Raw genomic sequence first — 115343 nt, 5'->3', positions numbered from 1 at the left:
GGCTCCATTTACCATGTGTAGTGGGGGTTGAAAAACCTTCCATACCACGCTCTACTACCAGGCCGCGTACCACACCTGCTTCATCCTTGGCCCATACCACAGCTACCTGTGCAAAAGGCGCATTGCTGATCCACATTTTGGAGCCGTTTAAAATAACATGATCACCGGCATCTTTAATATTGGTAAGCATACTGCTGGGATCACTGCCATGGTTGGGCTCCGTTAAACCGAAACAACCTAACCACTCACCGCTGGCCAGCTTGGGTAAATATTTATTGCGTTGCTCTTCGCTGCCATAGGCATAAATCGGGTACATTACCAGGGAACCCTGTACCGATGCGGTGCTGCGTACACCACTGTCCCCACGCTCCAGCTCCTGCATCATTAAACCATAACTGATATAATCCAAACCGCCACCGCCATATTGTTCAGGAACGGTAGGGCCAAAACACCCCAGTTCACCCATCTGCTTTACTATCTGTTCAGGAAATTCGGCACGCTGTGCATAATCCTCGATAATGGGCGAAATTTCTTTTTTTACATAACTGCGTACCGATTCACGGATCAATTTATGCTCCTCGCTCAATAATTCATCTACACCAAAATAATCCGGGCTTACAAACTGGTCTTTATTCACTGACATATAGCAAAGTAATTTTAGGGTACAAAGGTAAGAAATACGGGCTGTCGAAACCTAAAAAGTCTGTGCGAAGCAGATCTTAGATCTCAGATCTGAGATCTAAGATTTTTAGGACGCCAACTGTAGTAATCCTAATCATCGTGCCTTGCGTCGCACACTTGTACTGCACCAACAAGGTTGGGCAGCAGATTTGTCGCCAAAGGGTATAAAAAAACAGGCAAACTTTATTGCTTGCCTGTTAAACGAATTCCGGAATATTGACCCGGTTTAATCAATTAACTGTTGTTGTAAAATACGGTTGATCTCCTCCACTTTGTTCAGTGTCATAAAATGGCCGCCATTTTTAATGGTCATATCACAATGTACAAATCGCAGCGGTAAGATCCGGTCGCTTGTTCCGTGCAGGTGAAACAGGTTTTGAATGGGTGTTCGGTTGGACCAGCGTACAATTTTATCGATGGCCCAGTTCAAAAAAACCGGGTCAGTATCCTGTAAGATCTGTTTTAACAGCTTTTTTTCAAAAGCAGTATATGCGCCGAAAAACCAGTGGGTGATGGTATTTGACCTTTTGAACAGGCTTGCAGGTACCAGTTTGTGTAACCTGAGCGCCCCGGCAAAACGGTAATAAAAAGGTATCTCGTTTTTTGTTTTGGCGGAAGCTATTAGTATCACTTTTTCCGTTGTTACCTGCTTCGCAGCTTCTACGGCGATCAGGCCACCAAAAGAAAGACCAATTAATACAGGCTTTGGCGTGGTTACCTGCTGTAACAACCTGGCAGTATATTGTTCAATTGACTCCCCTTTCAGCGGAGTGATCCATTTAATAAAAGTCACTGAAAAACCGGGAAAATCAAGCCGTTCAAAAACCCTTTCATCGGCACCAAGCCCGCTAAATATGTACAGCTTTTTTGCCATTGATCTACCTGTTTACCTCAATGTCTTATTTACCATGTTTGGCTGACAGGTAATAGGTTATTTTACCACCGTTCATAATATCGGCATGGTTTAACTGCCAGCTATTGTAGGGTTTGCCGTTTAATAAAATCTTGCTGATGTAAACGTTTTTATCTGACTGGCCGATGGTTTCAATTTCAAACTTTTTGCCATTATCCAGGTTAATCACCGCTTTGCTTACTGCCGGACTGGTAATATCGTAGTAAGTGCTGCCGGGAGCCACGGGGTAAAAACCTAATGCCGAAAAAATATACCAGGCACTCATTTGTCCGCAATCATCATTACCGCCCAAACCTGCGGGGCCGGAATGGTATTGTTTCTTTAAGATCATGCGGGTACGCTCCTGGGTTTTCCAGGGCTTGCCGGCATAGTTGTACAGGTAGGCCACGTGATGCGACGGTTCGTTACCATGTACATAGTTACCAATAATACCGTCGCGGGTAATATCCTCCGTTCCGGCAAAAAACTCATCCGGTAAATGCATGGTGAATAAGGAATCCAGGTGGGCCACAAATTTTTTATCGCCGCCCATCATACTGATCAATTCTTTAGGCTGGTGCGGTACATATAAACTGTAGTTCCAGGCATTGCCTTCAATAAAACCCTGGCCATGGGTACTTAATACGTCAAACTCCTTTCTGAAGCTTCCATCGTTCAGTTTGGGACGCATATAACCGATAGAAGCATCGTATACATTCTTATAATTCTCCGAACGTTTCATGAATGTTTCATACACATCCATACGACCCAGTTTTTTGGCCAGTTGTGCAATGGTCCAGTCATCAAAAGCATATTCCAGGGTTTTGGAAACCGAAGAGCCGCTTTTATCTTCCGGCACATAACCTTTGTCAATATAATATCCAATACCATCAAAATCCCTCCTGTTGGCCGTGGCTATACAGGCATCCAATGCTTTATTGGCATCAAAACCCGGAACACCCTTCATTGCTGCATCAGCAATAACTGTAACGGCATGATAACCGATCATACACCAGTTATCATTGGCATAATGGCTCCAGATGGGTAACATTTTTAATACACTCTGGTCATAATGCACTAACATGGATTGTACCATATCCCCATTACGTTTAGGTTGTAGTATATTGAACAGCGGATGCAGTGCCCGGTAAGTATCCCACAGGGAAAAAGTAGTATAATTGGTAAATCCTTTAGCCGTATGTATCTCCTGGTCCAGGCCACGGTAACGGCCGTCCACATCCATATAGGTTGTTGGCGATAAAGCCGCGTGATACATAGCTGTATAAAAATTTTCTTTGGTTTCGTTATCGTCTGCATCAATTACCACCTTGTTCAATTCTTTTGCCCACAGGTCACGGCCCTGTTGTTGTATATTTTCAAAACTCCAGCCCGGTGTTTCTGTACGCAGGTTCATTAATGCACCTTCCTGGCTAACAGAAGAAATAGCCATCTTCAGCATTACCTGCTCGCCTTCTTTGGTATCAAAGTCAAAATGCATGCGCAGTTTTTTGGCTGCCAGGTCGGGGAAGTTTCTGCTCTGGTCAAAACGGCCCCAGAAACCACGATAGGCCTGCTTTTCATCAAAGTTCTTACTGCCATAACTTTTAAAAGGTTTGGAGAAGGTCATGGCAAAATATACGGTGCGGGTACGTGCCCAGCCATGTGTCTGGCGATAACCTGTTACCAGCGTATCGTTCACCACACGCACAAAAGTCCATACATTTTTTTCGTTGTAATTGTAAATGCCGTGCATCAGGTCCAGTATAATATGCGACTGGTCACTTTTCGGGAAAGTATAACGATGCACACCTACCCTGTTGGTGGCCGTTAACTCGGCCAGGATATTGTGATCGTCTAATTTAACTTTATAGTAAGCCGGTGATGCTTCTTCATTATCATGCGAATAGGTGGAGCGAAACCCTGTTTTTGGATCAGAAGCCACCCCCGGATTTAACTGCAAAGTGCCTACAGTAGGCATTACCAGCAGATCACCCAGGTCGGAATGCCCCGTACCGCTGAAATGGGTATGACTAAAGCCTACAATGGTTTTATCCTCGTACTGGTAACCCGCACAGTATTTATATACATCCGGGTTATACCTGCCATTTACTTCGTAAGGGATGGTGTCCGTATCCGGACTTAACTGCACCATACCAAAGGGCACGGTAGCGCCGGGAAACACATGCCCCATACGGGCTGTGCCGGTTGTTGGTTTCACATAACGCAGTAGTTCGGAACCATTGTTTTGAGCAACAACTGTTGCTGATAGTGACACAACAACAGTTGCACTCAAAAAAGCTTTAGCTAACATCATCTTGATTTAATACTATGTAATTGTAAACTTTAATATATAAAAATAGTGTAATGCAAATAAAACCAGGGCAACAGTTTATGATTTAAGAAAAGCCAGGATGTCTTTATTTATTTCATCGGCATTAACAGTAGGCATACCATGCGATAAACCGGGATAAGTGATCAATTTACCCTGCTTCAGTAATTTAGCTGCTGCCACGCCTGTTGTTTTATAAGGCACGATCTGGTCATCCTCGCCATGTAATACCAATACCGGGATATCCACGGCTTTCAGGTCTTCCGTAAAATCGGTCTCGGAAAAAGCCTTGATACAATCATACTGTGCTTTAATGCCACCCATCATACCCTGGCGCCACCAGTTATCCACTACACCCTGTGATTTTTTTGCCCCGTCGCGGTTATACCCATAAAAAGGAATGGGCAGTTCCTGGTAAAACTGCTGGCGGTTGGTCAATACATTATTGCGTATATCATCAAAGACCTTCATATCCACGCCATCCAGATTACCGGCCGTTTTTACCATAATGGGGGTAACCGCACCAATAAGAACCGCTTTAGCCACTCGTCCTTTACCATGTTTGGCAATATAACGGATGGCTTCGCCTCCGCCGGTCGAGTGCCCGATATGAATGGCATCTTTCAGGTCAAGCGCCTGTGTTAATGCCGCTACATCGGCAGCATAGGTATCCATTTCATTGCCATCGGCTGTTTGGGTAGAACGTCCGTGGCCGCGCCTGTCATGCGCAATTACACGGTATCCCTGGTCCAGGAAAAACAACATTTGTTTATCCCAGTCATCACTGCATAATGGCCAGCCATGATGAAAAACAATGGGCTGTCCGCTGCCCCAGTCTTTGTAATAAATTTCTGTCTGGTCGTTTAATTTAATAGTGCTCATGATACAATGTTTAATATTAAAATATGAGGGTTTATTAGCTGTTCTTCCTGTTTGTGGCTGGCAGCAGATCGTTGTGTATATATTCAGCAACCAAAGTAATAAAGCCGGCTATTAAACATTGCGCATGTACCGGGTATACTATTCGCCTTTAGCTGTTACATAATCTGCCCAGAGTTCATCGAGGCTTTTACCGGTTGTTTGTTCCCATATGTCGCGGCTGAATTTATTTTCCCTGGCAGCCTGGTTCAGGGCTACCATCGAACCGGGTTTCACTTTTGTTTCTATCCAGTTAAAAAATCGTGCCGTAATACGGTAACTGTTGGTATAATTATGTTTGGCATCCCAATCAGGCAGGGCCCATTTTGCAGCGGGGTTATTAATGCCAAATTTATAACGTACGTAATCGGCAATGCCCTCGGTTACCCAGCCCGGCACGCGGTTACCACCATAGTTTTGTACAATATGCATGGCTTCGTGGGTTACCACGTCAATATCTTCGGGATTATTTTTTAACCATTCAGGACTGTATACCACTACACCATTGCTGGTGGCAGCCACACCGTTGTAAAAAGGATCTACCACAAAGCTTACTTTCTTCAGGGTGTTGGCATTGTATTCAGCTGCCAGCTTAGGATACACTTCAAAGAAAGCATCCGTCATACGCTTTTGTGTAACAGCGCTGAAGTTTTCATCCTTTACGGTAAATACCAGCGTATACCCGTTTTTAGTAACCGAATCGTGGCGGTATATTTTATTTAATTCTGACACGGCCTTACTTACATCCTTAGGTATATATTTTTTTGCATCGGGATTGTATAAAGGATGTGAGAAAGAGTAAGGCACTTCATTGGGCTCTACACCTAAAGTAAAACTCGGCGTTTTTTTTTGTTGTACCAGCAACTGGCCGCCTTTTAATACATCGGTATGCGTAATAAAGGTTTTGGTCAGGGGTTTACCATTTAAACTACGGGCATGTACATATTTGTTTTGCGCTGAGCTGGCAGGCGCCTGTATCACAAATTTCTTACCATTCTCCAGGTGCAGTGTTACCGATTTGAATAACGGTGTACCAAACACATATTGATCGGTACCGGGACATACAGGATAAAAACCTAAAGCCGAGAACACGTACCAGGCAGATGTTTGCCCATTATCCTCATCACCACAGTACCCGTCGGGCGTAGGTTTATACATACGGTTCATGGTTTCTCTTGCCCAATGCTGGGTTTTCCATGGCTGCCCGGCATAGTTATATAAATAGATCATGTGCTGTATAGGCTGGTTACCGTGTGCATACTGCCCCATATTAGCGATCTGCATTTCCCTGATCTCGTGTATCACACCACCATAGTAAGTATCATCAAATACCGGCGGCATAATAAATACGGAGTCCAGCATCGTAATAAAATCTTTACGGCCACCCATTAAGTCAATCAGCCCCTGTACATCATGGAAAACACTCCAGCTGTAATGCCAGCTGTTACCTTCGGTAAAAGCATCACCCCATTTGTAAGGATTGAAAGGCGACTGGAAGCTGCCATCTTTATTACGGCCGCGCATCAGTTTATGTTCTTTACTGAACAGGTTGCGGTAGTTCTGGCTGCGGGTTGCATAGAGATCAATTTCGGCCTGTGGTCTTTTTAATGCTTTGGCCAATTGATAAATGGTAAAGTCATCATAAGCATATTCCAGGGTACGGGCCGCATTTTCATTAATACCAACATCGTAAGGCACATAACCCAAATAATTGTAGTATTTCACACCTTTACGGCCTACGGCTGTCATGGGGCCTTCATTATTGGCGCCATGTAATAGAGCCTCGTATAGTTTTTCAATATCATAACCACGTAAGCCTTTGATATAAGCATCAGACACAACTGAAGCCGAGTTATTACCGATCATGATATCGGCAAAACCGGGGCTGCTCCATTCAGGCAGGAAACCACCCTCTTTATAATCATTGATCAGGCCTTCCTGCATTTCTTTGTTAATGGCAGGATACATCAGGTTCAGGAAGGGATACAAAGCCCGGAAAGTATCCCAGAAGCCGGTACCGCCAAACATATAACCCGGTAATACCTGGCCATTGTAGGGACTGTAATGCACGATCTGTCCCTGTGCATTTTTTTCGTATAGTTTATTCGGGAAAAATAGTGTGCGGTATAAACAGGAGTAGAAAGTGCGGATATCATCAATAGAGCCACCTGATACTTCCAGCTTACCTAAGGTTTTGTTCCATATATCACGACCTTTTGTTACCAGCTGGTCGAAATTATCATTGCCTAATTCTTTTAAATTTAATTCAGCCTGCTCCGCACTGATGAAAGAAGATGCTACTTTAGCGATCACCAGGTCCTGTTTGCCTTTTATGGAGAAGCCTACCAATGCACCGCTTTGGTCACTGGTCATTTCCGCCACATTTTTTTTCAACTCGTCCTTATTCCAGGTAGCTATATTGCTGAATGGTTTGTTGAAGACAATAACAAAGTAGTTTTTAAAGTTCTTCAGGTTACCACGGCTGTAACGGGTAGAGTAACCGATGATCTTATTTTGCTCCGGTATTACTTTTACATAAGAGCCCCTGTCAAAAGCATCTACTACAATAAAGGCGCTGTCCGTTTTGGGGAAAGTAATGCGGAACATCGCTGCTCTTTCAGTAGGCGTTAATTCGGTTGTTACATCATGATCGGCCAGGTAAACGCTATAATAGTTAGGCTTAGCTATTTCCGATTTATGCGAAAACCAGCTTGCTCTTTCTTCCTGTTTGTACACTCCTTTACCTACTACCGGCATAATGGAGAATTGACCATAGTCGTTCATCCAGGGCGAAGGCTGGTGGGTTTGTTTAAAGCCCTGTATTTTATTGGCACGGTAAGTATATTGCCAGCCATCACCGTTTTTACCGGTTTGTGGTGTCCACAGGTTCATACCCCATGGCAGGCCAATGGCAGGATAGGTATTACCATTAGACAGGCCCACTTCAGAGTCGGTACCCATTAAAGGGTTTACATAATCAATGGGATTGGTCACTTTATCAACCAGCTGCGAAAACGATAGTAATGAAAATGCACAGGCGGCAAAAGAGAGCAAGATTTTTTTCATCTGTATATTTTATTTTCTGTTGGTCAGTTGCAGGCTGGTTTGTTTAACCTGCCTGCCTATTGTAAGTTTAATAATTACCCTTGGGACTATAATAGCCCCCAAACTTACATTTTTTGAGCTATATAAACCAGTTTATATTCACCTGGTTGGCCTTAGTAAGTTTACTCGGAAAAAAGTTGTTGCAGCTTTTTATTGAGGGTTTCACCGCGCAGGTCATTGGCTACAATTTTACCTGCCGGATCAATGAGAAAACTGGCCGGAACGGCCCTCACACCATACAATAGTGCCACCATATTGTTCCAGCCTTTTAAATCCGATACCTGTGTCCAGGGCATGCCGTCCTTGGCGATGGCTGTGGTCCATTTTTCTTTATTATCATCAAGAGAAACACCAACAATATCAAAGCCTTTGTTTTTATATAAGTTGTATTGCTCCAGCAGGTTGGGGTTTTCGGCACGGCAGGGGCCGCACCAACTGGCCCAGAATTCTACCAGGACATATTTTCCTTTATAAGATGCCAGGCTTACAGGATTACCATTTACATCGGCCTGTGTAAAGGCCTGGGCCGGTTTACCTGGTTCCACTTTTGTTAAGATATTGATCCTCTCCTCCAACTCTTTACCAATAGCAGAGGCTTTGATTGTTGGATCCATATTTTCATACCCCTCAATAGCTACCGGCAGGTTGGCTCCATCGGTATAGGCTAACAACTCTTTGGCTGCTATATAACTTTTGGGATAGGCCAATGCATATTCCTTACGCATGGCAAATTCAGATTTGTACTGTGCATCAGCCTGTTGTTGCAGTTCGTTTGCTTTACTACTATCACCGGCATTGCGCAGTTCATATGCCTGCTGAAACAGGGCAATGGTATGTTGCCGGTTTTGCATAATGCGTTGGTTAAACTGTTCAAACTCCTTTACCGCTGCCAGTTTACTAAATACTTTGTAACTGTACATAGAGTCGGCATTACCCGTTACCGTAATGAGCCCGTTATCAATAAAAAGATCGAGCCGTACTTTATAATCTTTAGAGAATAACATGGCCGGTGTGGGCTCTTTTACTTTTCCTTTAAAAATAAACCTGCCGTTTTTTACCGTTGCGGTATCAATGCCCGATTTGCCTACGGTACCATAGGTAAGATAGACTTCGGTAGCAACAAAAGAACGGATAGTACCTGTAATGGTATACCCGTTGTTCGCCACAGCCCTTACCGGCAAAGCGGTAAAGGCTATAACGATCAGCAACATCCACTGTATGGATTGTTTCATGATTATGATTTAAGGGATTATATTTTCTCGTTGTATATACCTATTTCGGAAATCGAAACCTGGCGTCGGGCACCCAGGATATGAATACGCACTTTAGAGCCTGTTACCCTGGCAAAACGGTGCACTTTTACATTTTTACTTACTTCACCCTCCAGTAAGGTTTTCCAGGCGCCGTTGGTAAAGTATTCAATACGGTATTTGCGGATATTGGGATGAGATTCGGTAATAGAGATAGCATTAAAGGCGGTTGCTTTTTTCAGGTCAATTTCAAACCAGGGCTGTTTTACCGTGTGGTTAGATACCCAGGAAGAGCTGTAACGGTCGTCGTTGGCAAAGTCCATGATATTCATATCATCGCTCCAGCTGGAGTTGGTGGGCTTGCCTGTTGCCAGGTTTGAGGAGATGATGGGCGCATCCAGTGCGGGCAGTTGTTCCAGGGGACCGGCATTAGTCCAGTTTTTACCAATTTGCTTTAAAGCCTCAATCGCATTATCATCAATTAAGCCATCTTTATTAGGGGCTACATTTAAAATAAAGTTACAGTTGGCCTTGTTTAAAGGGATGAGGGTTTCATTGATCAGTTTTACCGGGTCTTTTACAGCCGTTGTAGGGAAGTCTTCTTTCCAGAACCAGGAGCCATTTAACGGTAAACAGGCCAGGGCGGGCATACGGTTTTTTTCTTCCTCTACACGCTGACCGGCACCCATTTCATAGGTTTTGATATCGGTGTAGAACATGCCTTCGGCCGGGTATTTGGCACCGTTCAGGTCCATTACCAGGCAATCGGGCTGTAGTTTTTTTACCAGTAAGTAAATTTCTTCAAAAGGAATATCATCATAACTGATCCTTGACCAGGGCGCATCCCAGCCATCGATGATAAGGGCTTCAATTTTCCCGTATTTGGTAAGCAGTTCCGTGATCTGGTCTTTTACCATTTTAATATGCGCCGGTGTAATGGAGTTGGGGCGCAGTTTATGATGGGTATCTAAAATAGAATAGTACAACATGACTTTAACGCCGGCTTTGCGGAAGGCATCGGTAAACTCTTTTACCACATCGCGTTTTAAAGGGCTGTTCATTACGTTATAAGGCGTGGTTTTGGTATCCCAGATACTGAAGCCGCTATGGTGTTTGGTGGTTAAACAACCATAACTCATGTTGGCACTTTTAGCAGCCTGCGCCCATTGGTTACAATCCAGTTTTTTAGGATCGAACAAAGAAGCGGGTGCTTCAGGATCGGCCCAGTCCTGATTCATATACGTAGGTATATTGTAGTGAATGAACATACCAAAACGCAGATCGACAAAGGATTGCTGTAATGCCGGTAATTTGGCATTAACCGTTTTTAACTGTGCTGTTACGATACCCGGCACGGACAACATGATGCTCACAAATGCCAAAAGAAAAAACCTGTTTTTTGTTGTACTTGTCATTGTAATTTTTTAAAACTGCTTATTGATTGAATTAACTATTTCATTGCAATTGCGTGAGGGATAGCAGCGGAAAGCCCGCAGCCCGTACGGATGTACAAGGTAAGGAACGAACCTTTATGATTGTTACCCGGGCGAGGACTTGCAGCGGATAGCCCGACCCCGTTGCAGCCATACCCGGCGAGATACGAGCCATAGCATGGTGCAAGCGGGGACACGCCATCATAAGAAAAAAACTTACTGCCCATATGATTAAGGATTGAACCAGAAACTAACTTCACTCATATGACTATCTGTTGCACCCGAAGCAACCTGTAATACCCTGATACGGATATAACGTACCGGTGGAATATTTTCTAACAGGTCCACTTTATAGGGTGCTGTTCCGTTATCGGGACGTTGCACAAATTTTAATAATGTCCAGCCCTTGGCAATGGATTCATTGGTCCAGCCCGGATCGCCTGCCGGTAATGTGGTAGCAGCCCCTGCCAGGTCATCAATACCCCATACCTCAAATTTTAACGGGTTGTGATAAGGGTTGCTGTTTTGACGACCAATGTTCTCAAATTGTGTGAGCTGGTAAACCGCACCCAGGTCGAAGGTAAAATGATGCGGCATACCCGAGCCATCGGTATGATAAATTTCGGGATAATCAGCGGCTTTACCATCCCATATCCAGCTAAGATCAGTACCCCATGCATTGGTGCCGATATCGTTGGGCAGTGTAACCTGTGTCCAGGCTGTTTTAGGCACGGGTACGTTGGTGACGGTCACCGAATCGCGGCGTAAAACCGTAAAGGTATCAATGGCATTGGCTGTGGGTTTGTATGCAGATTGATAATATACTTTGGTACCGATTTTCCAGGATAAAGGTGTTACATTCTGGTCGGGTGTAAGGCGGAATACCTGTTCCTCACCCGCTGCATCGGTGTAGTATACTTTGGTATCAACATTCACGGTATCGGCCTCGGCCCAAACCACCACCAGCATGTTGGCCGGTGCAATTAAATTAACGGCTGTCACCGTACGGTTTTGTAAAGCCTGGTGGTATTTGGCACCATATACTTTGCCGGTTTTAGTGGCCGGTACCGAGCGGTTGTTCTCTTTATCATAAGTAAACACATCAAAGGTGTAGGAGGTCTCATCAAGGTTGTTGATGATCACACTTACGGTGTCCACACCCTGTGTACGGTGAACAGGTACGGTAACAGAGTCGGCACGGCCGTTCCAGAATACTTTTGCTGAAGTAATGGTGGGATCGGATTTATGTATCCATTGTAACTTAACCCGGTTATTACCCGGCAATACCGTTATTGAATCGGCCATACCAGGATATACTTTGGGTTTATCGGGTACGTATTTTTTGTACTCGTCCATTTTTGAACAGGAGTACAATGTGGCCAGTAACAGGCAAGCGGCTGTAATAATGTTTAAAATATGTTTCATGTTGTTACTTTAAAGTTTTGTTGATCGGTTAAGTGGTAAACGCTTTACGGCTGTCCCCAAACGGAGATCTCGGCAATATTGGTAGCAGAGTTGGTAAAGGTTTCCAGTATCCGGAAACGGATATAACGAACCTGCGGCATACTTAAGGGAATTGGGATTTCCTCGCCTTTTGCCGCCGCCGCAATATCATCGGCCGATACCTGGCCCAGGGGCAGGCCGGAAGGTTTTACCACTTCGTGATCGGTGAGTTTGATCCAGTTATTCCAGCCACCATCTACATCGGGACTGGTAGAACCCCATACTTCAAATTTTTTAGGATTGTTGGCATTATAGGCCCAATCGGCCGCCGGGCTCTGCCGTTGCCATAAAGCCATACGGCTCAGCTTAACCGTAATACCCAGGTCGAAGGTGAACCACATGGGGAAGCTTTGGGTTTGCGTATGGAACATGTCCCAGAAATCGGTGTACCCGTTGTTCCACATATTCTGCATGGGCAGGCCCCAGTCGTCTTTTACATCGGTAGGTAACAGCACTGTTCTGAATAAGCTTTTGTCCAGCAGTTTTTCATACAGGGGTTTGTAGGTTGCCGTCAGGGTATCGGAAATATTACCAAACCTGTCTTTTACAAAGAAGGAGAATTTACGTGATGTACTGTCGAAACCGCGGATGGTATACCGGCCCGAGGGCAATGTGGTATAGTTGGTATTTGCTTCCACCATGGCGCCGGTTGAATCGGCAGCAAGGGTATGAATGGCCAGGTCGGCCTTAGCATCATTGAGATAGTTGATAATAAGACCACCAAAATCTTCCGCTACGGTAAGACTGTTAAAGGTAGCTACCACCGGTGGTACCAGAGGCTTTACGGTTACGGTTACAGGCGCTGATTGAATTTCACTGCGGGTAACCACATACAATTTGATACTGTATTCATTGGTATTACCAAAGCCATCTACCAGCAGGCTGTTATTGTAGTAGGATGATTTTACTTCTCTTTTAACACCGGGGCGAATTTCATACTCGGCTTTTACATAGAGTATGTTATTATCGTGGGGTAAGGAATAGGTTATTTCCGCCGCACCGGGCAGGTTTTGCACGGTGGTATTGGTGATAGGCGAAGGCGTACTGCCATCATCGTATAAAGAGGAGTGCAGTTCTCTTTTACAACCGGCGCCCATCAGCAGGAATATGGCCAGTGTTAGAAAAGTAGCTATATTTTTAAACATAGTAATTAGTTTGATTTGATAATTAACAGGTAACGGTTTGTTTTACCAGCCCGGGTTCTGTACCAGTTTGGGATTGATGAGTATATCATTATTCCGTAAAGGCCACAGGTAATCACGTACCTGGAAGCTTTGTGAGAACAGGGGTGTTAAACGATAGTATTCAACCGGTGATACACCCGCAATATTCCATCCCAGTATAATTTTATTCTGTTCCTCGATGGCACGTTTCCAGCGGCGCAGGTCCCAGAAACGGCTGGCCTCAAAACTCAGTTCAATTAAACGCTCCTGTTGCACAATAGCCCTGAAACCATCTTTGGTGGTGTATTTATTGGCATTGCGGGAGTGCTGGCTCCAGGCATCCTGTACGGTGGGTAAACCGGCACGTTCGCGTACCGTATTAATATAGGCATAGGCTTCGGCCGTTGGTGCATCCGCATATTCATTCAAAGCTTCAGCATATAATAAATACAGGTCGGCCAGGCGGAATAAGGGGAAGGGATAGGTTTCTGTGGAGCTGGCCTGTCCTTCCTCGATCACGAATTTCCAGCTGGTTATTTTCTTGGTAAAGTAACCGGTAACAGAGTAACCAAATACATTTTTACGGCTCTGGTTCTGGCCCCATTTGGCCTGTATGGGCCAAAGGCCGTTTTGCATCAGCCATTTATCCCCATCAAAAGATACATTGGCATAGAAACGGGGCTCACGGTCAAAATTCAGCCCGGCCGTTTCATAACCCATTTGCATATATTCTGCTTCCTCCGCACCAATAGTCCTGGGTTTATAGCGGTTCACATAATCATAATCTTTATCCTCTTCGATGGGTACACCGTTTTTACTGTAGAACTGTTCTACCACTTTGATAGTAGGCGCCAGCTGGCCCAGGGGCTCCTGGTTACCCAGGCGGGCCGGGTTTAATTTAGGTAAAGCTAAGCGTTGCATGTATTTACCTGTAGGACTATTAGAGGAGCCCCATATCAATTCTTCATTCCATTTTTCACAAACACTGTTCCGTATGGTCATTTGTTGTTGAAAGAAAGGAGAGAGACTTACCAGGTTATCGTTGAATTTAAACAGTTTAATATCTGCCGCATGTGCCGCATCAATGGCCGCTTTACAGGCATCCGCCGCACGTTTCCATTTTTCTTTATCATAAGTGGTATTGATGAGCGGAGTATTGTCAATGTTTTTAAAATTGTTATAGTCAGTATTGCCGTTGAATAAAGGACTGGCCGCTGTAACCAGCAACCGGGCTTTTATGGCCAGGGCGATAGGAGAAGTGATCCGTCCCAGTTCGGTAGTACGGGACTGGATGGTAGCGGGCAATAGTTTTGCTGATGAGTCCAGCAGGCCGGCAATATAGTTCACCACTGAGTCCACCGCAATACGCGGTATTTTTACCTGGTCGGCAGTTACATCTATCGGCAGGTTTTTATCCACAATATTAATAGGACCATACATCCTTAACAGGTACCAGTGATAGTAAGCCTTTAAAAATAATACCTCACCGATCCACCTGGTCCTTAAATAAGGTTCCAGGTCTACTACCCTATGCACATTGTCTAAGAAAATATTACAGTCACGTATGCCTTTATACATATTTTCCCAGTAATGCATAATAGGATCGTTACCACTTTGAAAACCCATAGCTATACGCATGGCCGCCGGATTGATGGTGGAGAAAGTAGGGTCCTGCCATATTTCATCGCCGCCTCCAAATGCCGGATTAGCGCCAAAGTCACCTTCATCCGGTAAATAGGAGTAACAGGTGAACAGATATTTTTCTGCCTCTGTACGGATACTGAAGGCATTGTCGATGGTAGCCACATTATCAGGCACCACATCAATAAATTTTTTACAGCCTGTAAAAAATGCCAACACCATTACCAGGCAAAACATCCATGCTGTTTTACTGCCGGTGGTTTTTATATTTTTAACTGATCGCATTTTTTTGAATTGAATAATGACTAAAAGTTTTTGTTAAACAGGTACTTTTTAAAAATTCAGGTTCACACCTATATTGTACACACGTTGTACAGGGTAGTTCAACCCGTTGCTGCCCATCTCGGGGTCCCATTCTTTAAACTTACTGATGACAAAGAGGTTAACCCCATTGAGGTAAATACGTGCCGATGATAGTTTGTATTTGCGCAGGAATGCAGGAGATACGGTATAACCTAACTCCACATTTTTCAGGCGGAGAAAAGCCCCGTTCCTCACCCACCAGCTGGAGGTCCAGTAGTTATTAACGATGGTCCTGTCGCTTAAACGCGGCCAGAAAGCATATACATTACGGTTACTTTCCGACCAGTGATCATCCGCAATTATCTGTAACAGGCCGCTCTCAAAACCACCGTCTTTTTTAAATGGCTGTATGGCATCGTTATCAATAAAAATAGAGGAACGTGCAGAGCCCTGTACAAAGGCACTGAAGTCAAAGTTTTTATACCCGAAGGAAAAACCGCCGCCATAAATGATCTCCGGCATTTCAGGATAACCCATCGGTACCTGGTCATTACCATCAATGATATTATCGCCATTCACGTCCAGGTATTTAATATCGCCGCCTCTTACTTCGCCAAAATCCTGGCGGGGTGAGTTACGCACTTCGTTATCATCCACAAAAAGTCTTTCTGCGATCAGGCCCCATCTTTGCGAAAGGGAGTATCCTACCCTGCTCCTGTATGCATCAGGATAAACGGGTTCTTCATTCACCAGCATTTTACTGCGGGCATAGGTAAAGTTGCCGCGCATTTGCAGCCACATGCTTTTAGCAAAGGTTTTGGTATAGTCCATCTGTATATCGATACCCTTACCTTCGGCCTCGCCCACATTTGCCTGGATATTGGCATTCAGCCCCATGGATGCAGGAATAAATGCCCGGCTCATTAATATATTGGTACGGTGTTCTTTATATACATCTACGATCAGGTTAAGACTGTGAAATAATTTAAGGTCAACACCAATATTGGTTTTATAGGCTTTTTCCCAGGTTATCTGGTCGTTGGCGTAACGTAATACACTTACACCGTTCATGGTAGTACCAAAGTTTTCACCGAAAGTAGCGCCACGGTCCGGGTCGTTCATATTTACCCTTGACAGGTAGAAGAATCTTTCATCGGCATTGCCGATCTGGTCATTACCCACCAGGCCATAAGAAGCCCTGAATTTCAATATATTCACGATATCCTTATAGGCATCAAAGAATTTTTCCTGGTGTACATTCCAGGCTGCACCTACCGAAGGGAAGAAACCCATACGATTGTTTTTGGCAAACCTCTCCGAACCATTATAACCGAAGTTGAATTCCAGCATGTACCGGTTATCATAATCATACGTAAAACGTCCCGATACACCCTGGTTGCGGTTTGGTAAAGAGCTTTGCAGATCAGGCGTTGCCGTATTGGCAGTAAGGTAACTGCGCAGGTTGGTGATTAAAAAGCCTGAAACAAAATGGCCATTAAAGTTTCTTGAGTAATTTAAAGCCGCTTCCATATACGCTGTTGTATTCACCACTTTATTACCCGGTGTATAGTTCAGGTATTCGGTACCGTCGGTATTTAATGAGCTTAACACGGGTTTACCATCAGCGCTATAGGCCATACGATAGTAAAAAGGATTGTATTGCCTGGACAGGTCAAAGTAGGCATAACGTTGTGTATAGGCCATTACACGCCCGGTCAGTCCTCTTAACAGTTTACCAAAGTTTTGTTTCAGTTCCAGCTGGGCCATCATATTAGAGGTGTTGGCTTCCTGGTAACCTGATACCATGCTGGCATAGGGATTATTATAACGGGTACCGCTTTCATCCAACGCACTGCCAAATAAAGGATGCGACAGGTTAGGCAAAAAAGACGAAGGATATACCGGCGAGAACATTACCGGGTTTGATTTCAAAGCCTGGTTAAAGATATTACCGCCTCCGCCAATGGGACCGTTGTAATCATCAAACAATCCTGACACACGGATAATGGCCGTGGTAGAAGGAGTAACGTTAATGTTCACATTTGACCTGATCTGGTAGCTCCTTAATTTAATATTGCTGTTAAAATTATTCAGCTTGTCAACGTTCAGTACACCATTATCAACATTGTAAGTACCCGACACATAGTATTGGGCTACTTTACCGCCACCGCTTAAACTCACGTTATAACGCTGGTTATTGGTATAGTCTTTAATCAGCATGTCCAGCCAGTCATTATTCGGGTATAGATAAGGATCGGCACCGGCAGCTGTTTTTTCAATTTTTTCCTGGGAGTATAATGGCGCTCTTAAAGGGTAACGGGTAACCAGGGCCTCATTCGCCAGGTTCATGTAAGTAATATTGTCGGCAAATTTAAAGTTGCGGGTGTTGCTGGATAAGGAGTTCTCGGCACGGAAGTTCAGCGAAGCCTTACCTTCTGCACCCGATTTGGTAGTAACAATGATAACCCCGTTTGCACCACGGGCTCCGAATAATGAAGCGGCGGTAGCATCTTTCAGTACGGAGAAGCCGGCAATATCATCGGGCTGTAACCGGGCCAGATCATTGGGTGTTGATTCCATACCATCGATCATTAAGAGGGGATCTACTTTACCGGTACCAAAAGTGGTAACACCGCGGATAAAGAATTGCGCATTATCACGTCCCGGCTCACCCGAACGCTGATAGGCGATAACACCCGATATTTTACCCGCCAGCATGGTGGTCAGGTTACTGGTAGGACCTTTCAGCTCTTTCGGGTTTACGGTGGTAACCGAGCTGACCATGCTGCTTTTTCTTTGCTGCCCGTAAGCCACTACGGCTACTTCGTCCAGTGTTGCATCTACAGCTTCCAGCAACACATCCAGCACCGGCTCTTTTTTTACGTTAAACTCCAAAGGCTTATATCCTACAAAGGAAAATACCAGCACACTGTTAGCCGGTACTTTGATCATATATTCCCCTTTGGCATCGGACAAGGTAGAGCGCTGGGGATTGGTCTTGAGGTAAATGCTCACGCCTTCCAGCACCGTTGAATCGGAGCGAACAATACCTTTTACAACTATTTCCTCCGCCTGGGCAATAGCCACTGAACGGAATGTTGTAAAAAGCAACAGTAAAAAGCAAATTCTCATACTGAGTTTGCACCCATGAAACAGGTTGCTCATCATTTTACAGTTTAGTTTTTGGTTAAAAAAGAATAGTTAGTTTTTTGAACGGTATGAATGGTAAAAGGCAGGTATGTTAAAACAGCATGGGATTGACGCCGCCCCGGGAAGCACCTGTAAATCCGGTGAAACAAATCGTCCGCAGCACAGCAAAAAGCAAACAGCGGGGCCAGACCATTCAATCTCATATCATGTTGTTTTGAACCTCCTAAAGGTATTCATGGCCTATTTCGAAACTTGTCAACAGACACTAAAGAACTTGTTAACGGAAATTAAACGGTTGCCTAAAAGCAGCAGGTAATAACATTTTGCACGACCTTTAGTATTAATAATGAAACGTTTAAGCATTTCCTATAAAGTCATTGCCGTAGTCAGTTTTTTGATACTGTCGGCTGTGCAGTTTTTTTTATTGTACAATACCTATAAACTGGAGAACGAGCTGTATTATGTGGAAGAAAAACAAACCATTAACCAGGCATACGGGCAATATATTTTAAATGACAATGTATTTCCCGGGGGCAGTGCTATTATTGATAAGTATATCCACAACAACCTGCAGCAACTGGAATATTTATATAAAACAAAGAGCCCGGCATTTGATGTATTGAAACAAAAAGTATGTGACAGTCTTTTTTCCGAAATGATCACCCGGAATAATGTGGACAGCATTTTTGAGGCCATTAAACGCAAACACGGACTTTCACCCAAGTTTGAGTACGCCCTGTTTTTCAGCCAGCTGGAACTTGCGTTTGTGACCAATAAATATGTGCCGCTTTACCATGCTTCTCAACGTTATGAATTGTTCAGCAAAAATACCCGCCAGACCCCTTGGGGTATACGTTTGGCCGGTACACTTGAGGATGTAGCTCCCCAGAATAATATCATTGAACTAACCGTAAGCAGTGCGCAGGATTACAGCTATAAATTAATGTTCAAGCTGTTTGCCGATAAAGAGAACCGGACCCTGTCTATTTTAAAGGCCATGATCCCTACTTTTTTATTATCCCTGCTGTCCATTGCTTTTGTCCTGATCTTATTCCTGGTCACTTTCCGTAACTGGCAGAAACAGAAGAAACTGGCCGATATGAAATCGGATTTTGTGAACAGCATTACCCATGAGTTTCATACGCCGCTGGCCACCATCATGATCGCTAATAAGAATTTGCAGAACGAAAAGATACTGGAGAAGAAAGAGAATATTAAGCCTTTGACGGATGTTATTTTTCGCCAGGCCACCCGGTTAAAGTATTTATTCGGACAGGTACTGGATATTGCCATTATGGATAAGACCACCCTGCAAAGAACAGAATACCCTTTACCGGAATTACTGGATGAGATTATTTATGATTACCGGCTGAAACTGACAGAAAATAATGTAAGCATACGTTATGAAGCAGACCCGGAGGTAAAGGCCAATGCCATGTTAGACAGGTTCTGGTTTACTACCATGCTGCTGAACCTGTTTGAAAACGGTATTAAGTATAATGAGAAAGAACAGAAAATCATTACGGTACAATTAACGGTACATAATAAGATGGCAGAAATAGCCGTTACGGATAATGGTGTGGGCATGTCGGAAAAAACCATGCAGCATATTTATGATAAGTTTTACCGGAGCACGGCTAAAAAAAACGATGTATCGGGCCTGGGGCTGGGTTTGTTTTATACCAAACAATGCGTGGAAGCCCACGAATGGAAAATAAAACTGGAAAGCCGGGAAAATATTGGCAGTACCTTTACCATTATGATACAATTAGTATAGTGTAAAAACAGTGTATGAAGAGTAAGATACTATTAGTAGAAGACGAGCGGGACCTGGGAAATGTTGTGAAACAATACCTGGAGATCATGGATTTTGATGTGGAGTGGAGCCTGAACGGGAAAAATGCTTATGCCACTTATGCGGCGGCTCCTGCAAATTTTGACCTCCTGGTGATCGATGTACAGTTGCCGGGCATGAACGGCTTTGACCTGGCCAGTAAGATACAGCAACACAATACCGATACCCCCTATTTGTTTCTGACCGCCCGGGGCGAGAAGAAAGACCGTATTAACGGTTTGAGTATTGGCGCAGACGATTATATTACCAAACCCTTTGACATTGATGAACTTGTATTACGGATCAAGAATATCATTAAACGCCGCAAGCCGGGTAAAATAACTACCGCACTTACAGAGCAGAACACTGCCCCCCTGGATGCCATTAGCTTTGGGGACGTGATCTTTCAGAAAAATTTATTAAAAATAAAAGTAGGCAACCGCCCTTCTGTTGCCCTGACGGTAAGAGAAGCCGAGCTGCTGGAGTTCCTGTACCATCACCGTAACAGTATTTTAAAACGCGAAGACATACTGGTACAGTTATGGGGCGAGAATGATTATTTTATCGGCCGCAGTTTAGATGTTTTTATTTCGCGGTTACGCAAACAGTTAGCTGCTTCCGAGAAAGTGAGTATCGACAATGTGTATAGTGTAGGTTTTATTTTTACCATTAAGGAATAAACAGAACAGGAGATTGGCCTCCGTAAGCACCCGCAGCAATATACGCCGCTGTAAAACGAATCCGTAGTCTGCAAGACGGTTTCTCCTGTCATGTTTCCGGGAGTAGTTTTCCGGCAATAATAATTCCCTAAGCCATATATTTTACATTACAGCCACTTTTTCTTTTGCCAAACTATTGCGCGCAAGGGTTTCCAGTAAAAAACTAACAATAAAACAACCAATATAAGATAACGCCCGGTCTCTATGTTTTCATGCGGCCTGTTATCAAAAAACCAATGCATCAAAAATATATTCATAATAATGGGCAATAACACAATGATGCCTGCCAGCCTTGTTTGCGGTAATAACATTAATAACCCTGCCAGTATCTGAAAAAAACCGATCACTTTTATAAACCCGCTTTGCCGCATGGTATTCATGGTAACATCGTACCCATAAGGGGCTTCATAGTTTTTTTCCACTACCACCTTCTGTACAATGATATCCTTGTTTTCGATGGTTATATTTTTCTCCCGCAATTTTAAAGGACCAAATTTTTCATATCCTTTACTGATAAAAAACAAGGCAATGGCTATAGCCAAAAGGGCATGGGCGTAACGGATAACAGTATAAAAGTTAAGTTTCATCATATTTTATTTTATCACATAAAAAGCCGCATTACCCGTTGTAATGCAGCTTTATAATTATATCATTGTTTGTTTAAAATTTAAAATCTATACCCGCCGTTACAAAACGGGGCATACCTACCCTTATACCCTGTGGATTCCTTGATGCAATATATCTTTCATTGGTTATATTTTTAACGGCAACATTAAAAGATATTTTTTTACCGGGCATGGTATAAAAAACCGAACCGTCAATAATATTACGGGCGGCAATTTTACCTACCTGTCCATCCGGGGTAGGTATTTCAGTATTATTCTGGTCATTGTACTGCGATCCTATATAGTTCGTAAACAGCCTTATGCCCACACCTGATGTATGTTCAAACCCAATGAAAGCATTAAACATAACTTTAGGAGAATAAGGCAACAGGTTATCCACTACATTCTTTTCGCCGGCAAAACGGGCATCTGTATAAGTGAAGTTACCGCCTACAGGCAAAGCATGTTTCCATTTCAAGGCTTTGGCGATATCCATATCCGCATTTATTTCAATGCCCTTATGGTTGGTTTTGCCCCCATTTGCCGAGCCAGATGCACCGGTTGCCAGGGTAACAGGTATTACCTGGTTATCAAAGTGCATATAAAACACGGTAGCCGAAATATTTGCATAGTCAGCAAAAGCAAAACGGGCGCCCAGTTCATAGTTAGTGCTTAGTTCCTTATCAATTTCTTCGGCAATGCCGGTGGCAGTAATAGCATTTTTCACCACAGGAGGAGCGAACCCGCGGTGCACACCGGCAAAGAAAGTAACATAATCACTTGCCGTATAATTCAGTCCGCCGCCGGGTAAAAAAGCAAAGGTGTTTCTTGTAAACAGCACATTGGTATCGGCAACCACATTAGCGCCGCCTGTACCTATCGGGAACTGGCCCCTGTATATTCTCCGGTTAAAATCAAAATTTTCCACCCGCACGCCTATATTGGCCGATAACTTCGAAGTTATCTTAATATCATTGGTGGCATAGGCGCTCATGGCAAAGCCTTTTCTTATTTCATTATCCCGCATATTGCCACCCCATGAATCGGGCTTGTTACCCTGTATAAACTGTTCGGTAGCTGTTTCCCACAGCGCCCTTACACCTGTTTTTAACGTATTTTCAACCTTAAATAACTCATGCTTTATTACCAGCCTTGGCTCAACACCACGCACCAGGTATTGGCGGTTACGCCAATCAGTACGATTGCTCATAAAAATAGCGCCCCCATCGGTTCTGGACGGATCGCCCCACACTACGCCTGATGAGTTGGCATTGGGACCATTGCGTGTAAATTGCTGCCTGCGCCAGTTACGAACAATATCATACACAAACGCTGTAGTTTGCAATTGTACATTGCTGTTAAAGCGGTACACATGTGTTGCGCTAAAGTTTATTTTTCTTACCGGCATGTGATCGTCCGGTGTTAAAATAGTTTTATCATAACCACCCGCATCATACATCGCCTGGGTCATACCCAAATAAGTGGAGTTAGATATTTCGTCATATAAACCCAGCTTTATACCAATTTCCGATTTATCATTTAAAGCAATTCTTAGTTTACCAGTTACATCATGTGCTGTAAAAGTTAAACGGTTTAAATTGTCGGCACGCTTAAAATTGTAAGTAACCAGGTACCCTACATTACCCACAGTATTACCATGACTGATATAACTGGAAAAGAAACCATTACCGCCGGCACTCAGTTTTATGTTATTGGTGAGTTTAGCAGGGGGATTGGCTGTAATAAAGTTGACCACTCCGCCAATTGTTTGCGGACCAAATAATAATTGCCCGCTACCCTTTAATACTTCTACCTCCTGCATTTTATCAATAATAGGACTGAAATACATTTGTGGTTCACCATAAGGATTAAGTGTTACCGGTATACCATCCTCCAGTACCAATACCTTACTGGAACGAATGGGGTTAAGTCCGCGTATACCAATATTCATTCTTAAGCCGGCCCCGTCTTCATCAACAATATTCAACCCGGGAATTCTTCTTAATACATCGCTGGTATTTAAAGGTGCAATGGCCTGGATCGTTTTATTTGAAATAATATCCACCGAGCCCGGTACCCGCTTAAAAATCCGGTCATCTTTTTTTCCTACTACCTGAATTTCGGGCATGGTATTATTAAGGGTATCTGTCTGTGCCCCGGCATTTAACACAAGCATACCTGTTACTAATAACAGTACCAGCCGCTGTCCTGTGCCTTCTTTTTTTAATGTATTCTTTTTGCTCATATAACTGTTGACCTTTATTATTATATATTAAATTATTACTATCTACCCCTCGAAATATTGGGTTATTTATCTCAGGGCCGCAATATTACTTCAGCAGTTACTGGAACATTTACGAATACAGGAAATAGCGTTTTTAATATAGGGAAACCAGGCAATAATTACATTGGCGTGACACAGGAATAGATCAGTATTATAAATAACTTACATAACATAAGAAGCATTTGCCGGGCGGCAGCTCCCTGTATATGGAGTGACCTGTATCGGAAGCAACGGAAAGCGTGATATATTATTACATTCATTATACACCAAAGCACCTTCAGCTTACAGGGTAAAACACAGCAGAAGCCATTAACCAACGCTGTAAGCTGTAATGGCATGCATAAAAAAACCGGGTATGGCTACCCGGCTTCTACATAAAGTTTTATTCATCTATTGTGCCAGTGAGATCCTCACCTGTAAACCACCTCTTGTGTTGGTGATCGGGAAGGCATTACTGATCTTAGGCATATTCCTGTTTTGCTCAAAGTATAGTTTTAAACTGATACGGTTGTTCAGTATATAATCAATAGACGGTGCAATACGTATTATCTTCTGGCCTGCTGTACCAAATGCCTGTTCCTGGTCAAGTTTGCTGTTGGCCGTTGCATTATCACGCAGGCTAAAGTCGAAACGGAAAGTAACATCGTTATCCAGCTTCATTCCTTTTTTGCCGATGGTTACATTCTTCAGGAAAGGAATACCTTTTTTACGCCAATTAAAACCAAAGGTCACTTCGGTGCTGCGGTTCTCCGCTAGCTGGTAATCCAGCAAGCTTAAACTCAGCTGCCTTGTTTTCCTGAATTCAATACGGGTTGATAACTGATTGGTAAAGGTTACGTCCACTTCAATTAACGGGTCAAAACTTTCCTGAATGGTAATATTCGGCACCAGGAAGTAAGGAATATAACTACCTGAAATACTATCACGGAATAAAGGATAACCCACACGGAACGGATCGGTAAACAAGAGGGCTGTGTTAAAGCTGTTCATGCCCAAGGTACTATGGTAACCATGCCTTAACGTAACATTGGTAAATATTTTATCCAGCCCCGGTATACGTGATAAGCCGTTATACGTTAGTGCCCAGTTTGGCTTAGGCATAATTTTACGGAAGGGGTTGGATTGTATATTCGGGTTATTGTTTTTAATTAAACTAATGTTGTTCGGATCTTTTTTGGTGTACGCCGCCAGGAAGGCCGGTATCACCACATCCTGCGCATAACGTCCATAGCCGTCCCAATATCCTTCCGCATCCTGGGTAGCACCTGAAGCATAGGGGTTCAGGCCTTTTAACCTGCCGGATAATACTACCCTGTTCGCTTCAAATTGCTTAAAGGTTTGTGATACTTCGTTGGGATTAAACTTACCGAACAATGTCTGGAACGAAATATAACTCACACTAAAGCTACCCGCCGCATAAGCATTTAAACGGGCCAGGCCGGTCACTCCACCGGAAGTATCTTTATATAATTCGGAGTATTGCTTGCTGAAGGTTTTATCGTAGTTAATATCAATGGTAAGGTCACGGATAGGACTTAACTGGCCGGTAATGGATAACCTTTCGTTGTACCGCTGCTGGATCATACTGGTGAGCATAGCATCGGTTGATAATAATCCCTTGGCGCCAAAATTATTGATCCAGGAAGTGTCCGGCTGGTAACCAAAAATAAATCCAAAACCAGGCTGACCACTTTTGAGGTTGGCACCCAGAACCCTGGTACTATCCATATAACCCGGCAAAGTGGTACCAAATTCCTGTGTATAATCAATGCCCACCCTTTTTACAGCCGTTAACACACCGCCTACCGCTCTTACCACGCCATTCAGTTCCATCGGCTGGTTACGGCGTACTTCCCTTTCCCTTCTTCTTTCTTCACGGGCTGCACGACGGGCCTCTTTTTTCGCCTTGCGGATATATTTCCGGATCTCTTTTTTGCTCATGGTAGCCCGCATGGAGTCGGTAATGACAATGCGTGGCGCTTTCACTTTTGGCGTTGCCGGCTGATCCGGGGCCGCACCATTTTGTCCCCTACTATTCGGGTTACGCGGCTGGGGTTCGGAATTCACAGCGCGTAAGAACCTGTTCTTACTATACAACTGCTCAAAATTCAGCTCGGCATTAAAAGTACGGGTTTGGGTATTGGATAAAGTATTACCCAGTTCACGCGCCAGTAAAGAAGCCGCTAACCAGTTGTAGGAGGTTTTATAGGTAAACCGGCCGGTGGTCCAGTCCAGTAAAGGGAACTTCTCCGTAGGCAAGCGATACCCGATGGTCAGGTCCTGCATGTATTGCGTATTACGGCCGCCTTTGAATAAATTACTTCTTACCGAATCTTTTTTCTCTTTGGTATCAATGCGCCCAAAAGGTTCGTCAATACGGGCATAGTTGGTTGCATTAAAGTTGATATTGATAGATTTGGTCAGGTCCCACTGCAAAATATAGAACCGGTCGAAAGTGAAATACTTGTCATAGGTTTCCGGTATTTTATATTTACCGCCACCAATATTACGCGGCCGGATGGCGCCGAACTGGCGGTACACATCGGCCTTGAACGATAATTGTGAAGGCAGGTAGTTGAAGTTAAATTCTTTAATAAAGGTCAGCCATTTTGAATTGGATTTGATAAGCCGTTTAAACGGCTCTACAAATTTGGGTTGTATCATATAGTTATAACCCAGGGCGGCACGTGTACGCTCCAGCTCCTCATGCTCAATTAAAGGATTATACCTGGTGGTATTGATATAGGAGTAACTCACATCAAAGTTGGATAAGCTCCACAATTGTGGCTTTTTACCCGGCTTCAGCATTTTCTTTACATTGGTAAAGTTTAATGTTTTAATGGTGGTCACATCCTGGGCCTGTGCCTTGATCGAGTCACGGTCGGCGGCACTGGCTGCTCTTAATTTATCGCGGTATTTTATATCCAGGTCAAAAGGATCGTATTCGGGCGTACTTACCATACGGCTATACCCTGCATATACCGGTATTTGTAATAAAGCACTTTTAGGTAATAATTTACCGGCATCAATATTGGCTGCCACATCTATATTATATACATCTTCCCGGCTTCTTTCATTTACCCTTTGCTCAAGCGTACCAAAGCCGGCGCTCCTCGCCGATCCCGATACGGTGATACGGCCCAGGTCGGCCAGGGTTATATCCACACGGCCGGTAGCAGCCCAACCGCCATCTTCATCTAAATTAGAAAAACGCAATTCATTAAACCAAACTTCAGCACAAGCCGTTTCCAGTTGGGTATTTTCAACCGCCATTAACATGGAACGCACTTCGCCCAGGTTGGGATTACCAATGATGGCATAACTGCGACCGGTATTGGCATCTACTTCCTTATAGTATAGGGAAGCATTGGCGCCGCTGCTGTTCCGGCTCATTTTTAATTTGGTCAGTATATTCAGGTCAAAATCCAGGTTGTTCAGTTCCGGCCATATAGCTAAACTATCCGTAGCACCAAACGGTGTTTTCTTCAGCGGAATTTTTACTTCATAGTAGTTACCCTGTAAGTCGCTACCGATCCTGATCACAGCAGACAGGTCATTATCACGCAATACATCCGCACCACCAAAGCCACGGCTTTCGGCATGGATGAACATTCTTAATTTACCATACTGGCGCATGTCCAGGTTCATGTTTTTAAACACACCCCTTGTTTCACCTTTTGGCAGGTCACATAACTGTACACTTAAAGCCTGCTCATTCAGGAACAGCTGTACGTTGTTATTACTGATCTGCTGTTGCCTGTCCACACCCGGAGGCATTACATATTTTATAGGCTGGCGCTGGTCATTCTCCTCCAGGTTAACCGCCAATGTATTGAATTGTGTAGGATCGTTCGTAGGTATATTGGTGTAGTTACCGGTGGTATCAATTTTATATTGATATTGGCGCCATTGGTTACGCACCAGCTCCAGTTTACCAAAACGCAGTACTACCTGCTCATCGTTAAAACCGGTCATGAACATACGGATAAAACGGATGGATTTAAAGTCGGGTATATTACCCACTTTACTTTCATAATCCTTAATAGGTATACGGAATAAATACCATTTAGCCATAGCTGCATTTCCGTTTGCCAGTTGTACCTGCACCTCACGCACATCGGTAATAAAATTAGTACCGGCGGTCATGAAGGGTTTCATATCTATGGCATACTGAAAATACTCTTCCGCTTCGTTTAAGGTATTATCACGGTTCAGTTCTTCCGCATCGGGGTATTGGGTAAAGGCATTTACAAACTGGCTGTTACCATTATTAACCGGTGAGTTACCATGCGGGTTGTTCACGTTCATATAACGTTCCAGGATGCCGGCATTAGTAGCATCATAAGAAGCATCACGGTAAGGTTTAAAGTTATCGTTAGATGGGTCAGCCTGCGCTGCAGCAGCTGCACCAGGAGGCAAACTATTTAAATAAGCGGCAAATTTCACCCGCTCTTCTTCGTCCGATAAGCCGTCAAAACCCACGTCCTGGTGCACCCTGTCCGCCTCATCAATATTAAAGGCATTGGTTATCTGCATAGGGTTGGCAGGCACTTTACCCCATACGGTTGTTTCATCTACTTTAGCACCCGGATTATTAGGTGTAGGCAAACCGTTTTCATACTGGCGTTTACCATCTTTTAATACATCCTCCGAAATATTACCTAAGTTAAAATACAGTTTACCTCCGGGACTGGAAGGATTATTAATAAAAGGATCCTGTACCCAGAATTCGATGTACTCAATATTATTGGTCTCAAAATCTATCTGGTCAATATTCCGCATAATGCCGCCCCAGGCCTGTGTTGGATTGGTAAGCCTGTTATTGGCATCAATACGTCCCGGGCGGGTTTCAAAGTTGTAAGGACCTTTATTACGCGGATAGAAAGCCAGGTCAAAAGTATTTAACAGGCCCTGTCCAAAATCCAGGCTACGGTTAGGGAATATTTCGCGTTGCAATACCTGGCGCACTTCAAATTTTGATAGCTCGTTCAGGTCGCTGCGTAATGGATTATTGGGATTGTTTTTTTCCTGTAATACGGGCTCAATATTATACCAGGCCAGTTTGGCGCGGTTGTAACCGTAAGCCAGGTCATTATTCAAAGTTGCTTCGGGAAACATTTGCGGCGTAGAAGCCAATGTCCAGCTGATGATGGGAAAACGCAGGTCGATATTGGCACGGGTACCTTCAAAGTCATCAATGAACATAACACCGCTGCTGCCTTTACCGATCTGTTTGGCATGACCGGGTTTTAAGTAAGCGGCTTCGGCATAACCTGTAATAGAGGACATGGCCTGGCTACTATAAAAAGGTAACCTGTTCAACCATTTGGTTAAACGGGGAATATCCTTCCGGTAATCCACATCCAAACCAAACATGGTATTTCTTACGGGGTCTTCGCCATAAGCCTGTTTCACAAAAAACGGCCTTTCGCTGAGGCGGGCCATGGTAGCACCGATGGTCAGGTTTTTATTATGCAGGTAATCCAACCGGACACCTAAAAAGTTTTTTTGCTGTAACCCGAACGTGGCCTGGTTCTCATATTGAATATCCACCGGCACACCGGAGTTTAAAATGGATTGATTGATCACCCGCAGGGTTCCCAGGTCATAGTTGATCTCGTAGTCAATATTCTCCTGCAAGATCTGGCCACCGGCTGTTACACTAACCGAGCCTTTGGGAATATTAAACCCTAACTGGTATTCGCCCACACCGCCGCCCATAGAGGAGGTTTTAGAACGTCCTTTGATCTTAAACCTGTTCAGGTTGGCATAGGTTTGTGCAATGGCCTTGATGGTGTCGTACAAAGGATAGTACAAATATTTTTGCTGCATGGCCGGTGAGTTGTACACATACTCCAGGTCGCGGCCAAAAGGTTCCAGTACCGGGAAGATGATGCGGCTCATCTGCGAGATCACCGTATAATTTTCAATATAGTCAAACTTGCCATCCGGCTGCGGGTCGTTCTGGTTATTCAGCCGGTCCAGTCTTAATAAAGAAATAATGGGTTGTCCTTCGTAAGTAGGATCAACATCGGTAGGCGGCAGGTAACGCTTTTCACCTAAGCTGGGTTCTTCGTATAATACATCCAGCGTAAAATCCTGGCGCTCCAGGTTACCATAACCAACTGAATATACGTTCTTCATCATCAGGTCCCAGATGGGGAGATTGGTACGCTGTGATGTGGCTTTCAGCATTTTTAAGAACAGTACTTTCTGTGAAGTAGCGGTGGAATCCGGTGGTACATCCTGCGAAAACTCACCCACCTGCAGGGTTTGACCGTTGTAAGAGTATTGGAAAGCTACACCTAATACTTCATCGGGCTGTAAAGGCTGGTTCAGCGATAAAAAACCTATCTGCGGGTTAAAGTAATAGTCAGTAGGTTGCAGTTTACGGGCAAAGGTTTTTTCAAACTCCTGTACGGCTGTCATACCCAGGCCCGATAAATAGTTCTGTACATTGGAAGAACTCCTGTTAGCGGGGTTCGCGGTAATGGTACTGTATAATGAGTTGGCCTTGTTATAGGGTCTTACATCGGCACTGCCACCCCAGGTTGGATTAAACGGTGCATTTTCACCCAGGTCCATTAAAGCCACCACATCGCGGGTATCGGTAGTAACACCGGTGCGGTTGGTTACCCAAACTTCCATCCGTAAAATAATAGCCGGCGATTTTACAATGGGCAGTTCGCTCATGGCATTATTAAAGTTATTACGGAAGTACTGCGAGAGTAAGAAGTGCCTGTTTTCCTCGTATTCATCGGCACGCAGGGAAAAGTCCATAGAAGCCGCCCCGCCCTGCAGTTGCATGGACTGGCGCTGGGCACGCTGGTTGGCTAATACCCCTGTAACAAATAATTTACCAAACTGTAACTGGGTACGTACACCAAACAGTGAATTCACACTGGGTATCAGGGTACCTTTTGAGTTAAACGCTACATTACCTAACTGGAATTGTTTAACGATCTCATCATCCTTACCCAGGTAGTTCAGATTCAGCTGGTTTTCAAACTCAAAATTGGCAGCGGTATTATAGTTAATGGGTAAACGCAGTTTATCACCGATATTGGCATCTACCTGGAAACGGGCATCCATATCAAAATCGAGACCGCCATTACGCCTTGCCCTTTCCGGCAAAGTGGGGTTATTGATCTTCTGCCCCTGGTAACCTACCAGCATGTCCACATAACCCGAGGGTTTAATATCAATACGGCCTGTACCGATCAAACGGTTGAACCATTCGTTCCGGATATTGAAACGGGGTTTATAACCCCTGCGGTTCATATTGGTGAGTAATTGTGATCTTTTACGAAAGTATTCCCTTTCATCCTCCTCGCCCTGCATACGCAGGAATTCATCCATGCTAAAGGTCATAGGTGAGCGGTAATACCTGTCACCAATTTTTTCAATGATATAGTATTCTTTGGTTACAGGGTCATACTCAATGGTACGTTTTACAAAAGCGGTATCTTTTAAATCAAAGCTGTTGCGGTAGCGGTTGTTATAGGGGTCGCCATAGCGGTCGCGTAAAGGGTAAGGTAAGCTGTCGTTTCCTTTGGGTACGGTATCAGTAATATTTTTATCGGGCAAAAAGCCTGCATACGCAAACTGGCAGGTTAACAATATAAAAATTGTAACCACTGTACGAATTATAGGAGCAGTGTTGAAATTCTGGTTGTTGTCTCTCACAATCTAATTAGTTTCCGGAAAAAAAATCTTCTGGGAGGCAATGCTTTAAAATCAGTTTTCACAATTATGGGCGGCTCTACCTTGTCTCAAAAATATATGCTTCATTTACACCTGCTGCAAACACAAAAGTTTAAACCAGATAAGTGCCGGTATGATGACCGGTGTTACTGCAGTCAAACGGAGCGTCCCCGAGTTCCGCACTGCTCGTCGGGGCAGGGCGCAAATGGAACGACCGATCAGGGTACTGCAGCCGGTAATCAAAAGGCCACTTTTAAAACATTGGTCTCAGAGGATACGTAAAACAGCTTTTATCAGGTCTTCCAGGGGTAAATCCGGTGTTTTTGCCTGCACCTTCTGGAGGGCCTGCTCGGCAGCCGGACGGCCTATACCCAAAGTAACCAAAGCATTTAACGCATCCTGGCGCAAAGTATTGTTTTTCACAGGTAAAATATTTGTTTCCACAGGATGCTTTGCCAGCTTGTCTTTGAGCTCCAAAACCACCCTTTCGGCCGTTTTTTTACCTATGCCTTTTACACTTTCCAGGGTTTTACTATCGCCCGACACAATGGCAGTAATTACCTCGGCCGGTTTCATGTATGACAACATCACGCGGGCAGTAGAGGCCCCGATACCCGAAACACTTACCAGGTGCTGGAACATATCTTTTTCGGCCTGGTCAAAAAAACCGAATAAAATATGGGCATCCTCCCTGATGAGCAGGTGGGTGAGTAACTGACCCGAAGACAGGTCCTGTATCTGTGAGTAAGTGTTTAAACTTATTTGCAGCTCATAACCCACACCGCCCACATCCATAATGACCATGGCGGGGGTTTTAACGGCAAATTGTCCTTTTAAAAACGCTATCATGGCTGCGAAATTAAGGTATAAACCGGCTTGGGACTTAAACTGTTCGGCAGATTAGTGATTTGAGGTGGTGAACGGTGATTTTGGGTAATATTTTGCCCGCAGATTCACGCAGATAAAAATGTACCGCTGATTTGCGCAGACAGAACTTTAATCAGCGAAAATCAGCGGAAGAAATCAGCGTGGATCTGCGGGTAAAAATATATACACTACTGTTACTTATTTAAACATTCACATTTTTTTTAATATCAAACTACTATCTTTAGCGAAGCATTGTAGTTAAACAGCCACCCTTTCCCGGTAAAAGGAAAGGTTCACCAAACCAATTATTATGTTATCATCCGCCATTTCGCCAAGACAACGCACCAGCCGGATATTATTTTTGCTTATCACCGGCGCAACGCTTTTTGCATTCCTCTGCAAATCTGTTGATGTATATAGTTTTGCTCCCATGGGTGCTATCTTTGAACTGTTATGGTTGCCCACCCTGGCTGCTTTATTCATTGTACCATTTATTGCTTTAAAGTTCTGGTTCGATGAAAGGTTTAAACTGCTTTCCTTTAACCTGTTCACTATCCTTATCGCCGCTACAGCCATATTATTTGTGATTTTTAAATAGGCTCCTGCAAAAGTTTCCTGGTTTGTGTAATACTGTTGTAAACGGCATCGGTAAAATAAAATGAAAGTTTTATTAACCGTTATACTTTTTGCTGCATGGCCATTTACTGTCAGCGCCCAGTACCTGGACCGGCAGCAACTGGATGCCCATATTAAAAAAGCGGATACTGCCGGGTTGCAGCAACACGATAACCTTACGTATGTTATCAACGGCATCCCATTTAGCCGGGCTGACAGCCTGCGCCTTGACTCGACACTCCTGTCCTATCCTATTACTCAACTGATCGATCTTGATTTTTTATACTACCGCAACGCCCGTTTTATACATGGCAGTAATAACCCTGTTCTTATCATTCGTTTTGCATACCAACAATCCTTAAAAGAAAAACGCCTGGCATGGAAAAAAGTAAAACCGGCTTTCCGGGATGAGTATGTTTCCTTCTCCCCACATATTTTTACCCATGCCAAAGACCCAGTATTGTATATCAACAATATAAAAATTCATCATGTCGAAGCAAAACAACAATTAAAGGCATTATCGCCCCATAGCATTTATTACATTGAGTTTAACGATCAACCGCAACCGGCAACCATCTATGGCCAGCTTGCAAAAAACGGACTGGTAAGGATCTGGACCATTAAAAACTAACCGTAGTCCGGCGCCTGTAACCTTCTTCAGCAGCAGGTAGTCAAACAACTATCAACAAGCTTTTTTTATATGAACCTCATCACTAAACGCCCTTCCGGCAGCTCTTTTGTGTTATGTTTACTCATTACGGGTATTGTTGTCCTGTACGGACAAGCCGAGCTTAGTTTTATGAAAAGAGTGAATGATCAAAAAGAGTCCGGGAACCGGCAGGATAATCTTATCCAACAGTTAACGGATTCTCTTCATAAAGAGGAGTCCGCTCATTACCGTTACCGGTAATGCAGATAATAAGCCGGGTAAATACCCGTATGATGAAACAGGCCCTGTTAACCAAGGCCCACACTCTTTAAAAAACTTTCCCTGTAAGCATTACCAATGGGCAAGGCCACCTGGTTGATCACAACATGACCTTTTTCAATAAAATCAATTTTACTTTTATTGATGAGGTAGGATTTATGGATCCTGATAAACTGCTCAGCCGGTAAAATGGTTTCCAGGTTACGCATACTGTCCAGCGTTAACAACTTACCGCCGGTTGTGTGAAACCCAATATAATCCCGTAGCGCTTCCAGGTAATAAATATCGGAGAAATTAACCCTTTTATTACGGTAGGTTGTTTTCACAAAAATATGATCGGCGGGTACCACGGCATTCACCGTCTGTGCACCACCCATGCGGCTTTTAATTTTATCCACCGCCAGTAAAAAACGTTCATAACTAACAGGCTTCAGCAGGAAATCGGCAATATCCAGCTCAAAACCATCCACCGCATAATTGGCATAAGCGGTGGTAAAAATCACTTTCACTTTCCTGCCTATCAGCCGGGTGATCTCAATGCCTGTCAGCTCGGGCATTTGTATATCCACAAACAAAAGATCCAATGGATCCTGCGCTACCAGCTGCAGCACTTCTCCTGCCCTGGTAGTACCTGCTACCAGTTGCAAACCCGGTGTTTGCCGGATATAATTGCTGATCAGCTCAACCGATAAAAACTCATCGTCAATTACCGCACAACGTATCAGGGATGCATCAGTCATGTACGAGTTTTAATTTTACGGTAAAATAAATAGGACCATTTATAATTTCCAGCACATGTTTACCCGGAAACAACAATTCCAACCGGCGTTGAACATTCTTCAACCCAATACCACCGGTCGTATCTTTTTTATTATTCGCAATTTTATTATGGCAATAAAAAACAGTCTGTTTATCCCCGTTGGTAATGGCCAGTTCCAGCTTATCACCCGGGCCTGACAGTTCACCGTGTTTAAAAGCATTCTCTACAAAAGGTATCAGCAACAAGGGTGGCAGGTAAGTATCTTCCATATCGCCTTTTTTTGTAAACGTTACGGTGGGCGGCTCGGCATTTTTTAATTGCTGCAGGCTTATATATTTTTCTATATAGGTTACTTCCATCGCTAAAGCAACATCTTTGGTTGAATCATACAACATATACCGCATGATATCTGAAAAGCCGGTGATCGTTTCCAATGCTTTTGGCGACTGCAGGTATACCAGCGAATAAATATTGTTCAGGGTGTTGAACAGGAAATGCGGGTTGATCTGCGATCGCAGGAAAGATAATTCCGACTGGCGGCTTTGCAGCTCCAGCTCTTTCTGCTGCAACTCCTGGAAATAGGCATAACGGATAAAATAAAAACCAATACCATATACCGTATATACTATCATATACAATACATACTGGTTAAAAAAGGTGCGCAGCCTCACCGTATTACGCACCACACCTTCCTCCGCCTGCGCAGCCATTATACCGGCTATTCCATACCGCATCATAAATACCAGGCTTACACCCGCCAGTATACCGGTTATACAGGCCAGCCACTTTTTAGCAGGGTAAAAACGTAACAATACCATATAAGGTACCGCTGCTGTCAAAAAAGAAAAACACAGATCCGGGAAGGTAATATTTTTAAATACACGCAGGGTCAGGCCATCCCTTACCAATACCGGGAAACCAAAAGCTATATGTAACAGCAGGTAATAAACAATAAAACAAAGAGTAAAAAGCAGTAACCTGTTACGCATACGCAAAACTACAATTCCGGCGCAGAATATACAGAGCCGGATTTTTGTTTGCAGACAGATTTTACCCGTTTGCAGAAACAAATTGTAAAAAAATCACTGGCCGGGCAATTTTACAGCCATCAACCACAACACAATCGATATGAAACATTTACTACAAAAAGCAGGCTGGGTACTGTTCATCATAAATATGGCTGTACTATGCCGGTTCATCTTATTTAAAAATGAGCCCGGCACTTTCCGGGTGCAGCACCAGGCCAACAACAAAAGGCAAATGGGTATGAACACCACACCCTTTGCTTCGGTAAAAAAAATATACTACAGCAATAAAAGTGCAACCTATAAATTTAAAAACATTGCCGGCAATGTACTGGGCTTTATGCCACTCGGCTTTTTACTTCCCTTTCTTGTCTTCCGCCGCTGGGGTATTATCCTGTCCATATTTGCAGCAACCTTTTTAAGTATGGGTTTCGAATACATACAGCTATATACCGGCTGCGGCGTTTTTGATGTGGATGATATTATATTAAACGCCCTGGGCGGCATCATAGGCGCCCTGTTCTATGGTATATGCCAACTCGCCCGCTACCTGTTATCCAAAAAACGGGAAATAAACACGGTACATTTTACACAACTGGCAACCCATCAATAATACAAACAGGGGCTGTCAGCTGCAGTAACCTTGCTCAGCTTCGTCCCCGCTTTCCATTCCAAGTCCTCGCCCCTCCTGCGTCGGGCCTGCGGGCTTTCCATTGCAATCGGGCAGCCCTTCGGCAGTAAAACAAGTATAAACAAAATTTGGTTTATATTATAAACCAGTTTACATTTGTTATGCATTAATACCAACAATGAGAATTTTATCCACCTTATTCAGCCTCCTGCTACTTTCTGGCGCTTCCTATGCCCAGGTCAAAATAACGGGCAATGTTACTGCCAAGGGTAAACCCGTTATAGGGGCCAGCCTTACTTTAAAAGACACATACGATGGCGGCATTACCGACTCATCCGGAAAATTCAGCTTCAGTACTACCGAAAAAGGAAATTTTATGCTGGAAGTAAGAAGTGTCGGGTATAAAACCATCGAACAGCCTATTACCCTGGCCGCGGAAAATATCAGCATCAACTTTTCCCTGAAGGAGGAAGTAACGGAACTATCTGCCGTAACCATTACTGCCGGCTCATTTGAAGCCAGCGACCGGAAAAGGGCGGCCACCGTACTCACCAATTTAGATGTGGTAACCGTAGGCGGCGCCAATGCCGATATTACTGCTGCGGCCAAAACCTTACCCGGCGCCCAGCAGGTAGGCGAACAGGAAGGCCTGTTTGTGCGTGGCGGTGCCGGTTACGAAACCAAACAATTTATCGATGGCATGCTGGTGAACAATCCCTTTGGTACCAGCGTACCCGATATTGCATCAAGAGGAAGATTTGCACCCAATTTATTTAAAGGCACCGTATTCAGCACCGGCGGTTATTCTGCTTTATATGGCCAGGCTTTATCCTCTGCGCTTATACTGGAGAGTGTGGACCTGCCCGCCCGCTCAGAAGCCAGCGCTGCCCTATCCACCGTTTTTGTGGGTGGTGGTTTTCAGCAGGTGGATAAAGCAAAAAAATCATCCTTCGGTGTCAATGCCGGTTATACCGATCTCTCGGCATACTTTGCCATCGTAAAACAAAAACCCGATTATTTTAAAAAGCCCCGCTTTTATAATGGCGATGCCAACGCCCGTTTTAAAACAAAAAAAGGCATGGTTAAATACTATACCACTTTCTCGGCCGGTAAAATGGGGTTAAGACGCCCTAATATTGATGACCCCACCATCAAAAATGCTTTTGATGTAGACAATACCAACTGGTACAATAATCTTAGCTGGCGTGAAACACTCAATAACGGCTGGAAAATGCAACTGGGCACCAGCTTCAGTACCAACAGGGATCTGATTAACCTGCAAGTGGTAGATGCAAGTAATAAACCTACCACTACCGGCCACAACTATATTGATACCACCAATTTTGCCCTCAACCGGCTGGAACAATTATCACAGGTAAAGGCGGTATTTGAAAAAAGACTGAGCGGTATTAACATGTTACGCTTTGGTGCCGAACACTGGTATAACTATACACATGTTAAATACAATACTATCGACCGCCTGTTAAAAGATAACCTGAGCAGTGTGTTTGCCGAAACCGATATTCATGCCACCAACGACCTGGCCCTTAAGCTGGGCGCAAGGTTCGAATACTCCTCTATCATACAAAAAGCCAATATCGCACCCCGGGTGTCTATGGCTTATAAAACCGGTAAAGAATCGCAGATGAGCTTTGCCTATGGCATCTTTTATCAAAAGCCTGAAAATGATATACTGCAATGGACCCGCGATATTAATTATACCCGAGCTACCCACTATATCCTTAACTGGCAGCGCATGACAGCCCTGCAGATTTTCCGGGTAGAAGCATTTTACAAAAAATATGATGCATTGGTAAAAACCTTCCCCGTAATTAATACTGACGGCAGAGGATATGCCCAGGGCTTTGAAGTATTCTGGCGTGATAAAAAAACCATTAAGGAACTGGATTACTGGATCAGTTATTCTTACCTTGATACCAAAAGAAATTTTCTATATTACCCGCAAAAATTACAACCCAATTTCGCGGCCGATCATACAGCCAGCCTGGTAACTAAAAAATTTGTGATGAAGTGGAAAACAGGTTTCAACTTTACCTACACTTTTGCCACGGGCAGGCCCTATTACTTTATGCAGAACAACGGCAACCAGTTTGAAATAAAAGATAGTGGTAAAACCATTCCCTACAACAACCTTGGTTTTAGTATGAACTATGTACCCCAGGCAGGCAACCCCAAAGCCAAAACCTTTGTGGTACTGGTAGCCAGCATTACCAACGTGCTTAACTCACGCCAGGTATTTGGCTATAACTATAATCATGATGGCAGTTATAAACAGGCTATCAACCCGCCGGCTCAGCGTTTCTTTTTCATCGGCTGTTTCTTAAGCTGGGGTGTTAACCGTACACAGGATGCCATCAATAACAACTTATAAAATATTATCAACCATAAAACAACAATCATGAAAACGCTTACAAAAATTTTTACCCTTATTTGCTTATCAGCCGCTATAACAGCCGGTGCCCAGAGTGAAAAGTATGTACAAAATATGACTGCGGCTATCCAAAGCCTTAACCAGGGTAAAACGGCAGAAGAAATGACCGCCGTGGCAGCAAAATTTGAACGCATCGGTGATGCTGAAAAAACAGAATGGCTTCCTTATTACTATGCGGGGCTGGCAAAAGCAAGAATGAGCCTTTATGGCCTGGGAGATAAAGACAAACTGGCCGATGAAGCGGGTGTACTGATCTCAAAAGCCGAGGCATTGAGTAAGGACAACAGTGAAATATTATGTGTAAAAAGCCTGATCGCCAGTGCCAAACTGCTGGTTGACCCTATGAGCCGCTGGCAGGAATATGGTGAGATATCTGCCAATCATTTAGCTGCCGCTAAAAAAGCCGATCCCACTAACCCCCGTCCGTATATGCTGGAGGCAAACAGTTTAAAAAACACACCCGAACAATTTGGTGGTGGCTGCAGTGCTGCCAAACCACTTGCCGAAAAAGCAATAACACTATACGAAACATTTAAACCCGCCAGCACCATTGCTCCGGATTGGGGTAAAGAAAGTGCCGCACAGGTAGTAAAAGGCTGTCAATAAAAACAATCCCTATGCAAGATAACAGCAGCTTTTCGCCTCAGGAAAGTATCCGGTTAATTGAAAGCATGATCAAAGAAGCCCGGAATAAATACAGTGAAAACGGCCACCTGTATTTATTCTGGGGCTGGGTCATTCTTTTGTGTAGCCTGGGAAATTTTATACTGGCTTACTTTCAATTGTATGATAAACCATATATCGTGTGGTGGCTCACAGCTGCAGCCGGTATTTACCAGGCTGTGTATGTTACAAAACATAAAATGAACCGGGCTGCCAGGTCCTATACCGATATTTTATATGGTTATATATGGCTCACCGTTGGTATTTTATTATTACTGGCCATTACCATGATCGCTTTTAAAGGCAACTGGGATTTTCTTTATCCCCAGTTACTGGCCTTATACGGCATGCCCGTTTTTTTAAGCGGTATTATACTAAAATTTAATCCCTTAAAAGCAGGTGCTATTGCCTGCTGGATGCTGGCAATCACGGCCAGCATCATTCATGTAGAATATCATTTATTATTGCTGGTATTGGCCATTATTATTGCATGGTTAATTCCCGGGTATATGTTACAGGCAAAATATAAAAAAGAAAACAAATGAAACCAGAGCAAGGAATGACAGAACAGGAAAGCTTTTCCATCATTCAAAAAATGATCAGTGCTGCCAAACAGGAGCAGAAGGATAATGGTATGGGCTGGATCATATGGGGCTGGATGCTTTTTACGGTAAGTATTCTCACCCTGTTTAACCTGGAGTATAAATGGTTCGAGACATTTGTTTTCTGGAATATATTTGGCATATGCTCCATACTGCTGCTGGTAGGCAGCGTCATCAGGAAATATTATGGCAAAAAAAAGAACGAGGTTCAAACTTATTATAACGATCTTTTTAAACTGTTAAATATTGGCTTTTTTATATGTCTATCCTTTATTATCATTGCCATCAATAAAGGTATAGGCATTATATATGGTTATGCCTTACTGGTAAACTTATATGCTTTCTGGATGTTAATTTATGGGGCCGCAGGTAATTTTAAACCATCGATCATTGCAGCATTTTTAACCTGGATACTGGCTTTTGCCAATTTATTTGTCCACAGTTTTGATATGGTGATGTATATACAGGCAGCGGCCGCATTGATAGGTTATATTATTCCCGGCCATTTAGCAAACAGAGCATACAAACAGCAGCAATAGTGTTTAAAGATCTTGATCCCATATTACATTCCCAGCTTCGCCTTGCCGTGATGAGCCTGCTGATAGGTTTAAAGGAGGCGGAGTTTACCTATATCAAAGAAAAAACAAATGCTACTGCAGGCAACCTGAGTGTACAGATACAAAAGTTAAAAGATGCCGGTTATATTACTGTAGAAAAACAGTTCAAAGACAATTACCCCCTCACCACCTGCAAAATCACACCCGAAGGCATCAAGGCTTTTGAAACCTATGTAAAGGCCTTGCAGCAGTACCTGCATGTAAAGTAAGTAAGCGGGATTTTAATAATACCAGGCTTAACGATTTTGGAACCACAGAAGTACAGGAGTTAAATCACAGAGTGAAGCCTTACATCACTTTAGGTTACACCTTAAGGCAAAAGGCTACAGTGCTTTTTTTACATTGAAAGAACACGTCACAATATCGCAGTATTTATTGCCGCACGGTATTCACGATTATACTATCGGGGTGACAACCCACTACCTCAATACTACTACTGCCGGGCATCACCGGGCTTACATAAGGAATACCCAGGTTTAGTCCGCGTAAGATCAGCACACAAGCTACCAGGCCGGCAAAATAAGGCACCATTCGCCTGATCCTGGAACGGAAGGCAACCGATATAAAAGTACCGGCCACCATCAACACCACCATTAAAGGAATAGTACCCAACCCAAAGCCCAGCATCACCATACTGCCGTTTACAGCAGTACCTGTTGTAATAGCCGAAGCAATGGCCAGGTACACCAGTCCGCAAGGCAATAAACCATTTATTACACCGGTTAAAAAAAATATACCAATGCGTTGTGGTTTTCTTAAAAGAACGAACAAAACATTTTTTATCCACCGGTGAAAAGCCGCAATAACAGGAATATTCGTACGCAGTTTATGGCCAAATACCAGTACAATTAACAACAACAAACCCGTAGCAACAGATAATGCCTGCTGGTAACCTACCAGGGCAAAGGACTTACCAATAATACCAAACAATATACCCAGGCAAAAATAAGTGGCCACACGTCCCAGGTTATAGGCCATAATAGCCGCCACCTGTTTCCAGGCCTGCTCTTCTTTGTTTACAGGAAGCGAGAGGGCCAGGGGGCCGCACATACCTATACAGTGAAAACTGCCGATAATGCCAATGGTCAATCCTGTTAAAAAAAATGCCTGCATAAAAATATTTTAGCGGTCAGCCCTTTAGTGGAAGAAAATAGTACGCTCATCATAATAAGCGCTGTCATTGTTCACCCATTTTGCCCGCAATTTGTAATACCCTTTTTCAAAAGCTGTCCTGGGCAGGTATTGCAGGCCCTGCAGGTTCACCCGCACCGGGAAACTGGTATCTTTTGACTTATCGGCATTACGTAAAAACTCCAGTGAGCCTTCAGTAATATTGCCGGTTGCTGTAACGGGGATATATACCAATACAAGTCCCCCGGAATCTTTTACGGTAACCGAATCTCCCACCGCCAGCAGGTTTTGCCGCGCATCAATCACACCCTGGTATTTCAGTTCCTTTTCATAATAGTTCGCATCTACCATATCAATGGTTTGTTTAGAGGCAAGAAAAACCATTGCCCCAATACCAATAACAAATAAACTTAACACCAATATGATCCTGTATTTCCAGCTCATGATAACCGATTTTTAGAAGATGATCAGATAAACGGTCCTAAAAATTTAGATTTAACCGTTTGTATTTTTTTCCCGTTGCTATACACCCCTACATGAATAACGGTACTTCTTTCTTTAATAGCGCTGCGTGGTATATCTATGAAAAAAGAAGCATCACTCATGGATTCAGCTTCCAGCACCATGTTATGTGCCTTGATCATCCGTACCTGCCCTGGTATACCCTCCAGTTTTAACAGGAAGGGTATGCTGTCACGGGTTTTATTAATGAACTTGGCTTCAAATAAATTGCTTAAACTATCAGTGCCTATCTCCTGGTATAATTGTCCCTTCACCCTTGACATAGAAATATCAATACTTTCCCGGGTAACTATAAGAAAACTCATCAATACCGTTAACATAGCCAGGATAGCCGTATAAGCTTTCATCCTGCTATTGAACCTGAATTTTCTTTTCTCAGCAATTTCATTTTCCGATGCCAGCCTGATCAGGTTCAAGGGTCTTTTTATCTTCTCCATCACCCCGTTACAGGCATCAATGCAGGCGGTACAACCCACACATTCCATCTGTACACCATTCCGTATATCAATACCGGTAGGGCAAACCTGTACACATAATTTACAGTCGATACAATCACCCAGCTGCTGTTCTTTATTCTTCACCATTTTACCTCTTGGCTCACCGCGACCATAATCGTAGGAAACCTGCATGGTATCTTTATCAAACAACACCCCCTGTAAACGGCCATAAGGGCAAATAGTGGTACACACAATATCTCTTACAAAAGCAAATACCAGGTAAAACAGTCCGGTAAAAAATAATAGGCCAAAGAACATGGGCAGGTGATCGGCCAGCGGTTCCCGGATAATTTTAACCACTTCGTCCACACCTACGATATACGATAAAAAAGTGTGTGATATCAGGAAGGATATCAAAAAGTAGATCGTATGTTTTAGTGTCTTTTTTAAGATCTTATCTGTATTCCAGGGACCATTATTGAGCTTTTTCTGTTTAGCCGGGTTGCCTTCAATAGCCCATTCAACAGGACGGAATAAAAATTCCAGGAACACGGTTTGCGGGCATACCCAGCCACAAAAAACACGGCCATAGATCACCGTAAACAGGGCAATAAAAATGATCAGTGCCACCATGCCCACGGCAAAAATGAAAAAGTCGTTAGGCCAGAATATTTTACTGAATAATATAAACCTGCCTTCGGTGAAGTTGAACATCACCAAAGGCATTTTGTTTACTTTAATCAGCGGCAGTGCAAAAAACAACAGAAAGTAAAACCAGGAAAGGTATTGGCGGTATTGATATAACCGGCCTTTGGGTTTTAAAGCATATACCCAGTTACGTTTCCCTTTTTCCGAAGTATTACTATGACGGTCCCTGAAGCTGTCACCCACTTTATCCGGACCAACGGTATCCTGTATTACCAATTCGCTCATGATCTTTTATTTTTTCAACACGGCCACTGCAGGTTGGGCAGCAGTACTATCTGCCGGTGCTGCAGCAGGCGCTTCCTCTTTATATAATTCGCCTTGTGGCTCTTTCGCACCAGCGGGTTTAGTACCACCTAAACTTTTAATATAACTACTGATCTGTGCTATTTCAGTGGCCGAGAATACCCCTTTCCAGCTCATCATCCCTTTTTCAACAGCACCGAATTTGATCACTTTAAAAACATCGTTGATGCGGCCACCGTGCAACCAGTATTCATCGGTAAGATTGGGGCCTACTTTACCCTGGCCTTCATGACCATGACAAACCGCACAGTTATTAGCGTATAATACTTTTCCGGTTTCAATATCAGCGCCCGATAACATAACCACGGTATTTTCATCCACCAGGTCTTTCTGGTTCTTCATGTGCTCTGCGATCCTGATCTTGGCCTGCGCCACTTCTATTTCATATTCCTGTATCTGGTTAGGCGCCGATTCTGCCACATGGTAACGCCACAGATAGCCGATACCAAAAACAATAGAGGCAAGAAAAGCGATGGTAAACCAGGGTGGTGTTACGTTATCCAGTTCGCGGATACCATCATAACTATGGCCCACATCCAGCGAAGCTTCCTCTTCTATAGGTTTAAGTTTATTAGCTCTTACCCATATTTTCTTAAAGTCAATATTGAATAATCCTTTTTTACCCTTACTGCGGCGCAACTCATCAATACCGGTAAAAAAACTGATCCATTTTACAAAAAACAGGATGGTGAGTACTTCCAGCGCAATAATGAATAACATGATATTCCTCATGATGGTACTTTCGCTCAGGTCTATCTTAGCCGACATCACTACTTTCGTTTCCTCCTGGGCCATTCCCTGTAAAGAGAGCATGCACAGTACCAGTATCATTAATAAAGTCTTGGCCCCGGTATTCTCCTTTTCTTTTTCAGCCGCTTTCCTTTTCCGGTAAATATCCATGGACGAACGCACCGTAAAACCCAATACTGCGATCAGGATAAACAACAGGAAAATAACAAATACCAGCACCGTGTTTACATTCAATTGAAAGCCGGTATCAGGCTGTGCTGTACCGTCAGCAAAGGCATTGCCTGCAGCCAGTAACAACAGTAAAACAACAGCAGCCGGTTTAAGAAAAAAGGAAGCAAATTTTTTCATCTTTTTATTGCTTTTATAATTTGATGGTGTGGCAAAGAGTTCATCACCCCTTGCCTGTCAGTTAGTGATAGTTGATCAGTCTAAAGGCAGGTTTTCCATTTCTTTAATCGTCCTGTCACTGGCTTTAAAGGCATAGATCACTACCAGTATAAACACGGTAGTAAACAACAGCAGCGATATCATGGGATAAACACTTACACCGGTTATTCTTTCTAGGTAATTAATGAACTTCATTACTAATATTTTTTGTACTAAGGGTTATTTCTTTTCTGCTTTAATGTCTTTACCCATTCTTTGCAGGTAGGCAATCAGGGCAATGATCTCCTTATCACTGCTGATCTCAATTTTTTCCTTTTTCAGGTTTGCCACAATACCTTCAGCCTGGGCTTTCAGGTCATCATTTGCTCTTGCTTCGTACCCTTCTTCGTAAGGAACACCCAGCTTACGCATGGCATGTATTTTAGAGTTGGTAGTGCTTATATCCAGTGTTTTCCTGAACAACCACGGGTATGGCGGCATTACCGATCCTTCAGCCATGGAAGTAGGATCCAGCATGTGATTAAAATGCCAGCTATCGGGGTACTTGCCACCAATACGGGCCAGGTCGGGGCCGGTACGTTTACTTCCCCATTGGAACGGGTGATCATATACAAACTCACCGGCTTTGGAGTATTCACCATAACGTTCTACTTCGTAACGGAAAGGCCTGATCATTTGTGAGTGGCAGTTATAACAGCCTTCTTTGATGTAAATATCACGTCCCTGTAACTCCAGCGGTGTATAGGGTTTCACACTCGCAATGGTGGGCACATTTTCTTTTACCAGGAAAGTGGGGATCATTTCAACCAGTCCGCCTATCGCTACTACAACCAGGCTAAGGCTTAATAACAATAATGGTTTTCTTTCGATGAAGGAATGCCAGAAAGCTTTTTTAGGCGCTACATAATTTTTAGCCAGGGTCGGTGCTTCGGCTTCATTGGAAGCCACAAAGCTTCCCTGTCTGGCAGTTTTGTATAAGTTATAGATCATGATGATCACGCCCACAAAGAACAGGGTACCACCTATACCACGGAGCACATAGAACGGAACAATTTCCTGTACCACGTTCATGAACTGGTATTGCAGTTGTCCTTCGGGAGTAAAGGAACTCATCATAAAATAAGAACGGAAAGCCGACCAGTACATAGGTACCGCATATAACACAATACCTAAAGTGCCAATAAGGAAATGGGTGCCGGCCAGTTTAGTAGAATACAATTTGGTACCATAGAACCGCGGGAATAACCAGTATAACATACCAAAGGTTAAAAAGCCGTTCCAACCCAACGCTCCTACGTGTACGTGGGCAACGGTCCAGTCGCTATAATGCGAAATAGCATTTACATTTTTCAGGGAAAGCATGGGCCCCTCAAAAGTGGCCATACCATAACAGATAACGGCTACTACAAAAAATTTCAGTACAGGATCTTCACGCACTTTATCCCAGGCTCCACGCAGGGTAAATAATCCATTCATCATACCACCCCAGCTGGGCAGTAACAACATTACTGATAAGGCCACGCCTAAAGACTGTGCCCATTCCGGTAAGGCAGTGTACAATAAGTGGTGAGGACCAGCCCAGATATAAATAAATATTAAACTCCAGAAGTGCACAATACTTAAACGGTACGAGTAAATAGGCCGGTTGGCCGCCTTAGGCAGGAAATAATACATTAAACCCAGGTAAGGAGTGGTTAAAAAGAAAGCCACCGCATTATGCCCGTACCACCATTGTACCAGCGCATCCTGCACCCCTGCATACCAGGAGTAACTTTTCATAAATGAGATGGGTAATGCAAAGGAATTAACGATATGCAGCATGGCAACCGTAACCCAGGAGCCGATAAAGAACCAGATGGCCACATATAAATGCCTTTCACGCCTGGTAAGTATGGTACCGAACATGTTCACACCAAACGCTACCCATATTAAAGTAATGGCAATATCAATAGGCCATTCCAGCTCGGCATATTCTTTACCACTGGTAAAGCCTGCCAGTAAGGTAACAGCCGCCGATACAATGATCAGTTGCCAGCCCCAGAAATGTATCTTGCCCAGCAAAGGACTCCACATCGGGGTTTTTAATAAGCGGGGTAAGGAATAGTAAACGGCGGTGAAAATACCATTACCCACAAAGGCAAAGATCACGGCATTGGTATGCAGTGGTCTTGTTCTTCCGAATGTGGTAAACTCCGAACTGAAATTCAATGCCGGGAAGGCCAGCTGAAAGGCCGCCAGTACCCCTACTAACATACCTACTGCCCCCCAGACAATGGTGGCAATAGCAAACAACTTAGGCAACTTGTTGTCGTAAGAAAACTTCTGTAATTCCATACCTTACTTTATTTTTTACTGGTTTTGGTGCTTGTTTCGTTCTCAAATAATATCCTGTTGGCGGGGGAGTAATCATCTTCATACTGTCCGTCTTTTACACTCCAGATAAGCCCGCCCAGGAAGAAGATGGCGATCAAAAGGCTTACTAATGCAGTAATAATTATTATGCTCATAACGGGGACAAAATTTGTTGAAGTTTTGTTAAGGAAGATTACCCTGCGTCATACCTCAGTATGATTTTTGTCATGGCATTGTAAAGCGGAATTTCCGGGCCTTCCATTCGCTTAAGCCATAGGTAACCAGGATGATGCTGATAGAGGAGGCGGGCATCAGGATGGCCGCGATCACCGGCGCTAACAATCCCTGCACGGCAAAGTATAAGCCGATGATATTATATAGAATAGAAATAATAAAACTAAAAATGATGATCTGTTTACCACTGCGGGCATATTGCATGAACCGGTAAAAATTGGCAAATACCGATGCTTCCATTATACCATCCGAAGCAGGCGTAAAATTGTTCTTTTGTTCTGCTACGGCTATGCCCACATTACTTTGTTTTAAAGCACCGGCATCATTTAACCCATCCCCCACCATTACTACCTTATGCTTTTTCACTTCCTGCAGGTGCCGGATATAAGCCAGTTTATCTTCCGGTGACTGGTTAAACAACAATTCACTATCCTTCCCCAATACATTGGTCAAGGTAGCGGCTTCCGCATCATTATCACCGCTAAGGACCGAAATATGATATTTCTTTTGCAGTTGCTGCATCAGGGCGGCAAAACCAAAACGGTAAACGCCTTTCACCCTATAGCAGCCCACTATTTCATTTTCAATACGGATATACACATGGGAACCACTACTTTTTTTGTGTTCACCTGCTTTTGCTACAAAACCGGCACTGCCTATCTTAATATAAGTTTCCTGTATCCAGCCTTCAATACCTGCCCCGGCATGATCTTTAAAATCAGTAACCGTATATATATCCGGCACATCCAGGTACTGCAGTACCGACCGGCTTAAGGGGTGATTGGACTGTGCCAGCAGTGATGCCACCAGTTTCACCTGTTCATTAGTTAATGCAGTTCCTTTATAACTAACGGCCAGCTTATTCCCTTGCGTCAGCGTACCCGTTTTATCAAATACAATATGATCGGCTTCTGCCATTTGTTGTATCACATCGGGGTGACGCAGGTACAGCTTGTTCTTACTTAATATACGCAGTACATTACCATTGGTAAAAGTTGATGACAATAATAAGGCGCAGGGGCAGGCAATGATCAATACGGTAGTCAGCACATCCCACATGGTTTGTATTTGTCCCTGCCATAGCCAATAGGTCGCGGCTATACCGCTGATAATGAAAACAATGATGGTGAAGTAATTACTTAAAGCATGTATAAAAAAGGATTCTTTTTTTTCCTTTTTAAACACATCCTTGTTCCACAGGTTGGTAAGATAACTCTGTGAGGCTTTCTTAACCAGGAGCAGCTCCAGTTTCCCGGCACATTGTTTACCGCCGGCATATACTATCTCTCCCACCTCCTTATTGATCAGCACACTTTCACCTGTTACAAAACTATAATCAATAAGGGCTTTACCTTTTGAAATGATGGCGTCTGCCGGGATCAGTTCATTATTATACACTTCAATGATATCGTTCTCCTGTAATTGTTCTACAGGAACAGGTACAAATCCTTCCTGCGTTTTTACATTCACCGCAATGGGAAAGAAAGATTTAAAATCCCGGTCAAACGAAAGCGACTGTTGTGTTTTATCCTGTGCCCAGCGGCCAATCAGCATAAAAAAAACAATACCGCTCATACTATCGAGGTACATATTACCGTGTAACACAAAAAACTCGTACAGGCTCCGGCCAAAAGTAATGGCAATGGCCAGGGCTATAGGAGCATCAATATTCAGGTATCGGTTGCGGATACCCTTCCAGGCGCTTACAAAAAACTCCGAGGCGCAGTAAAACAAAACCGGCAGGGATAAGGCCAGTGTGATATAACGGAAAGCTGTTTCCACATCTGCCTGCATGGTGCTGCCAATAGCAAAATACTCCGGCAGGCTCATCATCATAATATTGGCGAAGCAAAAACCTGCAATCCCTATTTTATACAACCGGGTCTTGTTATAATGTTTCACTTTTACACCGCTTATATCCTGTAAACTGATATGCGGCTCGTAACCCACTGCTGCCAGGGTTTCCACCACTTTACGCAGGCTGGTGGTGTTATTGTCAAAAACAATAAAGGTCTCCTTGCTGTTAAAATTTACTCTTGATGAAATGATGCCTGCATTTATACGGTGCAGGTTTTCCAGCAGCCATAAACAACTGCTGCAATGCATCTGCGGCAGGTAAAAATTAACATGGGTTTGTTTGCCATCGGTATATTGTATCAGTTTTTGGATAATGGCTGTATCATCGAGAAAATTAAACTTATCGGCCCGCACTTTTATTTTCTGTGTCATGCCGGGATGCGCATTCATATCGTAATAGGCACAGAGTTCTCCCTGGTTCAATATTTCATATACCAGTTTACAACCATCGCAGCAAAAGGTTTTGTCCTCCAGCCTGATGGTGGTGGTTACACATTTTTCGCCACAGTGATAACAGGTTTCTTTTACGGTATGAATAGCCTCTTTCAAACTGACTGGTATTTTATCGTTCCCTATTAATGATCCCTTGTCAGGCAAAACTCTTTTATCCGGTTATTGTAAAAGATGATATGGCAATGTGTGAAACATGATTTTGGTCAGGGAAGCGAAAGTTCGAAAGGTTCAAGTGTTCAAAAGGTTCAAGAGATCCGGGATGCTCAAAGAGGCCTTCAGGCGGTGCAAAATGCGGCTGTTCGAAACTTGTAATTTACTGTTGTTCGAAACTTGCAGTTTCGAACTTATATTTTATCGCCTCCGGCGATTAAACATGCCCCTCTTTTACCTGCCAGGTTAGATATTGAAAACAATAACCTCAACCCACACCGGTTTGCCAAGATCTGCAACTTTCCCCCTCTGCGAAACCCGGGGAACAAACCACCCAAACTTTAAACAAATTCCTCGTCACAGAACAAGCCGGGGACAAACGGGGCAGGGTCGGTTCAACAAATTAATAATCATCGTTTTACACAAGTTTCAAAGACAGTTAATTATTGTTCATGCAGCTTACCTTATCTTCGTACCCAAATTTTTAAGACTAACAATATTTTGTTGCATGAGCAGTACTATTAAAGCCGCTATTACTGCGGTTGGAGGCTATGTTCCCGAAGATAAGTTAACCAATTTTGACCTTGAAAAACTGGTTGATACCAATGACGAATGGATCAGGACCCGTACCGGCATTTCCGAACGCCGCATTTTAAAAGGCGAGGGTAAAGGGGTATCGGAAATGATTGTCCCGGCCGTTCAGCAGTTATTGGAAAAACGAGGTATTGACCCGCTGGAGATTGACTGTATGATCGTAGGTACCGTTACCCCGGATATGGTATTCCCAGCTACTGCCAATGTAGTATGTAACAAAATAGGCGCTAAAAATGCCTGGGGCTTTGACCTCTCCGCGGCCTGTTCCGGTTTTTTATATTCTCTTACCATGGGTGCATCTCTGATAGAAAGCGGCCGTTACAAAAAAGTAATAGTTGTAGGTGCTGATAAAATGAGTGCCATTATTGATTATACCGACCGCGCCACCTGTATCATCTTTGGTGATGGCGCGGCCGCTGTATTGCTGGAGCCTAATGAAGAAGGCCTGGGTTTACAGGACAGCATTTTAAAAAGCGATGGCAGCGGTGCAGAATTCCTGCGCATGAAAGCCGGTGGTTCGGCCTACCCTGCAAGTATTGAAACTGTTACTGCCCGTGAGCACTATGCTTTCCAGGAAGGAAAAACAGTTTTCAAATTTGCGGTAAAAGGTATGGCCGATGTAAGTGCCGAATTATTAGAGCGTAATAACCTGACCGGCGATGATATTAACTGGCTGGTTCCACACCAGGCCAACCTGCGTATTATTGATGCCACTGCCGAACGCATTAATATGCCCAAAGAAAAAGTAATGATCAATATAGAGAAATTCGGCAACACCACTGCTGCCACTATCCCCCTTTGTTTATGGGAATGGGAAAACAAGTTGAAAAAAGGCGATAATATCGTACTGGCAGCTTTCGGTGGCGGCTTTACCTGGGGCGCTACCTGGTTAAAGTGGGCTTACGACGGAAAATAATTTTTATAACATTTAGTAATAAAGTATATAGTATGCAGATGCTATATACTTTTTTTATGTCCATACAAGCCAGGCCCAAGAGGTTCAATGGTTCAAAAGTTCAACGTTCAGGTTCGTTTTATTAAAACCGGTTCATACTACATTGGTTAATAGCTAACCGTTATTAGTTAATTGCCACTTGTCATTTGTCCATTGTCAATTGTCATTTGTCCATTGTCAATTGAATTGTCCATTGAATGAATTTGTTTTATCTTTCCGGTCATTTTTCACCCTCACAATTTATCATTCTTGAATACCAATATTTTGCCTTTCGAAGGTTTTAGTTCAGCCTGCGTACATGCCGGCCATACACAGGATCCAAACTATGCTCACTTAGTACCTATTTATGCCAGCAGCACTTTTGTATATGATGATGCGGAACAGGGTATGCGCCGTTTCAGCGGCCAGGAAGACGGGTATATTTATAGCCGATGGGGCAACCCTACTTTCAGGGAAGCAGAGCAAAAAATTGCTGCACTGGAATGTTTTGGTCTGCAGGACAAGAATGGACAAGCCTTACAGGCCGAAGGCATTTTACAGGCTTCGGGTATGGCGGCCATTACTACTTTATTACTGGCAACATTAAAACCGGGTGATAAAATACTGACCCATTTTTCCTTATACGGTGGCACCGAACAGATCATGAAAAATGTTTTACCACCGCTTGGTATCAGTGCCGTTATAGCCGATCTGAGGGATGCATCCATTGCAGCAGGCATCATTAAAAATGACCCTGCCATTAAAATGATCTATATCGAAACGCCTGCCAACCCTACCATCCAGTGTGTGGATATTGAAGTGCTGGCCAATACGGCAAAGGAACACGGCCTGATAACCGCCTGCGATAATACATTTGCCACACCATACCTGCAACAACCTTTTAAATATGGTGTTGACTATATTGTACACTCTACCACTAAATTCTTAAACGGCCATGGTACAGCCATTGGCGGCGTATTGCTGGGAACCGATATAGAAAAAATGACCCAACATGTAAGACTGATCGCTAAAACATTAGGCGGCAACGCCAATCCCTTTGATGCTTTTTTACTGATTAACGGCATGAAGACACTCGAATTAAGAATGGAACGCCATTGCAGCAATGCAGGCAAGGTAGCCGGGTTTTTACAACAACACCCTGCTGTAGCAAAAGTGAACTATAATGGTTTAACGAGTCACCCCGATCATGCTACTGCCAAAAAACAAATGCGGCACCCCGGTGCCATGTTAAGCTTTGAATTAAAGAACGGCTTACAGGGGGGTATTGATTTTATGAACAAATTACAGATGTGTACACGTACCGTATCACTGGGAACCTGCGATACTTTGTTATCACATCCTGCCTCTATGACCCACTACAGTGTACCACGTGAAGAAAGAATTAAATATGGTATTACCGACGGCCTGATCCGTATGAGTGTGGGTATTGAAAATGTGAACGATATTTTAAAGGACCTGGAACAGGCGCTGCAATAATATTTACCACAAACCTTAACCATCAATTTACCAGTATGCACAAGCTTATTGTAACAACCATTGGTATCGGACTATTTCACCTGGCGGCCATGGCCCAAAAACCAGCCGACCCCAGGTTAAAAGGCCTTGACCTTTTTGCCGAAAAAATACTGAAGGATTTCCAGGCCCCCGGCGTATCCATTGCCGTGGTAGAAAAAGACAGAGTAGTGTACACCGGTGGTTTTGGTTTCAGGGATGCAGAAAAAAGGCTGCCGGTAACAGCTAATACGCTATTTGCCATTGGTTCCTGTACCAAGGCTTTCACCGCTTCTATGTTAGGCATGCTGGTAAAAGAAGGATCGGTTGATCTAGATAAGCCGGTACGTAATTACCTGCCGGAGTTAAAGTTTAAGAACGACTATACTAATAAACATATCACCCTGCGTGATATGATGAGTCATCGCAGCGGCTTACCGCGGCACGATGCGTCCTGGTATGGATCCACTGCTTCCCGTAACGAACTGCTGGCAAGAATAGAGTATCTGGAACCTTCAGTGGAGTTAAGACAGGCCTACCAGTATAATAACTTTATGTTCATGGCCCAGGGTGTGGTATTGGAAAAACTCACCGGTAAAAGCTGGGAGCAGAATATCAAGGACCGCATCTTTACCCCTTTAGGCATGACGGTTTCCACCACTTCCATAGCAGATATGGAAAAATCAGGCGACCGCTCACTGGCCTATTCCTTAGAAAACAAAGTAAATAAGGTTATTCCTTATCGTAATATTGATGCCATTGGGCCTGCCGGCTCTGTTAACAGCAGTGCCAATGATATGGCCAACTGGCTGATCACCTGGATCAATGGTGGTAAATTCAAAGGCAAAGAAATTATTCCGCAGGGTTTTGTGAACCAGGCCATGACAGCACAGGTAGCTACAGGTGGCGGCGTACCCGGCAAAGTCAACCCCGATATACACCTTAACGCCTATGGACTGGGATGGGGAATGTCCAGTTACCGCGGGCATTACAGGGTAGAACATGGCGGTGGCATAGATGGCTTTATTACCAGTACGGGATTTTTCCCTTCTGACAGTATCGGCATTTTTGTCGTGAGCAGCCAGTCCGAAGTCACTACGGCTATTCGCAATTATATTGCAGACAAATTATTAAAACTATCAGATAAAAACTGGGGTAAAGCTGACCTCGAAGCCCGTTTAAAAGCCGACTCCACCAGCAATAGCATTCCTAACACCGACAGCCTCAATAAAAAACCAGGAACCCACCCTTCTCATGCATTGAAAGATTATGCCGGTAAATTTGAAAACAAGGGTTATGGTATTGTCACACTCTTTAACGAGAGGGATACTTTATGGATCGACTATAACGAAGGTGGGAAAAAAACTACCAGTTATGTAGAGCATTACCATTATGATGTGTTCCGGATCATGGATGCCAAAAAACCGGGCGAAGTAGTGAAAGATGGTTTTAAAATACAATTTCACCTGGATGCTATGGGTAATATAGACCACCTAACAGCACCCATGGAACCCAGTGTTGAACCGGTTAAATTTAGCAAACTGCCACCGAGTATCGAGATAAATGAAAATGACCTGCAAAAATATGTAGGTACCTACGACCTGGAAGGGGCTACTGTTACGGTGTATATACGTAATAACAAAACCCTCATGGTGCTGGTACCGGGGCAGCCCGATTATGAACTGGCGGCTGCCGGCGAACACCTTTTCAACCTGGTTATTGCAAAAGGCTACAGCGTAAAATTTGATGTGAACGACAAAAATGAAGTAACAGCTTTAAGTTTTATACAACCCAATGGCGTGTTTAAAGCCAACAGAAAAAAATGAGTACAGCTATCATCATCAGGAAAGCGGTAAAAGAAGATTGTACCGCTATGTTACAATTGGTTCACGAACTGGCGGAATATGAAAAAGCACCGGAGCAGGTAACCGTTACCCTGGATCATTTTATAGAAAGTGGTTTTGGCCCTAACCCGGTATGGTGGGCTTTTGTTGCCGAAACCGAAGGCCGCATTGTGGGCATGGCCCTTTATTATATCCGTTACAGTACCTGGAAAGGACAGCGTATGTACCTGGAAGATATTATTGTAAATGAAAACATGCGGGGTAAGGGCATTGGTGCTAAACTCATGGATACGTTAATTGCCGAGTGCAGGGAGAAAAAATTCAGCGGCATGATGTGGCAGGTACTGGACTGGAACGAACCTGCGATCAATTTCTATAAAAAGTATAACGCAAACTTTGACGGAGAGTGGATCAATTGCTCGATTAATTTTTAGATTTTAGTATGTAGTATATAGTATACAGACTATACAATAACAAGGCCCTGAAACCGGTCACCTGATCTAAATACTAAATTCTATATACTGCATACTATATACTTTAAACTCACTTATCAAACCATTTCTGCTGGTGTGCCAGGCTGATGGCCTGTGCCTTTGAATTAATATGCAGTTTATCGTATATATTGGCAATATGCTTGCGTACCGTTAATACACTCAGGTCTACTACTGAAGCAATATGTTTGGCATCCCAGCCATTCACCATATGTTGCAGTATTTCTTTTTCTCTTTGGGTAATAACCTGAGGTAAGGCGTTTTTGGTTTGGCCGGATTCTGTATGATTATCCAGTTGTTGCGCCCTGCCCAATAACTGTAATGATTTACGGGCTATCGCCGGGCTCATGGGCGCTCCACCAAATTCAATTACGTTCACCACCGATTCATATAATACCTGTGCCGGCTCATGTTTTAATAAATAGCCCGAAGCACCGGCCTTGATGGCTTCAAATATTTTTTCATCATCATCAAAAACGGTCAGTACAATATAATGAGTAGAGGGATATAAAGCCTTGGCCAAACGGATCGTCTCTACCCCATCCATCTCCGGCATCTCCAGGTCCATAAAGATCACCTGGGGAATTTTATGATGCGGCAAGCCACGCAACTCTTCCAGGCACTGATGACCATTTTCGGCAGTAAATAACAAAGTAAAATCGGGTAATAACTTTACCTTTTGCAGGAAAGTGTTCCTGTTTACTTTATTATCATCAACAAAGGCAATGGTAAAATTTGTGGCCATATTGTAAAGTTGTACAATAAGCAGCAATATAACAATACCTAATTTGTAGTATTAAAACCTGTTCCGGGTGTGATCAGCACTACTGTGCCGGCATCCACCCCTGCCTGCCACTTTACCTGCCAGCCTGCCTCATGGGCCCTGGCTTGTATATGCGCCAGGCCATTTCCTCCTTCTGCCTTTTCAACAGGTGTAACGGGCATCCCAACCCCATCATCTGCCACCTGTACTTTCCAGTATTGTTCATTACCTTCTAAAAATATATCTACATGCCTGGCCCTGCTATGCTTCAGGGCATTTGTTACCGCCTCCTGTACCATCTGGAACAGGTCATAGGCCTGCGCCGGTGAAAACTGCTGGTCAAACACAATATCCTCCGCTACCTGTATCTCTGTATCGGGGAAACTGGGTTGTATCCGGCGGGCAAAAACTTTTACCCGGTCACTAATGGCAGTTAAGGATAAAGCATCTTTCTTCAGTACCCAAATGGTATCACTTAACTGTGCCACAATGGAGAGTGAATTATGCCGCAGCTGCTGCATGGCGGTTTTACTCTGTTCATTATCCTGTTCGGTTTTAATAAACTCCAGGTTCGATACCACCGAAGCGGCATAAGCCCCCAGGTTATCGTGCAGGTCAGTAGCGATCCTTTTTCTTTCATTCTCCTGTGCCTGGGTAACGGCCAGTAAGGATGCATCTTTCTCCCGCTGTATCAACAACTGCAGCTTAAGTTTTTCCCGTTTTTTATAGTTATAAAAACTCATGACCGCTATAATAAAAACGATCAGCAAAAAAGCGAGCAGGCCATAAAATACAAGGTCCTTTCTATACAGGTCCAGCTTCTGCTGTATAATGGTATTCTCCTTCTTCTGTGCCTCATACCGGGCCTCCATCTCCAGCGAGGTCTTGGCAAAATCTGCTTTATAAAACAACTCTTTTGCTACCAGCAACTCCTCCATGGTTTGTACATACAGCTGTTGCTGACCGCTTGCTTTATAAGCTTCGGCCAAAGGCTCTAAATACATAACCTGGTACTCGGGTACCGTATCCAATGCCAGGTATTTTGTACAAATGGCAATGGTCTTATCATATTGTTTGGTCACATTATAAAACCTGGCCAGCCTTTGTATATCATCGGCAAACAAGGTATCTGCACTTACACTATTGGATAAAGCGATGGATTCTCTCAGTGCTTTTTCGGCACCCTCATAATTACCCACACCGCTTAAAATATCGGTTTGTATGGAGAGTATGGTTTGCAGGAAAGAAAGATTGCCGGTGGCCCTCGCATTAGTCAATGCTTTATCTACATACCAGGTAGCAGAATCATTCTTACCCATCTTAAAATAAGCCCTGGCCAGATTGCCGTATACAATAGGATAATTATCAAACTTAGGATTACTTTCTGCCAGCCGGGCCGCTTTCAAAAACCAGCTGAGCGATTCACCGGGGCTTTTTTCAGAACGCCGTTTTAATAAACCAACTGAATTATAAGCAATAATGCGGTTAGTAGTATCATTATACTTCTCTGCCTCGGCCATTAACCTGTACACATCCACACCTGCCTCATGTAACATGGCGTTGGTTGTAAATAATCTTAAACGTAATACCAGCCATTTAAAATAAGATGCTCTTTCAGCTATATTCGCCGGGTTAAGCTTTTCCAGGTTTTTATTGATCATTCCCAACGCCGTATCATTATATTCTGCCCGCCAGTAAGCCGTGGCTAAAAAATACGCCGCATTCTCTTTATCGGTTTCCGTACCCAGCTCCTGTGCCAGCTGTTGTGCCTGTAAGGCATATTTCATCGCAGTATCAATATGCAGGGAATACTGTTCGTTGGCTATTAATTGAAGAACAGCTAAAACCTGTTTTTTATTGCCGGCCTCTTTATTCATCAGCAACTTTAAGCTATCGAGCCCGGGTGTTTGTGCCCATAGGGTAATATCTGCATATAACAATAGCAGGCAGAAACCGGCGGATTGTAGTAGTTGATAGAGGAAGCGCATAGAGGATTCAGGTAGTTTGATAAAACAAATATAAAGGCCGGTGACAGCATCAGGAACAGCCTACTACAAATTAAGTATTTATCCGCAGCCTGCATTACAGCAGCTTTACAATGCTAAACATGCATACCTGACAACTTTAAATCTCCTTTTATGTTCAAAAAAAACTACCTGTACGGCCTGTTGTTGATCATGATCATGGTCGCCTCCTGTTCCAAAAGCGATAAACCCGCACCTACTGTTACCCAAAACGATATTGCCACCATTGATAACAAAGTTGCCGCTTTTATGACCACCTACAATGTACCCGGCGCTTCACTGGCCATTAGTAAAAACGGCAAGCTTGTATACCGCAGGGGATATGGCTTTGCCGATAAGGAAGCAAACCAGAAAGTAACGGTTAACGATCGTTTCCGGGTAGCCAGTGTATCCAAAACCATTACCGCTGTGGCCATTATGAAACTGGTACAGGACGGCAAGCTCACCATCGATCAAAAAGTATTTGGCGCCGGTGCTATCCTGGGTACGGAATATGGCACTACACCCTACAGCACCCGTGTAGCCAATATTACCGTTAAAGACCTGCTGCATCATACAACAGGTGGCTGGAACAATGCCTGGCCACAGGACCCTGTTTTCCAGCAACCCAATGCCACTGCTAAAGAACTGATCACCTGGACACTGAACAACCGCGCTTTAACAAATGATCCGGGCACCAGCTTCCAGTATTCCAATTTTGGTTACCTGGTACTGGGACGCATTATTGAAAAGCTCAGTGGCAAAACCTACGAGCAATATGTAAAAGAAAGTATACTTACCCCTATCCAGGCCAAAAACACCGAAATAGCAGGCAATACACTGGCCGATAGAAAAAACAATGAAGTAAAATACTATGGCCAGGGCAGTGAAGCCACTTATGTATATACTGATCCCTGGAAAAGAAATGATGCACCCAGCGGCTGGATCAGCACCCCAACCGACCTGGTACGTTTGCTTACGGCCATTGACAGCAGTGCCACCCGCCCCGATATTTTAAACGGTGTTACATTAAAACTTATGCGTACACCTAATACTATCAATAACTATTATGCCTGTGGTATTTATGTAGGCGCTGAATCGTGGACCCCCAGTAACTGGTATCATTTTGGCAGCCTGCCGGGCACACAGGCACTTATATTTAAAACATCTACCGGCTGGAGTGTAGCCTTTGTTATCAACACCCGTTTTACCAATGCCAACACCAGTCAAAATGCATTCGCCCAAATGCTTATTGATATAGTTACCGACAACAGCATTCCCTGGCAGGACATTGATCAATTCTAGTTTTCTCGTGTGTAATAAATAAAACGGCCGCTGTTTTCACAGCGGCCTTCTTTTATAAAACAATACGATAATACCTATTAATTCACGCCATTCACTTCCATTGTCTTATCAATCTTCTGTACAAGTCCCTGTAATACTTTACCAGGGCCCGCTTCTGTAAACACCGTAGCGCCATCGCCGATCATGGCCTGTACACTCTGTGTCCAGCGTACAGGACCGGTTAACTGATCTATCAGGTTCTGTTTTACTTCTTCTTTATCCAGCACAGCTTTAGCCACCACGTTCTGGTAAACCGCACAGGCAGGGGCATGAAAGGTAGTAGCTTCAATAGCCTGCTTCAATTCCTCTTTTGCCGGGGCCATTAACGGAGAGTGAAAAGCGCCGCCTACAGGTAATACAAGCGCCCTTTTGGCACCGGCTGCTTTCATACGCTCGCAGGCGATCTCAATACCTTTCAGTGATCCGCTGATCACCAGCTGACCGGGACAATTATAATTAGCAGGCACCACCACTTCACCGGTTTCGGCCGCTACTTCTTTACATATCTCTTCTACCTTTTCATCCGCCAGAGCCAGTACAGCCGCCATGGTGCTGGGTACCAGTTCACAGGCTTTTTGCATGGCATTGGCACGGATAGCAACCAGTTGTAAAGCGCTTTCAAAACTCAGGGTACCGTTGGCTACCAGGGCCGAAAACTCTCCCAGTGAATGACCGGCAACCATATCAGGCTTTGCGTTATCAATGGTTTTAAACGCAATTACAGAATGTAAAAACACAGCAGGCTGTGTTACATCCGTACGTTTCAGATCTTCATCGCTCCCGGTAAACATAATATCCGAAATACGAAAACCCAGGATCTCATTGGCCTGTTCAAATAACTTCTTGGCAAAAGCACTATTCTCATAATGTTCTTTTCCCATTCCTGAGAACTGTGAACCCTGGCCCGGAAATACATATGCATGTTTCATGCGGTGATATTTTTTTAAGCAGTTGTTTTACTTATGGTGACAAAAAAAGCCTGACCGGAATATCCTCCAACCAAACTTTATATTAAGTGACAAACCTACGTTTTTTAATGTAAATCCGCCCCTATTAATTTTACAAACTCACTTCTTGTAGAATCTTTATGAAACTCCCCGTCAAAAGCCGATGTAGTGGTCACTGAATTTTGTTTACCCACCCCCCGCATCATCATGCAAAGGTGTTTTGCTTCAATTACCACGGCCACACCAATCGGGTTCAGGGTCTCTTTAATCGCATGCATAATATCTACCGTCAGCCGCTCCTGTACCTGCAGGCGGCGGGCATATACATCCACTACCCTGGCTATCTTACTCAACCCCGTTATCCAGCCATTCGGAATATACGCCACATGTGCTTTTCCAAAAAACGGCAGCATATGGTGTTCACACATACTGAATATTTCTATGTCCTTTACTATCACCATCTCGCTTACATCCTCGTGAAACTTGGCAGAGTTAATGATAGCATGGGCATCCTGCTGGTATCCCTGCGTTAAATACTGCATGGCTTTGGCCAGGCGTTCCGGTGTTTTGATCAGCCCTTCTCTTCCGGCATCCTCTCCCAAATACCCCAACACTTCTTTATAATTCTTCATCAAACCCTGCGTCACATCCTCATCGTAATGATCTATCTTTTTATATGCCATTGCTTATTGTGTTTAATGTTTCAGGTTTTATGTTTAAGGTTAGCGTTCAATAGGTATAATCCCTGTTATTGGTTCGTCCCTGTTTTTACTACAATTATCTTTATCATGTTACCGGCTGCAGTACTTCTATCATCAGCTGTTGCGTCGCACACTGCATCGTTCGGTTCATCTGTCATCAGTCACTTGTGAATGATCCCATTCATAACTCATCATTCTGCATTCACCATTATCCCACCGGGTACTCCACAAAATTCCTCGGTGTTTCGTACAACCTGATCTGCAGATCATTCCCCGCATCAATATGTGGTCGTAATAACCTGTAAATAACAATAGCAATATTCTCTGCTGTCGGGTTCAGGTCTTTAAACTCAACCGTGTCCAGGTTCAGGTTACGGTGATCAAAACGTTCATGGATCTCCCGGTGAATAATTTCACTCAATACTTTCAGGTCCATCACATAACCGGTAACGGCATCCGGCACACCCGTTACTTTCACCACCAGCTCATAATTATGACCATGGTAATGCGGGTAGGCACATTTGCCAAATACCTTATCGTTGGTAGCATCATCCCACGCAGGATTATACAACCGGTGTGCGGCATTAAAATTCTCCTTCCTGTATACAGCCACTTTATTCATCTCGCCCATCCTGGTTTATTGCTTAAAGTTTTATGATCTTATATCAATATCAGCCTATTCGCCAAAATACTCCACGTAGATCTTGGGGGTTTCGTACAGCTTTATTGCATGTAACTGTATGTTAGCGGCCAAATGTGGTACCAGCTCTTTCCATATACCAATGGCCAGGTTTTCGGTACTGCATAATTTGCCGGCCATAAAATCAACATCCATATTCAGGTTCCGGTGATCCAGCTTTTCAATTACCCTTTCCTGTATGATCGTGCTTAATCTTTTTACATCAAATACAAATCCTGTATCCTCATCCGGCTGACCTTTTACGGTAACATATAATTCATAATTATGTCCATGCCAGTTCTCATTGGCACACTTGCCAAATACCGCTTCATTCTTCGCTTCATCCCAATTGGGGTTGTACAACTTATGGGCGGCATTAAAATGCTCTACCCTTGTTAAATATACCATTATAATAATTTATTCTGCCGCCTTGCCGGCGGGCTGCAAAGGTAATACATAAGTTAAAAATGGCAATAAATGCATCTTCCCGGCGGAAAAAACATCCTTCTCCAACCCTTCACCAGTAATTGTAAATCAACAAACTATAGACAAAATTAACTACCCGGCTTTTTAATAACCGTTCTATTGATCCGCAGACTGTTCTTTTACTATCCGCACGTATGTTACTACCATCAAAGACATGCTTCCCGGAGGCCCGGCATCACCGGCCTCTAAGAAAATCCCTTACCATTTCCGCAGGCACCCGATATTTGCAGCATGCGTATTTTGTTAACAGCAGCCACTGCGGGTGAAATTGCCCCGGTAAAGGAATGGCTCAACCAACATAAAAAACAATTCAAACAATTAAGGGTTACTATAGATATTTCGGGTATCGGCAGTAATGTTACTACTTATGCACTGACTAAGGCATTAACCCGGCAGCGTTATTCGCTGGTGATCCAGGCAGGCATTGCCGGCAGCTTTTCTCCCGATCATCTTGAAAAGGTTTTTGTTGTAAAACAGGATAGTTTTGCCGACCTCGGTGTTTGGGAGGAGGCAACCTTTAAGGATATGTTTGACCTGGCATTATTAAAGCCCAACGAAAAGCCCTTTAAAAAAGGTAAACTCGTTAATCCCAATAAAAATTTATTGCAGCTTACCAAACTAAAAGCGATCAATGCTGTTACTGTTAACGAGATCAGCACCCGGCCAAAGCAAATAGAGTGGTACAAGGAACATTTTGCTCCTGTTATAGAAAGTATGGAAGGCGCGGCATTACACTATGTTTGCCTGATGGAAAATATTCCTTTCCTGCAAATACGCTCGGTATCTAACCTGGTAGGCGTACGCAATAAAAAGAAATGGAAAATCGGCCCGGCCATTCACCACCTGAATGCAGAACTGATCGAACTGTTACAAACCTTAAGTACAAAACATGAAACTGACATTAGGCTTTAGTCCCTGCCCCAACGATACCTTTATTTTTGATGCATTGGTCAATCATAAAATCGATACCCGTGGTTTTGAGTTTGAGACCATACTGGAAGATGTGGAAACCCTGAACGAATATGCACTGGAAGGCAAACTGGATATTACCAAACTCAGCTTTCCGGCCTTTTTCAAATCATTGGATAACTATTTATTATTACGTTCCGGCAGCGCTTTGGGCAAGGGTGTGGGTCCTTTACTCATACAGGCACAAAACAAAACCCTGCAAGCGGATGATGTGGAGCAAATGCAGGTAATATTGCCGGGCATCAATACCACGGCCAATCTCTTATTCAGCTTTGCTTACCCGGAAGCCCAACAAAAAAAATATGCCTTATTCTCTGAAATTGAGAACAGCGTATTACAACAGAACAACACCCTGGGAGTGATTATACATGAAAACCGGTTTACCTACCAGGAAAAAGGATTACATAAAGTAATGGACCTGGGTGAACATTGGGAAAACAAAATGCATGTGCCAATACCGCTGGGAGGTATCGCTATCAAACGAAGTATTGATAAAGATATAGCTACTACGATCAACAGCCTGATCAGGGAAAGCCTGGAATATGCTTTTGCCAACTACCCGCAGGTGAGCGAATATGTGAAACAACATGCACAGGCCATGGAAGAAGCGGTAATGCGTAAACATATTGACCTGTATGTAAACCAATACAGTCTTGACCTGGGCCCGGATGGTGAACATGCCATACACACTTTATACAAGGTGTTTCAGCAAACCAATGGGCTGGTGATTACGGAAGAAAATATAACTAACCTGGTATTGCAATAATAAAGACTATTTTTTATTATCGGCAAAATCCTCCCGCATCGGGCTGAACATATCTATCAATACCCCCTCCTGTAAGCATACTACACCATGGGGTATATTGGGTGGAACATAAAAGGCATCACCGGATTTCAATAATTTTTTATCACCCCCGATCTCCACTTCAAATACGCCTTTCTCTATATGGGATATCTGCGTATGCGGATGTTGGTGTACCGTTCCCACGGCACCCGTCTCAAAATGCACTTTTACCAGCATCAGCCGCTCATCCCAGGCCATCACCTTACGCTTAACCCCTTCACCGGTCTCTTCCCATGGCATATCACTATCTACAATAAAACTACTTTTATCTGTCATAAATTTTCTTTTCGGTTAAAGCCCCTGGATTCCGGAAGGAAATAAAGGGAGGTAGCAGCTGGGAGAGTATTAACTACAAACAGTAGTAAAAAATTAAACTGATCAGGATAACTGCTGCAATCACAATTATAATATTGCTGCCGCCAATTGCAATCCTAGTGAAGATACGTATTTTTTCTCTTGAAAAGCCGTTACGGGCCGGATACCACGGATCGCATTGGTGATAAACACCTCATCGGCTTCCAGTAATGTATCAATCATACACAGTTTTTCGGTAATAGTCGTATTATCCAGCAAATACTGCCTCATTACACCCGCTACACAGCCTTCTGATAAAGGAGGTGTAAAAACGGCCCCATCCTTTACCCAGAAAATATTGGCAATAGCTGTTTCTATAATGCGCTGATGATAATTGAGTATCAAACTATCCTGCCATTGATGTTGGGTGGCATAAATAGCGGCCATGGAATACAATAAACTGCTGGCTGTTTTTAAGTTACTGAAAGCGTCAGCCGTTTTATAACCGGCCGTATACAAACCTATTACCAGCGGATGTTGTAATTGCTCGGGTACCAGTTCATAAGATTCAATAAGAATGCCGGCTTCGGGGTTACTGAATATATCGCCGTTACCGCGGTAAAGCGATAAACGTACACGGGCCTGCAGGTTATGCCCATTTGCAATACATAACTCCTGTATGCTATCTGCCAGCCAGGCCTCATTAAAATAAACGGGCATATTATACTGCAACTGCGTTATTCCCCGGTACAGGCGGGCTATGTGGTAGCTTAATAAGGCTGGTTTTCCCGAAATCACTTTTATTGTTTCAAACAAACCATCCCCATAACGATATGCTTTGTTATCGGCTAAAAGCCGGGGAGTATTTGCCGCCATCAGCACATTATTAACATGCACATATTTCATACAATGAAAGTATCGTTTTTATAGCAACACACCTAAAACAAAACAACCACCTGATAACAGGTGGTTGTAATAATTTAAACCGTTGCTATATCTAGGTTTGCTGGATCAAACCGGCTTTTACCGCATACATTACCAGGCCGGCCATTGACTTGGTGCCTGTCTTGGTTTTTAATTTATCACGGATCGCTTCTACTGTACGGGGACTAAGATCAACGATATCGGCGATCTCTTTCGTACTTTTTTCTTCGCACATCAACCGCAGGATAGTTACTTCCTTATCGGTCAGGCTTACATCCGGCGGAGCAGAAGCTTCTACTACACGTTTGGTACGTAAACCACTTAATAAGGCCTTATTGGTCAGGTCATTAAAATAAAAGTCCTGCTCATATACCTGTTTAATGGCTTCGTAGATCATCTCGGAACCCGATTCCTTGGTTAAATACGAGTTGGCGCCGATCTCCATCATCTTGGATATTACCGAATGGTCATTATGCATGGATAACATAATTACCTTAACATCGGGATATAACTTTTTGATCTCGGGAAGGGTGGCCAAACCGTCCATGATGGGCATCTGGATGTCTAACAATACAACATCGGGTTGTATATGTTTTAACAGGTTCAGCAGTTGCATGCCGTTTTCGGCTTCTGCTACCATCTGGATATCTTTCCGGCTGGATAAAGATGTTTTTACGCCGGTACGAAATAGGGTGTGATCGTCGGCAATAGCTACTTTAATTGCAGTGTTTCCGTCGTTTCTCATTGGGATTAAAAATTGGTTTTACAAAATTGTACTTTCACAAAAATTGGATTCGTTAAAATTCGACCACAATTTGGAAAAATCCCCCGACATAAACCATAGTAGAAGTACCTGATTTCTACTTTGCGGAAACTACCTATTGACAAATATCAACCAATAGTGGTTTACTCTTAGATAACCGGCAGGTATTTTTCCCAGAAAAATACGATACCAACAGTAAAAACCATAAAAAATAAATGGAGCAATTGTGCTCTTGTCCACATCGCCATGTGGATATACTTTTGTATCAGAAAGTTGATGAAAGCGATACTTGTTTATCCAATATCCAAAGCCGTCCAGAAAAGTTCTTTCCAAATCCAATGAATAAAACCAAAACAGGAACCCGTCAACATCAACTTTCTTATTTTTTAAATATCCGTTTTAAGTCATTATACCTGTAAAGAACCAGTTAAGCCTTCTGATAGGTTGACCCTCAATGGGTTAAAGATTTTTTCGTAACAGTAACAAATGAAATGGTCCTCTTCGGGGGACTTTTTCGTTTATTTCCCTTTCCCCCAGGTAACTGCATTCCGTAAACAGAGCCGGGAAGGTTATCCACAAATAGCAAATATTACGTTACCTGCCATTTATCAACAGAAAATATGCGTTGGAAATTAACATGGGGTATTCCCTTACTGTTTAACGGCTATCATATAAGCATAGGGATCGCCTACGGCAAATTTCCTGCGGCCGGGAACAGTATAGATCTCTTTTAAATGTAAACCCACCGAGCCGAGGATCCTGGCCATTTCACTCACCGAAAAAATGTAATCCACCGCCTGCTTCATCTCTATTTCCCCCTTGGCAGTAATGATCATTGTCTCCGTATCCATCCTGGTGGGAAAAAACAGGTACCGGCTTTTGCTTAAAATTCGTAATTCACCGATATCGGTCCATGTGCGGGGATTAAACTGCTTAATAACCGTTTCTGCAAGAGAATAACTATGAATCAGCATGGCTCCGCCCGGCTTTAAACTATCTGCTACCGTTTTCAGAATAACCAACAAATCTTCTTCCGGGAAAAAATTCAGGCTATTACCCATGCAGATTGCCAAGTCGTATGATTGTGAGGGCTGATAAGTAAAAATATTATCCCGGATGGTTGTTACCGGAAGGTTTTCAGCGGCGGCTGTTGCGGCCACCTCATCAGTATAGGCTTCCAGGTTATCTATGGCAGTAACCGTTACGCCCTCGCGGGCAAGCGCCAATGCGTGACGGCCGTAACCACACATCATATCCAGCACCACACTATCCTTATTCAATCCAAATTGTTTGATCATGAACTCCACTTCTACCCTGGTGAGTTCAGGTGGATTTATTTCACGCCAGATATCTTTATAATGACCATCAAAATAACTATCATTAATATTTGCCATGCCGGTATATTAAAATGAACAGAAAATTACAAAGTAACAGGAGTTGCCCGTAAATTATTCCAGTAATTTATTACGCATAGCAAACATTACCAGGCCGGCAATGGTTTTTGCCCCGGCTTTTTGCTTCATGTTCTGGCGAATGGTTTCGATGGTGCGGGGGCTTAAGAATACCACTTTTGATATTTCTTCGGTGGTTTTATCTTCAGCAATTAATTTTAAGATACGCAGTTCCTTTTCTGTAAACTTTACAGGATTAGGATAAAACTGCCGGACTGTTTTTTTATGCTGTAATTTTAATAATACGGCTTTATTCACCAGCTCATTAAAATAAAAGTCATCATTCATACAGGTCAGGATAGCCTGGTATATCTCGTCGGGGTCAGTTGTTTTGGTCAGGTAGGCATTGGCTCCCATCTCCATCATCTTGGTGATCATCTCCTGGTCATCGTACATGGTCAGTACAATGATCTTGATCGATTCATATTCTTTCCTGATCAGGCTGATAGCATTGATACCATCAATTTCAGGCATCCTGATATCCATTAATAAAATATCCGGCTCCTTTAATTTTAGTTTATGCATTAAATCCTTGCCATCCTCAGCTTCCCATAAAATGCGTAAATACTCCCGGTCTTTAAGAGACATACGGATACCATCACGAAAAATCTTATGGTCATCCGCAATAGCAACTTTTATTTCCTGAACAGCAGCCATCAAATTTGGTTTTATACAGGCCTGAGCCTGGTAGTTTAGAAGGAAAAAAATAGATTGTCAAACTTACGCTAAAAACCGCAATCTTTTTAGTGTTTTTACGTACTTAAAAAAACTTAACCTTGTTCTGTCAAAAGTTTTACCCCTTCCTGTATTCCCCTACCCCAGGGGTTTGTGTTTGTTTAACCGGGTGCTACCCCATGCCAGGTAATTTTTTCCGATAAAAGCAAGCTAAATTTTAATCAGTTGAACCACTTAGCCGACTTTTTCCTGGTTTGAAACTTATAACCTTTGTTTTAAAACGGGGATAATATTGTTTTTCCAGCTTTCAAAATCACCGGCAATAATATGTTCACGGGCTTGTTTCACCAGCCACAGGTAAAAAGCCAGGTTATGGGTACTGGCAATGGTAAGGCCCAGTATCTCCTTTGACTTTAATAGGTGACGTAAATAAGCTTTACTGTAATAATTGCTTATTTCACTGTCCAGTCCTTCGTCAATAGGCGAGTAATCAAACTCCCATTTTTTATTATCGATATTAATTACGCCACGCGTAGTGAACAACATAGCATTCCGGCCATTACGGGTAGGCATCACACAGTCAAACATATCTATGCCCATACCAATACATTCCAAAATATTCCATGGAGTGCCTACACCCATTAAATACCGTGGCTTTTCGGCAGGCAGGTGATCGCAGCACCAGTCACATATCTCGTACATCACCGGTTCGGGTTCACCTACACTTAAACCGCCGATCGCATTGCCTGTCGCATTTTTTGAGGCAATATATTCGCAGGATTGTTTGCGCAGGTCTTTGTACATAGCCCCTTGTACAATAGGAAAAAGGTTCTGGGTATAGCCGTACTTATCAGGTGTACTATTAAACCGTTCCACACAACGATCCAGCCAGCGGTGTGTCAGCTCCAGGCTTTTACGGGCATAACTGTATTCACTGCCACCGGGAGGGCATTCATCAAAGGCCATAATAATATCGCCGCCAATGGTACGCTGTATATCCATCACTCCTTCAGGGGTAAACAGGTGTTTGCTCCCATCAATATGCGACTGGAAGGTTACCCCTTCCTCTTTTATTTTACGGGTACCTGCCAGGGAAAACACCTGGTAACCGCCGCTGTCGGTAAGAATGGGTTTGTGCCAGCCGTTAAAGCGGTGCAATCCGCCGGCTTTTTCCAATACCTCCAGGCCTGGTCGCAGGTATAAATGATAGGTATTCCCCAATATGATCTGGGCCTTAACATCACTGTTCAGTAATTGCTGGCTCACCGCTTTTACACTGCCCACTGTTCCTACCGGCATAAAAATGGGCGTTTCTATCTGCCCGTGATCGGTAGTTATTAATCCTGCCCGGGCTTTGGAGCCGGTATCATTATGTTGTAACTGAAAGCTTAATGCCGCCATGAGATCTGTCCTTTATTATATTAACTGTTGCCTGCCACACCCGCCGGTCATACTACCCCGTAATGAAATATCAGCGTTTCTTTTCCTAATAAACAAATGAACGCCTGCCCCGTATCATTTAACAGGAAGCGGAGGTAGCAGCCCTGCAGCTCCTTATGGGGAAATAGCCGCAAATCGGCGGCAAGTTAAGTACTTAGCTTAAACTTCAAATAATAAACTGCATTATCTTTGCCCACTTATGCCACTAATTCATTGGGAAAACATCCTTTTCTACCTGCTTATTGCCACCACCGTTGTGCAGTTGTTTTACTATTTATACTTTTTTGCCCGTTTATCTTTTTTTAAGCCGGCTCAAAAAACACAATCGCAAACCCATCCGGTATCGGTTATTATTTGTGCCCGTGATGAGGATGAGAACCTGGCCCGCAACCTCCCCGGGGTATTGGTACAACAATATCATACCAGCTATGAGGTAGTGGTAGTAAATGATAACTCACTGGATGATTCCAAGTATATTTTAGAGGAACTGCGTAAGACCTTTAAAAACCTGCATATAGTGGAACTGACCCAGGAGGCCAAGTTGATCGCCGGTAAAAAATATCCTTTATCTATTGGTATCCGCGAGGCCAAACATGAGGTATTATTATTAACCGACGCGGATTGTGTACCCGCTACGGAAAACTGGATTGACAAAATGCAGGATGGTTATACCAGCGGCATTGACCTCGTAATAGGTTATGGCGCTTACCATAAACTACCGGGTTTCTTAAACAAGCTGATCCGTTTTGAAACAGTACACTCGGCCATACAATATTTTTCGTATGCCCTGGCCGGCCTGCCCTATATGGGCGTGGGGCGCAATTTATCGTATAAGAAAAGTTTGTTTTTAAACAACAAAGGCTTCTCCTCCATTAACCATTTACCCGGAGGTGATGACGACCTGTTTATTAATAAAGTAGCCACCAAACATAATACCGCCATCATTTTTGATGCGGAGGCCAGTACTTTATCGGTACCTAAAAAAACATGGAAAGAATGGCGTAAACAAAAACGCCGTCATTATACCACGGCAAAATATTATAAGCCGGTACATAAGTTTTTATTAAGTCTGTATGCCGGCAGCCAGTTCATCTTTTATCCCTTGGCTGCCGCCACTGCCATCTGGTTTGACTGGCGTATTGCTGCTGCTATTATAGGCCTGCGTTTCATTAGCCAGTTGTTTGTTTTTTACAAACCGATGAAGAAACTGGGCGAGAGCGACCTCTTTGGCTGGTTATTATTTTTTGACCTCTGGTTGTTTTTTTATTACCTGCTTTTTGCGCCCTCACTTTTCAGGAAAGCTAAAAAAACCTGGTAAATCAAAGTTCAAGCAGTTTAAGGTTCAAAAGTTCAACCCTGCATAATATTGATTGATAATTACTAACCCTGAACGATTAACCATTAACTATGAACTATTAACTAAATTCGCCTCATGGAAATTGTTACCAAATACTTTACGGAGTTTACTGATAAACAATTGCAGCAACTGCAGCAGTTACAGGCTTTATATACCGACTGGAACGAAAAAATAAATGTTATTTCCAGGAAGGACATTGACAGCCTGTATGAAAAACATGTATTACACTCTTTAAGTATTGCGGCAATTTTTGACTTTAACGATGGCGCCAAAATCCTGGACCTGGGTACAGGCGGCGGCTTTCCGGGCATTCCACTGGCTATTTTTTTCCCGGAAGTTCATTTTCACCTGGTAGACAGTATTGCCAAAAAGCTAAAAGTAGTACAGGCAATTGCCGGTGAACTTGGCCTGACCAATGTAACCACCCAACACGCCCGTGTGGAAGATATTAAAAACAGGAAATTTGACTATGTGGTTTCCCGTGCCGTAGCCCCTTTAAAAGACCTGTGGCAATGGTGCCGGCCCTTAATCGCTACGCAACCATCACAGCCGCTTAACCATGCACCCGGCTTAATTTGCCTGAAAGGTGGCGATTTGAACCTGGAAATACAGGAGAGCGGCACTAAACCCAAAATAGTAGATATAACAGGCTTATATTCAGAAGATTACTTCAAAGAAAAATTTATTATTTACGTTACCCGTTAAGACTTTACCCACAAAAAAGTTAAATAACTACCACTTTGTGGTATTGTTCATAATTCCGCAAAGCAGGAACTTTGCCATATGAGCGATATTAAGGTATGTATAGTAGATGATAATAGTCAATTAAGAAACACCTTAAAAGATATTATCGAAATGTCTGACGGTTATGTTTGCGTTGGTACTTTGGCTACTGCCGAAGAAGCCGTAACTGAAATTCCTACCCTGCGACCCGATGTGGTTTTAATGGATATTAACCTGGGCAGTACGGAGAGTGGTATTGATTGTGTAAGGGTATTAAAACCATTGCTGGCCAATACCAATTTTATGATGTGTACTGTGTACGAAGAGGATGAAAAAATCTTTGAAGCTTTAAGCGCGGGCGCCAGCGGGTACATATTGAAAAAGACCAGCCCCTTTTTGTTACTGAACGCCATTAAAGAATTATATGAAGGCGGTGCACCCATGAGCAGCCAGATAGCCCGTAAAGTAGTTGCTGCCTTTCAAAATCAACAGCCCGTAAATACAGAAGCCGAGCAGGAAATTAATAAACTAACGGTTCGTGAAAAGGAAATACTGGAATGGCTTTCCAAAGGATTAAGCTATAAGGAAATTGCCGCTTCCATTTTTTTAAGCCCTGAAACAGTACGGAAACACGTATACCATATTTACGAAAAACTGCACGTAAACAACCGGGTAGAAGCCGTTAACAAATATTATGGCCGTTAAACAAAACATTCATTTTAGTTAACATTTGTCAACCAAAATGAGTTTAAACGACGATTATTCGTCCCAGCAGGTCGGTTTTGTACTTAAAAATACCACTTTCGTGGTATTGCCAATGCAGCAAAACCAGCCTACTTTAGCAGTGTTATTTAACAAGCCCCTATTCCAAGTTATCTAGCAGTTAACCATTAATCATCGCATGCACTTTATCCATTTATTATAGGGGTTCTAATCAAATACCACAAAAGGCTACCCTCCGGTAGCCTTTTGTTATTATAATATTATTATTTGTACTTAAGGACGTTTTAATTCCAGCTTATTATTTTTCCGTTCAACATCAGCCATTCGCTGCGAGGGATCAATTTCGGCTACGGCAATATCAATCAACCGCCTGTCCAGTTGAATAGTATAGGTTCCGTTTGTCCATTTCCAGGCAGGATATACTTTACGTTTTATCGCGGCATCCTCATTGGGTTTCTGACCATACATCAGGTCCAGCGGAATATAATGTAACTCTTTGGCGCCATCGGCATACGTCACTTCCACATCAATGGGCATGGGCATCAAGCCGTCGCGGCGCAGGCGGATATTGGTCTTACCACCTTCTTCCCATAAACTGTCAAAAGCATAATCTATCTTTTTAGTGCTGTTTACCCAGTAGTCCTTATACCAGTCCAGTTCAATGCCGCTTTGCATTTCACTTAAACGGATAAAGTCATTTACATTGGGGTGTTTAAATTTCCAGGTATTGTAATAGGCCAGTAATATTTTATCCCTTACATCGGCACCTACTATATAACCCAGCTGTTCCAGGAATACGGCTCCCTTGGAGTAAGAAGCGCTGGAATAAGCGCGGTTGGTATTATAATGATCCGCATGGGTCATCAGGGGTTCTTCCAGTCCGCTTTTTGCTAAACTGAAATAACCGTCATAATCACTTTTGTAAATAAAACCGGTCTTACCGCTCAAAAATGCTGCTGCCCTGGTATCGGCATAACTGGTAAAACCTTCGTCCATCCAGGGATACTGTGCTTCATCAGTAGCCAGCACACCCTGGTACCAGTTATGCATCCACTCGTGCAACCAGGCGCCGGGACTGGCTAATAACGTGGCCATGGGATACTCCATACCGCCATCACCGCCATGTATGAACGAGTATTGTTTGTAACTGTAAGCACCAAAAGTTTTGGTAATAAAAGGATATACTTTCTCTGCATCGTCCAATATCTTTTCCCAGGTGGCCGGGTTACCGGTTTGAGGACGGTATAATAAATGCAACGTAATATCATCGCCCACTTTACGGGTCAGGTGCTTAAAATCAGGATCGGCAGCCCACATAAAATCATGCACATTGGGAGCATTGAACTTCCATGTCAGTTTTTTACCGGCAGGTTGTACCACTTTGGTGCCTTCCTTTTCATACCCATAACCTATCTGCGCGGCATTCTGTAAATAACCGGTACCCCCCAGTATGTAATTCTTATCAATAGTGATGTTCACATCAAAATCGCCCCATACACCATAAAACTCCCGGCCTACATAGGGATTAGGATGCCAGCCGTCATAATCGTACTCACTTAACTTGGGATACCACTGGCTCATAGAATAGCGCACGCCGGTACCGGGGTTATCCCTGCCGCTGCGCCGTATCTGCAAAGGCACCTGTGCCTCAAAGTTCATATCAAATACTACCTTGGTTTTAGGCAATATAGGTTTACTTAAAGTTACTTCCAGGATGGTCTCATGCATTGCGTATTGCTGCGCCACGCCGTTCATGGTCAAGGAAATAATTTTCTGGTAACCGATCTCATCGGGTTTCAGGTTGGCGATCCTGTCTTTTACACGGGCATCCCAGTCAACACCACGCCCTACCGCTATTGTTCCCTGCCGGCGGCTCCGGTTATCCATCATACTACCCGGCTGAAATGCATTCCAGTACAAATGATAAAAAACTCTTTTCAGGGTATCCGGTGAATTGTTCCAATACTCCAGTTTTTGTTTACCTGTAAAACGGTTTGTTTCAACGTTTACATCAATATCCATGGTGTATTTTACCTTCTGTTGCCAGCGGTCGGGCTGAGCAACAGCAACACCACACAGCGCGGTAAATACCAATACGCCAATTGCTTTTATCATATGCCTTGTTTTAACTATACAAAATCCGAAAATACAAAATTATGTCTCTATATGCCCACAAATTATGTTAATACGTTGAACAAGGTAACTATCGGCTCCATGCTTTAGGTGTAATAATCCATTGGTGGGCTGTCGCTCACAGCCCACCCCAACCATTAGTAGTTCTTCACCTTGCTTCATCCTGTCTGCTTTTACCGGGTAGTTACACCCCAATTATCATTTAAAGAAACTATAATCCTTGTGATAAGGCGAGTTTGCTATGTTCATACAACCGGTACTTTATATTATAAATAACAGCTATTACCTCCGGCTTTAGCCGGGGGAATTGCCGGATTCAGGTATAGGCTTTAGCCCAATTATTATACCCGCATTAACCCATTGTATTTCCCAACCATTTTTTAACTTTAACCTACTAACACCAATACACACCAAAACTAACCTGCCATGCCATTTGTAAAAGTCTATATCCATTTTGTATGGAGTACCAAAAACAGGATTCCCTTTTTAAATACCCCGGAACTCAGAATGAATACCTGGAAACACATGCACGAAAATGCAAGACTTAAAGGAATTTTTATAGACACAATTAACGGCTATGCAGATCATTGCCATTGTTTGGTTTCGCTAGGCACCGAACAAAATATAAGAACAATCATGCAACTCATAAAAGGAGAATCTTCTTACTGGATCAATAAGAATAAACTCACCGGGCAAAAATTTGAATGGCAGGATGAGTACTATGCCATTTCCGTTTCGGAATCAATAGTGGATCAAGTAAGACATTATATTGCTAACCAGGAAATGCACCATGCACAAAAGACCTTTCAGCAGGAATATGAAGAACTAATAAAAAAATTCAACTTCTGATATCGCCTGTTAATTGGGCTAAAGCCCATATACTTTATAATAATAGCGGCCAGCTTAAGCTGGCCGCTATTAATCTTTTATCGACGTAAAACGAATAATTAGCCCAGCCCTTCCAAAACAATCACTATTTCACCCTTTACCGCTTTGGCGGCAAAATAGTCATGTACTTCCTGTAAAGTACCGCGCTTATTTTCCTCGAACATTTTTGTCAGTTCGCGGCTTACACTTACCCTGCGTTCGGCGCCAAAGTATTCAATAAAATCGAGCAGGGTTTTTACCAGGCGCATGGGCGATTCGTAAAAGATCATGGTTCTTTCTTCGCCCTGTAATTGTTTTAATAAGGTCTGGCGGCCTTTTTTAACAGGAATAAAGCCTTCAAACACAAACCGGTTGGTGGGAATACCACTGTTCACCAGGGCCGGTACAAAAGCAGTGGCACCGGGTAAACATTCAACAGCAATACCGGCCTTTACACATTCCCTTACCAGCAAAAAGGCAGGATCGGAAATGCCGGGTGTGCCGGCATCCGTAACCATGGCCATGGTTTTACCTTCTGACAATTGGCTGACCAGGTGCTGTAAAACTTTGTGCTCGTTATGCTGGTGGTAAGGTGTAATAGGTTTATTAACCTGGTAATGCTTTAATAAGTGGGAGCTGGTGCGGGTATCTTCGGCCAATACAAGATCAACCTGTTGCAATACTTCCAGGGCACGAAAGGTAAGATCCTTCAGGTTACCGATGGGTGTAGGCACCAGGTATAAACGTCCCTGAGATGATTGATGATTTGTTTCCAACACGCGTATTATTGGTTAAAGGTTATTCGTTAATGGTTATTTGTTAGCAGTACCTGCCATTTAGTAATTGTGTCTTGCTTATATTACCCTTGCACAATGCTCAATAGTATTGTAACAGTACAAGTGAGTGACACAACAAAAGTCCAATCAGGGCAGGGACGTTGGTAACAAAAAAACAATATGCAAGGCCGGCATGTAAAGCCCTTTTAGAAAAGGTTTACCAATAGTAATGCAGGCCAGATAACCTAAAAAAATAAACCGGAGAACCAGGCAGTTTTACTGCATAGCACCCCGGTTATTTATCTGTTCAATTATATTACTGTTGCTTCAAAATATTCCATTACCGGGTTGGCCAGTAATTTTTTGCTGGCTTCTTCGGCAATAGCTTTGGCTTCTTCGGGAGAAGCGGCATCGATCTGTAACGTAATATTTCTTCCAATACGTACATCTTCAACACTTTGTAAGCCCAGGTTTTTTAAACCGCCAATTACGGCTTTACCCTGAGGATCTAATAACTCTTTAAGGGGCATTACTTTTACTTCCACCGAATATGTCATGCTAAACTATTTTTGAACGCCAAAGATAAGAGTATGTAAGCGATTATTACAAGGGGAATTGCTAACCAGCCGGTGAATATTCCGGCTACCACAGCCACGGCCAGTAAAACAACTTTAGGAATATTATTTTTAAAGGAGAAGTCTTTAAACTTAAGGCTCAGTAAAGGCAGGGTGCTTACCGTAATAACCGTGGTAAACAGGATAATGGCATATAATACCCACTTATTTTGTAAAAGTGTTACCGCTGCATCTACGTTACCATGCCAGTAAATAAGGGGTAAGGAAGCAATGAGCAACCCTCCGGCCGGTGCCGGCAATCCTTTAAAGTAATATTTTTGATCGGTATCAATATTAAAACGGGCCAAACGCCAGGCAGCCGCCACCGGTAACAACAATGCCGGCAATAACCAGAGCACCGAACTATCCAGGCCATCGGGTTCGGCGGCAATAGCCAGTCTTAAAAACTGGTACATGATCATACCGGGAGCCACACCAAAGCTTACCACATCGGCAAGCGAGTCCAGTTGTTTACCCATTTCCGAATCGGCACGCAGCAGCCGGGCCAGGAATCCATCCAGGAAATCGACCACCGCGGCCAGGCCGATAAATACGGATGCCAGTGCTATACTCTCAGGAATTCTTAAAAACTGTTGCCCGATCTGGGGATCACTATAAATAATGAACCCGTTTTGTAAAGTAACGATAATGGCTATACAACCAAATACCAGATTAAGCAGCGTAAAATAATTAGGAACCTGTTTCATGTAGCGTGGCTATGGTTAAATGTTTTATTTTCTTTTCATTAAAGTTTCAATCTCCTCGGCGGTAATCGGTATATTCTTCATCAGGTCTTTATTACCTGTTTTCGTGATCCAGAAATTATTCTCAATACGTATACCCATTTGCTCTTCCTCTATATAAATACCCGGCTCAATGGTAAATACCATGCCTGCTTTAATAGGCTCAGTTTTGGTGCCCAGGTCATGTACATCTATACCCAGGTGGTGAGAGATGCCATGGTATAGATATTTACGGTAAGCACGGTTGGCCGGATCTTCATTCTTTACATCAGCCTTTGTTAACAAACCAATTTTGATGAATTGTTTGGTAGCTTCCTCCCCTACTTTATCTGTATAATTATTAATGCTGATACCCGGTTTTAAAATGCCTTTGCAATAGTTATGAATGGCCAGGCAGGCATTGTATACTTCTTTCTGGCGTTTGGTAAACTTTCCGTTTACGGGTACCGTACGGGTAAGGTCGGCGCAATAACCGCCATATTCCGCACCAAAATCCATCAGTACCAGTTCACCATCTTTACATTCCTGGTTATTGAATACATAGTGTAAGGTCCTGGCTCTGTCGCCACTGGCTAGTATACTGCTGTAAGCAGGACCGCTGCTGCGTTGCATCAGGAATGAATGATAGATCTCCGCTTCAATTTCATATTCCATCACGCCGGGCTTAATAAACTGCAGCAAACGGCGGAAAGTATTATCCGTAATATCAATAGCCTGCTGCAGTACCGCCACTTCTTCAGCCGTTTTAATGGCACGTAATTCTTTGGTAATTTTTGCCGCACGCAGGTAGTTGTGTAAAGGATAACGGCTTTTCATTTCCTGGATAAAACGGTAATCCCTTGTCTGTAACAAAGAACCTTTCCTGTCGTTCTCATTACTGTCCAGGTAAATATTATCGACCAGGTGTATCCATGGTTGTAACAAACCTTCCAAAGCATCGGCCCATACAATGGTAGTGATACCACTGATGGCAGTTGCTTCATTTGTTCTTAATCTTTTACCGTCCCATTTTTCTTTTAATTCGTTCGGCCTTACCAATACCAGTACTTCACGGTATTTAGGATCAGGATTATCGGGGAAAAGGATCACCATTGAATCTTCCTGCGTTACACCGCTTAACCAATACAGGTTACTGTTTTGTTTAAACTTATACAGGGCATCACCATTACTGGGTACTTCATCATTACTTAAAAAAATAGCAATGCTATTTTTTTCCATTTTACTACTGAATCTTTTTCTGTTCTGGGTAAACAACTTTGAATCTATGGGTAAGTTTCTCATTACTACAATTTTAAAAGAGGTTAAAGATAAACAGGCTTATTCAATTGACAATGCAAGCTAAGTGTTAAGCTGTTAAATGATCACAAAATCGATAAGCAAAAACGCATGTACAACGCAATCAGTAAATAAACGATTGGTTTGGGTTAAAATATATTTACCCCGGGCTATACACCTACAAAAACGATCATTCAGTTCAACTTTTTTCGCAACTGTAAACTTTATAAATTAAAGCCCGTAAAATTACATTTTCACAAATATGATATAATAAACCGCTTCATTTTTAAACAAAAATTAATAATACTCTCAAAATACGATTATTTATCTAATGTGTACCACTAACACTTGTTCGTTACTTCTCAAATCTTTCTGTAGTTTTGCCACTTAACAAACTTGCTAGTATTATGTCATACCCGACGATTGTTTTGCCTGTACAGGCGCTTGTAAAACTTGGATTACAAAACACCCCTAATGTACATTACCAATTAACAGCTGAGGAATTAATACAGGACACTTTAAGAACAGGTGAAGGTGTATTGAACGACACCGGCGCCCTGGTAATACAAACCGGCGAATTTACCGGCCGTTCTCCAAAAGATAAGTTTATTGTGAAAGATGCTATTACAGCGGATACTGTGAACTGGAACGATTTTAATATTGCCATTGACGAAAAATATTATGACATTATTTATAAAAAAATAATACAACATTTAGACAAAGTGCCTGAACTGTGGGTACGTGATTGTTATGCCTGTGCTGACAAAAGATACCAGACCAATATCAGGGTGGTGAACGAAAAACCCTGGAACAACCTGTTTGCCTATAACATGTTTTTACGCCCTACCGAGGCTGAGCTTGAAAACTTTACACCTGACTGGCAAATTCTCTCTGCACCATCATTAAAATTAAATCCCGAGGAATGTGGCACCCGGCAATCCAATGCCGCCGTGGTTTCATTTAAACATAAAACCATCCTGATCGCCGGAACAGGTTATACCGGTGAGATAAAGAAAGGCATTTTCACTATCTTAAACTATGTATTGCCACAGGAGAAAAATGTATTAAGCATGCATTGCAGCGCCAATATGGGCAAAGATGGCGATACGGCTATCTTCTTTGGGCTGAGCGGCACCGGCAAAACAACATTAAGCGCCGATCCTAACCGTAAACTGATCGGTGATGATGAGCATGCATGGACCGATGACAACATCTTCAACTTTGAAGGCGGTTGTTATGCGAAGACCATTAACCTGAGCGAAGAAAAAGAACCTGAAATTTTTAATGCTATACGACCGGGTGCACTGGTAGAAAATACCACTTTCTTTCCCGGCACCAACACCATCAACTTTGACGATGCCAGTGTAACGGAAAATACCCGTGTTTCCTACCCGCTGCATTTTATCAGTAATGCCCTGGAGCCTTCGATAGGCGGCTTACCCAAAAACATTTTCTTTTTAACCTGTGATGCATTTGGTGTACTGCCTCCTATTTCCAGGTTAACACCGGGCCAGGCCATGTACCAGTTCATCTCCGGTTATACCGCTAAGGTTGCCGGTACGGAAGCAGGTGTTACCGAACCTAAGCCTACATTCAGTGCCTGCTTTGGTGCACCATTCCTGCCCTTACACCCTGCTAAATATGCTGCTATGCTGGGTAAAAAAATGCAGGAGAATAAAGTAAATGTATGGCTGATCAATACCGGCTGGAGCGGCGGCGCCTATGGTGAAGGAAGCCGGATGAAATTAAAATACACCCGTGCGATGATCAGTGCCGCTTTAGATGGCAGCCTGAACAATATACCGACAACCAATGATGCGGTATTTGGATTTGCTATTCCTGACAGCTGCCCGGGTGTACCTGCAGAAATATTAACTCCCCGTAATACCTGGGAAAACAAAGAGGCCTATGATGAAAAGGCCAGCTACCTGGCAGGTTTGTTCATCAGCAACTTTAAAAAATATAAGGACGGCGCAGATGCTGCGATCATTGCTGCAGCACCCATACAGAAGCAGTAAGCTTACACACATGAGAAAAAAGCCCTGTTACAATAGTAACGGGGCTTTTCATTTAATATATAGTTTGTATAAAACTTATTTTACTTCTACGCTGAAAAGGTTCTTTTCATCAACAAAACCTTCCAGTACATCCCCCACAACGGCTTCTCCAACACCTGCAGGAGTACCGGTAAAAATAAGATCGCCAATATTGATAGAGAAGTAATTGGATATGAAAGCCACTATTTCGTCAAAAGCAAAGATCATATCCCTGGTATTGCCCTTCTGTACCTGCTCCTTGTTCTTCTGCAGGCTGAAGCTGATCTCATTTTTATTCTTCAGTTCCGTAACGGGTATCCAGCTGCCAATCACGGCTGAGTTATCCCAGGCTTTCGCTCTTTCCCAGGGCAGTCCTTTAGACTTTAATTCGTTCTGCAGATCGCGGGCTGTAAAATCTATACCGGCTGTAATGGCATCATAATATTTGCCGGCATGCCTGTCCTGTATGTACTTACCATTTTTACATACACGTAAAACAATTTCACATTCGTAATGCAGCTCGTTGGTAAATTCGGGGTAATAAAACGGAGTATGCGACTGTAGCAGTGCATTTTTAGGTTTCATAAAAATAACCGGCTCGTCTGGAATTGCGTTGTTTAATTCTTTTGCGTGCTCGGTATAATTACGGCCTACACAAAAAATCTTCATGTTAGAGGTTGTTGATGATTAAATATAAAGATATATGCCATGACAGCCGTGCTGTTCAGGCATTATCCCAATAAGGCAATCATGTATCAACTGGATTTTTGTTGGACGGGACGCTAAAATAAGTAATCTAGCCCATATCGCATAATGAAAATTCCTTATTATTTATTTCATTCATTACGCGGGTGATACCCATAGTGGCAAACTTTTCAATTACTTCCACCGATATGTCGATTTTTTTCTTCACTAAAGGTAGTTCATTTTCCAACCATTTCCCCAAAACAAATTCGGCCTGTAACCCTTTGGGAAAGTCATTGCCGATACCAAAGCGTAGACGAGGGTATTTTGTACTGTTGATCAGGGCCTGGATGCTTCTCAGGCCGTTGTGCCCGGCATCACTCCCTTCGGGGCGTACCCGCAATTTATTCAGGGGTAAGGCCAGGTCGTCCAATATCACAAAAACATTCTCCACCGGTATCTTTTCCTTGTCCATCCAATACTTAACGGCCTTGCCGCTCAGGTTCATATAGGTTGTAGGACATATGCAAACAAACAGTTTTCCTTTCCATTTTACCTCGGCCATATAGGCCAGCCTGTCGGTTTTAAACACACCGCCATGTTTGGTCACAAAAGCATGCACCACATCAAAACCAATATTATGCCTGGTATGCGCATACTCGTTACCCGCATTGCCCAGTCCTACGATCAAAAATTTCATACTGCAAAATAAACACCTCCCCGGCTATTGTTAAAAAGAAAATTTTGGAACGGCCGGCCGCCGATATGCGTACCGGTCATGCTTTATGGACAAAAAAATACCTGCACGAATGCAGGTACTTTTATATCATTAAGTGATAAGCTTATTTTTTTGCCGCAGCAGCTTCTTCCTGTTTCAGCTGACGGGTCATTACTACCGACGCAATAGGAATACGTGGTGAGTTCATGATCTCGTAGTTCTCTTCTTTCACGTCTTCTACACGGATATTACCGTTGATCTCTAAAGTATCAATAGGCACTTCGATCTGCTCTTTCAAATGCTTTGGTAAAGTTTTCACTTTCAAAGATTTAAATTTAGCAATGAAACGACCACCTTGTTTAACACCAGCAGAAGTACCGGTAAATTTCAAAGGAATAGTAGCTACTACTTTTTTATCTTCTACTAATTCCAGCAGGTCGATATGGGTTAACACGTCAGTTACTTTGTCAAACTGTAAGTCTTTTAAGATGGTTCTGTAAGTTTTGCCATCTAATTTTACTTCAGCGATCTGGAAGCTGGGTGTGTACACAAAGTGTTTGAAAGCCGCAGCAGGAGCGTAAAAATTAATCTCCTGAGCACCCCCGTAAATTACACCAGGCACCTGACCCTGAGAGCGAAGCTGGCGGGTGGCTGATTTGCCAAAGTCGGTCCTCAAGTTCCCTTCGATTGTAATTGTTTTCATTTTTGTTTGTTTTATGAATAAAAATCTTCGTTCTTGTTTTATTGGTTGTCCGCTCACACCTTTCACCATCTGCCTTACAACCCTATACCTTCTTACAGGCTCGTACGTCTTTGCGAGTGAACAAATAAGCTCGTAATACTTTTATTTTCAAACGCATTACGTATTGCTACAGCAAAAAGTTCGGCAACAGATATTACTTTGATCTTTTCGCTTTGTTTGCGGATAGGAATAGTATCACATACGATCAACTCTTCCAATACACTGTTCTCAATGTTTTCGTAGGCCTTGCCACTGAGTACCGGGTGGGTAATCATGGCCCTCACACTACGGGCACCTTTTTCTTTTAACAGCGCTGCACTTTTTGCAAGGGTTCCGCCGGTATCACAGATATCATCGATAATAACAATGTCCTTATCGGTAACATCACCAATCACCACCATACTTGCAATTTCATTGGCACGTTTGCGATGTTTATCGCAGATCACCATTTCTGCCCCGAAATAATTGGCAATTTCCCGGATACGGTTGGTTGCTCCTACGTCAGGGGCCGCAAAGGTAAGGTTTTCCAGGCGTAAATTTTCAATATAAGGGATAAAAACTGCGTGACTGTCCAGGTGATCCACCGGTATATCAAAGTAACCCTGGATCTGGGGAGCATGTAAGTCCATGGTTATCACCCTGTCAGCTCCGGCCGCGGTTAACATATTGGCCACTAATTTACTGCCGATTGCCACACGTGGGCGGTCTTTACGGTCCTGGCGGGCATAACCGTAATAAGGAATTACGGCAATTACTTTATAAGCCGATGCCCTGCGGGCCGCATCGATCATCAACAGTAATTCCATAAAGTTTTCGGAGGGAGCAAAGGTACTTTGTACTAGGAACACATAATCGCCACGAACACTTTCTAAGAAATTGGGGGAAATTTCACCATCACTGAACTTTTGCACATTAATTCGCCCGGGAATTGTTCCGTAACGCTTGCAGATTTCGGCCGCCAGATCCTGCGAACCGGTTCCTGAGAATATTTTAGCTGATTGCATGTTTGGAGAATGAGTGGCGAAGATATAAATATAGGGCCAATGAACCCATACCACCAGCTATAAAAACTGAAAAAAATTAGCGTAATGACACTACAGCGCTCATTGTTGCAGTTGGCAACTTAACCCCGGAAACACTGACAGTAGCAGGCTCTGCAGGTTTTGCATACTCCCCGGTGGAACGGTCGTTGATAGTTTTAAAAATTGCGGTACAAATAAATACAGACAGGAAAAGGGCGACAATGTAAACGGTTGCAAAAAATAAAATAGGATGCAGTGCTCCTACAGCAGTTAAATTACGGGATTTCATAATATCAGATTTTATGGTTTTTCTCCCTTCCTTACATATTCGATCTTTCTGTAATTAAAGGAGAATACAAAATTATTTGTTAAATTGAAAGTATGCAAGAGCAAAACTACCCTATAAGAAAATGGGCAAAAGACGATCGGCCCCGCGAAAAACTACTTGACCTGGGTGCTAAAAACCTGAGCAATTCAGAGCTCCTGGCCATCCTCATACACAAGGGTACCTATAAAAAATCGGCACTGGATATTGCCCAGGAAATACTAAGGCTGGGTAAGGAAAACCTGCAGGAGCTGGGAAAGCTTGGCGTAAAAGACCTGGTAAAAATAAAAGGGATCGGTGAAGCCAAAGCGGTTACCCTGCTGGCCGCACTGGAATTGGGTAAACGCAGGCAGGCTACCGACCTCTTGCCCAAAGAGATAGTTAACAGTACAGCCGAGTGTGCCAAATGGCTGCAGTTAAAGCTGGGCGATTTAAAACACGAAGTGTTTGCTGTACTCTACCTGAACCGCTCCAATAAAATCATTCGTTTTGAAATAGTCAGTGAAGGGGGTATTACCAGCACCGTGGTCGATCCCAAAATCATATTAAAAAAGGCATTGGAAACCAATGCCGTTAGTATTATTCTCAGTCATAACCACCCATCGGGCAATCTTAAACCAAGTCAATCCGATAAAAACTTAACCGAAAGGCTGCTCGAAGCAGCAGGTTATCTTGATATAAAACTCCTGGACCATATTATTGTAAGTGAGAACGGCTACTACAGTTTTGTAGAGGCGGGACTGATATAAACAGCCGATTTACCTACAAGGGCTTTCAGACACTTCAATTTCAAGCAACCCTCCCAAACAATCTACATAATATTCATTCAACCCCACCATTCTGAAAGGAGAAGCTGTTACTTTAAAACAATCCAATAAAGTATTGGTAACTTTATTCCATACCCTGAAATAGAGACCACCTGCAGGAGCAGCAACTAATTTTATTTCCAAACTGTAATCGCCCGCCACTGACCCGGGAGAGTTAACAACGGAATAGGGATCAATATCAAATATTGACCGATCAGGTAAGCCCGAATAGGGTACGGTACGTACCATAGTGACCTCATCAATAGAATAACCCGTTGTATTATTAACATAAAAACCACCACCACAAAAATTAACTTTTGCAGCCGGGTTGTCCTTTTTAATAAAGGATGTACCGATAATTAAATTGAAAAGGGCGATCAGCAGGAAAAGATTCTTTTTCATGTTAATTAATATTTATGTAAAAAATAATTTAATCCTCTACCTAAAAATCTACGCCTGTGCAGTAGGTCCTCCAAAATTCATGGGTATCTGTACTTCATCCAGGTCTTTTATCACCCCATTTACAGCTTCAAATTTCTCTACGTTATCTATCAAAGCCTTCATTAAACGCTTGGCATGCTGTGGCGTAAGTATAATGCGGGATTTCACTTTGCTTTTGGGAGTACCGGGCATTACGTTTACAAAATCCACTACAAATTCTGCATGGGAATGCGTGATGATAGCCAGGTTGGCATAATTACCTTCTGCTACTTCTTCGGATATTTCAATATTCAACTGGTTGGGTTGTTGCGCTTGATCTGACATGTAAAATTCTTTTGCAACGAAGGTAGGAAAAAGAAAACAGCAAAACAGTGTAATAAAAAGGGTACCCTCAGGTACCCTTTACGAAGCAGTATGTGTTATAATATTACCGCGGGCCACAATACACTAAAGTATCTGTAGCATACCATGTTGTGTTAATAATATTATAGCTTATATAAATTGTTTTTGTAGCAGCATCATAACGGCTGTTGTAGGTTGGGGTTTGAACTGCAGGAAAGCCATAATTATAGCCGTTACCCGGACCCGATGCATTTACAGCTGTTACTTTATCAGTAGCAGGGTCAAAAACGATATTAGGGAAAATACCGCCAAAGTATATGATACTTCCGCCCCTGTATACAGGCTTGGCATCCATATATACTGAGTTGGCTCCAGTTGTGATCAGGTTAAGTCCCCATGAACAATCAATAGACCACAAGAAGGGAGCCGTAGTATTAGAAGTTCCCATAAAAGTATAGCCGTTGCCTTTGTAAGCACCGTCGTATTTGTTTTTTGCTATTATTTCAAAAATAACAGTGCCGTAGTTCTTACTGATTGTACCATAGGAAGCAGAAACAATCTTTAAAGGAATAGCGTATGATTTGCTCAGGTCAAACTGATCCGTTTTAAATTCAACAGGGATCTCGGCTATACGTTGTCCCTTCTTAATGGTAACCGTCCAGCCGGGTATGGTATACTTACTGGCAGGCAGTACTTCAAAGTGTTTATCAAACTCTTCATTATAATAATCGAGGGCGGCAGGATCCTGGTCCAGGGTCACCGTTATATCCTGTGGTGCCACATCGGCCCCTGAATAACTTACCCGGAAAATATAAGGTGCTGAAGGCACCACATCAAAGGCCTCTGAATAAAGAGGATACAGGCTTGATACATCTGATACAATGGTACCAGGCACATTGTTATATATTTCAATAACATTGTTGGACTCGTCCTTCGAAAGAATGGTATCTTCTTTCAGACATGAGGTTAAGCCTGTAACTACGGCAAAACCAAGTGCAAGTGATAATTTTATTTTTCGCATAATTTTTTATTTTAAAAGGGCCAATTAATTTCTCCTGTCCCAGAAAACATAAGATCCGAAAACAGTAATGCCTGAAGGGACATTTTTGGAATTGATCTGGTATTCTGATGCAGGGTACTGAACACGTCCCAATAATTTATCCGGGGTAGTTGCCGCCGATAATACCGACACAAAAGTGGTATTGGCTGCGGTTCCGGAAATGGTTGGATAACCGGTTCTGCGGAACTCGTTCCACGCTTCGTGACCATGAATAAAATTCAGCGCAATATATTTTTGGGTAATAATTGCTTCCAGCTTTTCAGCGTTGGTAGTGGCCAGGTCAAAATTCACCAGCTTACTGGTTCCATTATCCGTTAAATAACTGGCAGCATCTGCTACCGGGTTAGTCAGGTTAAGCGGGTTAGCCGCAATATTACCGGTTGAATTTTTATATAAATAAGTGAAAGAGGCTTCAATACCGTCTTCAAAAAGATCTTTGGCTGTAGCGCCGCTGGTTAAAATACCTTTCACACGTGCTTCGGCCTGTAAGAAATAACTTTCTGCCGCCAGCATGATCACCATACCCATATTACGGCCTTTCAAAACACCAACAGCTGATTTTGCAGAAGTGGTACCATCCGGGTCATCGCCAAAAGCAAAAGTAGAACCGTTGCCACTAAACCAAACCGGGCCATTGGCAGGTGCTTCAGGAACATTATCATCTGTAATACCTAACTGGTTTCTTATAGGAGAAGTGCCACCACGGTAAATAGCTTTAGCCCTGTTCGCATCTAACAACTTAACACCATTATAAAAAGTAACCACATAGTTGGTAGTGATATTTGACCGGCCGCTTTGTGCGGAAGCGCCTGCCACAGAACTATGATAGGTTGACCACATCGGGTTTTGCTGCCCATCTACTTTACCGTAACCGGGGTTGGAGATCACATCAGCAGTTATAAAACCGGCTGCGTCAAAAGACGGCGTAACACCGGAGAAGGTCGATTTAGCTGAAGCACGTATCAGTAATTTCAACTTCAGGGTGTTGGCCAGTTGCTTCCAGGAAGTCATATTTCCTTTGAAAATAGGATCAGCAGATCCGAAGGAAGTAGTTCCCGGGTTCAGCGGAAACTGTGAAGCTGCATTATTAATGATGGTGATCGCCTGGTCTAACTGGCTATACAGATCACGGTAAATATCCTCTGCATTATCATAGGAGGGTGCCACATTCGCACTTCCTTTTAACGCATTTGTATAGGGTATATTATTGTATTGATCTACCAGCATCTGGAATCCCATTGCTTTCATAATACGGGCAATGGCATTATAGTTTGCATATAAAGGATCATCACCTGTTTTTTCTATGATATATTGGTAATCCTGTAAATTATCATATAAATTCCATAAACCGTTATAATCGTTCTGACCATAGTTATAGGTCAAGGCCGAACCAAAGCCACCGAAACCTCCGGCGTTGGCCATATACCCAACCTGCCAGCCCCCGTAGGAATTATATCCTACCATTGCATTGCCGGTAGAAGTTAACGCCTGGGGTAATACCAGTTCAGGTGTACTTTCTGTTGCTGAGTTGGGGTTCTTATTAATATCCAGAAACTTTTTGCAAGATCCCATTGTGGCAATCGCAATGGATGCAACAATTATATATTTCAATTTTTTCATGTAATTATTTTTTAATTCCGTTTTAGAATGTAACAGCAATAGTAGCACCATAATAACGAGAAGGCGGCGACTGACTTAAGGTGGTTACACCAATTGCATTACTATCACTGAAATTATATTCTGGGTCAGTGTAAATATTTGATTTAGGCGTCCACAGGAATAAATTACGGCCTTGTAAACTGATGGTCGCACCTTTTACAAATTTCACTTTCGAAACAACATTCCGGGGAACATCGTACGATAAAGAAACTTCCCTGATTTTCCAGAAATCACCTTTTACGATATAGTTGGTTGCTACGTTCATATTGTAGTCACCATCACCATTGGCCCAGAAGCCTGAACCACCATCGCGAACCTGTACATCTTTATTTTCAATATAGGTACCAGGACGATTTGGATCTTCATAAACAGAATTAGGGAATACAAAACGGTCCCTGTTAAACTCTACTGTACGGATAGAAGAGCCGGAGAAGTCCATGGTAGAACCTCCGTTATGATAAATATCATAGCCGGAGCGGTGTTCTGCTAACACCCATAAACGCCAGCTTTTGTATTTTACTTCCAGGTCTAAACCTAACCTGTGTTTAGGTACGGTATTACCTAAAACACGTAAGGTATTATCAACCTGCGGATAACCGGTGATCATATCTACAATCACACGTCCCTGGGGGTCACGCGCATAATCATTACCCATTAATACAGGGAATGCCTGGCCTGGTACAGCATATACCTGGGCGGCGCCGCCACTTGACAAGGCCAGTCTCTCCTGGTCAGGACTAATAGAAACTACTTTATTATCAGTATAAGTATAGTTACCTCCAAAAGTGATGGTCCAGTCGCGGTTACGTAACGGTGTATAATGCAATACAGTTTCAAGACCTTCTACAGAAACCTCACCAGTATTTTGTAACAGGGAAGAATAACCGGTTGCCAGTGATACACCGGTAGGAACTGTTTGGTCAACGGTATTAGATTTATAATAAGTAATACCTGCATTGATCCTCCTGTCCAGTAATTCGGCATCTAAACCAAATTCAATAGACGTTGTCATCTCCGGTTTCAATCCCTGGTTAACCATCCTGTTATCCATAGTAAAACCAGGTCCTATCGGGTAAGGGAAGCCAGCGCCCTGGGAGAAAGTACTGTACAAAGCGTAGGGGGCAATATTAACCTGGCCTACTTTAGAGATACCACCACGGAATTTCAGTACATCAATTACCTTACTATTTTTAATAAAACCAATGGCATCAGATGCTATGAAAGACACGTCGGCAGCAGGGTAAAAGAATGACCAGTGCTCCGGATCCAGTTCTGAACGCCAGTCATTACGGCCGGTAATATCAACATATAACCAGTTTTTATAACCCAGTTTCAATTTGGCATAAATACCTAACTGCCTGGCGGTTGAGTTACCTTCGCTGGCACTTGGTCTTATTGCTGTTGTATTGCCAATATTATACAGACCAGGGTTTACTAAGCCGGCAACACCTACGCCAACAGATTTGGATTGGTTGTTACGTAACTGCTGGCCTACCATTAACTCACCGCTGAAATCTTTGATTTTTTTGCGGGCAGTTGCAAATACTTCCGATATAATTTGTGTGGAATAAAACATACCATCACTTACACTACCGGGTATATTTGTCTTACTACCGGTAATATATCTTGAATCAGAATAGATATAACGTCCTACCCATGATTTATTATCCTGGTTACGTGTAGAGATACCTACGCGGTATACTACGTTTAACCATTGAAAAGGATTGTAGGACAACTCCAGGTTACCGGTCAGGTAATCATTCCTTGTTTTTTGCCTGTAGTTATCGGCATAGAAATAAGGATTCTGGTAGTAATCGTTATAATAACCTTCGGGGCTTGACCAGAAATCGTTCTGCCAGTCCTTGTATTTTGTTAAGGGTGCCCAGGCCGGTGTATTTAACAGGTTGTCAAAAATGGTAGCTGTAGCTGTTGTAATGTCATAACGGTTCTGGATATAACTGGTAGCATAGGCAACTTTAAAAGTTTTAGAAACATTCCTGGAACCGTTGAACCTAACTGAAGCACGGTTGTATTCATCACCCGGAGTAGTACCCTGTACAGTGAAATACTGTGCAGAAATGAAGTAAGAACCTCTTTCGTCCCCTGATGAAATAGATAAGTCTGTTTGATTTTGCAAGCCGTTAGCCCAGAATTTCCTCCTGTCATTATTGGGAGAATAAGGCAACATCTGACTTTCGCCTGTTTTGAAGTCGGTACGGCCTAACTGGCGCAGGCTGCCGTCGAATTTAGGACCGTATTGCTGGTTCTCATAAGAAACAAAGCTTCCTGTTTGCCAGCCCGAGCCAAACTCTTTTTGCAGTTCAGGGAAAAAGCTTACCGACTCAATCGTAGTAGTATGTGCAAAACGCACATCACTCTGCCCCTGTTTGCCTCTTTTGGTAGTAACGATAATGGCGCCGTTTGAGGCGTCCGATCCGTACAGGGCGGCAGCGCCTGCACCGTTTAACACGTTGATATCCTCAACATCTTCCGGGTTAAGGTTACCTAAAATTTCGCTGGGTACAATTACATTGTCCACCACTACCAGGGCCGTGTTATTTCCCAGCAGCGACCGGTTACCACGTAAAACCAGTCTTACATTCGGGTTTACACCACCATTAATGGCGTTTACCTGTAAACCGGCTACTTTACCACTTAAGGCAGCACCCAGGTTTACCGCTTTGGCCTGTGTAATCTGCTGAGCCGAAACACGGGTAGCGTTATAGCCTTCTTCCCGTTTTTTACGCAAAATACCACCGGCTGTTACTACTACTTCTTCCATCACATCATCTACGGCCTGCAGTTCAATGGTACCGACAGAGCTGGAATTAGCCTTTACAGTAACGGAGATCTTTTCAAGGTTTACCCCTGAAATTTCCAGTACGTCGCCCGCTTTGGCCATAATGGAAAAAGTGCCGTCGTCTTTGGCTGAAGTACCCGTTGTTGTTCCTTTAATTAAGATAGTGGCACCGTTTACAGGGTTCCCGAGCTTGTCAGTCACTTTACCTGTAACGAGCTTTTGTTGCCCCATTGCTATAGACGCAAAAAAGAGCAACAAAGAAAACAAGGAGATTAGTTTTCTCATGTGAGCATTTGTTTAGTGTGATTTACAAAAAAATGTGTCTCGTGCGTAATGGTTACGATGTAAGGCAATCGTTTGACTCCAATTGCTGCCCCAAGTTAATTTTTTTTTAACATTTTCAAATGATTTTATCGCCTATCATCATCAAAACTTGCCACTTATACATAAAAAATATACCAATAATCAAATTTAATCGACTCAGAAACAGTTAGTTAGAATTTGATATATGTTTATGAAATGTTAAAAAAGAAGTCCTGAAAAAATATAAGATTTCCGGTATTTCTAATAAATATTAGAAAAAAAGGTCATTAAAAGCCGTAAAAAAAAGAGGACATTTTCTGGTTGGAAGGGGTATTTCCCAGAAGATAAAAAGGGTGGAATTTTGCTGATGCAAATTCAGAAAAACAGGCTCCATTGCAGTTTAAGCTCAGATCTGCGACTGCCCTGTATTTCGGCTGTGCCGCTGCCGGTACTCAAACGGCCGGCATAAATTGTCTGGGCCCAGCGTAGCCATATCGTCATTTTGCGTGTCATATCATAATTCACATTCAAATAATACCTGTACCCGCGATCATAAAACACCGGGATACTATAGCCGTATAATACGTCATTCTCAAAAGCATAAACCCTTGAATAGTAACTATCTGTTTCAAAATATTGCAGTCGTACACCAGTTGCCAGGGCTTTCATCAGCGGCTTATACAACACATCCATATAATATAAGGTACCCTGCTCTTCATCATCTCCATCCCGGTCAAACAGCATCCACTCCACCCTGCCGCGCAGTGTAAAAGCATTGTTTAGCTTATGTTCTATATGCATACGCCAGTTAACCTTATGCTGGTAAACCAGGTAATTCAGGTTGGTTGTATTATCAGGCTGGTTCGTTTGTTTAGCCTCTTTCCTGAACCGCAGGTACAATTCACTGGTTTTGGCCGGAGTATAGGTCAGTTGAACGGCATATTCGCTGCCACCGGAGGGTGCATCTGCCAGGTAACGCAGCCACGGAAATTTAAAGAGGTCCGCATATGCGTCCAGCCGCAGGTTTTGTAAAGGATGCAGGGCAATACCCATATAATAACCTGTTTCATTTGTGGGCATGCTGTTCTCTGTAAAAGCATTCCCGTGGATAGACTGGTAAGCACGGCCTATAGTACGCTGTAATAAACTTATATCGATCGTCTTGTCGACGCTCATGATCAACCCGTTAATAAAAGCTTTATTCAGCTGCTTATCAATAGCAGCTTCACCAAAAAAATGAAAATTTTTATGGGTCCAGCCGTAATCCACACTGGCGTTGAACCAGCTTTTACCACTCAGGGCAAAATAATTATATGGCAGGTCCCGCTTTTTTAATGGGTTTGAAAAGGTATACACGATGCCATTGACAGCCACATACCCTTTTTTAAACCAGTATTTCATTGTACCGCCATAGCTCAGTTGTCTTAACTGGTTTTTGCCGGCAGCCTCTGTTGCTGTGCGGTGATACCCTGAAGTAATGAAAGAAGAGAAGTTTTCTGCCGGGTTTAGACTGTCATTTCCCTGCATCATATTAGCACTCAGTTTTCGCACAGATGCAAATAAAGTGAGTTCACCACGCCCTTTTTGCAGGGTAAAGCCCAGGCCACGGTTAAAATTATATTCCCCGGCCGAAGTATAGGGCCTTAACACAGGGGACTGTCTTTTAATAGCAGCGATATCTACACTTTTTTTAAAAGCCAGGCTTTGCCATTGAAATAAGCCTTGCCCCATGTTCACAGTAAAATCGCCAATGGCCAGGTTTTTTATGATACCCATGTTACGGGCAAACAGGTGAACCGAATAAAAATCGAATCCTTTAGATTGTGCTCCTTTAAAGAACTGTTCGCCTGCATCTTTATCTGCCGTTATGCCGTACTGCAACAGGTTTTTAAAGTTATACCGGTAACGAAGAAAATAACGCTGCGGATCACCCTGGTATTTTTTCCCGGCACTTCCCTCTTTAAAACCGGCGGCTTTCTCCAGTAAACGGGAAGCACGGAGAAGAAGCTGGTGCTCCCCTCCCTTTAACCGCTGACGCAAAGTAAATACCAGCGTTTCTACCTGTTCAATGGTTATATAAGGTAACAGTGTTTTGATGGTAAAAATATCCCAGGTGGGTACAGCCTGTAATTCATATATATTGACCAAACGGCCCAATACAGTACGATAATTAATTAAATGTTGTATCTGCAGATCAGTAAGCAATAACAAACCCTGCAACTCACCGGCAGTAGCGGTATTGATATTCAGCGGATGTCTTTTATAATAAGACAGTTGTTGTATATAGCTATCATCCTCCGTTTCTGCTTCTTCGGCTGCGGTCATATTTTCCAGTTGCTGCTCTTTAACAGGTGGTATAGTTTGTGCGCTCAGCACAAGGGGAAAATAAAAAAACAGCAACCCGATATAAGTACATAGCCTGGTCATCGTTATTCATTTATGTTCGTAGATAAGCATTATACCCGGCGACAGGCCCAACCGGTTATGATAACCGGTCATTACGTCAAGCCGCAGGTTGCGCCACCCGAGCCCCACTCCCAGCCAATAACTGGTAATACCTGAGCTTATACCCGCCCTTGCCTGCAAAAACGATAATAACCTGTACTGCATGCCCGCCTGCACCACCATGCCGTGTTTTTCTTCCTTTATACATTCAGCACTGATAAAAAATTTATCCGAGGGCTCATACCCGGCTCCAAGCACATAAACCGTAGCCAGTTTTTCCGTTTTATTTACCCCGAATTTGGAACTGAACGGATTTATTACCTGTATACCACTATGCAGTTTATCGGTTACATGTAACACTGTTCCCAGTTCCACTGCTATAGCCGAAGCGTTACCATACCCATTAATTTTTAACCCGTTATAGTTAAACTTAACACCCATATCAAGTGTTTTGCCCAGACTCCGGGCATAAGCCAGCCCCAACTGATACTCATTCATATCTGTACTACCCCTGTAAGCAGTGGTGACGGCAAAATTTCCTGTTTGGGTGGGCAATACAAACGCTGCCGTATAATGAGTCAGTTCTTTCAGCATAAACCTTTGCTCACCATATACACCCGCGGTAAACTTTTTAACCCGGTTTAAGGCCGCTGTGTTGGCTATTACTGAAAAGGCATCCGTATGATGCAGGGAATAAGCGCCCGTACCTGCATAAGAAGCGGTAACAGGCCTGCGTACCAGTTGGGCAGGTACGCCATTGCTTACCAGGCATGGTAAAGCCATTAAGAATAGTACACGGTGTTTCAACAGTTAGCTTTGTTGTAATTTACTGTTTTCCAGGCAAGATTCCATAGGTTTTTGCTGTATAATTTAACCCGTAAAATACCCGGTTAAGAGATATGTCATTATATATAGAACATTTCATTTACCCGTCAATATTCCCCTGAGCATTTGTCTTAAAATGAAACAGGTGGCAAAAGGTAAAAATCTCCATTCATACATATTTAAACCCGATAACAGTAAAAGTTTATGTAGGTTTGCGCCATGCAAATATTAGACGGGAAATTAGCCGCTCAGGCTATAAAAGATGCGCTGAAGCTGGATGTAGCTCAACGCTCAAATGAAGGAAAGAAAATACCACACCTGGCCGCCATCCTGGTAGGCAATAACGGGGCCAGCGAAACCTATGTAGCCGCCAAGGTAAAAGCCTGTGAAGAAACTGGGTTCAAATCCACCCTGGTGCGTTTTAACAGTGATATTGATGAATTAACCTTGCTGGAGGAAATAGACAACCTGAATAACGACCCGGATATTGATGGCATACTGGTGCAGTTACCATTACCGAAACATATTGATGCCAAAAAAGTGATCGATGCAATCTCTCCCAATAAAGATGTGGATGGTTTTCACCCCGCCAGCGTGGGAAAAATGGTGGAAGGATTGCCTACATTTATTCCGGCCACACCTTACGGTATTATGTTGTTATTAAAACACTATAAAATAGACACCAAAGGGAAACATGCCATTGTTATTGGCCGCAGTAATATTGTGGGCCGCCCGATGAGTATTTTATTAAGCGGCAACTCTAACCCCGGTAACTGTACTGTTACCATTTGCCATTCACATACAACCAACCTGAAAGAGCTTTGCTTACAAGGCGATATTATTGTGGCAGCGCTTGGTATTCCTGAATTTGTAACGGCCGATATGGTTAAACCGGGCGCCATTATTATAGATGTAGGTATTACCCGCGTGGAAGACAGTACCCGTAAAAGCGGTTTTCGGTTAAAGGGGGATGTTGCTTTTGACCAGGTGGCAGAGAAAACAGACTGGATCACTCCTGTTCCGGGAGGTGTTGGCCCTATGACCATAGCGGCCCTGATGAAAAATACCTACCAGGCCTGTATAGAAAACAACTAAACACGTTTCTGATTGTTAATGACGGATATGACGAGAACGGAAAATATAAATACGGCCCTTTTATCCCCGGTAATCACTTTACCGGTAATGGAGCATTTTTATACCATCCAGGGGGAAGGTTTTTACCAGGGCCATGCGGCTTACTTTATCCGCCTGGGCGGCTGCGATGTAGGTTGTGTGTGGTGCGATGTTAAAGAAAGCTGGGATGCCGCCGCTCATCCTCATTTCACTATACAAAGCCTGGTAGAACAGGTTAAAGCAACCCCGGCTACTATCGTGGTTATTACCGGGGGAGAACCACTTATGCATCAGCTGGATGCTTTAACAGATGCCTTACATGCTGCCGGTTTGCAAACCAATATTGAAACATCGGGCTCCTCACCATTATCGGGGAATTGGGACTGGCTTTGCCTGTCACCCAAAAAATTCAAAGCGCCACTGCCGGAAGTGGTAGCAGTGGCAAACGAACTTAAAGTAATTGTTTACCACAAATCGGACTTTGCTTTCGGTGAAAAATTTGCTGCACAGGTACCTGCAGGTTGTAAATTATACTTACAGCCCGAATGGAGTAAGGCCGATACCATGGTGCCTTTAATTGTTGATTATGTAAAAGAGCACCCTCAATGGGAACTTAGCTTGCAACTGCACAAATACATTAACGTACCCTGATAACTTACCGGATCAACAGCAAACCGCATCATAAACTGGTGCGGTTTTCTTTTATCGTATTATTATATAAAATAAAGCCAGCGCAAGCCTTTCTATACTTTTGATATTTATTATTTTGCCGGTAAAGTCTTATAAAACTATAGTAAAAAGGTAAAGAGGGCTTATGGCCAGGGGACTAGAATATTTTTGGAGAGATTTGCGACCTTAAAAATAAATAATTATTTAGATTCGTTAGTACTTTATGTTCAACTTTAACAAATACCCTGTCATACTCCTGTTTTGTTTTTTTCTTTATGAAACAGCCGGCGCACAAAATTACGTTCCGGGTAAAGTAAATAAAAAAGCGGTAGCGCTATACCAGCAGGCAGGTGAACGTGTAAATGACCAGAACTATATCAGTGCAACAGGCCTGCTTATACAAGCCGTACAAATTGATAAAAATTATGTAGACGCCTATATAGCGTTAGCCAACGTATACTATAAATTAAACAGCTATAATAAAAGCATTGAGAGCTTTGAAGCTGCTTTTGCCATTGACAGCATCTATACTCTGCAGGATAAATTAATGTATTCTACCGTGCTGGCTTCCGTAGGAAAATTTCCCCAGGCTTTAGAGGCGCTCACACAGGTATTGAACAATAAGCCGCCGCAAAATGAGAAACAGTTAGAAGCTTACCGGCAACGTAAAAAAAATTACGAATTTGCCGTTCACTATAATAACACGTTTTTAAAAAACAGGCAATACAACTTTAACCCGGTCAATGCCGGCAGCCCGATCAATACCAAAGAATCAGAGTATTTCCCATCCCTGACGATTGATAAAAAAGAGCTGATCTTTACCCGCCGTTTAGGCAGCGCCAATGAAGATTTTTTTTCCAGTCATTTTAATGATACGGCATGGAGTATGGCCAGTCCTTTGAAGGGGGAGATCAACACCAGTTACAATGAAGGAGCTCTACAGATATCCCAGGACGGGAAATGGCTGGTCTTTACCGGTTGTCACCGCCCGGAAGGCTTTGGAGGCTGTGATCTTTATATAGCTTATTTCCAGGATGGAAAATGGTCGGCTGCAAAAAATATGGGGCATAAGATCAACAGCGACCAATGGGATTCACAACCCTGTCTTTCACCGGACAAACGTGAAATATATTTTGCCAGCAGCCGCCCCGGCGGTTATGGCGGCATTGATATTTATGTTACCCGTTTGAATGAGAAAGGCTTCTGGACCGAGCCCGAAAACCTGGGCCCGGGTGTTAATACAGCCGGTGATGAACAATGTCCTTTTATTCATGCCGATAACCAGACCCTATATTTTACTTCCAATACCTGGCAGGGATATGGCGATGACGATCTGTTTTTTACGAAGAAAGACAGTGCCGGTAATTTCACCGTACCACCTGTTAACCTGGGTTATCCTATCAACACCATTCAAAAAGAAGGAACACTATATATAACGGCAGATGGCGCCACAGCTTATTATGCAGGCGAAAGGCCCGAAGGCAAAGGCGGCATGGATATTTACAGCTTTGAACTACCGGACGATGTGCGCCCCAACAAAACACTCTGGATAACCGGTAAAGTACATGATAAAAAAACAAAGGAAGGCATTGCTTCAACGGTTGAGCTGATCAACCTGTCCACTAACCAGGTAATCAATAAAGTTCGCACCGAAGCCGACGGGGAATATCTCATTACCCTGCCTGCAGGAAATGACTATGTATTTAATGTAAACAAACAGGGTTATCTTTTCTTTTCTGACAGGTTCCTGGTTCAGGGAACTATCGCCGACTCTACCTATACAAAAGATATTGCCTTACAACCCATTGAAGCCAATGCCAGTATTGTGCTGAACAATGTGTTTTTTGATGTCAATAAATTTGACCTTAAACCTGAATCTTATATTGAGCTGGATAAACTCATCCAGTTTCTAAATGACAACCCCACTGTTACTATTGAAATATCAGGACATACCGATAATGTAGGCAAACCTGCCGACAATAAATTATTATCAGAGAACCGGGCAAAACGTGTGGTGGCTTACCTGCAATACAAATTCATTTCACCCAAACGGTTAAGTTATGCAGGTTATGGCGAAACCAAACCGGTAGCAGACAATAGTACCGAAGCAGGCCGGGCGCAGAACCGGAGAACGGAGATCAGGATCACCAGTAAGTAAAAGTTCACCTGAATGTTTACGGTTTGGCTTATATTTAGTGAACCGAAAAACACCACATGTCCGCCTCCTTACTCCACCATATTGCCTTATTACAGGTCCCCCTGATCGGCCCTGTACAGGCCAGGATATTATTAAACCATTTACCGGTTGATGCCATTTTTACGGCAAAGAGAACATTGATAGAAAAAATACCGGGCATTGGCGAAGCCAGGGCACAACACATTAAACAGTTTACTAATTTTAAACGTGCAGAGGAGGAGATACGATTTCTTGAGAAGTATAAAATAACGGCATTATTATATACCGATGCCCGCTATCCCCAGCGTTTATTAAAGATCCAGGATGCTCCTACGGTTTTATATTATAAAGGCCATGCAGACCTGAACCACAACCGGCATATTGCCATTATAGGCTCCCGCTCCAATTCATCTTATGGCAAGGAAATGACGGAAGAACTGGTGAAATATTTCGCCACGAAAAACATACATATTATCAGTGGTATGGCCGCCGGCATCGACGCCATTGCACATAAAACCTCCATCGGTCACCAACTGCCGACCATCGGCGTACTGGCTCATGGCCTGGATACTATTTATCCCGCACAACATAAAAGCCTGGCAAAAGAAATATTGCAGCAACAGGGCGGTTTATTAACCGAGTTTACCAGCAATACACAACCCGAACGTTATAATTTTCCCCGCAGGAACCGTATTGTAGCAGCCATCAGTGATGCAGTGATCATTGTAGAAACACGGGAGAACGGAGGCAGTATGATAACCGCAAAACTGGCCTTGCAATATAAAAAACCTTTATTTGCGTTGCCTGGCAAAACCACCGATATTAAAAGCCGGGGATGTAACACGCTGATCCAAAAAGGCAGTGCCGGTTTATTGCTACACCCCGATGATTTATTACAGTCATTAGGCTGGGAAAGCCCACACAAAAAAACGGCTTCCAAAAGCAAAGCATCACAACAAACCCTGTTATTATCCTTTACACCTGAAGAAAAGTTGATCGTTGACCTGTTAACCGATCAACCACCTATACATATTGATGAATTAAAAGAACGCTGCGGTTTAACCAGCAGTGCTGTTGCCGCAGCTATTTTAAGCCTGGAGCTGCAAAACCTGCTTTTAGCTTTACCGGGTAAAATGTACAAACTGGCATAATTACCTTACCGGCATTGCTGTTAACGCCAATTTACATATTAACAAAAAAACACTTGCAGGCAGCGAAAACGATACCTTTGCTGTCAGTAAAATTTACCCGGATAGCGGATCCGGATAGTTTAAAAGGCAATGAATTTAAAAATTTCGTTTTTACTCCTGTTGATCAGTGCGGCTACAATTATCTATGCACAACCCTGTACCACTCTTGGACAGACACCAGCTACGGCTTTCCCTGTTTGTGGCACCAGTACTTTTCACCAAAACAACGTACCTATATGCAGCAGTACCAGCTTATTTGTACCCGGCTGCAGCGGAGATGGCGCCAATTACGAAAACAAAAACCCATTCTGGTATAAGTTCACCTGTTACACGGCCGGCACTTTAAGTTTTGTTATTTCACCGGCTAATATGAATGATGATTATGACTGGCAGTTATACGATGTAACAGGTTTAAGCCCTGATGCCGTTTTTACCAACAGGAATATTATTGTTTCCGGCAACTGGTCGGCCACTCCCGGTAATACCGGAGCTTCTGCTTCCGGCGTTACTTTTATTCAATGTGCTTCCTCGCCTCAGGACAACCGCCCCAATTTTGCCCGGTCGCCCAACCTGATCGCCGGTCATGAATATATTTTACTGGTGAGCCATTATACCGATTCGCAAAGCGGGTACGACCTTTCCTTTGGTGGCGGTACCGCTGTTATTACCGACCCCAAAGAGCCGCACCTGCAATCCGTTACCACCAGTTGCGATGGCACGCAGTTACGCCTCAAACTCAATAAAGCCATGAAGTGTAACAGCCTTAGCGGCAATGGCAGCGAGTTTTCCCTATTCCCCGCTAATGCAACGGTTACAGCGGTAACTACGGTTGGCTGTAATGCCGGTTTTAACACCGAAGAAGTACTGATCACGTTAAGCAATCCCCTGCCCTCTGCTTCATATAATTTAATCATTAATAATGGCAGTGATGGTAATACCATGCTGGATAACTGCGACCGCGGTATACCTGCTGGTGAATCACTACCTTTTGTATATACGGTTCCCCAACCCATACCCATTGACAGTGTAGCCAGGGTGGGTTGTGCGCCCAGACAAATAAAACTGCATTTCAGTAAAAAAATTGATTGCAGCACGATCGCCGCCGACGGCAGTAATTTTTTAATAACAGGCCCCCAGGCAGTGAATATTACAGGCGCAAGTGGTGTCTGTACTAATGGTCTGAGCGATATTGTTACGCTTAGTTTAGCCTTACCTGTAAGTATTGGCGGCACTTATACCGTAACGCCCCGTTTAAGTGTGGGTGGCGGTGCTGTGCGGGATGAATGCGGTCAGATCATACAACCCACGCCCGTTACGTTTACCGCAACCGATACGGTGAATGCTGATTTTACCTATACCAATACACTGGGTTGCCGTTTTGATACTTTAGATTTTTTTCATGATGGCGCTCACCAGGTAAATCAGTGGTGGTGGAGTTTTAATAACAACGCTACTGCCAATACAGCCACTACACGCCAGGTATTTCCGGCCAGTAGTACCAACAATATATCACTGATCGTTAGTAACGGCGTATGCAGCGACACCGCCAGGCAAACCATTGTACTGGACAATGAAGTAATTGCCTCCTTTGTGATGCCTGATGATATATGCCCCGAAGATAATCTTACCCTGGAGAACACCAGTACCGGCTTAATTGATAGCTGGAGCTGGAGCTTTGATGCCTTAGGCACAAGCAATATCCGGTCACCCCTGCCCCTAAGCTTTATACAGGATAACAAAGAAAGAATATATACCATCAGGCTCACCGCTACCAATAATACCCTTGGCTGCAGCGATGTGGCGCAAAAGAAACTAAGGGTATTGAACAATTGTTATATAGCCGTACCGAATGCCTTTACCCCTAACGGTGACAGGATCAATGATATTATACGCCCCAACAACGCAGTAAAAGCACAAAATTTACGTTTCAGTATTTATAACCGCTGGGGGCAACGTGTATTTACCATGACCGACTGGAAAGATGGCTGGGATGGAAAAGTGAACGGCGTAGAACAGGGTACCGGTATATATGTGTGGCATTTAAGCTATACCCACCGTGATACGGGTGAAGAAATTTTCCAGAAAGGTACGCTTACGCTTATTAAATAATTTACGCCTTTTTATTGCTTTTCAATAGCTTATACCGGCTCATATCTGAAAGCCCTGGTACACAGCGATTATGCGGAAAAGTGCCTGAATTAGCTCGTTTTTCACATTTAAGATACTTATTAACGTAAGGTTACATATTAGTTTTTTTATCCGAAATTCGTTACCAACCATTCAAGGCTAACGATAGGTATGAGAAAACTAAAGCTCACCATTATATCTTGCTTTTTGCTGTTGGAAACAATGGCCCAGCTTTGTACGAACCTGGGGCAGACACCGGCATCGGCTTTCCCCGTATGTGGCACTACTACTTTCAGCCAGCTGAATGTTCCCTCCTGCAACAATGGCGTTATGAATGTAAGGTGCGGCAATGGCGAGTATGAAGCCATCAATCCCTATTATTATAAGTTTACCTGCTATACGGCCGGCACCCTGGGTTTTATGATCAGGCCTATACGAACACTGGACGATTATGACTGGGTATTGTATAATGTTACGAACAGGGATCCCTCACAGGTAGGTAATAACCCCACCTGGGTAGTAACGGAAAACTGGTCGGGAAGAACCGGCAATACCGGCACTGTAGGAACCGGGACCGGCCTTATCAACTGCGGCGGTAGTAGTTATCCGCCCATTGGTTCTATGCCTACTTTAGTTGCCGGCAACGAATACCTTTTATTGATCAGTAACTTTAGTAATTCGCAGCAGGGTTATGACCTGTCCTTTACCGGCGGCACCGCTGTTATTACCGATCCGCTGGCGCCCACGGTATCCTCTGCTGTTGCCAGCTGCGATGGTACGCAGGTTACCGTACGTTTTAATAAGGCCATGAAGTGTAATAGCCTGGCAGCCGATGGCAGTGATTTTTTTATCAGCGGCGCCACCATTATCAGTGCAACAGGGTTTAACTGTACCAATAGTTTTGATATGGATTCGGCCCTTATTACCCTGGCTGCACCGCTTAATCCCGGTACTTTTACTATTGGTGTTGTAACAGGTAATGACGGCAACAGTATTACAGATAACTGCGATTCACAGATACCCACTACCGCAACCGCTGCTTTTACGGTAAATGCCCGCCCCAACATGACCATGGGCACTATTGCCCCTCCGGCCTGTATCCCCTCCACCATTACCGTGCAACTGGCCGAGCCGGTACGTTGTAATACCATTGCCGCCAACGGCAGCGATTTTACTATTACAGGTCCCTCAGCCGTTGTAGTAACCGGCGCAACAGGCACCTGTGATGCAAGCGGCTTTACCAGCGTGGTTACCCTGCAACTAAGTGCTGCCATTACCGTAAGCGGCAATTATACTGTAGCTATTAACAGTGGTACCGATGGCAATACACTTATTGGTAATTGCGGACGCATTATACCTGCAGGCGATAATAATAATTTTACCATTGCGCCTCAAACGGCTTTGAATATGGGCACTGTTACTCAACCGGCCTGTTTACCCACTACCATCACACTTAACTTTCCTGACCGGATATTATGCAGTTCTATTGCCGCTAACGGATCGGACTTTACGATTACAGGCCCGGCCCCTGTTGTGGTGAATGGCGCTACCTTTACCTGTAATACGGCGGGCTATGTTAATACCATTACCTTACAACTGGCAAATGCGATAAGTTTGCCGGGCAATTATTCGGTGGTAGTGAGTAACGGATCAGATGGTAATGTGCTGATCGGTGAATGTGGCAGGCTATTACCTGATCTGTCCACGGCAACATTTAATATCCCGGTACTTCCTCCTATACCCATGGGCACCATCAGTTCTACAGTTTGTGCACCCTCAAGTGTAGTATTAAACTTTACCGAGAAGATCAATTGCAGTTCTGTTGACCTGCAGGATTTTTTAATAACCGGGCCTACGGCTGTAAGCATTACTAATGTGAGCACACAATGCGATGCCAATAACCAAACCAATGCCATTACCCTTAGTTTTAATGCGCCTATTGCCGTGAATGGTAGTTATGCTGTTGTAATAGCGCCTGCGGCTGTACTTACAGGCGACTGTAATAAAGTTGTTCCGGTTGGTGAAACTGCCACTTTTGTTGTTCCCGATATACCATTCACACCCATGGATAGTTTAACACCCATAGGCTGTTCGCCAGGGGAGCTACGCCTTATTTTTAAAGAGGGTATTTTATGTAACAGCATAGCCGCCGATGGCAGCGATTTTGTTTTAACCGGCACCGGTGCGCCGGCTATTACAGCGGCACGAGGTTGCACGGGCAATGGTACTACTACGGAGATCGTTCTGCAACTGGCAGCACCTATTGTAAATGCGGGTACTTATACCATTACCCTTGCCACAGGCAGCGATGGCAATACTTTATTAAATAACTGTTACCGGCCTACTCCTGCAGGAGCAACCCTATCGTTTAATACCAGCGATACTGTATCGGCCGAATTTACCTATACTTCTGTTTTAGGCTGTGATAATAATGTAACCACCTTTACGCATGACGGTAACAGGGCTGTTACCAGCTGGCGCTGGCAGGTTAATGGTGCTGCTGCCAGTAATGCTATTTCTTTTGCACGGTCTTTCGCGGCTAATAGTCAAAACAATATCAGCCTTACCGTTAGCAATGCATTATGTACGGATACGTATACTACTCCTTTAAACTTTAATAACAAAGTAACGGCTGATTTCAGTATGCCTGCCGAAGCCTGCCCGGAAGACACTGTCCATTTTACCAATAACAGCAGCGGGCCTATAGAAACCTGGCAATGGAACTTTGGCAACGGCAATAACAGCAGTGAGGAAACTCCTTTGCCACAGGTGTATGACATAACCGGCCGGGACAGGCTATATACCGTTTCGCTTACCGCCGGCAACAGCAACGGTTGCAGTATGACCACTACCCGGCAAATAAAAATATTCGGCAGTTGTTTTATTGCTGTGCCCAACGCATTTACACCCAATGGCGATAATATAAATGACCACCTCTACCCTTTAAATGCTTTTAAGGCCGATAATCTTGACTTTAAGGTATTTAACCGCTGGGGGCAACTGGTATTTCACAGCACCAACTGGTTACAAAAATGGGATGGCAGGGTAAAAGGCATTGAACAAAGTGCGGGGATATATGTATGGCAGCTCAGTTATACCCACCGCGACACCAAAGAACATGTGGTACAAAAAGGTACTACCACGCTGATAAAGTAATATACCTGTTATATAAAAAAGCCCGTTACCAGGTAACAGGCTTACAAGAGTACGGGTGTAATAAGTTTAGAAAATTGCCGGTATCTTTTTGCAGTGCAGGAACCGGCTATACAGTATCCATAATTGTTAGAACAAAAATACAGCGGCTACTGCGGCTGAACAATACCACAAACGTTGGCTTTTTATGGGTAATACTTAAAAAAATATTGCTTTTATACCACTTAGCGGTAATTACAAAACAAAAAGCAATGTTGCATAACATTGCTTTTTGAGATTATTCCGTCAATTTTATCCTGCCTGTTATTTTTCGTTACTGCCGTTGCGGGGGATGTTCAGTTTGGTAATTAACTCTTCATAAGTCATAGCTTTTAACTCCTGGTCGCTGTATCCTGTTCCGTTGCCGGTAGCACCGGGCATCATCCTGCCGCCCAATACGCCACCGGGTATAATTACATACCGGTATTTATTGGAGGTGGAGGGTGTCATAACACTGCCATTTTCACCAAAACAACTAAAGGTGAGACTGCCTACCGCATTGGAGAAAAAATTCCAGTGTGTTAAAAAAGTACCATTGATGGTAGTAGCCGGTAAAGGTCTTATATTGGTTCCGTCGCTTACAAACTGTGCATACGCCAGTATGGTACCATTGGTCCTGATGGCTTCGGTAATTCCGGGAGCTGCTTTTATAAAACTGGAGAACTGTGTTCCCGCACCTGTCCAGGCAGTGGGAGAAAACCAATCGGAGTAAATAATATTGGCCGTGCCGGGAGGGCCGGCCGGACCTGCAGGACCGGTTTCGCCAATATCGCCTTTTTCACCGTCCTTACTGCAGGCAGTAAATAAAACCACTGTAAAAGCCAGTGTAAATAGTTTTGCCAGGGAATGTTTCATTGATAAAAGTTGCATGTGTAATTATTTTATGCAACAAAACTATACTGCGTCCGGCGGCGTTTCTATACCAGAATCCCGTTAATTACTGCCCGAAAACTACCTGCAATCCGTTAGTTTTTGTTCCGGAGACAAGGCCGGCTAAAATTCTTTTTTGGAAGGTATTTTGTCACTACCCTATCTTTGCACATGGCAACAAGAAAATTAGCTACTACAGCAAAAAACAGCTCCCCCAATTTTATTGATGGTTTAACTTTTGATGATGTACTACTGGTTCCCGGTTACAGCCAGGTGCTGCCCCGTGATGTGGACATATCGGCTAAACTCACCAAAGATATTACCTTAAAAGTGCCGCTTTTATCGGCAGCAATGGATACCGTTACCGAAGCCAGCCTGGCAATTGCCCTGGCCCGTGAAGGCGGTTTAGGCATATTACACAAGAATATGACCATTGAAAAACAGGCAGAACAGGTACGTAAAGTAAAACGCAGTGAAAGCGGGTTAATTATTGACCCCGTAACCCTTACAGCCGACGCTACCATTGGCGATGCCCTGTACCTGATGCGTGAAAATAAGATCGGCGGTATTCCTATTGTTGATAAGGATTATAAACTGGTAGGTATTTTAACCAACCGCGATATGCGTTTTGAATCGGACCCCAAGCGTAAGGTTAGCGAGGTGATGACAAAGGAAAACCTTTATGTGGCACCTGAAGGCACCGATCTGAAAAAAGCCGAGCAGTTATTTAAAAAAACCAAGGTAGAAAAATTACCCATTATCAATAAACAAGGTAAACTGACAGGCTTATTTACCTATGGCGATATTTTAAAACTAAAAAATCATCCCAATGCCGTTAAAGACGGCTTTGGCCGTTTACTGGTAGGCGCCGGTGTAGGCATTACCAAGGACCTGCTGGACCGGGTAGCTGCCCTGCAACTGGTTGGTGTGGATGTTATTGCATTGGATAGTGCACACGGGCACAGCAAAGGTGTTATTGATGCCTTAAAACTGGTACGTAAAAACTTTAAAAAATTAAATATCATAGCCGGTAATGTAGGCACGGCCGAAGGCGCCAAAGCCCTGGCCGATGCAGGTGCCGATGCGGTGAAAGTGGGTATTGGCCCCGGCTCTATCTGCACCACCCGTATTGTGGCAGGCGCCGGTGTACCGCAGCTTACTGCTGTAATGAGTGCTTACAGTGCCTTAAAAGGACGTAATATTCCAGTAATTGCCGATGGCGGTATACGTTATACCGGCGATATGGTAAAAGCCCTGGCAGCCGGCGGCAGTTGTGTAATGATGGGAAGTGTATTTGCCGGCACCGAGGAAAGCCCCGGTGAAACTATTATTTACGAAGGACGTAAGTTTAAAGAATACCGTGGTATGGGTTCTTTAGGCGCTATGGCCACCGGCAGCAGCGACCGTTATTTCCAGGACCCTGAAGATGATGTGAAAAAATTTGTTCCGGAAGGTATTGAAGGCCGTGTAGCTTATAAAGGAAGCTTAAAAGAAATTGTATACCAATATGTTGGCGGCTTACGTGCCGGTATGGGTTATTGCGGCGCCAAAGACCTGACCGCCTTAAAAAATGCCAGCTTTGTAAAAATAAGCAATGCCGGTATGCGGGAGAGCCACGCTCACGATGTGGATATTACAAAAGAAGCTCCTAATTACAGCAGAAAATAATGATTAAAAACTCAGGCCCTGGTCTGAGTTTTTTTTTATGTTACCGGCTTTAGTAACATCTATCATCGCCTGTTGCGACGCTCCGTTCAGGGTTCCGTCCGCTGATCAGCAGAGAGCAACCTGCCCAAACGGGCTATTAACGGTTTACTATTAACCATTAACTATCAACTATTAACTATGAACAAATAACCTGTTCATTAGCGCTATGCAGTACAAGTGTGCGACGCAACCACAGCCCAACCAGGGCAGGGACGGTGGAAACATAACAAAAAGCGATCGTTTGTTTTATTTGTACAGCCAATAAATATTTTTATGCAAACCTTTGAACCTTTTTATTGTTGATAACGTATATGCTATTAACAATAAATAGTAGATATTTTAGCGCTTTACTTATTATCTTTGACTTATAATTACAGTTAATATGACACAGTTACATTTATTAGGCATGTTGGGTACCAATGAAATCATCATTATACTGGTGATCGTGTTGTTGTTATTTGGAGGCCGTAAAATTCCTGAGCTGATGCGTGGTTTAGGTAAAGGTGTTCGCGAGTTTAACGATGCAAAAACCAATGTGAAAAAAGAGATTGAAGAAAGCACAAATGATATAAAAAACGCCTAATCAGCGTTTTTTATCCTTTATCTCCTTCTTTTTAAGGCCGTTTAACACGTTCATTTTTTGTTTTCATTTTCCTCCATTTCATTGTACCAGTCTCAGTTACGGGACGGAAAGGTTACCTGTTTACAAGCAGTTGAGCATTATATTGCCCGCATTCAGGCCACAAGGCACCTGAATGCTTTTGTGCATATATATGCTGATGAAGCCCTGCAGCAGGCCAAAGCCCTGGATGAAAAAAGAGCAAACGGCCAGGCCATCGGTCGCCTGCACGGTGTGGTAATAGGCATTAAAGATGTGATTGCCCATAAACACCACCCTTTAGGCGCTGCTTCGAATATCCTGAAAGGTTTTCAATCCATTTACTCCGCAACAGCTGTTGAACGCTTACTGGCAGAAGATGCTATTATTATAGGTAGTCTTAACTGCGATGAGTTTGCCATGGGTAGTACCAACGAAAACTCCGCTTACGGTAAAGTGCTGAATGCGGCGGATGAAACCCGGGTACCGGGCGGCTCTTCCGGCGGATCGGCCGTAGCTGTACAGGCAGGTTTATGTATGCTGAGCCTGGGAAGCGATACCGGCGGATCGGTAAGACAACCGGCAGATTTTTGTGGTGTTATCGGCTTTAAACCCACGTATGGCCGTATATCCCGTTACGGTTTAATTGCTTACGGCTCTTCCTTTGATCAGATAGGCATTTTTGGTACCGATGTAAAGGATATAGCCCTGGCCCTGGAGATTATGGCCGGTCCTGATGATTATGACAGTACCGCCAGCCAGCAGGCACCCGAGGATTATACCACCACCATTCCCCACAAGGACAGCTATAGAATAGCTTATTTCCCGGAAGCACTGGACCATCCCAGCCTTGACCCGCTAATTTCAAAAGCGATTTATAAGCAACTGGAAGAACTAAAAGCTTCCGGCCACGAGGTTAAACCGGTGAAGTTTGACCTGCTTGACTTTATTGTTCCGGCTTATTATATATTAACGACAGCGGAAGCTTCCTCCAACCTGTCCCGTTACGACGGGGTACGTTATGGCCACCGCACTACCCAACCCGTTACCGACCTGGTGGATTTTTATAAGAAAAATCGCACGGAAGGGTTTGGTAAGGAAGTAAAACGACGCATTATGCTGGGCACTTTTGTACTGAGTGCCGGTTATTACGATGCTTATTTTACCAAGGCCCAAAAAGTACGCAAAATTTTAACAAATCAGATACAGTTGATTTTCAACGAATTTGACTGTATTGTGCTTCCCACCTCCCCCACCACGGCTTTCAAGGCCGGTGAAAAAACGGAAGACCCGATTGCCATGTATATAGCTGATATATACACAGTTATGGCAAATTTAGTGGGCGTTCCGGCCATTTCCCTCCCTCTTTTCAGGCACGAAAATGGCTTACCATTCGGCCTGCAGGTGATGACAAACCGCTTTAATGAGTTAACTTTGCTCCGGTTTTCGGACGAGCTGATGAGCTTAAAGAAAAGTGAGTAACCAATACCTGCACGAGTATTTGCATTGAGGCGCAAGATTTTTTTGACCTAAAATTTCGACAGGCATGTTTAAAAAATTGGCTTTCGCGGCCGTTTGTACAGTTTTATTTTCGTTTGCAAAGGCGGAAAGTATTTTTACAGATAACCTGAACCTTACCCAGTTGCAACAACCTTATGTTGCCGATACCATGGATACAAATGACCTGGTAGAGAAAGACTCTGTTATACTGGATGAAAAGTTAAAACAGGAAATAGCCAAATTAAATCCCAAAGCAGGTTTTAAAGACCTGTTTATACCCACTGCCCTGTCCAATGGTATGACAGTAGAGCAGCTGAACCCCATGGCCGTAAGTTTTGTAAATGATTATGTATCCCGGTTTGGCAAAACCATGGATGATATGAAGGACTGGGGACGTCCTTATTTTGATATGATGGATGATATTTTAACCGAGTATGGCCTGCCCAACCAGTTAAAATACTTAGCCGTAATAGAATCGCATTTAAAAAACAATGCCCGTTCCTGGGCAGGTGCAGTAGGCCCCTGGCAGTTTATGCCGGCCACTGCCCGTGTAATGGGCCTGCGTGTTAGCCGTAATATTGACGAGCGCAGGGATTATAAAAAGAGTACCCATGCAGCCGCACGTTATCTTACCCACCTGTACGAATTGTACGGCGACTGGCTATTGGTTATTGCAGCCTATAACGGTGGACCGGGTAATGTAAATAAAGCTATTAAAAGAAGCGGTAGCAAGGATTTCTGGCAGTTACAAAATTACCTGCCTGCCGAATCCCGCAATCATGTAAAAAAGTTTATCGCCACCCATTATATCATGGAAGGTGAAGGTGGTATTACCACGTTGACCAAACATGAAGTGGCCGCTTACCAGATGGACGGCAATTTAGCTGCTGTTATGCCTGATAATGCCATATTACCCGATAATGTAAAAATCCAGACCATTACCGGCCGTTATAATGCCCGGGTAATGGCCAAGTTTTTAGAGATGGATGAAAAGGCCTTCAACAGCCTGAACCCTACCCTGGAAAAAACACTGGCCAAAACCAGTACTTACCAGTTAAAATTACCGGAAGATAAAATGCAGGTTTTCCTGAGCAAGAAAAATGATATCCTGGACCACAGCATCCAGGCATTATTAAACCCGGATTATAAGTTTTAATCAACTTACTATAAACATAAAGTAAAAGGGATAGACAATTGTTTATCCCTTTTGCTTTTGAATGTTCTACACCTGTAATAATAACAGGCTCTTTGTGAACAAACAGGGCAGGGCACGATAATCCAGGAAAGTTCTTTTATCACTCCCATTTATACAACCCATTTCCACTGCAGACGGTAATGGGTTAAAAAACAAACGGGCCATTCAGCTTTGCTGAATGGCCCGTTTAGCAATTACTGACCCGTTATGTTTAATACATTACAAATGTCATATTGGTAGCAGGGTTGGTTTCACTGATCATGTTAGCATAAACAGTTGACCCGCTTAAGTAATAGTCAAATTTAATGGTATTGTTCAGCAGGAAAGTATTCATTTGCGTCAATATATTCGCAGTATATCCACCTGAAGCCGCAGCACGAAGTGTAAAGGTGTAAAGTCCATTATCATCTTTAGTATAGTTGTATACTATCGCTGTTGTCCATCCACCTCCACAATTATCCTGGCTGGAGAACCCGTTAAGTGTTAAACGTTTATTTACTACATCCCAAACCATTGTAATACGACCGCAGTTAAATGAATAACCCAATAAAGCTGTATTATTCAAGTTATTGTGATAGTAGTTCAATATAGCGGCTCCGCTTGTTGAAGTTCCCGGGTTGATCACCTTATAATCCGAGCGCATACCGGTATATTTTGCTCCCCATAACATATGTAATGGCAGTAAAGGTGTAGGTGAGTTATTCAGGATATACTCTTTACCGGTAGCATCGTAAATAGCCATGGTGGTACTGTTTTTCCAGCCCAGTTTGGTAAACACGATATCATTGAATTTCAGTCCACCGGCAACTATCTGCATATTATCAATGGTATAAGCAAACTTTTGTGTGGCACTTACTACTTTATTATCAGTAATGGTAGTGAGTGTTAAACGTTTACCGGATGCCATAGTGGTATTACTGTTGGCCTCAACAGAGATCTTCTGTGTGCCAATCTCAAAGTAAGAGTTAGGGTTAGACACAAAGTATTGTTTGAAAGCATTGATGGCTGTCAGGTAACTACCTGCTTCATACCTTGCTTTCTGATCGGCGGTGGCTTTTACCAGTGTAAATACCTGGCGGTACCTTTTACCTATCATCACCAGTGTATCGCCGTTAGAACGGTCATAGATAAAATCAATATCACTTCTGAAACCTTCCCGCTGCGTTCCGCCAAAAGCACTTGCTTCCGGATTATTCAGGATAGAGATATAGGTATAGGTATCGAAGGTGAGGGCTGCACCCGCATCCTGTCTAACCCTGTATCTTGATCTTTTAACGGTACTGGCAGATGTGTTGGTTAAATCTGCATACATGTTTACATACTCGTTATTATCAAAAGTCATGTAAAAACCGAAGCCGCCGCCCAGGCCGGTACTCATAGTTCCCACCCAGCCGTTAGGCGTATTTACCAGCAGGTTATTTAAGGTATCCATCTGGGCCTTGATCCTCTCGTGAGGAAGATCCTCGAATGCTGCTACATATGACTCTTTTTTACATCCTAAAAAGGAAGCAATAGTCATGGTGAGCAATAAGATATATTTTATTCTTTTCATAATTTAAAGGTTTGTTGCTAAGATTCCGTAAAAATAGTTTGCGTTGTTAGCGGTACTGTAAAAACCAGCTGTTCTCGATACCAGGTTAGGAGCAAGATCTTTGGGAGCCGGCATCCAGTCGGTAATAAAAGTGGAAGCTGTTAAAAACGACGTAATATTATTAGTAAAACTGGTAAGGAAAATATTACCGTTATTAAAGGTTGTTCCGGTACCCTGCGCTATTTTAGTGAAGGTAGTTTCGCCGGTAGTGGAATTAACGCCTACACTAAAACTATAATCACCGCTATAAGTAGTATTAGCAGCACTTCCCGCAGTAGCCGTAAAAGTAGCCCTTACCACCAGAGAGGTATTTGTTTCAAACCTTAACTGCAGATTATCCAACCGGTACCTTGCGGTGGTATTTGTATTGTACATATCCGTTTTAAAGTTATTGTACGCGGTGGCAAACGCAGGAGAAATACCATAGGTAGTGTACATATTATCATCCAGGTTAATGGTGATGGTCTTGTACAGGTTGTTATTGATATACTGGGGAAACCTATAAGAAGGATCATTGATGGTATCCTTCATATACAAGAACATTTTTTTCTGTAAGGCCCTGAAATCAACACCTACGAGGTTGGTAAAATAGTTCACCACATTTTGTTCTTTTAAACGTAAGGCAGCCTGGCCTGTTGCAGCAGGACAGGTTTTAACCCTGTTCTCAAACCAATGCTGGCCGCTTACCAATAAGCTGCTGGCCGTTTCTGCATAGTCTTCATTAGGGTTCTGGCTTGCATAAGTAGAAACATAACCCCATTTATGAGCCGAGTCGGCATTGGTTGACTGCCAGTTACCATTATAGGTAGACTTTGTGATCTGGGGAAAGTCAGACGGTATAGGGAATCTTTGGTTTACAATATGCACAAACTCATGGTGAATGGTATTGATACGTCCTTTAATAAAACCGGGAGTATTAGCATAAGCATTTACACCGAATAAATTAACACGTACACCACCCGAAGCAGTACCGGCGTAACCCTGACCGCCTGCATCGTAGGAGGTAGAACCATATAATACCCATTCTTTAGGCATATATACTTTCATGAAATTCATGCCGGCCACATCCCTGTAAGGATTTACAAACCCGCTTAATACGGTCTGCATCATGGGCTGCACCTTATCTTCTTCAGGAGGAGTAACGTTCCTGTCCGCTTCATGATAATAACGGTTGTACCTGTAAATAACGGCGGAGTTATATACATCTAAAAAATTAGCTTTTAACCACTGGTCCAAAGCACTGTTGGTTAAAGGGATATCAGGGTTCAGGTCATCCATATCCACCGGCGTGAATTTTTCTTTGTTACACGAAGCAACAAAGGCCGCCAGGAACCCGATAAACAGTATTTTATAATAAAATTTATTTTTCATAATTTTTGTTTATAGCTATAATTTTTGTGCGTTTATATTAACGGGGGTTTAACTCCAGGCCAGCCAGTTTCACTTCCTGTGGTAACTGGAACACCCTTCTCAGGTCATTAGGACCAAGCTCGATAAAGCTCTCCTCTCCTGATGGGGCGTAGATATTTTTTGTAACGGTCAACCCTCTTCTCACAATATCAAACCAACGAATACCTTCCTGTAAGAACTCCGCTTTTTTAGCATCCAGGATAGTTCTTACGATACCGGCTTTAGGATCACTTATAGAATAATAAGTATTGATCTTTGCCAGCGTAATCGCATCACTGGTAGGATTATACGCATTCAGCCTTACACTGTAGAAAGTATTGATATCTTTCAGTGCATTATCATACTGCTCCAATTCTGCATAAGCTTCTGCCCTGTTCATCAATGTTTCATCTACTGTTAATAAAATAGACTGAATATAAGGATAACCGGTAGATGCAGTAGCATAGAAGAAATACTCTCTCCATTTATAAGTGGTATAATGCGGCTGGCCATAGTTCAATATCCAGTGGCGTAAAGCTTTACCGGCCACCGTACCATTGGTTTCAAACATTTTCACCAGCTTGGCGCCATAACCATACCTTGGAGAAGTATAAATTCTCTGGTAAGTAGAATAGTTATTAGCTAATAACAGGGTTGGCTTTTGTGTGGTCTTGGTAAAGTCGGTCCTGTATTGCTCATAACCTATCGTCCTGTATTCACCTGAAATGGGGCGAAGCAGGCTGGCAAAATCATTGGAAGGTACTGTTGCATTGGCATGCTCAATAACCTTGGCCCAGTCCTGTTTGAAAAGATAAAAACGGGAAGCAAAAGCATTGGCCGCCGCTTTGGTAAAGTGGTATTTAGGCACTGAATATTTAGAATCATCCAGCAACTTCAACCCTTCGGTCAGGTCTTTTTCAATATTATCATATGTTGATTGTACCGTACCCCTGGTATAGTTAGCCAGTAACACGGTTTCGGGTTTGGTTAC

92 protein-coding genes (2 of these 92 only partly in view) are annotated in these 115343 nt (G+C 43.3%); 34 read left to right on the top strand and 58 right to left on the bottom strand.

Features of this window, described 5'->3' with window-relative positions:
* The 11 genes from ACFS6H_RS11450 to ACFS6H_RS11400 form a co-directional block, all read right to left on the bottom strand.
* On the bottom strand, window positions 1-643 hold the 5' portion of the coding sequence (locus ACFS6H_RS11450; RefSeq protein WP_386098466.1) for an acyl-CoA dehydrogenase family protein. 542 nt of this gene lie to the left of the window's left edge; 643 of the gene's 1185 nt are visible here — the first part of the coding sequence; the start codon lies at window positions 641-643; its stop codon lies off the left edge, out of view.
* Between the two features lie 264 nt (window positions 644-907).
* The gene (locus ACFS6H_RS11445) at window positions 908-1555 is read right to left on the bottom strand and encodes an alpha/beta hydrolase (RefSeq protein WP_386098463.1); all 648 of its coding nucleotides are present in this window, start codon (window positions 1553-1555) and stop codon (window positions 908-910) included.
* A 25-nt stretch (window positions 1556-1580) separates the two neighbouring features.
* Window positions 1581-3887, bottom strand: a complete 2307-nt coding sequence (locus ACFS6H_RS11440) for a GH92 family glycosyl hydrolase (RefSeq protein ID WP_386098460.1) — start codon at window positions 3885-3887, stop codon at window positions 1581-1583.
* Between the two features lie 75 nt (window positions 3888-3962).
* A complete protein-coding gene (locus tag ACFS6H_RS11435; protein ID WP_386098457.1) occupies window positions 3963-4784 on the bottom strand; it encodes an alpha/beta fold hydrolase in 822 nt (273 codons plus the stop codon).
* 138 nt (window positions 4785-4922) lie between these two features.
* A complete protein-coding gene (locus ACFS6H_RS11430; RefSeq protein ID WP_386098454.1) occupies window positions 4923-7886 on the bottom strand; it encodes a GH92 family glycosyl hydrolase in 2964 nt (987 codons plus the stop codon).
* 161 nt (window positions 7887-8047) lie between these two features.
* Window positions 8048-9157: a redoxin domain-containing protein gene (locus ACFS6H_RS11425; protein WP_386098451.1), complete on the bottom strand. Its 1110-nt coding sequence runs from the start codon at window positions 9155-9157 to the stop codon at window positions 8048-8050.
* A gap of 17 nt (window positions 9158-9174) precedes the next feature.
* Window positions 9175-10590 carry an alpha-L-fucosidase gene (locus ACFS6H_RS11420; RefSeq protein WP_386098448.1) on the bottom strand — a complete coding sequence of 472 codons (1416 nt, stop codon included), beginning with the start codon at window positions 10588-10590 and terminating at the stop codon, window positions 9175-9177.
* Window positions 10591-10839: 249 nt separating this feature from the next.
* Window positions 10840-12033 carry a DUF4998 domain-containing protein gene (locus ACFS6H_RS11415; protein ID WP_386098445.1) on the bottom strand — a complete coding sequence of 398 codons (1194 nt, stop codon included), beginning with the start codon at window positions 12031-12033 and terminating at the stop codon, window positions 10840-10842.
* 44 nt (window positions 12034-12077) lie between these two features.
* Entirely contained in the window at window positions 12078-13256 is a 1179-nt protein-coding gene (locus ACFS6H_RS11410; RefSeq protein ID WP_386098442.1) for a DUF5000 domain-containing lipoprotein, read from the bottom strand.
* Between the two features lie 42 nt (window positions 13257-13298).
* Window positions 13299-15200: a RagB/SusD family nutrient uptake outer membrane protein gene (locus ACFS6H_RS11405; protein ID WP_386098439.1), complete on the bottom strand. Its 1902-nt coding sequence runs from the start codon at window positions 15198-15200 to the stop codon at window positions 13299-13301.
* A gap of 48 nt (window positions 15201-15248) precedes the next feature.
* A complete protein-coding gene (locus ACFS6H_RS11400; RefSeq protein WP_386098435.1) occupies window positions 15249-18350 on the bottom strand; it encodes a SusC/RagA family TonB-linked outer membrane protein in 3102 nt (1033 codons plus the stop codon).
* A 364-nt stretch (window positions 18351-18714) separates the two neighbouring features.
* Here ACFS6H_RS11400 and ACFS6H_RS11395 point away from each other — a divergent pair, with 364 nt between their 5' ends.
* On the top strand, window positions 18715-20145 hold the full coding sequence (locus ACFS6H_RS11395) for a sensor histidine kinase (RefSeq protein WP_386098432.1): 1431 nt from the start codon (window positions 18715-18717) through the stop codon (window positions 20143-20145).
* A gap of 14 nt (window positions 20146-20159) precedes the next feature.
* Window positions 20160-20882: a response regulator transcription factor gene (locus ACFS6H_RS11390; RefSeq protein WP_386098429.1), complete on the top strand. Its 723-nt coding sequence runs from the start codon at window positions 20160-20162 to the stop codon at window positions 20880-20882.
* A 146-nt stretch (window positions 20883-21028) separates the two neighbouring features.
* On the opposite strand, the gene ACFS6H_RS11385 is transcribed toward ACFS6H_RS11390, so the two are convergent.
* From ACFS6H_RS11385 to ruvA, 4 genes are all read right to left on the bottom strand, one after another.
* A complete protein-coding gene (locus ACFS6H_RS11385; protein WP_386098427.1) occupies window positions 21029-21511 on the bottom strand; it encodes a hypothetical protein in 483 nt (160 codons plus the stop codon).
* Between the two features lie 70 nt (window positions 21512-21581).
* The gene (locus tag ACFS6H_RS11380; protein WP_386098425.1) at window positions 21582-23771 is read right to left on the bottom strand and encodes a TonB-dependent receptor family protein; all 2190 of its coding nucleotides are present in this window, start codon (window positions 23769-23771) and stop codon (window positions 21582-21584) included.
* Window positions 23772-24200: 429 nt separating this feature from the next.
* Window positions 24201-31448, bottom strand: a complete 7248-nt coding sequence (sov, locus tag ACFS6H_RS11375) for a T9SS outer membrane translocon Sov/SprA (RefSeq protein ID WP_386098423.1) — start codon at window positions 31446-31448, stop codon at window positions 24201-24203.
* 333 nt (window positions 31449-31781) lie between these two features.
* Entirely contained in the window at window positions 31782-32363 is a 582-nt protein-coding gene (gene ruvA / locus ACFS6H_RS11370) for a Holliday junction branch migration protein RuvA (protein ID WP_386098421.1), read from the bottom strand.
* A gap of 328 nt (window positions 32364-32691) precedes the next feature.
* On the opposite strand from ruvA, the gene ACFS6H_RS11365 reads away from it, so the two are divergent.
* The 3 genes from ACFS6H_RS11365 to ACFS6H_RS11355 all read left to right on the top strand — a co-directional run bounded on the left by ACFS6H_RS11365 (window position 32692) and on the right by ACFS6H_RS11355 (window position 33906).
* A complete protein-coding gene (locus tag ACFS6H_RS11365; RefSeq protein ID WP_386098419.1) occupies window positions 32692-32979 on the top strand; it encodes a hypothetical protein in 288 nt (95 codons plus the stop codon).
* Between the two features lie 60 nt (window positions 32980-33039).
* A complete protein-coding gene (locus ACFS6H_RS11360; protein WP_386098417.1) occupies window positions 33040-33627 on the top strand; it encodes a hypothetical protein in 588 nt (195 codons plus the stop codon).
* 69 nt (window positions 33628-33696) lie between these two features.
* Window positions 33697-33906: a hypothetical protein gene (locus tag ACFS6H_RS11355; protein WP_386098415.1), complete on the top strand. Its 210-nt coding sequence runs from the start codon at window positions 33697-33699 to the stop codon at window positions 33904-33906.
* Between the two features lie 47 nt (window positions 33907-33953).
* Here the strand turns inward: ACFS6H_RS11355 and ACFS6H_RS11350 are convergent, their stop codons facing one another.
* Window positions 33954-34664, bottom strand: a complete 711-nt coding sequence (locus ACFS6H_RS11350) for a LytR/AlgR family response regulator transcription factor (RefSeq protein WP_386098413.1) — start codon at window positions 34662-34664, stop codon at window positions 33954-33956.
* Entirely contained in the window at window positions 34657-35673 is a 1017-nt protein-coding gene (locus ACFS6H_RS11345; protein WP_386098411.1) for a sensor histidine kinase, read from the bottom strand. The genes ACFS6H_RS11350 and ACFS6H_RS11345 overlap by 8 nt, the downstream gene beginning before the upstream one ends.
* Before the next feature lie 139 nt (window positions 35674-35812).
* Between ACFS6H_RS11345 and ACFS6H_RS11340 the strand changes: the two genes are divergently transcribed.
* The 6 genes from ACFS6H_RS11340 to ACFS6H_RS11315 all read left to right on the top strand — a co-directional run bounded on the left by ACFS6H_RS11340 (window position 35813) and on the right by ACFS6H_RS11315 (window position 40883).
* Window positions 35813-36322 (top strand): VanZ family protein, encoded by a 510-nt coding sequence (locus ACFS6H_RS11340; protein WP_386098409.1) that lies wholly within the window; start codon window positions 35813-35815, stop codon window positions 36320-36322.
* A 196-nt stretch (window positions 36323-36518) separates the two neighbouring features.
* Entirely contained in the window at window positions 36519-38732 is a 2214-nt protein-coding gene (locus tag ACFS6H_RS11335; protein ID WP_386098407.1) for a TonB-dependent receptor, read from the top strand.
* Between the two features lie 27 nt (window positions 38733-38759).
* The gene (locus tag ACFS6H_RS11330; protein ID WP_386098405.1) at window positions 38760-39398 is read left to right on the top strand and encodes a hypothetical protein; all 639 of its coding nucleotides are present in this window, start codon (window positions 38760-38762) and stop codon (window positions 39396-39398) included.
* An 11-nt stretch (window positions 39399-39409) separates the two neighbouring features.
* Complete coding sequence (locus ACFS6H_RS11325) at window positions 39410-40000, top strand: hypothetical protein (RefSeq protein ID WP_386098403.1); 591 nt, start codon at window positions 39410-39412, stop codon at window positions 39998-40000.
* The gene (locus ACFS6H_RS11320; protein ID WP_386098401.1) at window positions 39997-40596 is read left to right on the top strand and encodes a hypothetical protein; all 600 of its coding nucleotides are present in this window, start codon (window positions 39997-39999) and stop codon (window positions 40594-40596) included. Before ACFS6H_RS11325 ends, ACFS6H_RS11320 begins: the two co-directional genes overlap by 4 nt.
* Window positions 40596-40883: a winged helix-turn-helix domain-containing protein gene (locus tag ACFS6H_RS11315; protein WP_386098399.1), complete on the top strand. Its 288-nt coding sequence runs from the start codon at window positions 40596-40598 to the stop codon at window positions 40881-40883. Before ACFS6H_RS11320 ends, ACFS6H_RS11315 begins: the two co-directional genes overlap by 1 nt.
* A 163-nt stretch (window positions 40884-41046) precedes the next feature.
* On the opposite strand, the gene ACFS6H_RS11310 is transcribed toward ACFS6H_RS11315, so the two are convergent.
* From ACFS6H_RS11310 to ACFS6H_RS11275, 8 genes are all read right to left on the bottom strand, one after another.
* Window positions 41047-41787, bottom strand: coding sequence for a sulfite exporter TauE/SafE family protein (locus tag ACFS6H_RS11310; RefSeq protein WP_386098397.1), 741 nt, complete (start codon window positions 41785-41787; stop codon window positions 41047-41049).
* A 24-nt stretch (window positions 41788-41811) separates the two neighbouring features.
* Window positions 41812-42249, bottom strand: coding sequence for a FixH family protein (locus ACFS6H_RS11305; protein ID WP_386098395.1), 438 nt, complete (start codon window positions 42247-42249; stop codon window positions 41812-41814).
* Between the two features lie 23 nt (window positions 42250-42272).
* On the bottom strand, window positions 42273-43697 hold the full coding sequence (gene ccoG / locus ACFS6H_RS11300; RefSeq protein WP_386098393.1) for a cytochrome c oxidase accessory protein CcoG: 1425 nt from the start codon (window positions 43695-43697) through the stop codon (window positions 42273-42275).
* Between the two features lie 6 nt (window positions 43698-43703).
* Window positions 43704-44873: a cbb3-type cytochrome c oxidase N-terminal domain-containing protein gene (locus tag ACFS6H_RS11295; protein WP_386098391.1), complete on the bottom strand. Its 1170-nt coding sequence runs from the start codon at window positions 44871-44873 to the stop codon at window positions 43704-43706.
* A 75-nt stretch (window positions 44874-44948) separates the two neighbouring features.
* Window positions 44949-45107: a CcoQ/FixQ family Cbb3-type cytochrome c oxidase assembly chaperone gene (locus tag ACFS6H_RS11290; RefSeq protein WP_386098389.1), complete on the bottom strand. Its 159-nt coding sequence runs from the start codon at window positions 45105-45107 to the stop codon at window positions 44949-44951.
* 24 nt (window positions 45108-45131) lie between these two features.
* A complete protein-coding gene (gene ccoN, locus ACFS6H_RS11285) occupies window positions 45132-47246 on the bottom strand; it encodes a cytochrome-c oxidase, cbb3-type subunit I (RefSeq protein ID WP_386098387.1) in 2115 nt (704 codons plus the stop codon).
* 8 nt (window positions 47247-47254) lie between these two features.
* On the bottom strand, window positions 47255-47419 hold the full coding sequence (gene ccoS, locus ACFS6H_RS11280; protein ID WP_386098385.1) for a cbb3-type cytochrome oxidase assembly protein CcoS: 165 nt from the start codon (window positions 47417-47419) through the stop codon (window positions 47255-47257).
* Between the two features lie 70 nt (window positions 47420-47489).
* Window positions 47490-49904: a heavy metal translocating P-type ATPase gene (locus ACFS6H_RS11275; RefSeq protein WP_386098383.1), complete on the bottom strand. Its 2415-nt coding sequence runs from the start codon at window positions 49902-49904 to the stop codon at window positions 47490-47492.
* Window positions 49905-50466: 562 nt separating this feature from the next.
* On the opposite strand from ACFS6H_RS11275, the gene ACFS6H_RS11270 reads away from it, so the two are divergent.
* The 4 genes from ACFS6H_RS11270 (at window position 50467) to ACFS6H_RS11255 (ending at window position 55276) form a co-directional block, all read left to right on the top strand.
* Complete coding sequence (locus tag ACFS6H_RS11270; RefSeq protein ID WP_386098381.1) at window positions 50467-51468, top strand: beta-ketoacyl-ACP synthase III; 1002 nt, start codon at window positions 50467-50469, stop codon at window positions 51466-51468.
* Between the two features lie 288 nt (window positions 51469-51756).
* The gene (locus tag ACFS6H_RS11265) at window positions 51757-52983 is read left to right on the top strand and encodes a trans-sulfuration enzyme family protein (RefSeq protein ID WP_386098379.1); all 1227 of its coding nucleotides are present in this window, start codon (window positions 51757-51759) and stop codon (window positions 52981-52983) included.
* A gap of 35 nt (window positions 52984-53018) precedes the next feature.
* Window positions 53019-54824, top strand: coding sequence for a serine hydrolase (locus ACFS6H_RS11260; protein WP_386098377.1), 1806 nt, complete (start codon window positions 53019-53021; stop codon window positions 54822-54824).
* Entirely contained in the window at window positions 54821-55276 is a 456-nt protein-coding gene (locus ACFS6H_RS11255) for a GNAT family N-acetyltransferase (protein ID WP_386098375.1), read from the top strand. Before ACFS6H_RS11260 ends, ACFS6H_RS11255 begins: the two co-directional genes overlap by 4 nt.
* Before the next feature lie 109 nt (window positions 55277-55385).
* Here ACFS6H_RS11255 and ACFS6H_RS11250 read toward each other — a convergent pair whose 3' ends face one another.
* Window positions 55386-56078: a response regulator gene (locus tag ACFS6H_RS11250; RefSeq protein WP_386098373.1), complete on the bottom strand. Its 693-nt coding sequence runs from the start codon at window positions 56076-56078 to the stop codon at window positions 55386-55388.
* A gap of 38 nt (window positions 56079-56116) precedes the next feature.
* Window positions 56117-58084 carry a tetratricopeptide repeat-containing sensor histidine kinase gene (locus ACFS6H_RS11245; protein ID WP_386098371.1) on the bottom strand — a complete coding sequence of 656 codons (1968 nt, stop codon included), beginning with the start codon at window positions 58082-58084 and terminating at the stop codon, window positions 56117-56119.
* Window positions 58085-58234: 150 nt separating this feature from the next.
* Between ACFS6H_RS11245 and ACFS6H_RS11240 the strand changes: the two genes are divergently transcribed.
* Window positions 58235-59404 carry a serine hydrolase domain-containing protein gene (locus ACFS6H_RS11240; protein WP_386098369.1) on the top strand — a complete coding sequence of 390 codons (1170 nt, stop codon included), beginning with the start codon at window positions 58235-58237 and terminating at the stop codon, window positions 59402-59404.
* Window positions 59405-59481: 77 nt separating this feature from the next.
* On the opposite strand, the gene fabD is transcribed toward ACFS6H_RS11240, so the two are convergent.
* From fabD to ACFS6H_RS11220, 4 genes are all read right to left on the bottom strand, one after another.
* Window positions 59482-60372, bottom strand: coding sequence for an ACP S-malonyltransferase (fabD, locus tag ACFS6H_RS11235; protein WP_386098367.1), 891 nt, complete (start codon window positions 60370-60372; stop codon window positions 59482-59484).
* Window positions 60373-60476: 104 nt separating this feature from the next.
* Window positions 60477-61073 carry a GTP cyclohydrolase I FolE gene (folE, locus tag ACFS6H_RS11230; protein ID WP_386098365.1) on the bottom strand — a complete coding sequence of 199 codons (597 nt, stop codon included), beginning with the start codon at window positions 61071-61073 and terminating at the stop codon, window positions 60477-60479.
* A 226-nt stretch (window positions 61074-61299) separates the two neighbouring features.
* Window positions 61300-61713: a 6-pyruvoyl trahydropterin synthase family protein gene (locus ACFS6H_RS11225; RefSeq protein ID WP_386098363.1), complete on the bottom strand. Its 414-nt coding sequence runs from the start codon at window positions 61711-61713 to the stop codon at window positions 61300-61302.
* A gap of 54 nt (window positions 61714-61767) precedes the next feature.
* On the bottom strand, window positions 61768-62178 hold the full coding sequence (locus ACFS6H_RS11220) for a 6-pyruvoyl trahydropterin synthase family protein (protein WP_386098361.1): 411 nt from the start codon (window positions 62176-62178) through the stop codon (window positions 61768-61770).
* A gap of 309 nt (window positions 62179-62487) precedes the next feature.
* Between ACFS6H_RS11220 and mqnB the strand changes: the two genes are divergently transcribed.
* Together mqnB and ACFS6H_RS11210 are read left to right on the top strand one after the other, a co-directional pair.
* On the top strand, window positions 62488-63168 hold the full coding sequence (gene mqnB, locus ACFS6H_RS11215; protein WP_386098359.1) for a futalosine hydrolase: 681 nt from the start codon (window positions 62488-62490) through the stop codon (window positions 63166-63168).
* Window positions 63146-63991, top strand: coding sequence for a 1,4-dihydroxy-6-naphthoate synthase (locus ACFS6H_RS11210; protein ID WP_386098357.1), 846 nt, complete (start codon window positions 63146-63148; stop codon window positions 63989-63991). The genes mqnB and ACFS6H_RS11210 overlap by 23 nt, the downstream gene beginning before the upstream one ends.
* A 6-nt stretch (window positions 63992-63997) precedes the next feature.
* Here the strand turns inward: ACFS6H_RS11210 and ACFS6H_RS11205 are convergent, their stop codons facing one another.
* The 6 genes from ACFS6H_RS11205 to tgt form a co-directional block, all read right to left on the bottom strand.
* On the bottom strand, window positions 63998-64345 hold the full coding sequence (locus tag ACFS6H_RS11205; protein WP_386098355.1) for a cupin domain-containing protein: 348 nt from the start codon (window positions 64343-64345) through the stop codon (window positions 63998-64000).
* Window positions 64346-64471: 126 nt separating this feature from the next.
* The gene (locus tag ACFS6H_RS11200; RefSeq protein WP_386098353.1) at window positions 64472-65269 is read right to left on the bottom strand and encodes an aminotransferase class IV; all 798 of its coding nucleotides are present in this window, start codon (window positions 65267-65269) and stop codon (window positions 64472-64474) included.
* A gap of 91 nt (window positions 65270-65360) precedes the next feature.
* On the bottom strand, window positions 65361-66032 hold the full coding sequence (locus ACFS6H_RS11195; protein WP_386098351.1) for a response regulator: 672 nt from the start codon (window positions 66030-66032) through the stop codon (window positions 65361-65363).
* A 668-nt stretch (window positions 66033-66700) separates the two neighbouring features.
* A complete protein-coding gene (locus ACFS6H_RS11190; RefSeq protein ID WP_386098349.1) occupies window positions 66701-67444 on the bottom strand; it encodes an SAM-dependent methyltransferase in 744 nt (247 codons plus the stop codon).
* Window positions 67445-67498: 54 nt separating this feature from the next.
* A complete protein-coding gene (locus ACFS6H_RS11185) occupies window positions 67499-68158 on the bottom strand; it encodes a response regulator (RefSeq protein WP_386098346.1) in 660 nt (219 codons plus the stop codon).
* 279 nt (window positions 68159-68437) lie between these two features.
* On the bottom strand, window positions 68438-69577 hold the full coding sequence (tgt, locus tag ACFS6H_RS11180) for a tRNA guanosine(34) transglycosylase Tgt (protein WP_386098344.1): 1140 nt from the start codon (window positions 69575-69577) through the stop codon (window positions 68438-68440).
* A 238-nt stretch (window positions 69578-69815) separates the two neighbouring features.
* Between tgt and ACFS6H_RS11175 the strand changes: the two genes are divergently transcribed.
* From ACFS6H_RS11175 to ACFS6H_RS11165, 3 genes are all read left to right on the top strand, one after another.
* Window positions 69816-70934 carry a glycosyltransferase gene (locus ACFS6H_RS11175; protein ID WP_386098342.1) on the top strand — a complete coding sequence of 373 codons (1119 nt, stop codon included), beginning with the start codon at window positions 69816-69818 and terminating at the stop codon, window positions 70932-70934.
* Between the two features lie 114 nt (window positions 70935-71048).
* Complete coding sequence (gene rsmG / locus ACFS6H_RS11170; RefSeq protein WP_386098340.1) at window positions 71049-71678, top strand: 16S rRNA (guanine(527)-N(7))-methyltransferase RsmG; 630 nt, start codon at window positions 71049-71051, stop codon at window positions 71676-71678.
* Window positions 71679-71756: 78 nt separating this feature from the next.
* Window positions 71757-72401: a response regulator gene (locus tag ACFS6H_RS11165; RefSeq protein WP_386098338.1), complete on the top strand. Its 645-nt coding sequence runs from the start codon at window positions 71757-71759 to the stop codon at window positions 72399-72401.
* A 291-nt stretch (window positions 72402-72692) separates the two neighbouring features.
* On the opposite strand, the gene ACFS6H_RS11160 is transcribed toward ACFS6H_RS11165, so the two are convergent.
* Window positions 72693-74534 carry a M1 family metallopeptidase gene (locus ACFS6H_RS11160; protein ID WP_386098336.1) on the bottom strand — a complete coding sequence of 614 codons (1842 nt, stop codon included), beginning with the start codon at window positions 74532-74534 and terminating at the stop codon, window positions 72693-72695.
* A 444-nt stretch (window positions 74535-74978) separates the two neighbouring features.
* Between ACFS6H_RS11160 and tnpA the strand changes: the two genes are divergently transcribed.
* Window positions 74979-75401, top strand: a complete 423-nt coding sequence (tnpA, locus tag ACFS6H_RS11155; protein WP_386098334.1) for an IS200/IS605 family transposase — start codon at window positions 74979-74981, stop codon at window positions 75399-75401.
* Between the two features lie 98 nt (window positions 75402-75499).
* On the opposite strand, the gene rsmI is transcribed toward tnpA, so the two are convergent.
* The 4 genes from rsmI to ACFS6H_RS11135 all read right to left on the bottom strand — a co-directional run bounded on the left by rsmI (window position 75500) and on the right by ACFS6H_RS11135 (window position 78833).
* Window positions 75500-76198 (bottom strand): 16S rRNA (cytidine(1402)-2'-O)-methyltransferase, encoded by a 699-nt coding sequence (rsmI, locus tag ACFS6H_RS11150; protein ID WP_386098332.1) that lies wholly within the window; start codon window positions 76196-76198, stop codon window positions 75500-75502.
* 308 nt (window positions 76199-76506) lie between these two features.
* Complete coding sequence (gene purS, locus ACFS6H_RS11145) at window positions 76507-76752, bottom strand: phosphoribosylformylglycinamidine synthase subunit PurS (protein ID WP_386098330.1); 246 nt, start codon at window positions 76750-76752, stop codon at window positions 76507-76509.
* The gene (locus ACFS6H_RS11140; RefSeq protein WP_386098328.1) at window positions 76749-77516 is read right to left on the bottom strand and encodes a CDP-alcohol phosphatidyltransferase family protein; all 768 of its coding nucleotides are present in this window, start codon (window positions 77514-77516) and stop codon (window positions 76749-76751) included. The genes purS and ACFS6H_RS11140 overlap by 4 nt, the downstream gene beginning before the upstream one ends.
* A 24-nt stretch (window positions 77517-77540) precedes the next feature.
* Window positions 77541-78833, bottom strand: coding sequence for an aminopeptidase P family protein (locus tag ACFS6H_RS11135; RefSeq protein ID WP_386098326.1), 1293 nt, complete (start codon window positions 78831-78833; stop codon window positions 77541-77543).
* A 401-nt stretch (window positions 78834-79234) separates the two neighbouring features.
* Here ACFS6H_RS11135 and pckA point away from each other — a divergent pair, with 401 nt between their 5' ends.
* Window positions 79235-80845: a phosphoenolpyruvate carboxykinase (ATP) gene (pckA, locus tag ACFS6H_RS11130; protein WP_386098324.1), complete on the top strand. Its 1611-nt coding sequence runs from the start codon at window positions 79235-79237 to the stop codon at window positions 80843-80845.
* A gap of 75 nt (window positions 80846-80920) precedes the next feature.
* Here pckA and ACFS6H_RS11125 read toward each other — a convergent pair whose 3' ends face one another.
* The 5 genes from ACFS6H_RS11125 to ACFS6H_RS11105 all read right to left on the bottom strand — a co-directional run bounded on the left by ACFS6H_RS11125 (window position 80921) and on the right by ACFS6H_RS11105 (window position 84318).
* Window positions 80921-81532, bottom strand: coding sequence for a fumarylacetoacetate hydrolase family protein (locus ACFS6H_RS11125; RefSeq protein ID WP_386098322.1), 612 nt, complete (start codon window positions 81530-81532; stop codon window positions 80921-80923).
* Window positions 81533-81659: 127 nt separating this feature from the next.
* Window positions 81660-82247 (bottom strand): aminoacyl-tRNA hydrolase, encoded by a 588-nt coding sequence (pth, locus tag ACFS6H_RS11120; protein WP_386098320.1) that lies wholly within the window; start codon window positions 82245-82247, stop codon window positions 81660-81662.
* A gap of 142 nt (window positions 82248-82389) precedes the next feature.
* On the bottom strand, window positions 82390-82968 hold the full coding sequence (locus ACFS6H_RS11115) for a 50S ribosomal protein L25 (protein WP_386098318.1): 579 nt from the start codon (window positions 82966-82968) through the stop codon (window positions 82390-82392).
* 92 nt (window positions 82969-83060) lie between these two features.
* Window positions 83061-84011 (bottom strand): ribose-phosphate diphosphokinase, encoded by a 951-nt coding sequence (locus ACFS6H_RS11110; protein ID WP_386098316.1) that lies wholly within the window; start codon window positions 84009-84011, stop codon window positions 83061-83063.
* 76 nt (window positions 84012-84087) lie between these two features.
* Window positions 84088-84318, bottom strand: a complete 231-nt coding sequence (locus ACFS6H_RS11105; protein WP_386098314.1) for a hypothetical protein — start codon at window positions 84316-84318, stop codon at window positions 84088-84090.
* A 92-nt stretch (window positions 84319-84410) separates the two neighbouring features.
* On the opposite strand from ACFS6H_RS11105, the gene radC reads away from it, so the two are divergent.
* Window positions 84411-85103, top strand: coding sequence for a RadC family protein (radC, locus tag ACFS6H_RS11100; protein WP_386098312.1), 693 nt, complete (start codon window positions 84411-84413; stop codon window positions 85101-85103).
* Window positions 85104-85112: 9 nt separating this feature from the next.
* Here the strand turns inward: radC and ACFS6H_RS11095 are convergent, their stop codons facing one another.
* The 7 genes from ACFS6H_RS11095 to ACFS6H_RS11065 all read right to left on the bottom strand — a co-directional run bounded on the left by ACFS6H_RS11095 (window position 85113) and on the right by ACFS6H_RS11065 (window position 94993).
* Window positions 85113-85562, bottom strand: coding sequence for a hypothetical protein (locus ACFS6H_RS11095; RefSeq protein WP_386098310.1), 450 nt, complete (start codon window positions 85560-85562; stop codon window positions 85113-85115).
* Window positions 85563-85610: 48 nt separating this feature from the next.
* Complete coding sequence (locus tag ACFS6H_RS11090; RefSeq protein WP_386098308.1) at window positions 85611-85925, bottom strand: DUF3467 domain-containing protein; 315 nt, start codon at window positions 85923-85925, stop codon at window positions 85611-85613.
* A gap of 103 nt (window positions 85926-86028) precedes the next feature.
* Window positions 86029-86964, bottom strand: a complete 936-nt coding sequence (locus tag ACFS6H_RS11085) for a DUF1735 domain-containing protein (protein WP_386098306.1) — start codon at window positions 86962-86964, stop codon at window positions 86029-86031.
* A gap of 24 nt (window positions 86965-86988) precedes the next feature.
* On the bottom strand, window positions 86989-88623 hold the full coding sequence (locus ACFS6H_RS11080) for a SusD/RagB family nutrient-binding outer membrane lipoprotein (RefSeq protein WP_386098304.1): 1635 nt from the start codon (window positions 88621-88623) through the stop codon (window positions 86989-86991).
* 22 nt (window positions 88624-88645) lie between these two features.
* Window positions 88646-91747 (bottom strand): SusC/RagA family TonB-linked outer membrane protein, encoded by a 3102-nt coding sequence (locus ACFS6H_RS11075; RefSeq protein WP_386098302.1) that lies wholly within the window; start codon window positions 91745-91747, stop codon window positions 88646-88648.
* Window positions 91748-92140: 393 nt separating this feature from the next.
* A complete protein-coding gene (locus ACFS6H_RS11070; RefSeq protein ID WP_386098300.1) occupies window positions 92141-94192 on the bottom strand; it encodes a hypothetical protein in 2052 nt (683 codons plus the stop codon).
* A 6-nt stretch (window positions 94193-94198) separates the two neighbouring features.
* Window positions 94199-94993, bottom strand: a complete 795-nt coding sequence (locus ACFS6H_RS11065) for a hypothetical protein (RefSeq protein WP_386098298.1) — start codon at window positions 94991-94993, stop codon at window positions 94199-94201.
* Between the two features lie 261 nt (window positions 94994-95254).
* Here ACFS6H_RS11065 and ACFS6H_RS11060 point away from each other — a divergent pair, with 261 nt between their 5' ends.
* The 6 genes from ACFS6H_RS11060 to ACFS6H_RS11035 all read left to right on the top strand — a co-directional run bounded on the left by ACFS6H_RS11060 (window position 95255) and on the right by ACFS6H_RS11035 (window position 105466).
* The gene (locus ACFS6H_RS11060; protein ID WP_386098296.1) at window positions 95255-96130 is read left to right on the top strand and encodes a bifunctional 5,10-methylenetetrahydrofolate dehydrogenase/5,10-methenyltetrahydrofolate cyclohydrolase; all 876 of its coding nucleotides are present in this window, start codon (window positions 95255-95257) and stop codon (window positions 96128-96130) included.
* A gap of 27 nt (window positions 96131-96157) precedes the next feature.
* A complete protein-coding gene (locus tag ACFS6H_RS11055; protein WP_386098294.1) occupies window positions 96158-96799 on the top strand; it encodes a 7-carboxy-7-deazaguanine synthase QueE in 642 nt (213 codons plus the stop codon).
* A gap of 241 nt (window positions 96800-97040) precedes the next feature.
* Window positions 97041-98975, top strand: coding sequence for an OmpA family protein (locus tag ACFS6H_RS11050; protein WP_386098292.1), 1935 nt, complete (start codon window positions 97041-97043; stop codon window positions 98973-98975).
* A 56-nt stretch (window positions 98976-99031) separates the two neighbouring features.
* Window positions 99032-100144, top strand: coding sequence for a DNA-processing protein DprA (dprA, locus tag ACFS6H_RS11045; RefSeq protein WP_386098290.1), 1113 nt, complete (start codon window positions 99032-99034; stop codon window positions 100142-100144).
* Window positions 100145-100273: 129 nt separating this feature from the next.
* Window positions 100274-102292 carry a T9SS type B sorting domain-containing protein gene (locus tag ACFS6H_RS11040; protein ID WP_386098288.1) on the top strand — a complete coding sequence of 673 codons (2019 nt, stop codon included), beginning with the start codon at window positions 100274-100276 and terminating at the stop codon, window positions 102290-102292.
* A gap of 189 nt (window positions 102293-102481) precedes the next feature.
* Entirely contained in the window at window positions 102482-105466 is a 2985-nt protein-coding gene (locus ACFS6H_RS11035; RefSeq protein WP_386098286.1) for a T9SS type B sorting domain-containing protein, read from the top strand.
* A gap of 300 nt (window positions 105467-105766) precedes the next feature.
* On the opposite strand, the gene ACFS6H_RS11030 is transcribed toward ACFS6H_RS11035, so the two are convergent.
* On the bottom strand, window positions 105767-106372 hold the full coding sequence (locus tag ACFS6H_RS11030) for a hypothetical protein (protein WP_386098284.1): 606 nt from the start codon (window positions 106370-106372) through the stop codon (window positions 105767-105769).
* Between the two features lie 171 nt (window positions 106373-106543).
* On the opposite strand from ACFS6H_RS11030, the gene guaB reads away from it, so the two are divergent.
* The 4 genes from guaB to ACFS6H_RS11010 all read left to right on the top strand — a co-directional run bounded on the left by guaB (window position 106544) and on the right by ACFS6H_RS11010 (window position 111333).
* The gene (gene guaB / locus ACFS6H_RS11025; RefSeq protein ID WP_386098282.1) at window positions 106544-108040 is read left to right on the top strand and encodes an IMP dehydrogenase; all 1497 of its coding nucleotides are present in this window, start codon (window positions 106544-106546) and stop codon (window positions 108038-108040) included.
* 421 nt (window positions 108041-108461) lie between these two features.
* The gene (locus ACFS6H_RS11020; RefSeq protein WP_386098280.1) at window positions 108462-108662 is read left to right on the top strand and encodes a Sec-independent protein translocase subunit TatA/TatB; all 201 of its coding nucleotides are present in this window, start codon (window positions 108462-108464) and stop codon (window positions 108660-108662) included.
* Window positions 108663-108719: 57 nt separating this feature from the next.
* Window positions 108720-110159 (top strand): Asp-tRNA(Asn)/Glu-tRNA(Gln) amidotransferase subunit GatA, encoded by a 1440-nt coding sequence (gatA, locus tag ACFS6H_RS11015; protein ID WP_386098278.1) that lies wholly within the window; start codon window positions 108720-108722, stop codon window positions 110157-110159.
* Between the two features lie 64 nt (window positions 110160-110223).
* Complete coding sequence (locus ACFS6H_RS11010; RefSeq protein ID WP_386098276.1) at window positions 110224-111333, top strand: lytic transglycosylase domain-containing protein; 1110 nt, start codon at window positions 110224-110226, stop codon at window positions 111331-111333.
* A gap of 250 nt (window positions 111334-111583) precedes the next feature.
* Here the strand turns inward: ACFS6H_RS11010 and ACFS6H_RS11005 are convergent, their stop codons facing one another.
* The 3 genes in view from ACFS6H_RS11005 to ACFS6H_RS10995 are tightly spaced (at most 37 nt apart) and all read right to left on the bottom strand, a layout consistent with a single transcriptional unit that may run on beyond the window.
* Window positions 111584-112924, bottom strand: coding sequence for a DUF4302 domain-containing protein (locus ACFS6H_RS11005; protein ID WP_386098274.1), 1341 nt, complete (start codon window positions 112922-112924; stop codon window positions 111584-111586).
* Between the two features lie 3 nt (window positions 112925-112927).
* A complete protein-coding gene (locus tag ACFS6H_RS11000) occupies window positions 112928-114334 on the bottom strand; it encodes a substrate import-associated zinc metallohydrolase lipoprotein (protein WP_386098272.1) in 1407 nt (468 codons plus the stop codon).
* Between the two features lie 37 nt (window positions 114335-114371).
* Window positions 114372-115343, bottom strand: the 3' portion of a protein-coding gene (locus ACFS6H_RS10995) for a RagB/SusD family nutrient uptake outer membrane protein (protein ID WP_386098270.1). 492 nt of this gene lie beyond the right edge of the window; only the last 972 of its 1464 coding nucleotides appear in the window; its start codon lies off the right edge, out of view — the gene reads right to left on this strand; the stop codon is at window positions 114372-114374.

This window comes from Terrimonas rubra (assembly GCF_042686025.1).
Taxonomy (GTDB): Bacteria; Bacteroidota; Bacteroidia; order Chitinophagales; family Chitinophagaceae; genus Terrimonas; species Terrimonas rubra.
This window is presented reverse-complemented; position numbering and strand designations above follow the sequence as displayed.

Bases quoted from the DNA above. Each gene is read 5' to 3' on its own strand.
- ACFS6H_RS11445 (WP_386098463.1), bottom strand. From the start codon at position 1,555: ATGGCAAAAAAGCTGTACATATTTAGCGGGCTTGGTGCCGATGAAAGG.
- ACFS6H_RS11440 (WP_386098460.1), bottom strand. From the start codon at position 3,887: ATGATGTTAGCTAAAGCTTTTTTGAGTGCAACTGTTGTTGTGTCACTA.
- ACFS6H_RS11435 (WP_386098457.1), bottom strand. From the start codon at position 4,784: ATGAGCACTATTAAATTAAACGACCAGACAGAAATTTATTACAAAGAC.
- ACFS6H_RS11430 (WP_386098454.1), bottom strand. From the start codon at position 7,886: ATGAAAAAAATCTTGCTCTCTTTTGCCGCCTGTGCATTTTCATTACTA.
- ACFS6H_RS11425 (WP_386098451.1), bottom strand. From the start codon at position 9,157: ATGAAACAATCCATACAGTGGATGTTGCTGATCGTTATAGCCTTTACC.
- ACFS6H_RS11420 (WP_386098448.1), bottom strand. From the start codon at position 10,590: ATGACAAGTACAACAAAAAACAGGTTTTTTCTTTTGGCATTTGTGAGC.
- ACFS6H_RS11415 (WP_386098445.1), bottom strand. From the start codon at position 12,033: ATGAAACATATTTTAAACATTATTACAGCCGCTTGCCTGTTACTGGCC.
- ACFS6H_RS11410 (WP_386098442.1), bottom strand. From the start codon at position 13,256: ATGTTTAAAAATATAGCTACTTTTCTAACACTGGCCATATTCCTGCTG.
- ACFS6H_RS11405 (WP_386098439.1), bottom strand. From the start codon at position 15,200: ATGCGATCAGTTAAAAATATAAAAACCACCGGCAGTAAAACAGCATGG.
- ACFS6H_RS11400 (WP_386098435.1), bottom strand. From the start codon at position 18,350: ATGAGAATTTGCTTTTTACTGTTGCTTTTTACAACATTCCGTTCAGTG.
- ACFS6H_RS11395 (WP_386098432.1), top strand. From the start codon at position 18,715: ATGAAACGTTTAAGCATTTCCTATAAAGTCATTGCCGTAGTCAGTTTT.
- ACFS6H_RS11390 (WP_386098429.1), top strand. From the start codon at position 20,160: ATGAAGAGTAAGATACTATTAGTAGAAGACGAGCGGGACCTGGGAAAT.
- ACFS6H_RS11385 (WP_386098427.1), bottom strand. From the start codon at position 21,511: ATGATGAAACTTAACTTTTATACTGTTATCCGTTACGCCCATGCCCTT.
- ACFS6H_RS11380 (WP_386098425.1), bottom strand. From the start codon at position 23,771: ATGAGCAAAAAGAATACATTAAAAAAAGAAGGCACAGGACAGCGGCTG.
- ruvA (WP_386098421.1), bottom strand. From the start codon at position 32,363: ATGATAGCGTTTTTAAAAGGACAATTTGCCGTTAAAACCCCCGCCATG.
- ACFS6H_RS11365 (WP_386098419.1), top strand. From the start codon at position 32,692: ATGTTATCATCCGCCATTTCGCCAAGACAACGCACCAGCCGGATATTA.
- ACFS6H_RS11360 (WP_386098417.1), top strand. From the start codon at position 33,040: ATGAAAGTTTTATTAACCGTTATACTTTTTGCTGCATGGCCATTTACT.
- ACFS6H_RS11355 (WP_386098415.1), top strand. From the start codon at position 33,697: ATGAACCTCATCACTAAACGCCCTTCCGGCAGCTCTTTTGTGTTATGT.
- ACFS6H_RS11350 (WP_386098413.1), bottom strand. From the start codon at position 34,664: ATGACTGATGCATCCCTGATACGTTGTGCGGTAATTGACGATGAGTTT.
- ACFS6H_RS11345 (WP_386098411.1), bottom strand. From the start codon at position 35,673: ATGCGTAACAGGTTACTGCTTTTTACTCTTTGTTTTATTGTTTATTAC.
- ACFS6H_RS11340 (WP_386098409.1), top strand. From the start codon at position 35,813: ATGAAACATTTACTACAAAAAGCAGGCTGGGTACTGTTCATCATAAAT.
- ACFS6H_RS11335 (WP_386098407.1), top strand. From the start codon at position 36,519: ATGAGAATTTTATCCACCTTATTCAGCCTCCTGCTACTTTCTGGCGCT.
- ACFS6H_RS11330 (WP_386098405.1), top strand. From the start codon at position 38,760: ATGAAAACGCTTACAAAAATTTTTACCCTTATTTGCTTATCAGCCGCT.
- ACFS6H_RS11325 (WP_386098403.1), top strand. From the start codon at position 39,410: ATGCAAGATAACAGCAGCTTTTCGCCTCAGGAAAGTATCCGGTTAATT.
- ACFS6H_RS11320 (WP_386098401.1), top strand. From the start codon at position 39,997: ATGAAACCAGAGCAAGGAATGACAGAACAGGAAAGCTTTTCCATCATT.
- ACFS6H_RS11310 (WP_386098397.1), bottom strand. From the start codon at position 41,787: ATGCAGGCATTTTTTTTAACAGGATTGACCATTGGCATTATCGGCAGT.
- ACFS6H_RS11305 (WP_386098395.1), bottom strand. From the start codon at position 42,249: ATGAGCTGGAAATACAGGATCATATTGGTGTTAAGTTTATTTGTTATT.
- ccoG (WP_386098393.1), bottom strand. From the start codon at position 43,697: ATGAGCGAATTGGTAATACAGGATACCGTTGGTCCGGATAAAGTGGGT.
- ACFS6H_RS11295 (WP_386098391.1), bottom strand. From the start codon at position 44,873: ATGAAAAAATTTGCTTCCTTTTTTCTTAAACCGGCTGCTGTTGTTTTA.
- ACFS6H_RS11290 (WP_386098389.1), bottom strand. From the start codon at position 45,107: ATGAAGTTCATTAATTACCTAGAAAGAATAACCGGTGTAAGTGTTTAT.
- ccoN (WP_386098387.1), bottom strand. From the start codon at position 47,246: ATGGAATTACAGAAGTTTTCTTACGACAACAAGTTGCCTAAGTTGTTT.
- ccoS (WP_386098385.1), bottom strand. From the start codon at position 47,419: ATGAGCATAATAATTATTACTGCATTAGTAAGCCTTTTGATCGCCATC.
- ACFS6H_RS11270 (WP_386098381.1), top strand. From the start codon at position 50,467: ATGAGCAGTACTATTAAAGCCGCTATTACTGCGGTTGGAGGCTATGTT.
- ACFS6H_RS11260 (WP_386098377.1), top strand. From the start codon at position 53,019: ATGCACAAGCTTATTGTAACAACCATTGGTATCGGACTATTTCACCTG.
- ACFS6H_RS11255 (WP_386098375.1), top strand. From the start codon at position 54,821: ATGAGTACAGCTATCATCATCAGGAAAGCGGTAAAAGAAGATTGTACC.
- ACFS6H_RS11250 (WP_386098373.1), bottom strand. From the start codon at position 56,078: ATGGCCACAAATTTTACCATTGCCTTTGTTGATGATAATAAAGTAAAC.
- ACFS6H_RS11245 (WP_386098371.1), bottom strand. From the start codon at position 58,084: ATGCGCTTCCTCTATCAACTACTACAATCCGCCGGTTTCTGCCTGCTA.
- ACFS6H_RS11240 (WP_386098369.1), top strand. From the start codon at position 58,235: ATGTTCAAAAAAAACTACCTGTACGGCCTGTTGTTGATCATGATCATG.
- fabD (WP_386098367.1), bottom strand. From the start codon at position 60,372: ATGAAACATGCATATGTATTTCCGGGCCAGGGTTCACAGTTCTCAGGA.
- folE (WP_386098365.1), bottom strand. From the start codon at position 61,073: ATGGCATATAAAAAGATAGATCATTACGATGAGGATGTGACGCAGGGT.
- ACFS6H_RS11225 (WP_386098363.1), bottom strand. From the start codon at position 61,713: ATGAATAAAGTGGCTGTATACAGGAAGGAGAATTTTAATGCCGCACAC.
- ACFS6H_RS11220 (WP_386098361.1), bottom strand. From the start codon at position 62,178: ATGGTATATTTAACAAGGGTAGAGCATTTTAATGCCGCCCATAAGTTG.
- mqnB (WP_386098359.1), top strand. From the start codon at position 62,488: ATGCGTATTTTGTTAACAGCAGCCACTGCGGGTGAAATTGCCCCGGTA.
- ACFS6H_RS11210 (WP_386098357.1), top strand. From the start codon at position 63,146: ATGAAACTGACATTAGGCTTTAGTCCCTGCCCCAACGATACCTTTATT.
- ACFS6H_RS11205 (WP_386098355.1), bottom strand. From the start codon at position 64,345: ATGACAGATAAAAGTAGTTTTATTGTAGATAGTGATATGCCATGGGAA.
- ACFS6H_RS11200 (WP_386098353.1), bottom strand. From the start codon at position 65,269: ATGAAATATGTGCATGTTAATAATGTGCTGATGGCGGCAAATACTCCC.
- ACFS6H_RS11195 (WP_386098351.1), bottom strand. From the start codon at position 66,032: ATGAGAAACGACGGAAACACTGCAATTAAAGTAGCTATTGCCGACGAT.
- ACFS6H_RS11190 (WP_386098349.1), bottom strand. From the start codon at position 67,444: ATGGCAAATATTAATGATAGTTATTTTGATGGTCATTATAAAGATATC.
- ACFS6H_RS11185 (WP_386098346.1), bottom strand. From the start codon at position 68,158: ATGGCTGCTGTTCAGGAAATAAAAGTTGCTATTGCGGATGACCATAAG.
- tgt (WP_386098344.1), bottom strand. From the start codon at position 69,577: ATGGCGGCATTAAGCTTTCAGTTACAACATAATGATACCGGCTCCAAA.
- ACFS6H_RS11175 (WP_386098342.1), top strand. From the start codon at position 69,816: ATGCCACTAATTCATTGGGAAAACATCCTTTTCTACCTGCTTATTGCC.
- rsmG (WP_386098340.1), top strand. From the start codon at position 71,049: ATGGAAATTGTTACCAAATACTTTACGGAGTTTACTGATAAACAATTG.
- ACFS6H_RS11165 (WP_386098338.1), top strand. From the start codon at position 71,757: ATGAGCGATATTAAGGTATGTATAGTAGATGATAATAGTCAATTAAGA.
- ACFS6H_RS11160 (WP_386098336.1), bottom strand. From the start codon at position 74,534: ATGATAAAAGCAATTGGCGTATTGGTATTTACCGCGCTGTGTGGTGTT.
- tnpA (WP_386098334.1), top strand. From the start codon at position 74,979: ATGCCATTTGTAAAAGTCTATATCCATTTTGTATGGAGTACCAAAAAC.
- purS (WP_386098330.1), bottom strand. From the start codon at position 76,752: ATGACATATTCGGTGGAAGTAAAAGTAATGCCCCTTAAAGAGTTATTA.
- ACFS6H_RS11140 (WP_386098328.1), bottom strand. From the start codon at position 77,516: ATGAAACAGGTTCCTAATTATTTTACGCTGCTTAATCTGGTATTTGGT.
- ACFS6H_RS11135 (WP_386098326.1), bottom strand. From the start codon at position 78,833: ATGAGAAACTTACCCATAGATTCAAAGTTGTTTACCCAGAACAGAAAA.
- pckA (WP_386098324.1), top strand. From the start codon at position 79,235: ATGTCATACCCGACGATTGTTTTGCCTGTACAGGCGCTTGTAAAACTT.
- ACFS6H_RS11125 (WP_386098322.1), bottom strand. From the start codon at position 81,532: ATGAAGATTTTTTGTGTAGGCCGTAATTATACCGAGCACGCAAAAGAA.
- pth (WP_386098320.1), bottom strand. From the start codon at position 82,247: ATGAAATTTTTGATCGTAGGACTGGGCAATGCGGGTAACGAGTATGCG.
- ACFS6H_RS11115 (WP_386098318.1), bottom strand. From the start codon at position 82,968: ATGAAAACAATTACAATCGAAGGGAACTTGAGGACCGACTTTGGCAAA.
- ACFS6H_RS11110 (WP_386098316.1), bottom strand. From the start codon at position 84,011: ATGCAATCAGCTAAAATATTCTCAGGAACCGGTTCGCAGGATCTGGCG.
- ACFS6H_RS11105 (WP_386098314.1), bottom strand. From the start codon at position 84,318: ATGAAATCCCGTAATTTAACTGCTGTAGGAGCACTGCATCCTATTTTA.
- radC (WP_386098312.1), top strand. From the start codon at position 84,411: ATGCAAGAGCAAAACTACCCTATAAGAAAATGGGCAAAAGACGATCGG.
- ACFS6H_RS11095 (WP_386098310.1), bottom strand. From the start codon at position 85,562: ATGAAAAAGAATCTTTTCCTGCTGATCGCCCTTTTCAATTTAATTATC.
- ACFS6H_RS11090 (WP_386098308.1), bottom strand. From the start codon at position 85,925: ATGTCAGATCAAGCGCAACAACCCAACCAGTTGAATATTGAAATATCC.
- ACFS6H_RS11085 (WP_386098306.1), bottom strand. From the start codon at position 86,964: ATGCGAAAAATAAAATTATCACTTGCACTTGGTTTTGCCGTAGTTACA.
- ACFS6H_RS11080 (WP_386098304.1), bottom strand. From the start codon at position 88,623: ATGAAAAAATTGAAATATATAATTGTTGCATCCATTGCGATTGCCACA.
- ACFS6H_RS11075 (WP_386098302.1), bottom strand. From the start codon at position 91,747: ATGAGAAAACTAATCTCCTTGTTTTCTTTGTTGCTCTTTTTTGCGTCT.
- ACFS6H_RS11070 (WP_386098300.1), bottom strand. From the start codon at position 94,192: ATGACCAGGCTATGTACTTATATCGGGTTGCTGTTTTTTTATTTTCCC.
- ACFS6H_RS11065 (WP_386098298.1), bottom strand. From the start codon at position 94,993: ATGGCTTTACCATGCCTGGTAAGCAATGGCGTACCTGCCCAACTGGTA.
- ACFS6H_RS11060 (WP_386098296.1), top strand. From the start codon at position 95,255: ATGCAAATATTAGACGGGAAATTAGCCGCTCAGGCTATAAAAGATGCG.
- ACFS6H_RS11055 (WP_386098294.1), top strand. From the start codon at position 96,158: ATGACGAGAACGGAAAATATAAATACGGCCCTTTTATCCCCGGTAATC.
- ACFS6H_RS11050 (WP_386098292.1), top strand. From the start codon at position 97,041: ATGTTCAACTTTAACAAATACCCTGTCATACTCCTGTTTTGTTTTTTT.
- dprA (WP_386098290.1), top strand. From the start codon at position 99,032: ATGTCCGCCTCCTTACTCCACCATATTGCCTTATTACAGGTCCCCCTG.
- ACFS6H_RS11040 (WP_386098288.1), top strand. From the start codon at position 100,274: ATGAATTTAAAAATTTCGTTTTTACTCCTGTTGATCAGTGCGGCTACA.
- ACFS6H_RS11035 (WP_386098286.1), top strand. From the start codon at position 102,482: ATGAGAAAACTAAAGCTCACCATTATATCTTGCTTTTTGCTGTTGGAA.
- ACFS6H_RS11030 (WP_386098284.1), bottom strand. From the start codon at position 106,372: ATGCAACTTTTATCAATGAAACATTCCCTGGCAAAACTATTTACACTG.
- guaB (WP_386098282.1), top strand. From the start codon at position 106,544: ATGGCAACAAGAAAATTAGCTACTACAGCAAAAAACAGCTCCCCCAAT.
- ACFS6H_RS11020 (WP_386098280.1), top strand. From the start codon at position 108,462: ATGACACAGTTACATTTATTAGGCATGTTGGGTACCAATGAAATCATC.
- ACFS6H_RS11010 (WP_386098276.1), top strand. From the start codon at position 110,224: ATGTTTAAAAAATTGGCTTTCGCGGCCGTTTGTACAGTTTTATTTTCG.
- ACFS6H_RS11005 (WP_386098274.1), bottom strand. From the start codon at position 112,924: ATGAAAAGAATAAAATATATCTTATTGCTCACCATGACTATTGCTTCC.
- ACFS6H_RS11000 (WP_386098272.1), bottom strand. From the start codon at position 114,334: ATGAAAAATAAATTTTATTATAAAATACTGTTTATCGGGTTCCTGGCG.